The following is a 115,343-nucleotide window of genomic DNA, read 5'->3' on the forward strand; positions in this document are numbered from 1 at the left end:
AACAATCATCTCTTGCACGATTTGTTTTAAATCAGGTCTATGGTCTTTGCTGTATCCATGTTTGATTTGAATTGGAATTTCATCTTCTTGTTCATCATCTATATTGTATTGGCCTGTAAGTGAATAACTTGTTGTATCTAAAGATTGAAATTGGGTGTCGACTTGCTCTATTTGGCAAGCTTGATAGGCAATACGAGCAAAAAGATTGTCACAACCAAAGTCGCTGCATTGGTCGAGTGTGCGTCCTAATTTGTGACGGTTAAAGTGACTTGCCTCGACTCCTTGTCTAAAAAGATGCTCCATTGGCAAATTTTCAAAAAATTGTGGTGTGAGGCTCAAAGGTCGGTTAGAAAAGCCCAACCCGTTCATAATCATGCCTTTAACCGCTTCACCTGGTGTTATCTCTTGCTTTTCATCTTGAGGTAAATATTGGTCTATTAATTCAACTAGTTTCAAGTCGTCAATTACGCCTGCTACAATTCCATGATGATCTAACCGTTTGATTTTTAATTTCATATTCACCTCAATAAATTGAAGTGCTATTTTATGTTTTTTAAGAGGATCTGACGATCCCTAAAAATAAAATTATTGAATGATCGTCTGATCAATATCGGATATAGCTAGAGGTAAGTTCTTCCATACAAATTGGACGGGCCGAGGTGGTGATACTGCTTCAACTACCTACAACGTATAGCTTTTTAAGGCGCCTAACTCGGGAAAATAAGCTCCCGATTTCATAAGTGAAGCTATTGCTGCTCTGATTTTGCAGTTGACAGGCTAACCACAGTGATATATCTAAATTAATTTTGCAAATTGTCTGTTAGTTTTATAATGGCTTCCAGGCAATTATTGCATAATTACTCTATGTCAATAACACACATTGGTTGTTGTACTATGTATTGCAGGGCAAACTCAAACTTGAGTGATTTTCAAACAAACAATAGTTTTCCCCAAGCATTAGCAGACCATGCGGCTCTGCTTAAGCTTTCCTTTAATACTATTTTTTATTGAGCGCAATTCCTCGCAAAAAATATAAATGTCGCCATGTTTTCTGGTGCGTCACCAAGTCTAATACATGAATCATCCACTTCGAATATGACATCCGCCACTCAATGAGACGAATTATCAATCGCGTTGGTGAGTTTTTCAAACAGTGTATTGGGGTCTCAAATTGCTTAATGTCTTCCGGTCTTTAACACCTGACAACATAGCTGATGCGGTAAAAAAAGACATATACCCCTTAAATAATCGGTTAACTTAAACAAAAAATCCAGTGACCAACTTCGATCACTGGATTTGACATTCATGAAGAATAAAATAGACCTAGAAATTACATCCGGTTTCGCCTTTTCCTTCTGGCATACTGGTCCCTACATAAATGCTATCCAACTTAAAGCCTTTTTCACGTGGTGCAAAACTGATTGTGTTTTCACCTCTTGCAAATGTATAAGTACCTATTGAAGCCCAACCCCAAGTTGGAGATGCATTGTGATTAAAGAAGTGACGGCCGGAGTTGAAATCGTCATTTACCGCAACAAATATCGAATCATCACCGCCCCCTGCAGTTTGACGACGGACATATACTTCATAATCACCCGCATTATCTGACGTTAAATTAACTTTAAAATCAACGTGTACTTTTTTATCGGTGAAAGTAGGATACAAACCTGGATTAGTATAGTCTTCTGGATAATCTGCTGTTGCGGAGTTATTTGGTATAACAACATAATTACCGCCACTTGCTAATTCATCACTTTCTGTGAGCCAATAGTCCCCAACATGAGCGGCACATTCGGCATCTACCCATATACTTGCAACTGTCGAAATTGGTGTGCCACCCGTTGTTGCGGCACCGTATATTGGCTCGCCAAACATAAGGTCATCAACTAACAGATCTGCCTCAGTGTTATCACTTTCAACATACAGTACGATAGAGCTTGGACTGCTATCATAGCTATCAATACCCGCTTTGTAATTAGTAGAGAAAGTCAACCAGTCCGATGATAACTCTTTGAAATCAGAAATAACGACAAACTCCTCAACAGTAGCATTCGCGTCGTTCGGGTCTGGGTAAGTGTATTTTGCCAATAATCGTGCAGAAGCTGTATCGGCAGGCATATTTGCCAATTTAATTGAAGCATTGAAACCGTAAACCGATCCCATTTGAGTTAACGCACCGCCAACTTCTACACCGGCTCTATCTCTAAAGTGAGTTCGGTCTGTAATTGATAATACTTTGTTCGACGTACCTGGTTCATCCACGACAGAGACCGAAGCTGTCCCCGTAGTTTGCCAATCACTCGCATCACCATCAGAAAAATCTTCTTGATAGACATTTTCTGAAATATAAGGTGCATAACCAGTTGGTCTGGCAGATGAGAATTTATCTGCAAGGTAAAACTCATCAATTACCAATTGAGATTCAGCATAATTACTCTTAATCATAAACTCAATGCTAGAAGGTTCATCCTCAAAACCACTCACCCCAACTGTATAGTTGGTTTTAACACGCATCCACTCTTCAGTAATTTCTTGTTCAGGCGCGACGACTGTTGTCGCAGTTGAAACTACGTCATCACCATCCATCCAAGTATATTTAGCTAAAACTGTTGCGGTTACTGGCTCGTCACCTTCGCCTACTGAAACAGGTGCACCCAATTTCAACCAGGTATTAAAGCCATATTCAAGCGGCATTGATTCGTCATTTTCTGTGTTTGTACTATCTACCATGCTATAAAGCTGGTTTTTTAATTGAATACTGAGTGAATCATCAGCCGAGGAGCGTCCGCTTATCGATAAAGCCAGATCACCGACTCTTGCATCATCTACAGCAGTAACAACAGCAGAATCTGAATTACTAACCCAATTACTCGTATCGTTGTCTTCAAAGTTATCAAAGAAAACGCTGCCTGGAGGTGCTGTAGTCACCCCACCAGACGTTTGTGCGCCTTGAGGTTTAGTGAAAGTAAAGTTATCGATTAAGAATTTCGCTGAAGTCTGATCTGTTTCGACATAAACCGTCACTGACGTTGGAGCTTCGTCAATCCCATTCACACCTGTTGTGAAATCAGCCGCAAGCTGTGTCCAACTATCGGCTACCTTAGTTGGCTCTACCACCTCGACATATTGCTCTTGAGCTGATGGGAATTCATATCGAGCAACGACCTTAGCATTAACGGTTACGACACCATTCTCTGCAAGATCTACGATATTACTTAATTTAACCCAAGTGCTAAAACCATACTGAGTATTCATACTTAATTGGTTGACTAACTCAATACCCGCACCTTGGTTATTTCCGTCAGAAGAGGTTACCATCAGCGCACGTTCACTGTCTTTCCCTCCTGTGGTATTCACTACAATAGCAGAGCCTCTTGTTTCCCAAGGGTAAGAAATTCCGTCTTCAAAATCATTGGAATATGCTGTGTTTGGGATATTTTGCGTACCATCCTCAATCCCTTGTTTAATCGCAGATGTATCATTGTTTTTTTCGATACCACATGCACCTAGCGCACCAGAAGCTAAGATGACAAGGAGTACTTTATTTAAATTGAATCTATTCACGTGCCCACCTTTAAGTTGTTAATATGGTCATCAAGACTAATTGATTATAGTCATTTTTAAAAAAAGATGTCAATATTTTGTTAATTATAGTTTCGAGAAAAATTTATTATTCGTGTTTTTCTAGATAAAATTAGAATTAGTTTTTGCTAATCATTACAACTTAACTTTCATTAAAATTGCTAAAATTGGTTTAACTCATACATGATTAAAAAATTTTAACGAGGTTAATAAACGCCAAAATTGTATATTTATATTTATTTTCTTTGTAAAAATTTAGTTGCCATGATAACTGTTGCCATGATAACTTTAATGGTACATTTGACAATAACATAATTAAATGAGTAATTAAAAGATCCGATTATGAAAAAAATATTTACTTCGGTTGCACTCATGTGCGCTTTCCTATCCGCCGGGGCTATGGCTTGCGAAAAACCTGCTTCTGTGTGTTTTCAAAACAATGGTGGTTTGCCATTAATTGAAAATGGTCAACCATTACCAGTTTTAGTGAGCAACGCAGCAGACCCCGCTATTCAAAGAGTTGCAAAAGTTTTTGCAGAAGATTTACAACGTGTTAGTGGTAAAAGTTCACAGTTGTTACACAACGTAAAAAACGTCAAACAACCTGTTGTGTTGATTGGTGTACTCGGCAAAAATCCACTAGTTGATGGCTTGATCGCAGACAATAAATTGTCGGTAGACGATATTGCTGGGCAGTGGGAAGGTTACAAAGTTGTCGTTGTAAAAAAACCTTGGCCAAACGTTGAACAAGCATTGGTTGTTGTTGGCTCAGATCGTCGCGGAGCAATTTTTGGTACTTTAGATATTTCTGAGCAAATGGGCGTTTCACCTTGGTATTGGTTTGCTGATGTACCAACCCAAACACAAAATAATGTTTACATCACAGCTGGCGCTAAGTCAGACCAACCTAAAGTGCGTTATCGCGGTATTTTTATTAACGATGAAGATCCTGCTTTAAAAGGTTGGGCACAAAAGAAATTTGGTGGTGTTAATTCAGGTATGTATGAACGCGTGTTCGACCTGCTCTTACGTTTAAAAGGTAACTACATTTGGCCAGCAATGTGGGGCAAAGCATTTCATGTAGACGATCCGAAAAATACCGCACTTGCAGACAATATGGGCATAGTGATGGGGACATCACACCATGAGCCCATGACACGTGCGCACGCTGAGTGGCACAAAAAATCGGAAAATCCAGCAGGCGGTGGTGCATGGAACTACGAGACTAACCGTGAAAACATCAATAACTTTTGGCGCGGTGGTATTGAGCGCATGATGTCAAAAGGGGATGGCACACCATATGAGTCATTAGTAACTGTTGGTATGCGTGGCGACGGGGATGAACCTATGTCGGAAGGAACTGCCATTGAATTACTTGAAAAAGTAGTTGAAGATCAGAGAAAAATTATTGCAGACGCAACGCAAAAGCCAGCAAGCGAAACACCACAAGTTTGGGCTTTGTATAAAGAAGTCCAAGATTATTACGACCAGGGTATGAGTGTTCCGGATGACATAACTTTACTATTTGCAGATGACAACTGGGGCCAAGTACGTCGTTTACCAACCAAAGATATCGACCGTGAAGGGGGTTTTGGTGTTTATTATCACTTTGACTATGTAGGTGTACCACGCAACTATAAGTGGACAAATACAATTCAAATCGGCAAAGTTTGGCAACAAATGGACTTGTCGTATCAACGTGGCGCTAAAGATTTATGGGTTGTTAATGTGGGTGATTTAAAACCAATAGAATTCCCTATCGATTTCTTCTTAACGATGGCTTGGGATCCTGAAGCTATAGACAAAGCAGCACTTGCTAAATATGCACAAGATTTTGCGAAACAATCTTTTGGCGCAGAACTCGCAAGTGATATTGCCGATTTAATTGAGCGTTACGGTACATATTCAGCCATGCGCAAACCAGAGCTTATCAATCAAGATACCTTCGAAACCGGTGAAGTGGCAACGCCCAAGTTAAAAGGTGGAGAGTTTTATCAGCACTATAACAAGTGGCAAGCTTTAGAAGCAGATATGGAAGCTGTTAAAGAGAAAGTGACTGAAGAACAATATTCTGCGTTTTTCCAACTAGTTGAATGGCCAATTGCATCTATGAGCAACTTGTATGAAATGTACTTTGCTGCTGCGTGGAACAAAAAACTGGTTGATGCAATTGATGTACGTGCCAACTATTTTATGGACATAGTAGAACGTAACTTTGCTAGAGATGCTGAGCTTACCAGTCAATATCATCAAATTAATAATGGTAAATGGGATGGCATGATCAACCAAGTACATATGAACTATGTAAGCTGGAATGATCCTAAACAGCAGACCATGCCTACGGTATCGAAAATTTATGGCGGTAAAAATAACATCCAAGTTCAATTCGAGCCTTTATCTCAAGCCGATAACGTTCAGGTTATTGCAGCAAGCGACTACGTAAAAGCTTCAAATAATAAAGGCTTAACTTGGACGAATATTGAACATTTGGGTCAAAGCAAAGCGGGTGTACTGGCCTTACCACAAGGTCAAGCTGCAACAGATGTAGCAGACAAAGTTTATTTATCTTATTCGTTTGAGCAACCCGCTTACGGCAAAGCCAACATTACAATTGAGTTGAGCCCAACACTCGACACTATTGGCCGTGGAGGCGTCAGGCTAGCGATTGCTGTTGGTGACAGACCCGCGACGATACTAAGTTATGATCTGCATGCAACAGGCGGTGGTCAACATACTCCTGAAGAAAAAGCGTGGGCTAAAGCGGTTATAAACAACAAACAAACTTTAGAAGCTCAATTTACAGATTTACCGCAAGGGCAACACGAAATTAAACTTTATCGAATTGACGATAATATTGTATTGGAAAAACTTATTATTGAAACGATCCAAACTGAAAAGCCAAAAGAGTCGTTTTCTCTTTCTGAGTTTTTCAATTCGTTATTTGACAGCGATGACAAATAAACATCGCTGTAAATAATTAAACATTATTCAAAATTCTATATTTAAAAATAATACCGTGACTAAGGTTCTATTTGCATGTTTATCTTGACGAATTTAGCTAATTTAGCTGCTAAAAATACACACCAGAATAGCGGTTTACGCCGCAAAAACATGATGGCGTTCTGTTTATTTATTAGTTTCTTAAGCAGTTGTGGAGGTACTGGCAATCAACAGCCAGAACAAGTCACTTCCGAACACGCGTCTAGCAGCAAATGGCAACCTTACGATGGTATGCAAGTTAACGCTTCGCTTGACAACTATTTAGCAATCCCTTTTATGCCGGTAACGGAGTATGCAACAGCAGACTCAATAAAAATTGCTGACAAATCGAGCGCAGTAACAATTTATTACAGTGAGCTAGACGCAAAAGTAGTTGAAGTCGCTGCACAAGCGCTGGCACAAGATATTAAAATGGTCACAGGCGCTAAAGTTTCAACCTCAACGCAAAAACCAAGTGGTGACACTATTGTCATAGTAGGTACAGTCGGTGACAGCCCACTAATTGATAAATTAATTAAAAATAGAAAGATAGATGTTTCTGAAATTAACGGCAAGTGGGAAGCTTATACCGCACAAGTAGTCAAAAAACCACTAGAAGGCGTCGCGCAAGCTTTAGTTATTGCGGGCAGTGACAGACGGGGTACGGCCTATGGTGTTTTTGCATTATCTGAAGCAATTGGGATTTCTCCTTGGCATTTTTGGGGAGATGTACCCGCACCAAATAAACAAGCATTGTATGTATCAGGTCAACATATTCAGCCATCTCCGGCTGTCAAATATCGCGGTATTTTTATAAACGACGAAGATTGGGGATTATTACCTTGGGCAAGTAAAACCTTTGAACCTGAAACGGGCAACATTGGACCAAAAACTTACGCAACCGTATATGAATTATTATTGCGGTTACATGCGAATATGATTTGGCCCGGCATGCACGAGTTCCCGCGTGAAACTACACCGTTTTACCTGATGCCAGGTAACAAAGAAATGGCGGACAAATATGCTATTGTAATTAGCACTTCGCATCATGAACCCATGTTAACTAATAGCCATGAATTTAAAGATGAAGTACATGGTGAATATAACTATTGGACCAATCGAGACACTATATTTAATTTTTGGGAAGAACGAGTTAAGGAAACTGCAGAATATGAAAATATTTATACTATAGGTATGCGCGGGCGAACCGACGTTGGAATGCTCGCACCAGAAGGTACAACAGACGAAGGCAAAGCTAAAAAAATTCAAAACGATATCATTCCAGATCAGCGCAAAATGATTGCTGAGCATGTTCATCACAACCCAACTGAAATTCCACAAATCTTTATTCCTTATAAAGAAACCTTAGTTCAGTATCAATCGGGACTAGAGCTCCCAGACGATGTAATTATGGTATGGCCTGATGATAACCATGGGTATATTCGTCAACTGTCGACGCCCGAAGAACAAAAGCGCACAGGCGGTTCAGGGGTTTATTATCACTTGTCATATTGGGGTGTACCTGCCAGCTATTTATGGTTAAACAGTACACCGCCAGGCATGACATATGCTGAAATGATTAAAGCTTGGGATTTTAATGCGAATAAAATTTGGATCGTTAACGTTGGTGATATAAAACCACACGAATTTGGTACAGAGTTTTTCTTACGTATGGCAAGAAATCCTGAAGCCTTTAGAAATTTTGATCAGCATAAGTATTTTACTCAATGGGCACAGCGCACATTTGGTCAACAATACGCGCAAGACATTGCCAATGTGATGCACAATTATTTCAGCTTGAACATTGTTAAACGTCCAGAACATATGCATACCAGTGGTGACAATACCTTTAGTATGATCGCCAAAGGCGACGAAGCAGCACAAAGATTAAACAAATTTGCTCAGACAGCCAAAATTGCCAATATGGTATATCAGAATTTAGATAAAAACCTGCAAAGTGCATTTTATCAAATGGTCTTATATCCATTACGCGCTTCGCATTTAATTAACCAAAAAGAGTTATATGCAGAACGTAGTCGATTATGGGCAAAACAACAGCGAGCAGCGACAGATGAGCTGGCGGCCAAATCTACCCAAGCGCATCAAGCCCTAATGGCAGAAACCCAATTTTACAATAAGGTTAATGCGCAAGGTAAGTGGCAGAACATGCTCAGCCCAATGCCGCTAACTGATTTGCCAACATGGGGTTACGAAACGCAAAATCCGTGGCGTATGCCTAAATTAGGTAATTACCAAGCACCGGATAAAATGCAACTCGCCGTGGCACTTGAAGGTCAGGCAGAGCCAATAGGTATAAATGAAAAAGGCAAACTTCCTTTATTCAATCGCGCCGCAAATACGCAATATTTTATTGATGTGTTTAATCAAGGCAAGCAATCTAGCCGCTGGTTCGTAAAAGCCAGCCATCCTTGGGTCGACGTCAGTCAAACGAGAGGGAACCAAGATGCCAGAATTACAGTGGGAATAGATTGGCAATCAGCACCAATCGGCACAAACGTGCCAGCATCATTAAGAATATCAGACGGAAAAAGCACATATGCAATTGAACTGGCTATTTTTAATCCGGCTGACTTGCCACTAGGTAAATTGCCCAAAGCGGTTGAAAATAAAGGGGTGGTTGAAATTGAAGCGGAACATTATTTTGCCAAAGCTAATGGTAAAAATGGTAGTCATTGGCAACAACTCGACAATGCAGCAGCATCTCAACATGCAATGACAGTGCACCCCATTACAACCAAAAGCGTTAATGTATCCAGATTGCAAGCACAAAGCCCGTCTTTAAGCTATCAATTCTATGCCGCAAGCACCGGACGCGTAAAAATACAGACGCAAGCTTTACCCACTCATAAAATCACTTCACAACATCCAGGGGTTAGATATGCCATTTCACTTAATGGTGAAGCCCCACAAATCATTGATTTATATGCCAAAGAATATTCAAAAAAATGGAATGTAAATACCTTGCGCGCTGCTGCCTTCGGTATCTCCAACCACAAAATTGACCAACCAGGCGTACAAGAAATCAAAATTTGGATGGTAGATGCAGGTGTGGTATTAGATAAATTTACGGTTGAAATAGAAGATGAGTAAAACCAAATTAGAAGAAAATAACGGGTGTTATTGGCCGTTAACTTAGTCAGGTCTTAAATATGATAAATCGAAATAAATTAATTAATATTTTAGCCTTATCTTTCGCTGTCATGCTATTTTCCGGATGCGGATCGGCTAAAAATGACAGCGAAGTTAACGCAACGAGTCATAAAGCGCGCGTCATTCACACGACGGATATGGGGGCAGATCCAGACGACCAGCAATCTCTTATCCGACAATTGGTAATGGCTAACCAGATAGATATCGAAGGTATTATCACCTCGACTGGTTGCTGGAAAAAATCACAGCAAGACACCCAGTATGTCGATAATATTTTGCAGGCATATCAACAAGTTTACCCTAACTTAATAAAACATGCACCGGACTTCCCAACACCCGGCTTTTTACAGTCCGTTTCTGTAATAGGGCAAACGGGTTATGGGATGAGTGATGTGGGTATGGGTAAAAGTTCTCCCGGTTCTGATCTTATAATTACCTCAATTGATAAAGACGACCCCAGACCACTCTGGTTAACCTGTTGGGGTGGGTGTAATACAATAGCTCAAGCACTTTGGGATTTGAAGCACAACCGAACAGCTGCTGAATTATCCAATATTATCAAACGTATTCGGGTTTATGATATTTTAGGCCAAGACGATGCCGGAACTTGGATTGCAAAAAACTTTCCTGAACTTTTATATATACGTAGTAAAGCAGTATACAGTTGGCAGCCATCGGATGAGTATCTAGCTGAAAATATACAAAACCACGGCACATTGGGAGCCGCTTACCCAGACAGAAAATGGGCAACAGAAGGTGATACGCCTGCTTTTATGCATTTGGTAAACCCAGCGTTAAACGATCCAACACAAATTGCACAAGGTGGTTGGGGCGGACGTTTTGCAACAGAAAAACAGGCTGGGATCCGCGGGATGGAATGCATGCAAGGTGAAGATTCATTGTACGACCCTTATTTTATGTATGGTGATTCAGCAGAAGGGGGGGCTGCAATTAGTCGCTGGAAAACCGCCTACAATAACGATTTTCAGGCGCGGATGGACTGGAGCATAACCAGCGAATACACTCAAGCAAATCACCACCCCATAGCCGTTTTAAATAATAGACATCAGCAAAAAGTACTTTATACGATGGCAAGGGCAGGTAGCTCAATTGACTTGTCAGCGAAAGGTTCGAGCGATCCAGACGGTAACGATTTAAATTATTTGTGGGCAGTTTACTCTGAAGCGAGTAGTTACAAAGGCAAAGTAAACATTGAAGCCGCTAATACCGAACAAACGCAACTGGCAATACCGCAAGACGCACAAGGGAAAAGTATCCATGTCATTTTAACGATTCACGACTCAGGTCAACCAAATCTGTATGCTTTTAGACGTTTAGTCGTGAACGTTCAATAGTCGAAACTTTAAAATAAATCATAGGTTTATATTTATAATGGATAAAAGAATTAAAATTTTAATCGCCCCGTTATTAGGACTATTCATTGGGCTGATTTCTGGGTGTGCCTCCACTTCTCCTGATAATGATCAATCAACAGCATGGGTGACAACTTGGGCAACTGCTACCGAAAACATTAGAGAAGGTTTTTGGATGTCTAAAGGGCATTTCCCCCCCAAGCCTCTAGCGAATGATACGCTGCGTATGTTTATGCGTACCTCTTTAGCGGGGGAAACAGTGCGGATAAAACTTTCCAATCGTTTTGGCAAGCAACCCGTAACTATTAAAAAAGCACACATTTCCAAAGCTGTCACACCGGACGCCAGTGCAGCAGATGGTGAAATAGATTTATCCACTGACACACCATTAAAGTTTGCAGATAGTTTCAGTGTGACAATTCCTGCTGGCGGCACAATTTATTCTGACCCAGTTCACTTTAACCTACCAGCTTTGTCGGTTGTTGCTTTGAGTCTTCAATACGGCCAAATCGCGGAAAAACCAATAACAGGGCATCGTGGTGCCCGGACTACATCTTTTTTTGCTAAAGGGGACGCGGTATCCAACAAAAACATGCAAGGCGCAATTAGAAAAGATATTTGGTATACCGCAACAGCAATTGAAGTAATAGCCCCTTCCAGTAAAACAATTGTGGCATTAGGTGATTCAATCACAGATGGTTACGGCACAAAATATAACCATCACACCAGATGGACTGACTATTTAGCAACTCGTTTAGCACATAACCCAAAAACCAAACATATAGGTATTGCCAACGTGGGAATCGGTGGTTCTAGTTCTAAAATGGGTGTGGAGCGCTATAAATGGGATGTTGAAAATATTCAAGGCGCTGGGTATTTAATTATATTTGTTGGTATCAATGACATTGTTTATGGAAACAACCGATCGGCGCCTTTTGTAATTGATAATTACAAGAAAATGGCAAAAAATGCACGGGAGCAAGGTCTAAAAGTATATGGTGCAACCATTACGCCAATGGGCAGCAATGTGACAAAAGGTGAAAAAGAAGCCGTTAGGCAGCAAGTGAATAATTGGATTAGAACTACCTCAGTTGAGCAAGGTATATACGATGGGGTATTTGATTTTGACGCCATTGTACGAAATCCAAATAAGCCAACATATTTATTGCCTGCATATGCAGTAGACGACCTTCATTTAAACATTTCAGGCTATAAAGCGTTGGCTGAAGCAATTGATTTAAGTTTGTTCGCACAATAGAAGGACTTTACCTTTAAGCAAAATATTAGGCATACTTAACTTCAATGAAGATGTTTTGAGCAGCCTTTTTTACAGGGACTGTGTTAAATACCCTTGCAATAGGCTGGCTATTGACGCTTGAATTTGCCTTGTCCACGCATAAAAGTGCTCTTTCGAAACCATGAAGAGCTATAAGGTTAAATAATTCAATTAGGTGGCTTAGCTCTGAACCGAAGTGCAGTTAAAAGCTGTTCGGCTTTGAACCGCACCTGTTTTACAAAACACCACTGATTAAGTCAAAACCTAAGCTAAGTAGTATATGTCGTTAAAATTTATACCACAGTCGTTCATCATTAAAGGGAGTTTTATCTGAAAGGTAGGGGTTATCTATGCGTATGATGGTACGATCTGCCAAGTTGGCTTTGGATAATGCTGTTCCGACCATTTCATCATTTTCTAATATTTGATCAAATTCACCAGACTCTATTAATTTAAGCAAGCCATCTTCAATTACACGTGCAAGCTCATTATTGTCTTTTCTAACAAAGTAGTAAGCCGCAAGTGGATAAGCGATGACGAGGTGGGGTTCTACCGTAAGCGGTAAATGCTTATACTTTTTTATTTCACTAAATGGTTCAAAAACACCCCGGGGAAAAGCGTCAAAGCGGCCACCTTCCAGCATATAAAATAAGTTTTCGTACTTTAAAGTTGTCACTAAGTTCATGCCAGCACTTTGCAATATTTTAGCATCAGCCCACAAGCGGCCTTGTCCCATGTTAATAGATCGTAAGTCTTCTATGTTGTTAATATCTCGGTATCGATCTTTATCTTCTTCTCTGACTATCATTAACCTGTAACCCAAAAGCCCTTTAAATAAAGGAATATATATTGCTCTGAGTTCCTGTTCATAAAGTTTTTTAGTGCCAGCCCACATAACATCTAGTTCTTGGCTCTTAAGTTTTTGGACCATTTGAGTTTGGTTCAAAACATGATCATATTGTTTGATTTGGTATTTTTTGTCTTGAGCTCTAGAGAGCACTGTTGATAACAGTTTAAATTGGTATTGGTTATTTAAATCATCGGAGCGATTAACCACAATTTCTTGAGCGTGAAATTTTATTGATAGTGTCATAAGGAGGAGAAAACAAAACAGCGACCATTTTTTCATTCTGTTACCTACCAAAAGTTAATTTAAGAGGGCGCAAGCAGCCACTTGGGCTGCTATTAAAACATTTTACATTATTCGCCGCAGTTTATTCCTCGACGCTCCTTACCTTCTGGTACGTCAGGCGAAATAATAACTTTATCAAGTTTGAAGCCGTCTTCACGCCAATGGAATATGACAGTGTGATCACCCGGTGTCAGATTTGGAATTGAATATTCAGACCATTCCCAAGCCAAATTGCGGTTAGGCTCCAGTTTTGTAAAGCCAGTTTGTGTTGTACCGTCAGAGTATGCCGCAAATATCGAATCATTCGTTCCGCTTGCTCCTGCAATGTAACGATAATATAGTTTGTAATCTTGACCTTGAGTTGCATCCAACTGTTCTTGTGTCACATTAAAATCAAACTGAACATAAGCGGCTTTATCTAACCATGAGGGTGATGTGTCAGCTAAACCTGTGCTATCAACAACGACATATTGTTGACCACTTGCACTATTATCTTCAAGTTTACTCCATGTTGAGCCTACTATTGCGCACTCTGCCTCAAGTGAAATTGCTCCGTTTTGCGGCCAGCTTGGCTCGGAAATCAAAAAAGAGTCCATCAAATAATCGGCATTCTGGCTGTCGATTTGTGGATAGATCACAACGCTCAGAGGTCCTGATAAAGGTTCGGTTAAACCTTGCTCTGCAAAAGTACTTGCTAATGCTATAGTGTGTTCGCCAGCAAGTTCGGTCCAATCTTCACTCGTTACAACCTCACTATCAGTCAATGTAACTATTTGCTCATAAAAATCTTTTGGATCTGCCGCTGTAGGCGTCCGCGGAAATGTATATTTGGCAACCAGTTTAGCATTTACATCGTTAGTCGGTTGAGTAAGTTTAACATGGGCTGAAAATTTGTATTTATCTTGCTGGAACGTATTATTTAGAAGCTCTACCCCAGCAGCGTCGTTGATGTTACTACGACCGGAAACGGCTAATGAATATACGCCATCTTGGGCATCTTGAGATGTCGTTACATTTACACTGTCGCTGTTTGCTTCCCACCCACCAGTAGTGCCATCTTCAAAGGTTGAACGTCCATAAATGTTATTTGATAGATCTCTATCTAAAACAAATCCAGTTTCTTCTTGATCAACTTCCTCAATGGGTAAAACGGTGGTGCTAGATGAATCTTCGTCTGAACAAGCACTTAAAGCGCCTGACGTAACCATTATTAAGAGTATTTTGTTTAGCTTTTGCATTTGCTTATCCCGATAAATTTTTAGGTTTTAACAACCGTACATCAATAATACTTATTGTAGTCATTGTTACCACATCGTTCATTCTGGTCGTTTAAATACTTAATGTCAAGATATTGTTATATTAAATTTAAAAAATCCTAGCGATTCTTAAACACATACTAATAAGCCTTGTAAATAAACTTGTTCTTTTTATGGGGAAAGATTATCTATTTAGTAGCTTTATTTAAAAATTTTCCAAGTTTAAATATACTTTCGAGTGAAAAGGCATGTGGTATTGTTAATATTAATTTTAAAAACACCTAACAATAATTGAAAATGTAGGACATATTCTATATATTCAATTAAATTGTTATTATGACTATTAGGGTAGAGATGAAATTACTTAAATTAAAACTGTTTTTTACAGCATTTACTATGCTTTTGCTAAATAATGCGATAGCAAGCATAGGCACGCCAAAACATACTTACAATTATTATGTTCCATCGGCAGTTGAAATTGTAGGAAAAGAGACGGCAACCATTTATGTAGATAAAAATGCCGAAAAAGGCGTACTTCGTGCTGTGCAAGACTTGCGAAGGGACATTAAAGCCGTGACAGGCAAACGCCTGGAAATTGTGCACGAGATCACGGATATTTCAGGTCAAGCAATTATTATCGGAAATATTGCAACTGATCCCGTCCTATCAGAGCTTCAAACAGGAAATAAAGCTGACTTTTCTGCTATTAAAGGACAATGGGACAGCTTTACGTTACAAACGGTAAATATCCCTCAAGCCGACATATCGAAGGCTTTGGTTATTGCTGGCTCTAATAAACGAGGCGTCATCTACGGCATTTATGATGTGAGTCTACAAGCGGGCGTTTCGCCTTGGTATTACTGGGCAGATGTTCCGATAAAACAGTCAAAAACCTTGTATAGTAAAATTGATAAACCGATTGTAGAAATTCCTAAAGTTAAATATCGGGGTATTTTCTTAAATGATGAAGCGCCAGCTTTGTCTAATTGGACGCAGAAAAATCACGGGGGTTATAATCACAAATTTTATGTAAAAGTTTTTGAACTTTTGTTGCGACTGAAAGGTAATTATTTATGGCCCGCCATGTGGAACAATGCGTTTGCCGATGACGATGCACAAAATATGATCCTAGCAGATGAATACGGCATTGTAATGGGGACGTCGCATCATGAACCCATGATGAGAGCGGACAAAGAATGGGATAGAGATGGCGAAGGCGAATGGCGTTACTCTACAAATGCTGAAAATTTAAAAGACTTTTGGGTGAGGGGAGTAAAACGTAACGCGCCATACGAAAGTTTGTATACTATGGGTATGCGCGGGCGCGAAGATAAGGCAATGGAAGAAGGTGAAAACATTGCATTGCTAGAACGTATTGTTGCCGACCAACGTAAGATTTTACAAAACCATATTACCGACCGCGAGCTGGATGAAATACCACAAGTATGGTGTTTATATAAAGAAGTTCAGGCTTATTACGAAAAAGGCATGCGCGTACCTGATGACATCACGCTATTATGGGCTGATGATAATTGGGGCAATATCCGCCGATTACCAACCCAAGACGAGCAGAGCCGTGCTGGAGGCGCAGGAGTATATTATCATTTCGATTATGTTGGGGGGCCTCGTTCATACCGATGGATTAACACAGTACCTATTACGAAAATTTGGGAACAAATGCATCAGGCTTATGCGTACAATGCCAATAAAATTTGGATTACGAATGTTGGTGACTTAAAGCCAATGGAATTTCCAATCGAGTTTTTCTTATCGATGGCTTGGGATCCGGAAGATTTTAATCGCAGCAATCTATCCGAATATGGTATTGCATGGGCTGAGCGAGAATTTGGTGCTAAATATGCATCACAGATTAATAGCTTAATCGAAGGTTATACGCGCCATAATGGTCGTCGCAAACCGGAGCTTATGTCGCCCGACACCTATAATTTAATGCATTACAACGAAGCGAATAGAGTTGAACAAGAATTAACTGAAATGGTTACGATGGCAGAGCGTATCTATCAAGAAATTGAACAATCTAAAAAAGATGCGTTTTTTCAACTTGTCCTTCATCCCGTTAAAGCCAGTGCAAATTTAACCAAACTTTATATTGCCACTGCCAAAAATCGCTTATATGCAGCTCAAGGTCGTTCATATACGGATGAGTATCGGTTGTTGGCTAAAAAATTGTTCAAGCTTGATGCTGACTTGAAACAGCAATACGACCAATTAAACGGTGGCAAGTGGCAACACTTTATGGACCAGGCTTATATTGGTTACGAGAGTTGGAATGCGCCCCCAGTAAATACGATGCCGGTGTTACATGAATACCAACCTCATGAAGGCGCAGAAATGGGTCTGCAAGTAGAGGGTGAACCGACAGCGTTTCCGGCAAAAAGTTGGTTTTCACTTAAATTTGACTCTCTCGGCCAACAAGAGCGCACGATAGAAATATTCAACAGAGGCTCTAAAGCGTTCAGTTTCAAGGTGAACACCTCAGATGATTGGTTGAAAATATCTGAAATGAGCGGCAAAGTTCTAAATCTTAAAGAGCTAAAAATTGCAATCGATTGGTCGAAACTTAAAGCGGGTAACCACAAGGGGAATGTGCAAATTCGTGGAACAAGCTATCAAAGAGCAAACATCAGTGTTGAAGTCACTAAAATCGAAGAGCATATTAAAAACACCGCAAAAGGCTTTGTTGAAAGTGATGGCTACATTTCAATTAATGCGGCCAATTTTAGTCATAATCAGGGCGCGAGGGGACATCGATGGCAGGTAATTGAAGGTTTAGGCAGAACGAGAGATAGCAGTACAATAGCAGTTTTTCCTAAAACCTATGTTAGCTTTGAGGTAGACGAACCTCACCCTGTTGTAGAATATAATGTCAGCTTTACTTCTAGCGGCACTTTCCCAATTGAAGTATATACTTTGCCAACGTTAAAGATGTTTCCGAACAAAAAGATGCGTTTAGGTATTTCTCTTAATGACCAACCAATTCAAGTGATAGACCTATCGCTAAAAGCTAAAGGTAATGTGTGGGCAGATGCCGTACGTAATTCAGTGAATAAGGCCATTAGTCAATTGAAAGTTAAAACGCCGGGTAACTACAAACTAAAATTGCATATGTTTGACCCAGGTTTAGGCATTGAAAAAATTCAAATTGATACTGGCGGGTTAAAACCCAGTTATCTGGGCCCACCACAAAGCGTAAAGTTATAAGCTTAAATTGGTTAAAATGCGTTGAAAAACCATTTTAACCTGTTGGTGTAAAGTGATACATCTCGCCATTGGCGCTTGCCGAGCCAATGGCGTTTCCATCTTAGGGGTTTTGTTAAACTCCAATAACGCACCTATGTACCAGTCAGGGTGTATCCAACTAAGCTCACGCTCGGGGATGCTTGAGGTTGCCAAATAGTGTTTGAGTAAAGGGTTATCATCATTGTTAAGCAATAAATCTTTTACCAAAGACTCGAAGTCTAATAATGAGTCTGATATTTGGGAATAGTGACGGTACAATAAAGAAGAATGCTTATTGTCACTCGGAAAATATTTGAGCAAACCTGAAATAAAAGCACAAATAAAGTCCAGTGGAGAAAGAATGCTACAAGGATGCCTCCAATCCTGAGGTACCTCTACAACTTTAGTTTGTGCCCCGGATTTTTGCGTTTCAGATTGTAATTTTTGTAGCTCAATTACGCTAGTTTTAATTGCATTCTTTGCGTATTTAATCAACATCGAACTCGTACTGTTTGCTTCAACCGAGTGATAGATGAGTTGGCAGTTTTTAACCCCATTATTGCTGAAAATGCTCGTATAAATTCCGTCTTCAACCTGTTTTATCTGTTTGGAAAATTTGTCTGAGTTATTCGGTTTGGTTAGTTCTTGCCACGTCAGGCCTTGAACTTTTTCGTTGTTATTATTTATAGCCGCAGAATCAATAATTAAGTCGAAATCATTTTCGTATTGCACAGAAGGACTACAAGCAACTTGGCGACATTGCTTTTGACAAAATAACAGGAGCTGAGCTGTGTCGAAGATATAACCAACATCAAAAGTTGAAAAAGGCGAATTTATATCGTCGACCGGCGGAGAAAACTTACCTTGTTTCGCCAACTGAATGGCCAGTGAAAAGTCACTGTAACTACCAATATTATTATTATTTAAGTGTAGCTTAGAAAAAATTTCATGGAATTTGACCGGCCCTAGCGGTGCCCCATAGTTAGAAAAAGCACACCACTTTGGGAAATGCTCCTCAATCGAAGCAAGCTGCAATGCGAGCAAAGGGCGAGGTTGCATAAAATTAAAAAATACATTTTGATCGATACTGCACTGAGCAATTACGGTTTTAAACAATGGTAAAGCTGAAACGACTGCGGGGTAGCATGGTTGTTCCGGTTTACCAGTTACAGTAACTTTTAGTTGCTTATATTGCTGCAATGCTAACGCTATCATCCAAGATGCTAAATTATTCCCCTTGAGTAATATTTTCATCTTAATGTTTACCTAGTATTTTAGCTAAATAATCTGAGTGGCTGGACATACTAGCAATAGACCTATCTTGAGCTTTAGTATAGCGGTTCAAAAACGTTTCTATCTCTTCTAATGGTATATGCCTAGCTCTTGCATCATATTGTTGGGGTACAAGCCCCTGACCAAAGGTAACTGCTAGCCAACTAGGGCGTTGAAACAAGCCGTAATCTGTTTCGAATATCTCTCCCGTTTGCTGATAAGTTTGTATTATTTCTTCCAGCGATGTTGGAAGCTGCATTTTTCTACACGATTGCCAAAACGGTTCGTTACGTTCATTCAACCAGTAATGCAATATAATAAAATCTCTCACTCTGATATATTCGCGCTTAAGCAATCGATTAAATTCTTGTTGGGCGTACATAAAATCATTTTTACTGGGTAGTAGCTCGAGTAAGCGCATGATAGCAACCTGAATCAAATAAATGCTCGTGGATTCGAGTGGTTCTAAAAATCCACTCGATAGACCAATTGCTACGCAGTTTTTTTGCCAGCATTGCTTACGCATTCCAGCTTTAAATTTTATAGTCTTAAATTCAGAAACTTTGGGAATTTGTAAATGCTGACAGAGCAAGTCCGCAGCTTTATTATCAGTTAAATGTTTACTGCTATAAACAATGCCATTGCCCGTGCGGTTTTGTAGCGGAATACTCCACATCCAACCACACGAATGTGCTGTGGATTGAGTATAAGGCGGCATATTTTCAGTTATTTTACTTGGCATCGCAATAGCGCGATCGCACTTTAGCCATTCAGACCAATCCTTGTATTCAACTTGCAATGTCTTGCCTAATAATAGAGCATTAAATCCAGAGCAATCGATAAAAAAATCCCCAGTTACTTGCCGACCATCTTCTAATTGCAGAGCTTTAATGCTTGAGTCAATCGCTAGTTCGACAGATTTAAGGTTACCTTCAATGTGTTTTACACCATTTTTTTCGCTATATGAACGCAAAAAAGTTGCATACTTGGTTGCGTTAAGGTGATATGCATACGAGTAGTTATTAAGTAATCCTGGTGGCTGTTGTTCAGGTAAACAAAACCTAAAACTTTTTGCCGCCATCGAGGCAATTGAATACTTATCTAATTCAATTTTTTGTTGTTTTTGTGTAGCCAATAACAAATGTTGTACTTGTATATTTTGTAGTTCAGTTGCGTAGTCTGAAAACGGATGAAAATAATCAGCGTTATCAGCGCCCCATCCTTTAAATCGGATGGCTAGCTTGAAGGTTGCATCTGTAGCACGCATAAACTCGACTTCGTTAATACCTAACATTGTGTTAAATTCTCGAATATGCGGTATGGTTGCTTCACCAACTCCAACTGTACCAATTTGTGCCGATTCAACGAGAACGACTTGGTAAAAGTCAGATTTTAATGTTCGGGAGAGGGCCGCGGCAGTCATCCAACCAGCCGTACCACCACCTAAAATGACAATTTTTTTTAGTAGTTTAAGAGGTTGTTGATTTTGCATAACGGTTTTACTTTTTATGGCCAAAAAATAACCTTAACATAAAATAAAAAAGCAGATTAAACAAAGTTTAATCTGCTTGAGCGCCTTTCTTTAGTGTCAAAGATTAGAACGTTGCACGCATGAGTAGCTTAATTCGACGATCTTTAGTAAACCAAGAGCGACCTAGTTTTAAGTTTTCGTCTACTTGCATATTAGTTTTCGTGGGCTCAGCAGTTACGTTTACTGCTTGTAAACCGATTTTGATGCCGTTTTTAAATTTATACGTGACTGACGCATCTAGCTGAGCATCATCACCATTATAAATTGGCAATTCAGTTTTGTTATCTTTTGAGCTTAACAAAAACTCAGAGCGCCACTTGTAAGCTAAACGAGCTGACCAACCATTTTTCTCATAGATACCAATTAAATTGTATGTATGGTCTGATTGACCTCGTAGCGGTAAGGTACCTTTAAACTGATCTAGCGCCTCACCATTACCATCAGCAGCACCAATAGCGCCACTATCTAAGTTTGAGTTTGGCACACCCTCAGCTTTGATAAACGAGTAATTAGCGTGTACACCAAATCCATCAAACGGTGCAGGCAAAGACTTGAAAAACTGCTTATAACTTAGTTCTAAGCCTTTCATTGTGCCGTCGCCACCATTGGTTGGACCTTCAACAATTACAGATTGTTTTACACCCGTTGTTGGATTGGTAAACTCTGCATTGTAAGCACCTTTTATAAAGAAATTACTCAAGTCTTTATAGAAGAAGGTGGATGTTAATGCGCCATCTTTATCATAATACCATTCCAATGTTAAATCGAGTTGATTAGATTCCATCGGTAATAGGTAAGGATTACCAGCTGAGCCCGTCCAACCGCCAAAGTCAACTGAACCAGGACGTATTTGAGGTTTTTCAGTTAAATCGACGCCGGTGTCAGGATCCTGAGGCAAACCGGTTGTTGAATCAGCAGGCGCATCCGGATGTGGATTGTCAACTGAATAGACAGGATCCATTCTTTCAAAATTATAGCTATATTGTAGCCGTCCAATATTAACTGTGTTACGTAAATCACCTATATCTGGTAATGCAATCGCTTTTGATATTGCTAAACGAGCAATAAGATCATTGGTGATTTCAGCCTTAATGTTAAATGAAGGCAGTAAACGTTTAGTCACTTTGGTTGCGATACTTTGTGAATAGCTGCCGTCAGCAAATTCTTTTACTTCATTCGGTAGGAAGTTGTATGGGTCATCTAAAAATGCGACGTCGTCATACACTAAATCTAAACCCATATCTGAAAGATCAGACCCAGGCTCCCAACCTTCAGGAGCTTGCGCTTCTACAGGTAAACGAGGGAAGGTAATAAAGCCTTGAGATTTATTTTCTACTTCAACATATCTTAAACCTATGTTACCGGTAAACCTGTGATCACCAATATCTGAGTCAAAGTCTAAGCGTACATAAGCAGATTTATTCGTTTCAATGGTTGTACTAATCTCGTTATCACGGAAATAACCATCTAAATCTGAGTATGGCTCGCAATAATCAACACCTTCAATCGTAGGGTCGGTTCGATAAGGCGTTGGTTTAAATTGTCCGCACGATTCAGCTAAGGTTCTAACTTTTTGTGAAAACTCAGTATAATTAGTGAGTAAATCATACGATGGGTGCAACATGACATTGTTTTCACCAATTTGTAAGACACCACCACGGTGGAAGTTACTCCAATCTAATACATCGTATTCACTATCCATGCCAGCAGCTTCTGATATCGCGCCATCTAACCAACCAGTACCACCATAAAAATTATCTTTATCTTTTAATTCTTCATATAAGGTACCAGATTGCAATGATGACCATTCAGCTTTCAAAGAGCCCCAGTTATATGCCGCTTTTCGGTTGATCTGTTCACGCTCACGCCACCTTACCCCAACTTTGACTGTTGAGAAGAAGTTAGTGTCTAAATAATACTTGGCATCTAATTTGATTGCATCAGAGGTGCCGTCATTGTCTTGGAAGTTATCTGAAGCCGAACGCCAATAGTACGAGCTTTTCTTAGTGAAATAATTGTCGTGGCCTTCAAATAGCCCTTGCTGTTGATAATAAGCAAGCTGCTCTGGATCTGTCGAACTCCAGGGACTTTCCATTTTCAGTGTTGGCGTGTCACCATTACCGATAATGTCGTAAGTTTGATTAGCGAATAGTTGATACTCGAGACCGACACTAATTGAATCACTCGAAGCTTTAACATGCTGCACATCGAATTCAAGCTCCAAAGCGTCAGTTGCTAACCATTTAACATTTAAAGATAAATCTTCAACTAAACTATCACTGTCTCCATAACCTGAAGTCGCCGAAGTCCTAGGGCCATAATCAATCGTATTATCCGCGTTTTCATAACCTGGAATGCTGTCGGTTAAAGCTTGACTCCAAGTTGGGATTCGACCGCCCATAGCATATTGCTGTTCAATATATGTGAAAGTACCAGATTCGAACAACCCTTGCTCGTTGATATTCCAAGCATCGTCGCCCTGCGGTGCCATAAAGTATGTCCCCATACCTGCACCAAATTGAGCAACATGACTTCGACTTGTGGAGTCACTGTCTGAGCGAATGTATTCAAGTGTTGCTTTTACACTTTCATCTAGAGTTTTCCATTGTAAAGCGCTACTCATACCGATACGTTTTCGCGTGTTCGTTCTCATTGAAGCGCTACCACCTAGAGGAACCAGAGCGCCGTATGTATCTGGTTCAACGTAGTGCTCATGAGATTCGCCACGACGAGCAATATCTGCAAGTGTACCTGTATAGTGATACAAACCATCGTAATCACCTAAATAGTCAGCGTAATCATCTACTGAGTAAAAATCATAACTACGTGTTTGCATACCATGGGCTTCAGTCGTGATTTCAGAGCTTGACGCGTTGATCAAAAAGCCCCAGTGACCTGAATCGGTTTCCCATCTATTGCTATATAAACCGGAATATGAAGGACCAATATCGCGAGCAAGATCACCCCAGACTGCTTCCGCAGCAACAGATATTCTTTCTCCTCTAGAATCAAAAGGTTTACGAGTACGCAAACTAATTGTGCCTGCTATACCACCCTCCATCATGTCTGCCGTTTGGTTTTTATAAACGTCAATCCCAGCCATCAATGTTGCTGGTACATCAGAATAACTCAAGCCACGGCCGCTCGTTGCTGAAAAGGTATCACGACCATTAAACTCACTACGTGTTTGCGTCATGCCGCGTACAACCGCATTCGAACCTTGAGCTGAGAAGTTATCGGCATCATTTGGTGACGCAAATTGGTCTATTGAAACACCAGGAACTCGAGCCAAAGACTCCAATACACTAGCATCAGGTAGAGAACCAATATCTGTAGCACTGATAGAGTCAACGACAGTATCAGCGTTTCTTTTTATTGACAACGCAGTTTGAAAGCTTTGCCTGATACCTGTTACTTCAATTGTCTCTAAATCTTCGTCTTCAGCTTGAGTCGAAGATTCTTCTGCTGCGTATACTGGTGATACCAACCCTATAACAGCAAGAGTCAGTAGCGTTTTTCTAAATTTAGGCTGTTCATTTCTTTTATGTGCCATGTTACACCCGTTTGTTTGTTACAAATTATTGATGATTGTCACAGTGACGTGCATGACCAATCTAACAAACAGTTTATTCGACTATATATCTGTAGTCAATTAGACTATATAAAAAATGTTACTAAAATTTAATTATAACCTGTAAATTTTAACATTTACCTAGGGTGATTATAGTGTCAAAAATTAAGCTACGCCCCTATTTCTCTTGGTTCTAGATGCATTTACTTTAACATGCAATTTTATTTTTGTGATTTTTATTATTTTTGCCTTCGAATATATATTTTAATTGTTTAGAGTGTGTATATATTTTTTATTTGTTAACATATTTGCTTTATCTTTTTATAATGGTATAAATGACCATTTAATGTATATCGAGTAATGACTATGAATATTAAATCCTTTTGTTGGTTGATAGGTGCGAGTTTTTCGTTGATGGGATGCGTTCAGACTCCAAGTGACTCTTCAGACGAAACAACTATGCGTGATGCATATCAAGGCAAGCTATTAATTGGTAATGCTTTAAGTGAGCAACAAATTCTTGGAGTAGATAAACAAGGCCAGCTTTTATCCAACAAACATTTTTCTGCGATTACCGCTGAAAATAGTATGAAGTGGGAAGAGATTCACCCTAAACCTGGCAAATATGATTTTTCCGTTTCTGACAAGTTAGTAAAATTAGCAGAAGATAATAATCAATTTGTAATTGGACATACTTTATTGTGGCACCAACAAACACCAAATTGGGTTTTTGAAGGCGAAAATGGCCAACCTGCTAGTCGACAAGTATTATTGAAACGCTTGAAGAATCACATTGATACGATCGTTGGGCGCTACAAAGGTAGAATACAAGGCTGGGATGTAGTTAATGAAGCACTCAATGAAGATGGTAGCATGCGAAATTCTAAGTGGTACCAAATATTGGGTGAAGATTACATAGCTAAAGCATTTGAATTTGCCCATGCTGCAGATCCAGGTGCAGAACTTTATTACAATGATTATAATTTATGGATGCCTAAAAAGCGTCAGGGCGCGATAAGGATAGTTAAATCACTGTTGGATCGAAATATTCCGATAACCGCAATTGGAATGCAGGCGCACTATAGCATTCCCTCGTTAGTAAAAAACCCTGATATGACTGAGTTTGAAGCATCTATAGTTGCTTATAAGAACTTAGGTATCAAAGTTATGCTAACCGAGCTAGATATTACCACATTGAGATTCCCCGGTTCTGAAAATCAAGGTGCTGATATTTCTATTAGTTATGAATTGCAGGAAAAATACAACCCGTATCCAAACGGTTTGCCTCAAAACGTCAGTGACGAACTTAATCAAATGTATGTGGATATTTTTAAAATAGTCGCAAAACACAAAGAGTCTTTCACTCGCATTAGCTTTTGGGGGGTCAACGATGCGCAATCTTGGAGAAATTACTGGCCGATAAAAGGTCGTTCTGACTATCCTTTGCCATTTAACCGTGACTACAGCCCTAAGCCTTTTGTTAAAAAATTAATTCAGCTTAGCGAAACGCATTTTTAATTGTCGTACCCAGGAAACTAAAAAATATTTGAACAAATCTCTAAGGGCGTGTTGAACTTTGCTGTATGATTTTGCAGCGAGTTGTACGGTATTGATACAGTAAAGCACTATTGTGGTGTAGTTATTTTACGTAAATGAATGCTGAAGCAGCAGAAATGCCGTACAAACGCTGCCCGAAGGGTTCGTCCTAAAGATCGTTAAATCCAAAAAAATTCCACTTGGCTAATTGAAATACGTGTGACGACTCAAGGGATAAAGTCAGCCCAAGTGATTATCTATTCTAATTCACTATTCAGATCTACCTGTACTGCAGCTAATGTGAAAGTTAGTCGACTCACTGTATATAAACTTATAAAGTTACATCATAACGCCAAAAATATTCTGTTAGAAGATAGTTAAAATATAGTGATCTATTTACTTTTGTTTGATATAGTTAATGTGACCATTATATTTGTATGTGTTTTTGGAACTTTTTCATGACGACAATTAAACAATTATTATTGATATATATATTTTTTTTCTTTCCGTCTAGTCTCGCCAGCATAATCAGTGGCGAAGATGGTTATCGGTTGTGGTTGAAATATGATCGATTAAATCAACAATCAATCACTTTTACCAACTACGTGCCATTCGCGCAGTCTTGGTATGTTGGTGGTCATTCTGCAACCTCAAAAGCGATTTCAGATGAATTGGAATATGCGTTTAATGGGTTGTTTGGAAAATCACACCGTGTAGTGCAGCAAAACGCTAAGCTAGTTATTGTGTACGGTGCAGATGCCACGACATTGTATCCACAACATGCTCGACAGCTTTCGCGTTTAAATGATGAAGGTTATTTAATTAAAATTGTTGGCCAGGGTCAAAAACAAAAAGTATTAGTGTTAGCTAATACAGATATTGGAGCTTTGTATGGTAGTTATGCTTTACTTCGTAAAATTCAAACGGGTACAAATAAAGCAGCTTTAAATCTAGAATCGCAACCACAAACAGATATTCGAGTTTTAAATCACTGGGACAACCCCAACCGACACGTAGAGCGTGGTTATTCTGGTCAATCCATTTGGAATTGGCACAAGCTCCCTACATACATTGATCAACGTTATATCGACTACGCACGTGCGAATGCGTCAATCGGTATCAATGGCACTGTGTTAAACAACGTAAATGCCAATGCGATTATGCTGCGTCCAGATTACTTAAAAAAAGTTAAGGCTCTGGCAGATACATTTCGACCGTACGGCGTAAAGGTCTATTTATCAGTAAAATTTAGCTCACCACAGCTGCTGGGTGGTTTAGATACATCCGATCCCGTTAAAACAAAAGTTCAACAGTGGTGGAAAGACAAAGTTGCGGAGATTTACCAAGAAATTCCTGATTTTGGTGGTTTTTTAGTTAAAGCTAATTCAGAAGGTCAACCTGGACCTGGCGACTATGGCCGTACACATGCTGAAGGTGCAAATATGCTTGCAGACGCGCTTAAACCTTATGGTGGTATCGTTATGTGGCGTGCTTTTGTTTATGCAAATGAGAAAAACGAAGAGCGTTCCAAGCAGGCTTATTCTGAGTTTAAACCGCTAGACGGTCAATTTCGTGACAATGTGTTAGTTCAAGTTAAAAATGGCCCTATCGACTTTCAACCTAGAGAGCCATACAGCCCGCTATTCGGTGCCACCCCTAACACACCGATGATGATGGAATTTCAAATCACTATGGAGTACCTAGGTTTTAGTACACACTTTGTTTATCTGGGGCCTATGTACGAAGAAGTTTTAAAAACCGACACTTATGCTAAAGGTCAGGGGTCAACCGTTGGTAAAGTTGTCAGTGGGGGTGTTTTTCCATACAAGTACACGGGTATGGCTGGCGTTTCAAACATAGGCATGGATAGAAACTGGACGGGCCACATTATTTTACAATCTAACTGGTTTGTATTTGGCCGTATGGCTTGGCAACCTGATGTTTCAGCAGAAGAAGTGGCTCAGGATTGGGTTAAGATGACGCTGAGCAACAATCAAAAAGTTGTTGATTCTGTTACAAAGCTGATGATGTCTTCACATGAAACAACGGTTAATTATATGACGCCGCTGGGTTTACATCACATCATGGGTACAGGTCATCACTATGGGCCTGCTCCTTGGGTAGATAATCTTGGTCGAGCAGACTGGACACCTGTTTATTACCACCGCGCAACCAAAGATGGTATTGGTTTTAACCGATCTCCATCTGGCGTTAATTCTGTGGCGCAATACCTCTCTCCGTATAGAGAGTTATTGTCAAATCCAGACACGACACCTGAAAAGTTTTTATTGTGGTTCCATCACTTACCTTGGGATTACAAAATCAAATCGAGCGGCCGCTCACTTTGGGATGAGTTAGCCCACAGATATTATCTCGGTGTTGAGCAAGTTGCGAATATTGGTGAACAGTGGAACGCACTTGAAGGGCTGATAGCTGAATCCCAGTTCCGTCAAGTTCAGATGTCTAATCTAATTCACTTGCAAGAGGCCAAATGGTGGCGCGATGCATGTATGCTTTATTTCCAGTCTTTATCAGGCAAACCTATTCCTGACGACTTAGCGAAACCACAGCATGATCTTAAATATTATCAATCTCTTACGTTTCCGTATGCACCGGGGCAAGGGCATTAGTATGCAGTTAAAATTAAATATTAAACAAATTGTAACTGTCGCGTCCATTACAGCTGCCGCACTCATTATATCGAGCTGTTATAACGCCAAGGTAGAAAATCCATCACAAGGTTCAAGCGTGTCAAAAGAAAAAATAACTGAACAACCACAAGGTTTGATTCAATTTGAATATTTCGAATATCAGGGTAAAGATCCGGTATATAAGCAACCATTGTCGCCATCGCAATATTTTAACCCTATTATTTCAGGTTTTTACCCTGACCCAAGCATTACAAGACGAGGCAACGACTTTTATATCGTTACCTCGTCTTTTGCCTATTTACCGGGACTACCCATTTTCCATAGTCAAGACTTGATCAATTGGCAATTAATCGGACACGGGTTAACCAGCCAAAACGCAATAGACTTTTCTAACATTCAAGTTTCTGACGGTATTTACGCGCCGACGATCAGATATCATAACGGTTTGTTTTACATTATTTCAACTGCGGTACATGCAGGTGGTAATTTTATTATTACAGCAAAAGATCCAGCTGGTCCTTGGTCAAAACCAAACTGGTTACCTGAAGTGGGTGGCATAGACCCAGATATATTTTTTGATGACGACGGCAGAGTTTATATCACTCATAATGATGCGCCGCCGAGTGAACCTTTATATGATGGACATCGAGCAATTTGGATTTGGGAATACGACCTTTCCGAGCAAAAAGTAATTGCCGATTCTAAACGGTTGTTGGTTGATGGTGGCGTGGATATCCGTAAAAAGCCGATTTGGATCGAGGGACCTCATATATACAAAATAAATGATTGGTATTATTTATTGTGTGCAGAAGGCGGCACTGCAAAAGATCATTCGGAAGTCGTATTTAGAACTAAAAATTTATCAGAACCGTTTGTTCCTTACAAAAAAAATCCTATTCTCACCCAACGCGATTTAAACCCAAACCGTGAAAATCCTATTACAACAGCCGGTCATGCAGATCTGGTTCAGCTTGATAATGGTCAATGGTGGGCTGTATTTTTAGCAACGCGGGCATATGAACAATATCTATTTAATACTGGCCGTGAAACTTTTTTATTGCCAGTAACCTGGCAGGATGATTGGCCGATAATATTACCTGCAGGTCAACAAATCCCCTACATTGCGGACAGCCCACTTGGGATGCCAAGATTTGAAACTAGACAGCCGGTTTCAGGCAACTTTATTTGGCGAGACGACTTTAACAACAACGAACTTAAACCAGGTTGGACGTGGTTGAGAGATTACCTCCCTGCAAGGGCAAAAATTAACCACGGGTCCCTAGAGTTAAGTTCAAATAAAGAGCATTTAACACATGGCATTGCAAGTTTTATCGGCAAGCGCCAACAACATCAGACTTTCACCGCGAGTACTAAGTTAAAGCTACCCTCTCAGGTTGGTATTTCGGCGGGCATGGTCGCTTTTCAAAACGAAAAATTTAATTATTACTTTGCTGTTAAAAAAGCACATAACGGCTATCAGGTATTTGTAGAACAGTCTGTAAATGGTGTACTTTCGACATTGGCCGTCTCTGAAGTATTATCATTGACTGACGGTGATCCAATCACTTTCTTTATTGATGGCAAAATAAATACGCTGGATTTGTATTTTGAAGTTTCAGGGCGTCAAGTCACATTTCTAAAAAATGTCGATGCCACTGTTTTGAGCACGGAGAAAGCTGGCGGATTTGTGGGTGCAATGATCGGGTTACATAGCCGAATAGAATAAGTGAGTTTTTATAGTGGTTAAACTAATTTTAATATTTATTTTGTGCGTGATTAACGCGAACTTAGCATGGGCTAAAAGTCAACTTAATGTTATTACTTCATTAAGCAGTCATGACCCTATGTATAAAGGGTTAGAACGTTTTAAGCTTTTAGTTGAATCTAAAACTGACCAGCAAGTAGAAATACGGCTATTTGTTGGTTCACAGCTTGGTAACGATGAAGACATTTTAGAGCAAGCAATGGCTGGAACTAATGTGGCTGTTTTGGTTGATGGCGGTCGTCTATCTACTTATCAACGAGAAATAGGTATCTTGGGGGCACCTTATTTATTGCAAAATATGTCGCAGTTAGACAAATTGGTTGAATCTAAATTATTTCAATCATGGGCGGAGAAATTACAGAACAAAAATCACCTAAAAGTGCTGGCTTTTAACTGGTGGCAGGGCAGTAGACACCTGTTGACAAACAAAGCAATTGACCAGCCTGAAGATTTAGCTGGCGTGCGAATGCGCACGGTGGGCGCCCCCATTTGGATTGAGTCTATCAAAGCAATGGGGGCTACACCCACACCACTTAGTTTTACCGAGGTTTATAGTGGTTTGCAGCAAAAAGTGTTAGATGCAGCAGAGGCTCAGTACGATGCCATTTATGGTGCTCGCTTATATGAAGTGACCAGCCATATAACCAAAACAAGTCATATTCAGCTTATTTCTGGTTTAGTCACCAGTGCTGGTTGGTTCGACTCACTCACCCCTCAACAACAGTCAATCATAACAGAAAGCGCTGCTATAGCAGGGCGATTTGCGACCCATATTGTGCAGTCAAATGAAAGTCAGATAGAGCAAGAATTACGGCAGCAAGGTTTAACCATCAATAAAATTGATCTTGCACCTTTTGTCGAAGCAACAACATCAGTATATGAGACTTTGGGTTATTCAGAATTGCGCGAGCAAGTTTATGAGGTGTTAAGAGATGAATAAACTTTTTAATCGAATAGACAACGTGGAAAAAATTATTTGTGGCTTATTTTTAGTCGCGATTGTTTTATTGGTGTTTCTTGCGGCGTTAATGCGCTCTTTTTCTTTACCGATTATTTGGTCGGTTGATGTGGCGCAACTGCTATTTGCTTGGTTAAGTATGATTGGTGCCAACTTAGCACTTAGACATTCAAATCATGCAACGGTCGATATTGTTTTCAAGCGGTTTTCGCCCAGTTTGCAACACGTCCTTCGACTCGTATTTAACGTTATTGCATTAGTGATATTAATCACCTTGTTTATTTTTGGTATTGAGCTGTCTCTGCTAAATCCGGATAGAACCTTGGGCAGTACGGAGATTCCTTACGCATGGGTAACAGCAGCAATTCCAGTTGGCGCCCTGCTAATGATGATTACGATCGTTAGGCAAAGTTGTCAGTTAGTTAAGCAAGGTAGTGGAGATTTATAGTGTTGTATTTAATTCTTTTTTTAGCCCTGTTACTGATTGGTATGCCGCTAGCTTTTAGTTTGTTAGCCGTGGGTTTATCTTATTTTGCGCTGGCCGAACATATTCCTGTTGTAGTGGCCGTGCAGCGTATGGTGGCGTCAAGTCAAAGCTTTCCATTATTAGCCGTGCCTTTCTTTATATTAGCTGGGCACATCATGAATATTTCAGGCATCACACATAGACTGATTCAATTTGCAAATTTGCTCGTTGCATGGATAGCCGGCGGCTTAGCACATGTAACTATCGTATTAAGCGCACTGATGGGCGGCGTATCGGGTTCTGCAATCGCTGATGCCGCAATGCAGGCACGTATTTTAGGCAAACCGATGGAAGAATCGGGTCTCCCTAAAGGCTTCAGCGCGGCCGCAATCTGCGTAAGTGCATTAATTACCGCATGTATACCGCCGAGTATCGGTTTGATTTTGTATGGCTACGTTGGCAATGTTTCAATCGGAAAGTTGTTTTTAGCCGGTATTGTACCGGGTGTATTACTAATGTTTACTTTGATGTTGGTGGTATACCTAACCGCCAAATTTAAATTTAAACAAAGTCAACAAAGCCTCGCTAAATTACCAAAATTGGCAGAAGTATTAAGCTCTGCTAAAGACTGTATTTGGGCATTGCTTTTTCCGGTTATTTTAATAGTCACAATACGCTTTGGTATTTTTACCCCTTCGGAGGCCGGCGCATTTGCTGTGGTATATGCCTGTGTTATTGGTCGTTTTGTTTACAAAGAATTAAGCTTTAAATCTTTAATGACTTCAGTTTATGAGAGTGTTGATGATATTGGCATGGTAATGCTGATCATTCTATCTTCAGGTGTTATTGGCTATCTAATCGCCTATGAGCAATTGCCGGTCAGTATGGCGCAAGGTATTCAGGATATCAGCCAAAACCCAGCAATTGTTTTATTAATATGCTTGGTCTTTTTACTTTTTGTCGGCATGTTGATGGAAGGTACAGTGACAGTGTTATTGCTGACGCCCATTTTAGTTCCCGTTATTCAGTCGGTTGGAATTGATCCGGTTCATTTTGGCGTATTGATGATGATAGTTGTCACGTTTGGCGGTACCACACCTCCTGTTGGAGTAGCTATGTATACTGTGTGCAACATCATGAAATGCCCGCTTGAAACCTTCTTAAAAGATGCAGCACCGTTTTATTTGGCTGTCATTGTTTTAGTTGTCTTACTAGCAATGTTCCCATCGCTGGTTATGTTTTTACCTGATAACTTATTTTAGTAGTTTGGAGAGATTATTATGAAAATCACCGAAGCACGCGTGATTGTTTGTTCACCTGGACGCAACTTTGTCACACTAAAAATTGTCACCGATCAAGGCGTATACGGAATTGGCGATGCAACGCTTAATGGGCGTGAAAAGTCAGTTGTTAGCTTTTTAGAAGACTATGTTATTCCAGCATTAATTGGAAAAGATCCGCGACGCATAGAAGATATATGGCAGTATTTATACCGAGGTGTTTATTGGCGTAGAGGTCCGATTGGTATGACCGCAATCGCAGCCGTTGACATGGCCTTGTGGGACATTAAAGCCAAAATGGCTAATATGCCATTATATCAACTGTTGGGTGGGCGTAGCCGAGATAAAATAATGGTTTATACGCATGCAAATGGTTTAGAGATATCGGACACGGTAGAAGCTGTTGGTAAAGCGATTGAGCAAGGTTATAAAGCGGTACGAGTTCAATCGGGCATTCCGGGTGTTGCCAGCACTTATGGGGTAGCAAAAAAAGGCGAAAAATATGAACCAGCGGATTCAGATTTACCCAAAGAAACCGTTTGGTCGACTGAAAAGTATTTAAATTTTGTACCAAAGTTATTTGAAGCAATTCGAAACCAATATGGTGATGACGTTCATTTATTACATGATGTCCATCATAGGTTAACCCCAATTGAAGCAGCTCGATTAGGCAAATCGTTAGAACCTTATAACCTTTTCTGGATGGAAGATGCAGTAGCAGCTGAAAACCAAGAAGGCTTTAAACTGGTTCGCCAACATACAACGACCCCAATTGCGGTGGGTGAAGTATTCAACTCAATTCACGATTGCCGAGAACTCATTCAAAATCAATTAATTGACTATATTCGCGCCACATTAGTCCATGCTGGCGGTATTACTCAAGTTCGCAGGATAGCAGACTTAGCCAGCCTGTATCATGTTAGAACCGGTTTCCATGGTGCGACTGATTTATCACCGATCACCATGGGGACAGCTTTACATTTTGATTACTGGGTTCCGAATTTTGGTATTCAAGAGCATATGCCACATTCAGAGTTAATGGAATCAGTCTTTACGCGTTCATATGAATTTAAAGATGGCTTTTTTACACCTGGTGAAACCATAGGTCATGGTGTCGATATAGATGAAGCCGAAGCTAAAAAGCATCCATATAAACGCGCTTGTTTGCCAGTTAACCGCCTTGAAGACGGCACACTTTGGAACTGGTAGACACTGAATCAAACCGTATCCTAAATAATGCGACTCGCTAGGCTCTATGAGTCGCTTGTTTCAATAATATGGAGTCAAAAATGGCTCCACGCTTTACCACTACACACATAAGATCTTGTATAGGCTCGAGATCTTGTCTACCCGAAATTGATCAGACTCCAAGCTATAAATTATTAATTTTAGCGTTCAGCACATCCTGCGAGCTGCAGGATTACGCTATTCCTGACGTTGTAATGGTCAACTTTTCCTGTAGAAATTCTAAGCGGCATTTTTCATTTCAATATACTTTTGGTGTGGCGTCATATAACCAAGGGCTGAATGCCTTCTTTTGTAATTATAAAACGCAATGTATTTTTCAACTTCACACACAACAGATTCATGGTTAATAAAACTAATATTATTTAATCGTTCAGTTTTTAAACTTCTAAAAAACCTTTCCATTACAGCATTGTCCAAACAATTTCCGCGTCTGCTCATACTTTGGGTTATCTTTAACGTTTTGAGCCTTTTTCTGAACGCGCCAGCAGAATATTGCACCCCTTGATCCGAGTGAAATATCAATTTAGATGTATCGGGTTGTTGGCGTTGAACTGCATCATTTAATGCAGCTTTTGTTAACTGGGCATCAGGGCTAGTCGATAATGCATAACCAACAATTTCCTTAGTGGCTAAATCAAGCACACAAGCCAAGTAACTCCAACCTCTATGATGCCTTATATACGTTATATCACCGACATAATGCGTGTTATAAGTTTCAGGCACAAATTTACGCTTAATTAAATTTGGTGCATATTTATGCTCTGTGCCTGAGGTTGGATAATGGTGTCGTGTTTTGGGTCTTATTGCCTTTAATCTTTGATTTCTCATGACTTTAGATATTTTGTATAAGCCAACATGACACCCAATACCGCGTAACTCAGCTTGTATTCGTCGTCAACTATAAGCTTGGCGTATTCTAATTTTTGCTTTGCGCTAACTGTAACTTTTGTTTTTCTGGTCATTTTTATACCTTTAAGATTTTGCTAATTGTAAGCTATAAATCTCTACAGTTGTATTAGACCATTACATTTATGAGTGACCTAATTTAATTTTAAGGTTTGACTTGTAACTGATAAACACCGGCCTCGTAGACTTTTGAGCTTTGTCCCGGAAGTGTCACGTTAGCACTGGTATTATTTGGTACTTCAAAATGCCAAACAACCGAGTCACCTTGACGCTTCCAGTTGCTGACGATTTTACCATAACCCGTTTTATAACTGGTCTCAACCCAATCTAAATCTTTCGGGAATACCGGACTTAATGCAAAGTGTTGGTAGCCAGGGTTATCGCCTAATGGACGAATACCGCCTAGGCCTTCATAAAACCAACCATCATAACCACTATGAAATGGGTGATTTAAAGAACGACCAGGAGGGTTACGTCCTTCAGGGTCTTTTGCTGGATCCCAAACCCCTTTACGTTCCCAAAGGGTTGTGGCTTGTAATTTATCAAACTGCCATTGGTAACCTGGGTAACCTTCAGCCGTAAAAATACCATATGCAGTATCTGCATAACCATAATCGCTTAATGCTCGGTAAACATAAGTTTGGCCTAAAGCACCAATAGAGCCATGACCTTTCCATTTCTCTAATACATCTTTATTTAATGCATCAGCAACCGATTGGCGAATTTCTTTAGGTGCGATACCAAAACGCAATGCCATAGCATCCGCTGTTTGGCTACCATAATGACCTGTTTTCGGGTCGTAAAATTCTTTGTGAAACTGTGCCGCAATGCGATTAAACAAAGCCTGATAATGTTTGGCTTGTTCAGGTTTATTCAACAACGCTGACATTTTTGACATTAACTCAGCACCATGTGCTAAAAAGCCAGATGTTGTCATAGTTGGGGTTGTATATTCTGGGTTACAACGTTTACGAGTCATACCCGGTTTTAATACAGGGTCGCACCAATCACCATAACCTTTACGAAGTAGGTTATTGGTTAATTGTTTTTCTGCTGCATTCATATACTCCAACATGCTTTCATATTGCTCTGCTAGCACTTGAATGTCACCATGATGACGATAATGTTCCCAAGCAATAATGACTTCGGCCACAGCCCAGTCATAGTTACCACCGTGCGAACGTTTACCTGGTACCACAGCTGGCGCAATATGGGCTGAGGTTTCAAAATCACCTAAATACTTTTGCCAGAATTTTTGCATATTATAGTTATAGTTGCCGGTAATGAGAGCCGCATGCGCATCACCTGTCCAGCCAGCGCGTTCACGGATAGGGCAATCCATCGGTACTGCCATTAAATTACCTTCATAACTCCAAAGTGCCATATCGTGAATACGGTTTACGAGTGGGTTTGAGCTCTTGAATTGGCCAACAATTTCAACGTCGCTACGCACTAAATGACCGACAACGGCATCTAAAGCTGGCGCTTTATTTAAACCTGTTAACTCTAAGAAACGAAAACCATGCCAGGTAAAGGTAGGCGTCCAAGTTTTTTCATCATTACCAGAAGCGATATAAGTATCTACTTGTTTTAATAAAGGAGCGCCACCGCCTGATTTTTGGCTTAAGTTGCCGTCGATATCCGCCCATTCACCATAACGCATATTAATGGCTTGGCCTGCTTTTAAACCTAACTTATCAAGGTTAACTGTAGGAACACCGGTAAAGTTTTGGCCAAAATCAAGCACCCACACATTTTCACGTGGTTGATATAATTTAACTGGCGTTACTTTTTTTACCGCGCGAATCGCTGGTAATAATTGTGGTTCTAAACGTTTGGTCGGTGATTTACTGAGTACTTTTACGGGTTGCCAATTGCTTAAATTGTGTGCATCGGTATTCACATTCCAGTCGGTTACAACTTCATTAGCATCATATAATTCACCAGAGAATAATCCTTCTTTTAAAATAGGTGAAGGATGAGATAGCCATTGCTCGTCTGATGCGACAATTTGATTAGTGCCGTCGGCATAAATAACTTCTAATTGAGCGATAAAAGTAGGTTGGCCAAACGCTAAGCTTTTTCTTTTTGGGGCTGTTGTACTGGCATCAGGGTTATGCCATTTACTAAAGGCAATATCTTCGTCGTACCAGCCACTCCCTAAATGAACGGCGATGGTGTTTTGGCCTTTTGATAACAGAGTGCCGACTTCATCTGTATTATATAAAATACGCTGGTCATAATCGGTTTGGCCCGGATCCATTAAGCGGTCATCAACTTTTTGACCATTTAAAAAGATCTCATAATACCCACCGGCAGTACTGTGTAATTTAGCTCTGACGATTTTTTTGGTTGGATCTGTTTTAAAACTATGACGGAATAAACTCGCCGTTGGTTGCTCTTTTAACTGCTCAACCACCGCCATTTGTTTAGAAATTTGATGTTTTTTTAACTTTTCAGTGATGTCCGGATGAACATTCGCTGCATATTGGATCCAGTCGTAACGAGCTGGGGTAACTTCAGCAACGGTTCTTGTTTGCACTTGTAACCATTTGGCTTGCCAATCATCTTTTGAGAGTAGCCCCATTTCCCAAAAAGCGGGTTGGCTCCAATCGCTTGGTTCAGTATTATCTGCTGACCAAACGCGCACTTGCCAAACCGCTTTTTGATTAGCGTTTAATGTTTCTCCCAGATACGGAATATTTATCGACACTTGCGTATTAACTTTACCGCTATCCCATAAATCCGCAGTACCAGCAGTTAATAACTGCTCACTACTAGCTACACGTATTTGATAGGCTGTCTGTTTTTTTACATTTGCATACCAGCTTAATTGCGGGGTTGTATTATGGACATTCAGTGGTGACTTATTATCTTCAACTAATAAATTGCTTGGTGAAGATGAATGTGTTGAAGAAACATTTAAACCCTCGTTATTTGAACACGCAAATAGTAACGCTAAAAATGGTATCACCACAGTGACTTTAAGTTTTTTCCACCGACCTTGCAGTGAATTATGATGAGATTTACCTAGGTTTTTATTCATGTACTAACTCATACTCTCGTTGATTTATTGAATTATTAACAAGCGTTCGGGCTGCTTGATCCAATATTGTTAAACTATTAAAAAATGCTCAATGTGTATCTTTAAAGATAAGTCAGCATAAACAAGAATTGATACCCTTGTGGATAACGATTTTCCAATTTTTGTCTTAAATAAGTATCAAATACGCACTACTTACAACTTGGCTAAGCAAATTAGTTGTTTCATGCGAGTCGTTAATCAAATCGTAAAATTCATTTCGCTCAGAGTTTAAAAAGTCAATTAAGAGCTATACGCATTTGTGTTAATGATTGATGTAGCGTGGTATAGGCTGCGTAATAATCAATAGATACAATTGTTTTAGCATTTAATAGCGCAGGTACTATACTTTTTTCCTCGCACGATATTGTTGCTACTCGTTTTGCCTTTCGCTAATTCAACTAAGGTCGGTAACCAGTCCAGATTTGAAACTGTAGATGCGTTTTCTGTATTAGCTGGAATAACATTTGGCCAACGAACAATAGTAGGTACTTTTATGCTGTTATCATACATATTTGGCCGTTGATCACCTGGAACATTCTTGGTGCCTTTTGGCATTTGGTTTAATAACCAAAAGCTATTACCTTTGTGCCACATGCCATTGTGTGCAATGTTGTAACCATGAACTGACGTAACTGAGACAAGCACAATTTTTTCTGGGTCGTCAATACGCGTATCATGAGGCATGATGGCTAGTTTGGTTCCTACTGCTTTTAAAAACTTAAATGTTTTAATTTCTTTATCACCCGCTAAATTTTTTATTGGGATATGTGCGCCGCTTACTTTAGATCTACTGAAGCTAAAAATGATTTTAGTCTTTCAGGATCGTCTGCATACGGGCCACATCGGCCGGCGAGTTTTACGCCTCTAAGCTCATTTTTTTACGCGCTTTCAGTAAATAAAAATATAGATTTGCTTAGGGTTTAAAAGCACTAAAGCATCAGTATTAGTGCAGCATGGATATTATTCATATCACTTGTAATTATACTGTTACTATAATTCATTTACACTTGATTTTAAATGACTGATATTGGTTTTTTATGATTTATTAAGATGGTTAAAAGCGGTTCCTCAGTTACTTTTTGTATTTATCCATATCCATCACTGGGCGAGAGAATATTTGTATTATTATTTGACCAATAGGCTTTAACAAAAGAGCCGAAACTGAGTGCCTTTACCTCACAGATTCAAAAGCTTCACGAATTGGTTTAGCGATCATCGGTTTAACCACCTAGCCCAATTACTGGGTATAGTTTCATATCTTTGATAAGTGACCAACCTCATATTTTATTCGTCTAAAGATTCGAATTTTTCATTGTGATTTCCATATTTAACGAAACTATTAGCAAAAATTGCCACTAGAACGTAATTTTTTATCCAGAGTTCTAGTTATTTACTTTACCGTGACTTGCCATTATATCTATTTAAATTATTGATTTATATAGTTAAATTGTATTTTTTAAAATCTAGCTTATACAGTCTGTAGTTTTTTTTGATCGTTATAAATCACTTTTGATAAAATAAGTGATAATTTTGATTGCCATTGATTAAATTGAGAATATAATCCTTTCGTTTTAATACTGTTAACAATGTTAAGTTTAATTAACAACTTAAAACAAATAGCAAACAAAAACCAAGATAATATCAATCATCCAACATAGGATATTTAGTATGACAAAGTCAGCTAATCGTACATCTTTCAAGTTAAACACATTTGTTATTGGACTCACAACTGCTGGGCTAATCTGCTCAGTTAATGCAGCTATGGCTGCAGAAGATGAGACTGAGACAATTGAGGTGACAGGCGTTCGAAGTGCATTAGAAAATGCACTTAATACAAAACGTGAAGCGCCATCAATTGTGGATGCGATTTCTTCAACTGATATCGATGCACTGCCAGCCTTAGATTTAGGTGAAGCCTTGCAAGCGATTCCAGGTATTCAACTGGAGCGTTCTGGCGAAGGTCGCCAGTCAGAAATCAGTTTACGAGGTTTAAGTGGTGGTTTTGTTAAAACGACAGCGTTTGGCCAAGGCATTGCAACGCCAAGTCGTAGTTTTGCAGCTGAAGGCAATACAAATCCTTTTTCAGCTTTTGAATCTGGGGTATTTGATGGTGTAACAGTTGTTAAAACACCGACCGCAGATATGCAAGCAGGTGGCATAGCAGGCATAGTGGATAAGCAATTGCAGCGGGCTTTGTCAAAGCAAGACGGAAAGTTTACTTTAAGTGTAGGCGGTAGTTATGAAGAGCTAACTCAAAATTGGGATCCAACAATTAAACTCTCAGGGGTAAAACATTTAATTGAAGACAAGTTGGCAGTCGCATTTAAAATCGCTGGTTCTGGTCAAACTTTCCGCCGAGATACCGCTAACTTCACAAATTATGAGACTTTAGGCGTTGAACACGGACGAGGACCAAGCCGTGGCGTTAATTCTGAAACAATGGATGAATATCGCGAAAAATGGGATATCCCAGCCGAAGCAGATGTACGTGGGGTTGCGTTAGCTCGTAATGTCATCGAATACAGCGAAGGGGATCGTGTGTCTTTTACCGGGAATATTGAGTATAAACCCACAGATAAGCTAAAGTTAGGTGCCCACCTTTTATACACTAAACGCGATTTAGATAAAGGCACTAAGCAAGATGCATCATTCCAATCTGGTTTAAATGTGACAAATGCGAACAATACAGATATGTTCCATCGAATTGAACCCGACATGAACACCGCCCCTTTTGTGTATGATTACACTGATGATGGTCGCCCAGTCTATGGCGTGACGAAAACGCATATAACCGACGCCATGTTAACGTTCACTAACCGTGAAACCACTTTCCTTGAAACCTCTAAAGGCTTATTTTTATATGCTGATTATTATGGTGATAATTGGAAATTAGATGGTGTTGTAACTCACTCCGAAGCAGAAAACCAATTTATGAATTTGGGTCTTGAATTTAGAATGTCGGGCCATCACAGCCCTATGAAAAGAGATGCAACTGGCGAGAATAAAAGCTTTGTACCTACCGGAATTGATGTGACGATTGATGCTGCTAACGGAGATATTAATAAAGCGTCGGTCAACGCAACAGGGTTTGAAAATATTGATTTTGATTTACCGTGGGGGGTTACAGACAATCCTATTCACACGAGTTATCAATTGCAAGACGAAGCAAATCAAGGACGCAATTTAGGTGTCTATTTATCAGGTCGTGTTGATAATCCAATTCGTAAGCAATCAAGCGCTGAATTCAATGCAGCACGTTATACTGACTTTGGTTTAGGTGACACCATTGTTTTTAGTCAAATCAAACTTGGCGCACGTGTAAGCCGAGAAGAGCTTGCTAATAATGACAAACAAATTGGTATTGTTGGTGCTAATTTGTCTAATATCGACAACACAGATGTCTATGGAAAACCGCTTGTATCTGATGGAGGAACTGAATTCTTCAATGGAGAATATTCAGGTGCATTTGGTGCAGATTCTGGCTGGTTAACAGTTGATAGCCAACAGTTTAAAGCTGATTTGTTAGATGGCATTGTTAGATACGAAGGCGTTGATGAAGTTGTACCAAGTGGATTTAACGAAGTATTTAGTGGTGGCCTTCCACAACGATGGTCAACTAATTTTGACGCGGCTCAAGACATTACCGCATTGTATGCAATGACAGATTTTAATGGCGATTTTGGTATTACTTATAGTGGTAATTTTGGTGTTCGCTATGTAAAAACAGAGCTAGCGATTGATGGCGTTAAGCGTGATCAAACCAATGGCGATGTAATAGTGCCTAATAATGTGACGACTGAATATGATCATTTTTTACCATCAATGAATCTAAGTTTTGACTTACATGACGATGTTGTTCTTAGAGCGGCATATTATGAAGGTTTTGTAAGGCCTAATTTACGTATTCTAAATCCGAGTGTTACGTTTAGATCGAATGAAAGCGAGTCTGAAGAGGGTAATGATTCTGCAACCGCTAGAATTACCTTGCCCGGTTCAGGTGTAAATCCATACGATGCTAAAAACTATGACTTATCGTTAGAATGGTATAACCGTGATGGTAGTGCTGTATCTGCCGGTGTTTTTCAAAAGGAAATTACAGGATTTTTTGCAACTCGAAATAATATTTGCCCACAAAACAATCAAGTTATTATTGCTGAACTTGGAAGTGATGTTAGCTTAAATGAAGACGGCGCCTGTATTCAGACAGACCCTTTTATCAATGAGTCGGGCGAATCAATTGTACGAACGGTTGATATTACCGAAACTTTCAACGGCCCTGGTAGCATTACCTTAAACGGGGTTGAGTTAGCGGTTCAGCAAAAATTAGACTTTTTGCCTTATCCGTGGAATGGTTTTGGAGGGGTATTTAATTATACTTATATAGATCAAAAAACCAGCGACGATCTCGATAGTGATAATGATAACGCCAAATTGTATAAGGTGTCGCCAGAGTCATTTAACCTGATTGGTTATTATGAAAATGATGGATTTTCACTTCGTTTATCTTATAACTGGAAAGATGATTCATTATTAAAAGCGACCAATACTTATTTAGGTTTATTGCCTAGAACTCAACAAGCATCAGGTCGTTTAGATTTTTCATCTTCGTATCAGCTGACGAAAGATTTAAAAGTATTTTTGCGAGGCTATAACTTAACCGATGAAAAACGCGTTGAAACATGGGGCTTTAGTGAAAAAGCGGTTAATCGTGTTGATTACACGGGGCGCATATTTCAAGTTAGTTTAAATTACAATTTTTAAACGATGTAACAAAGACTCGACTAACTATTTAGTCGAGTTAAAGGGTTTGGAATTGTTTACATACCTTTTTAATTAAAGATCTAGGATGAGCACTTGGCTATTATCGTTAATCCAAGCGCTCAATCCATTACTTAACCTCAATCCGAACTGAGGTTATTTATCTTTAGCTTTTATCATCTCAAAAATTCATCAATTGATTGCCTCTTGCATGTTTAGCGTAAAAATTCAAATAGGCGTAACGAATCAAGAGTGTTTAAATTGTCGAAGTGGAAGTTGTTCGCTGTTGGGTTTTAGCCGAGAAAAATGGGCAGGGGAAGGTAATCATACACAGGCTCAAATTTCATGAACAAGTAAGCTTTAACGGTGATTCATTTAAGGTTTTACAAAGAGCATCGTGAACTGACGCTACATTAATTGGTTTTGTCAGAAATAAATTCATGCCGGCTTGCCGACAGGCCTGTTTATCTGATTCAGATGTATTAGCGGTTAAAGCTGCAATAATGGTGCTGTCAGGCACTAGCTTATCGGCTCTTATTTTTTGGGTAGCTTGCCAACCGTCCATAATTGGCATAATGCAATCCATAAAAATTAAGTCGTATTTTTTAGCTTTGCATCTTTCAACGGCATCTTCACCATCGAGCGCTGAATCTGGTATTACGTTAAACCGTTGTAAGCAAGCTATCATAACAATTCTATTTATTTCATTATCGTCAACGACTAATATATTCATTGACGAGGCGTCAATATCTTCCAGTTCAGCTGAGGGTTCTGGGGTTAAGTTTACTTTGCCTAGTGGGATAGTTAAATTGACAGTAAATTCAGAGCCTACTCCAAATTCGCTGCTAACTGAAACATTACCTTGCATCATACCGACAAGTTCTTTAACGATAGAAAGCCCTAACCCTGTTCCGCCGTACTTTTGGGTAATAAGCGATGCACCTTGGCTAAAAGGTTTAAACAGGGCATTTTGGGTTTCAGGCGTCATGCCAATACCCGTATCTTTAACTGAAAAAGTTAAATTGATATTGTCGGCGACTTGTCTGGCACTCGCGGTCAGCGTTACCTCACCTTTATCGGTAAATTTTATTGCATTACTTAATAAATTAGAAACAATTTGATTGAGTCGAGTGGAATCAAAATAAGCGGGTATTTCTTTTGGAATATTAATATCAGCGATTAGTTTGCTTGACTTGCTTTGGCACAAGGGCGTAAATAACGAGATTAAATCAGTAAAAATGGTTTCGAGTAAAAAATGGCTTGGTTCAAGTGTTAGCTCACCATGAGTTATTTTTGAATAGTCGAGCACTTCGTTGATTATACATAATAATAAGTCAGAACTTCGTAATGCGACTTTAATTTTTTCTTGCATCTGTGTTTTATTTTGCTCGTAAGCAGCCGCATTGAGCATACCTATTATGCCATTTAATGGTGTTCTTAATTCATGGCTAATTTTTGAAAATAGCTTGCTTCTTTCACTGAGCATCATCTCTGCTTCTAACTTTTGTGCTTCCAACAGATGCTTCATTTTTATTGAATCAGTAATATTTTGAACCGTGCCAAATAATCGAATACACTGCCCGTTTTCAAATTCCGCGTTACCTTGAGTAGACACCCAAATTTGCTTATTTTTTGCTGTGGTTATTTCAAGATCTAAATTCCAAGGCTCTCCGCTATTTACCGCTATTTCAACTGCTTGCTCAATTTGGTTTCTGGTGGAGCTTGTTGTATAAAAATCTAACGCATTGTCTAGTTTGGGTTCATATTGTTCACTAACCTCATGGATAACTTTGGTTTGTTCGCTCCAATACAAAGAATTTGAGCTAAGCTCTAATTCCCAAGTGCCAATCTGCGCCGCTTTTTCTAGTTTTTGTAATGTTTGGTTGTTTTTTTCAAGTTGTTGAATAGAGTTATTTCTCGCAATTTCAGACCCCAGCCATTGAGCAAATAATTCAATATAATCAATATATTCGGTACTGAAAGGGGAGGAAGGCTCAGTTGATGAAAAGTTAACAGTGCCTATGGTACGCTCATTTATATTAATGGGAGCGCCAATATAAGACTCTAGTTTGAAATTTTGGTAACAAGGGTGTGTTGCTATTGTGCTTTTTCCGGCCCGGTGAAAAGCAAGTGCTTTTTTTGCTGTGAGCGTGTGCACGCAATAAGTATTATCCAATGGGAATTGTGCGCCAACGGCTAACTCATTATTATGGCAAGCGACAAAATCAACGGTATAAATATTATTTTGGATACAACTAATAATACCAATATCTAAATCAAACACTTTTAAACCAAAATCTAATAATGATTGAGCTTTATTTTGAAATGATAGTGTTTGATCTGTGACTATGTCATGAAAAGTTCGAAGAACGCTCACAAGCTTCCTCTCTAGAAATTATATTTATTTTATTCACTGAGTTAATATTAGCGTAATCTAATAAATCCACAACAGAAAAGCCAGTGGTGATGCAGATCGTTAGCTTTGCCTAGATATTGCGCTGAAAACACGAAACAAGCAATATATTCAATCAGTATGGCGGATAAATTGTCTAACGCTGAGGTTATAATTATGTTCAACAGATTTACGATGCGTGGTTTAAATTAAATATGTTTATTAGCTAATCTCAACTCGGTTTAATGAACTAGGTTTCAAACGGCTTTTTTTACAGAGCCTGCGTTAAATTCTCTTGCCTACAATCCCATGGATGAGATAGATGGAGTGACGTCGGAACCAAAGCTGAGGTTAGCGATTGGCGCGTGAATTTGACTTGTCTATACAAAAAATGATTGTTAGAAACCATGCGTAGCTATAAGATTAAATAATTCAATTAGTTAGAACACACCTAACCCAAGTTGAGGTTAGCTATTAAATTTTGATTTGGAATACGAATTAAATAGCGATGGCTGTTATTATGGAGCGTTTTTAGGGAATCACATGAAAATACAGTTAGTTTTTACATTTTTACTATGTTTATCGGGTTGTACTTTACTGCCTATGTCTGCTGCTTGCCTTGATGCAAAAATACCGAAAAAATCATTAGAAGATGATCAAGCTTTCCACGTTTTTTACACCAATACTAAAACAGGAGTGGTTACTGAGCGAACCATATTATGTGAGCAATTTTACAATGCCCAGTGTAGCGCCAGAGGAAATTACTGGGATTGGCGGCACGCAGCTAAACCCGATAAATACAATCTAACATTGAATGATGGCCGGGCGGTGTCTTTAAACGCGCCGCTATGCACTGATTTAGTTAACAAAGACAGAACAGGCCTTAATTATACCTATCTCAATTTTAACGAAGTTGATGGTATTTGGCTTGTTAAAAATGAAGATAAATGGATTTATAAACAATACGACAAAGTAACTAAAACATCTAAACTTGTGTTTGAAGTTCCGGTAACAATAAAAATAGAAAAACGATAATAATCGTTAGACGTTTAAATCCCTCCTCTGGCTTGTTTATCAAGCCTTAATAACTGGTTATAGCGGGCTGGTGGATTAGTTTTTATTCACATCAATGGTAGCGAAAATATACGCTAGCTAAAGCGAAGCGTAAAAATACCTGCTTTAGTCACCTGTTTATATTACGCCGTGATATGAACAATCTTCCTTTTTTAGCCGTTTTACTTTAAACGTTTTTAATTTCTATTAGTGTATATTAATTTAAAATGATTGGTTATAATGATTTTTTGATTTAATTTGACTTAAAGTAAAAGGTTTGTTGCATGTTATCTTTAAAACAAAATGGGCATACTTGCTTATTTAAACTAAGAAAAATGTTGTTGCCAACATTAATATCAGCGGGTGTGTTAGTGGTTTCAGCTTGTTCATCGTCTTTGAATGATAAAAGCGAGCAAGTATTTTTAGAAACACGCGCTGAGCTAATTGAAAAACTGTCGGCTCAAGACAATACTTTTTCAGCACTGCAAGCTCAAATTAACACGGACGACCCTGAAAGCGCTGAGTACTGGCGTTGGCGTATTGATCAATATTTATATGGTCAATACCCTGAGTATCAGCCAATTTATAATACTTATACTCAAGGCAAAACGTTTCAGCAAATATATGATTTACCACCAGAGCAGTTAGGCCCTAAAAAGCCTCAGCCATTGAATACGCCTGAATTACCCGATGGCTATTTTACCGAAAATTTACCCGGCAACCCTCACCATGGTTGGCATGATGTGGTAGATGATAAAGTTTATATTAGTTACCAAGGACAGTTAACCGACCCTTATGTTGCGATATACAATTTAAAATCTCAACAGTGGGATGGGCCAAATAAAGCAGCAGAAAGCACCTTATCAAAAGGCGAGCGTAAAATCGACAGCCATGGTCGTCCTATTATCGAGCTTGACAGTAAAGGGCATATCCATATTGTTTATGGAGGGCATGGTGGCGAGCGCGAAGATGGTTTAAATCCGCTCTCTATCGACACACCGCATGCGGGTGGCCGAATGTTACATGTTATGTCGGCAAAACCTTATGATATTAGTGAATTTGTTTATGTAAATGACATCACACCTTTTGCTTCGTACACCGCAAGCGAAAAAATGGCGAATGGCGATATTTACTTATTTACCCGAGCGGGCACACACAAGTCGCCTTGGGTATATTACAAAATGAAAAGTGGTGAACAAAGGTTTGAACCGCCTGTTGTGATTACCTGGCCAACACCACAAAAAGACAACCCAATTAACGTGGATACTTTTTACATTACCCCGTTAAAAATCTCCGACACCGAAATAGCCATCAGTTCATTGTGGCATGAATGTAATTTTAATGAAGTGCACAATAAAGAGAATTACGGCCGTATCAACAGCTATTACATGAAGTTAGATACCACAACGGATACTTTTTATAACGCGCAGCAACAAAAATTAACCTTGCCGATTACCTTGGCAACCGCCAATCAAAAGACTTTAGCTTTTGATTCAACTCAAAGAGAAGAAACCCCATTTGGCACATCCCCTATTATCCGTGAAGACAATGTTCCAGCTGTTGCTTATCAAGCTCGCACCAAAAATTATCGTGAATGGCGAATGACTGCATTTGAAAATGGCGAGTGGAAACACAGCCAGCCAATGCCAAATACCGTTAATAGAACACTGTTTGACAGCTCAAATCGCCAGATAGACAAAATTATGCGTTTAGAGATATTGGCGAATAACCCAAATAAAAATACGGCGTTAGTGATTTACAAAAACGCACAAGGTAAAAGCGTATTTGCCACGGCACAAAGACAGGACAACACAGTGCAAAATTGGCACGTAACTAAAGCGCATTTATCTTTGGCAAATACCAGACTTTCTATGGAGCCTATTAAAAATGAATCAGGTGATGTTGTGGCGGCTATCGTCAATATTAAAAAGGGTGCGGCGCAGCGTTTATATTTATGGCACGAAGGTCAGTTCCGCGCAAATAACCTGTTAGCAAATTAAATCGGTAATTACAAAAAACATAGCTTTAAAACTAACACAATCCTATGGGCACTCGGTATATGTATAAAACAATTTTTACAGTTTCGGTTTTGACGTTAGCGCTTGCAGCGTGTGGCGGAAATGGCAGTAACAAACAGGATGAGGAAACACAACTAAATAACCAACAAGGTAGTTTGAGTATTTCAGGTGAAGCCAAATATGGAGCCACGTTAAATGCTATTGTAAGCGATCCGGACGGCTTATCAAATTCCGAAAATATTAAATATCAATGGAAACGTGATTCAATTAATATCGCGGGTGCCAATAGCAAAAGCTATCAGATTCAAAAAGAAGATATAAATACACTTGTTAGTGTCTCAGTGAATTATGTAGATGATAAAGGATTTAACGCCAGCTTAAATACAGTGCAAACCACAAAAGTGCTGCTAGTTAATCTACCGGGCTTAGTAACTCTGCAAGGTAGTGCAAAACAAGGGCAGATGCTTGAAGCAAATTTGTCAGACGACAATAATGGGCTTGATGAGTCTAGCGTGAGCCTTGTTTGGTATGCAGATAGTAAAATCATTCCTAATAAAGACAGTAAAATAATCAAGCTTGAGCGGGATCAGGTCGGTAAAAAAGTATCGGTTGAAGTCAGCTATGTGGATGGCCATGGTTATTATGAAACGCTTGTCTCAGACGAGACAGCAGCGGTTGAAAAAATCGATAATTCTCAGGGTGTTTTATCGGTTACCGATGATGCAGGAAATAACCCAAGCTGGAAAGTGGGCACTAGTTTACAAGCCAATATTAGCGATTTAAATCAGGTTTTGGCTGAGGTGGATTATTATTGGTACCGGAATGATGACTTGATTTTTGAGAATAATCAAAGCACTTATACTATTTTGGCAGCCGATATCGATAAAAAAATCTCAGTTAAAGCTGAGTATGTTGATGCGGATGGTTATTCCGAGAGCGTATTCTATCAGAGCAGCCAAAACGTTAGCTCTGACCCTTCAGAGCCCAATCCTCAAAACTATCCAGTTGGCGATAAGCTAATTGGTAATAACCCTATAGATAGAGTCGAGGCGATATCCGAAGAGTCTTTTGAACATGGTGGTTGGAATGCAGGCACAATAAACGGAAACTATAACCCAGGGCATGACGCAAGCATACCTAAACAGTTCCGCTTTACACAATTTCAAAACCCAGACTCGTTTAAAGCCGAAACCAATGTTACCCGCTTGGGTGATTATTCGGCAAAACTATATTGGCAACACGGCGATCCGGGTAAATGGAATGATGATCCAAATAAAATAGATAATGTAGATCGCAAAGCAATGTTACATGGCCGCAATGCTAAAACAATTACGTCGACTTTTTGGCATGGTTTTAGTGTGTATTTCCCTAGTGATGAAATCCAACTTAAAGATGGCGAAAATCCTTTGTTTTTCCAATTACATGGCGCACCTGATTCCGGCGAACCAGGACGCCAACCGCCACTGGCATTGACCATGCAAACGGACGGGTTTTATGTTGGTTATGGCTGGGATTCGAGAAAATTCAACACATCGACTAGTGGTGAAGGCCGTGATAAATTTCAAATACCGGTAAACCTTGCAGAATATCAAGATCGTTGGGTTGATTTTGTCATTCAAGTTCGTGCTAACCCATTTGAAGAAAAAGGGTTTATCAAAATTTGGATTGATGGAAAACAAATGGCCGATCGCACCAATATCCAAATTGGTTACAATGACGACAAAGGGTTATATCCCTCTTGGGGCTGGTATTTTACAGGTACTATTAACGTTAACCGTGACACTGATGGGACTATGTATTTAGATGAAATTCGTCATGTTGAAGCGGATGATGCAAGTTATTACGATGTTGCGCCAGGTTATTTTTCACTCATAAAGGAATAAAAAGGAATAAATATGCAAAGTATGTTATCAGCGCAATTTGCAAATAGACTTTATGCCATTTTAGCATTGCTTATTATGAGCAGCTCGGCTTTTGCAAACAGTGACTATAAAGTGAACGAATCTTTTGAAGCGGGTGGTTGGAACGCCGCAAGCCCGAGAGGGTTTACCCCCGGATTGAAAAAAGATTTAGCAAAAAACTTTATGTTTAATCAGCTACAAGCTGATCACGCATTTGAGTTAGAAGATAAGATTGTGCGTAGTGGTAAATATGCAGCCAAACTGGTTTGGAAGCACCAAAATCCAGCCGCTTATAACGGTGACAAACAGAAAATAGATAATGTGGATCGTAAAGCCATGTTCCACGGCTTTAAAACCGATACCGTAATGGGAGCAGAAGCTTGGTTTGGGTTTAGTTTTTATTTTCCAAGTGACGGCACGCAAAATGAACTTAACGACTGGTTATTTTTTCAAATACATGGCAGTGCCGATAAACGTTTAAAAGAACATTCACGTAATCCACCATTTAGTATTACCCTAACCGAAAATGGCTTGCGTGGTAGCTGGAAATGGGACCCAGATGAAAACAGCGTTACGCGAACAGGAAAAGGCACCCAAAAATATACTATCCCAGGTGCTAAAAGCACTTATTTAGATCGATGGGTTGATTTTGTCCTACATGTGAAAGTGGATTACTCCAATGCAAAAACTGGTTTAATAGAGCTTTGGGTCGATGGCAAAAAAGTATTAAACAAACATAATATTCAGTTTGGGTACAATGATGACAAAGGCATATATCCTTCATGGGGTATGTATTTTAACGGCGATTTGAGTGTCATGAAAAATGATCATTATTTATATCTTGATGCCATTAAAATGGCTGACTTCCCTAATGCTAATTATGATGATGTTGCACCGGGTGTAAATAAGCTGAATTAGCGATAATAACTTGCTGCTCGACTTATCGCAGGTGTTAATATTTGCGATAAGTTGTAGCTGATATCTGATTTTATAATTTTAACGAATAGGTGTTTATTTCATCTGGCAGGCCGTTATGAGCGAATAGCGGAACTTATTTAGCTTTTAGCAGACAGCCAGCTTTCAGCAGACAGCCAGCTTTCAGCCCAAAAATTGACACAAATTCGATTTTAAAATATTGATCAATTCAGTACGCTAGATCAAACGGGCTGCGCGCGTAGCCAAATTTAGAACCGATAACATGCGTATAAATTTCCGTTGTTTTTACATCATTGTGCCCAAGCAGTTCTTGAACCGTCCTAATGTCAGCGCCAGAACGCAGTAGCTCAGTTGCAAAGCTATGTCTAAAAGTATGTGCCGTCACTCGTTTATGTATGGCTGATTATTTGACTGCTAGCCTGAGTTGTTTTCGAAAAGCAGTTTCGTGAATATGATGGCGACAAATGTAGCCATCTTGTGGATGCGCACAGCGAATACTAGATGGGAAGATATATTGCCAAGCAGTATCTTTGGCCGCAGATTTGTATTTTTTGATCAAACTGATAGGCATTGAAGCAAGACCAAAACCATCTTCTATATCTTGTTGATGCAATTGCTTAGCTTTTTCAATTTGAGTCTGTAAAAAGACAATTAAATTTTCGGGCAACAATGTACAGCGATCCTTATTCCCTTTACCACGGAAGACAAAAATACTTTTGTTATGAAAATCAATGTCTTTAATCCTTAATCTGAGTACCTCACTTATTCTTAAACCGGCACCAAATAACAAACTGGCTATAATTCGATACTTACCCGACAGATTAGAAATAATTAACATAGCTTCTTGGGTACTTAATACCGTAGGGATGGTTTTTTGTCTTTTGGTAAAAGAATATGCAAGATCATTAATTTCTCTTTTAATCACATACCTATACATAAATATGATTGCACAAAGTGCTTGATTTTGAGTAGCTGCACTGGTAATACACCCTAAAAATAACTGACGTCAAAAGTAGAATTTTCTCGTAACATAAACGCAGGAGATTCTGCATGAAAACATCAAAATTTAGCGACAGCCAAATCCTGGCAATTTTAAAACAAGCGGAAGCCGGTGCGCCGGTTCCGGAGCTATGCCGCGAGCATGGCATGAGTTCGGCTACCTTTTATAAATGGCGCGCCAAGTTTGGCGGCATGGATGCGTCCATGATGGCCCGATTAAAAGAGCTGGAAACCGAAAATGCACGGCTTAAAAAGATGTATGCCGAGGAGCGACTAAAGGCTGAAATCCTCAAAGAGGCCATCGAAAAAAAGTGGTAAAGCCGTCGCGCCGACGGGAGTTGGCGCAAAAGGCGGTGCAAAACCATTCCATTGCCATCAAGTTAGCGTGTTCCTTGTTTGGGATTAGCGAAACCTGTTATCGCTATCAGGCCAAACTGAGTGACGAGAACGCGCTAGTTGCTGACTGGCTGCTTTGGCTAACGACAACTCACCGCAGTTGGGGCTTTGGTATGTGTTTTTACTTTTTACGTAATGTGAAACGTTTTGGCTGGAACCATAAGCGGGTGTTGAGGATTTATCGGGAGCTGGAGCTTAATCTGCGCATAAAGCCTAAGAAGCGCTTAAAACGGGATAAACCTGAAGCACTTGCTGTGCCTGAGTCGATAAACCAGTGTTGGTCTATGGATTTTATGCATGACCAGCTTGTTGATGGCCGCAGCTTCAGGCTACTCAATATCATTGACGATTTTAATCGTGAGGGTCTGGCGATTGAAGTAGACTTCTCGCTGCCAGCTGAACGTGTTGTCCGCACTCTCAATCAAGTTATTGAATGGCGTGGAAAGCCCAGGCAAATCCGCAGTGACAATGGCCCGGAATATATCAGTGCGTTATTGGCTGAGTGGGCTGAAAAACATGATGTTGAACTAAAATTTATCCAACCAGGCAACCCACAGCAAAATGCTTATGTGGAGCGGTATAACCGCACCGTTCGCTACGAATGGCTGAACCAGTATTTATTCAGCAGTATTGCCGAAGTGCAAGATCATGCGACAGAATGGCTATGGTTTTACAACAATGAACGACCAAACAAGGCAATTGGTGGCATACCACCGAAATACAAACAGGCTTTAATAACGCAACCTTCTACTTTTAGCGTCAATTAAAAATGGGTGTATTACCCACTGACTTGCCGATTAACAGCAAGATGATTTAAAAAACGCTCGATTTCTGCATTTCCCATATCCTGTGGATGTTTATAGTCGTTAAAGCGAATAAAAGTACGAACCCAATGCAAATAAGCAACTCGACTGTAACCAAAGACAAGCAGACCCTGACTTTGCCCCAGCATGGGACTAGAGATCCAGTATACCAAAGCTTGGTTATTATTTAGTCAGTTTTATGGCGATTGAATGAACTTATACAACAAGGCTACTCTTTTGCTTGTTTTGAATTAATATAGGGTTTTATTCTTTATTTTAAAATCTACAAATTTTTTATGCTGACTAGACGCAATTTAATTTTAGGTGCAGGTTAGCTGGCTTTTTTAGGATTGTCCAAAAGTGTTTTTGGTAAAATCTCGCAAAATAGTTTGACTGATAAAGTGTTTGCTTACGGTGCACTAAACAAAGATCCGCATCGTTTGTTAGATTTGCCATATGGTTTTAGCTATCAGATTATCTCCCTGCTTGATGAAAAAATGACAGATGGCTTACCGTACCAGATAAAGCCGACGGTATGGGCTGTATCCCGCTGGATGAAGAGCGCGTGGCACTGATACGTAACCATGAATTGAAACCGAGTGATTTAGCTAACGCAGAAACGAGTATTAAACATCATAAAACGGCGCATGCTTACGATACGAATAAAGAGAGCATTGCACTACCGGGTGGCACCAGCAATATTATTTATAATGTGAAAACGAGACAGAAAGAACAAGAATTTTTGTCATTAGTGGGTACGATCCGAAATTGCTCCGGTGGTGTCACCCCATGGGGCACTTGGCTAACCTGTGAAGAATCTGTACTTGATCAAAATTCAGGTGTGGGCAAGTCTCATGGTTTTGTCTTTGAGGTACCCGCCAATGTAATGGGCTTGATTAAAGCAACGCCATTGCCAGAATTAGGCCGCTTTAGTCACGAAGCGGCTGTGGTTGACCCTAACACAGGTATTGTTTATTCAACCGAGGATAGAGGCGATAGATTATTTTATCGCTTTACCCCAAAAGAATATGGTCATTTGCACATAGGTGGTCAATTACAGGCCATGGTGATAAAAAACAGGGCGCAGTTTGATACACGCAATTGGCAATCGAATAATATGCCCATTCAACAATGGTTTGAAACCAAGTGGATCAATATTAACGCTCCTTTGAGCCCGAATGATGATTTACCCAAGCAAAGTTATCAAAAAGGCGCGGCGCTTTTTGCGCGTGGTGAAGGGATTCATTGGGGCGATAACGAATTGTATTTTTGCTATACAAATGGTGGTGGCAAACAACTTGGGCAAATTATGCGGTATCAACCATCTGTCAACGAGGGGCAAGCGACCGAAAGCAAACAGCCCGCGCGAATACAGTTATTTATGGAGAGCCATCAGGCCGATTTTTATAACTTTGGTGATAACTTAACCGTAGCGCTGAATGGACACCTAATCGTATGTGAAGAACAATATACAGACGAGGTGAACAATCACCTACGCGGCGTTACACCAGAAGGGCGAGTTTATGATTTTGCCCGCTTAACTGCAAGGACCGAGCTCGCGGGGGCTTATTTTTCACCAGATGGCCAAACCCTGTTTTTGAATGTCTATGCGCCAGCTAAAACCTTAGCCATTACCGGTCCTTGGGCTAGCTTTTTAGAATAGAAGCCAGCCTAAGACCTTAACTAGATAAGTTTTTTATTGGTCATTGGTCAGGTGTTGTGCAGCCGTACTCGGCTGCCTAAATATCTTTATTTTATAAGATAACAACCAGCTTTGCCCCTGTTTAAAATGCTGATCACCAGCGAATAAAAATGCAGGACTCATAAAGGGCATATTTTTGGATATATACCAAGCTTCAGTTTGTTTTGTAACTGAGGTTTGGTTTTTGGATATTTGTACCCCGCCGTTATCGCCACCATAATAGAGCCAGAGAAAATCTTTGCCGTGGATCTGTTTAGCTAAAGTATTCTGCTGATAGCTAAACTGCCAATGTTTTTTAAGCTGAGGTGCAAAGCGCCATGATAAACCTGCGTAACCGCCATACCCACGTCCATCTTTTTCACCAATAATCGGAGTCCGTGATAAATGCACATCTGCTAACGCGTTAAACTCCGCCTGCCAGCTAATATTGATTGGGGTTTCTTGTTTTGGCGCAGAAACTTGAATCAAACGATTTTCTATAATCACAGAGCGTCCGTTAATTTGGTAGCTAAGTGATTGTTTAATGATGGCTGAGCCGTCTGTGTTTAGTGTTAGCTTTGTACTTGTTAGTTGAGTGCTACCCTCTGACATGCCTGTACTTTTATTTTCTTCCCAAAAATTTGTTCCATTAATCAACTTAAAAGAAAACCATAAACCTTTATGCCAAGGGTGTTCATCAGAATCGGGTTGATGACGGGTGATTAACGTGCCATCGGCTAAATAAATAGGATGAAAAAAAGGTTTGTCGAATTTACGCTTGTAGTTAAATTGCCAAATAACGGCGTCATTGTCGTCCAACAGCGTTAGTTTCCCTGGGTGTTGCTGCCAGCTGGTGGCGTATGCCGATAGACTTATTAAGTGCAGCAACGCAAAAGACAGAAGAATAGATAATCTGACAAAATGCCTATTTAACATGGTTAAGGGCTCCGGTGACAAAGAGTAAACCATCTAATAAATGGGTTTGCATCCTTTTATTAAAATAAGTTTCGCCATGATGGCCAAGTCCAGTATAAAAAGAACGGCCACCATCATAATGATGAAACCAAGCGATGGGGTGATGTTCGCCATGAATTTTTTTACCCTCATAACTAGATTCATCAACGGTTAAAATGTCGATGCGATTTGGGTTAAGATTAATAAAGTTGTACCACTCATCGGTCAAAATAAATGAAGCAGGTAAACGGTTGATAAAGTGTTCTGACGTTTTGATTTTATTGAGGCGTGCGGCTTGAATTTTGGGGTGGCTTATAAAAGTGCCACCAACAAGTTTTACAAACCATGGCCAATCAAGTTCACACCAAGCGCTAGCATGTACCCCCATAAAACCACCGCCGGCTTGTATATACGCTTTAAACGCTTGGCGTTGAGCCTTGTTAAATAGATTGCCTGTCGTGTTTATAAATACTATAGCATCATAATTTGCTAGTTTTTCAGCCGTAAACTCAGCTGAATTTTCGGTTTTTTGTACACTAAATTGATATTGTTTGCCTAATGCCTCAAACGACTCTATGGCCTCTTTGATGGATGCGTGCCTGACTTTAGTTGTTTTACTAAACAAAAGCAGATTTTTGCCCGTCAATAATTTAGCGATATCATTGGTCTCTTCAGCATGGGCTATGCCCATCAAAGTAAAAAATACAATTAAAACGGAAACTATCGTGCGCATTAGAGGCATACGAGCAATCATTTTTTAAAGCCTTGTTGTAAAATAGTTACAGATATCTAATATTTTAAGTTAAAAATATACTAATGTTCGTTTAAAATATACTGATATTAATTTACTGGTAAATATTAAACATGAAAGACATTGATAAAGTGGCTCGATATTTTAGCCAAAGCGGAGTGCTACACGCAGATAACTGTAACCAGTTAGCGAGCGCAGCGAGAGCAAAAAAGCTAACTATGAATGCTATTTCGCGTCGTGCTTATCCGGGTCAGCGTTTAGCGGATCATGCAATGCCCGGGTTATTGTCGTTTGGTGTTTGGGATTGCCGCAAAATGCAAGATTGGCATCTTACCCCGCACCGAAACGAAGGGGTTGAGATCACCTACTTGGCAAAAGGAAGCTTGAATTTTACCGTCGATGAAAAAAATTATTTATTGAGCAAGGGGTCTGTTAGTGTGACAAGGCCTTGGCAAAAGCATAGTTTAGGTGCACCTCAACTTGGTTACTCAAAATTGTTTTGGTTGATAATTGACTTAAACGTGCAAAAGCCAGATGACCAATGGCAATGGCCATCCTGGGTGGTGTTGGATGTTAATGAGCTAGCGTGTTTAACCAATTATTTGCAACATACAGAGCAACATGTTTGGATGGCAAACCAAAAAGTACAATCAATATTTAAAAACCTTCACGCGTTGCTTATCAAACAAACTGAGCAGCCGCAAAGTTATTATTCTTTAATTACGTTAAGTATTAACGAGTTATTGCTGGCGTTGCTTGACTTATTAAAAAGCCAACCAAGCCGCCTTAACAATCATTTATCGTCAAAAACCTATACAGTAGAGCGTTTTTTGCAAGCCCTACCCGAAGTCTGTGAGCAAGCATGGGATTTATCACAAATGGCTGATGAGTGCGGGTTAAAACGCAGCCAATTTAGCGAGTATTGCTATCAATTAAAAGGTATGTCACCCATAGATTATCTAACATACTGCAGAATTGAATTAGCCAAGAATTTACTCACCGAATCTGTCGGTTCAGTTACAACCGTAGCGTTTAAAGTTGGCTTTAGTAGTAGCCAATATTTCGCCACTGTGTTTAAAAAGTTAGTGGGTGACACGCCAGCTAACTTTAAAAAGTCGATTGGTACTTAATCATCACATATAACCACCACTTACAGTCACAGCATTTAAAGGTTTAAAAAATACCACTTTAATCACTGGTAAAATTTGAACGCTTTTTGTTAATTCATTACATACTCTTAACACAGCCTGAGTTTATCTATTGAGTCTTATATGAAAGTAAATATTCCCCTATTAACAAAAGTAGTTTTACTAACCCTTGGTTTTACAGTGTTACACACCTCGACTAAGGCATTTGCCATAGACAATGTGGATAAAGCAGAGGGTAAAATCGACTTAGTCGCTCAAGGAAAGCAAGCCTTTATCGATAAGGGCTGTGCTGAATGCCATTCAACTAAGGAAAATGACCCTTCATTTAAATCAGGACCCAACCTTTATGGTTTGTTTCAGGTACCCGCCAAATTACATAGAGTGAAACTTAAAGACGGCGGTATAGTAAAAGTTGAAGCGGACAATATCTATTTCAATAAGTCGCTCAATTCACCTACAGAGGATTTAGCCTTACAAACTACTGGCCCCGAAACAGGCAGCGCTTATTTACCTATCATGCCCAAAATTAATTTGCATGGCACAGAAAGGGTGGCGCTGTTAGCCTATTTGAAGACCTTAAATTCTGCAGATAAAAGCGGCCCTAAGCAGGTTTGGAAATCTCAGAATATGCAATCTAGTAAAAAACAAAGCCCTTATGATAACCAGCTTTGGGTAGGGAAAGATGCTACTTTTGCTCGCGGCCATTTAGCCGACGTCTCCACTCGTACTATCCATGTGGGTTTACCTAATCAGATTAACTATAGTTTTGACACGCAAAATTTCTCTGTGAAAAAAATATGGTCAAATGTATTTTTAGATGTCACAAAAGAACGTATGGATCGCGGGGTAGGGCTTAATAAACTCGCTGAAGGGGCGGTTGATTGGCAGGTTGAGACACTGCTTGTGCCTTTAACGAGTGCTTTGCAGCCGGTGGATTTAAGCTTCAAAAATTGGCCAACATTTGTTAATCCTTGGCAAGATCTTGAAAAATACCGAAAATCCCGCGAAAAAAGTGATTACGCTAGGCCGTATTTAGACGACGTAGCCCAAGCCAAAGGCAAATTTTTAGGTATAGACCATTCAAATAAACAGTTGCCGGCCATGCGTTATCAAGTTGAAGGCCGCGTTTATCAACAAACAATAGATATTAATGATAATGGATTAGTAACCTATGTTTTGCGTATCGACGGCAGTAAGCGAGACAGTAGGCAAGACAATACCCAAGATGTCTCATTTTTAATAAACACAAATGATAATAGAGTAGTTGAGCTTTCTCACGGTAAAATAGAGCAAGGCATTTGGACTATTCCTAGACAACAGACCAGTAACGTGACTATCAGTTTATTGCCCAACAAACTTCCTAAGCCAGTAGTTGTTGAGTCTACTATTCATGAGTTTTCCCATGGCGTTCAGGATGTGGTTAAAGAGCGTGATCTTAAAGCAACCTTGCCAGCTGGTTATAAGGCTGAATCTATCATGGCGCCTAAAGATCGGTTTGGCAGAGCACAACTCTTTGAGCCACTGGGATTAGATTTTGCCCAAGATGGCACCGCGGTTGTAGGCAGTAGAACCGCTGGAATTTGGAAAATAAAAAATAATAAATGGCACTTTTTTGCTGAGGGTTTTCAAGACCTATTAGGGTTACACGTTGAAGACAAACATGGCAATCAACTCGTGGTGGCCCATAAACCTGAGCTAACCCGTGTAATCGACACAAATAAAGATGGAGTGGCTGACGAATACCGTACAATTAATGATGACTGGCGTTTTGCAGGTAATTATTGTGAGTATGTGCATGGGCCTGTACCTGATGGCCAAGGTAACTATTTTCTAAATCTGAATTTAGCCCACGGAGGAGACAAAACTGGAGGAACAGCCATGGGGACCTTCGGCGGCTATGATGGGTGGTTAGTTAGAATCACTAAAGACGGCACATTTCAGCCTTGGGCCAGTGGCTTACGAAGTCCTGCAGGTTTAGGTAAGGGACCTAACAATATGTTGCTTTACACAGATAACCAGGGATCTTATGTGGGTACATCAAAGCTACATATTGTTGAAAAGAATGATTATTTTGGTTATCCCGCCAGTTTAAAAGATGATGAACGTTATAGGCAGAAAAACATCGATTGGCAAGAAGTTAATCAACAAGCCAAGTTAGCCAATATCTATTTCCCCCATAATATTGTGGCCAACTCTCCGGGCAACCCAACCTATGACACCACAGCCGGAAAATTTGGTCCTTTTGCAGGGCAAATTTTAGTGGGCGACCAAACTAAATCCAACATATCTCGGGTGACATTAGAACAGGTAGAAGGACAATGGCAGGGCGCTGTCATGCCATTTATTAACAACCTCAGATCAGGTGCCATGCGCTTGGTGTTTGCACCAGATAACTCATTATGGGTTGGTCAAACAGGTCGTGGCTGGCACTCCTCTGGTGGAAATTATGAAGCGCTACAGCGGATCGTTTGGGATGGTAAAACAACCCCCTTTGAAATTCACACGGTTAATCTAATTGAAAACGGCTTTTCTGTTAGCTTTACCGATTTACTACAACAAAAAACGGTATCAGCAAAAGATATTGAGGTAACCTCGTGGCGATATAAAGATACCGAAATTTATGGCTCACCACGTTACGGTATTACCCAACATGCAGTCACTCAACTCACTCAGTCTGAGAAAAGTGTAGAGTTTAAACTTGCGGCAATGAAACCTGGCCTAATATACGAAATTAAATTGCATAATATCAAAGCCAAATCAGGCACAGAGGCAAGTAATAACAGCGCTTACTACACTTTGCATAAATTGAAACAATAAACAGTGTAATAAATAAGGATAGGTTGCGCGAAGCCGCAAGCGGCGCCGCTGCTTTAGGCGTTGAGACTGTAGAATTACTCTTTTTTATCCTATTTCACACATGACAAACTCATTGTCTTGGTCGTTTTTCTTTCTCTAATTTCAACTTATGATTTATGGGATGAATTTTGTGCCTTAGGTCTAATGGGTGTGACTGAATTGATTGCTCGTTTTAAGCTCAATTAGTGCCTTTTTATGCCTTATTGAATCATTTCTGACGTATTTCTTAATTTTTCGATGTTGTGAACTAAACAATACATTTGCCACTGGGCGTTCACTTTGGTTTTTCCGCGTAAAGTGAAGTAATCCATCCCCTTATTTTTAGTTATATTCGCAAACACAGGTTCTATACAACCCAGCCGTTTACTATATTCACGCCGACCTTGTGGGCTATCTATTTTAGCTTTCATTTTATCGCTGAGTATTTGTGCCGCCGTGCGTTGTTTTGCTATGGGTATTGAGACTTGTCGGACATGATTTTTAGGTTCTTTTTGCATACATTGCGCGCGCATCGGGCAATCGCGACAATCTTTTAGATAAGCCTGAAAGCGCGTATGCGTTGCATCTGCTTTTGGTTTGGCCGTTAACCACATCGTATTACCTGCAGGACAAATACAAGTCAGATTTTCTGCGTCAAATTTGAACTCATCGTAGGTGAACAATTTATGACTTTTTACAGGGGTATTGCGATTACCTATTCGCTCGGATTTGTCAGCTAAAAATTGCGCTATCTTTTTGGCTGTATTATCTAACTTTTCTTTCTGCTTTAAGTCTTTTGCAATTTCAGTGTCTGGACATTCATCTTGTGCTTTGTGTGCGGCGATAATACGTTTACTGGCTAGCTTCAGTCTTTCAGCTTTTTGTTTGAGCTCTTGGTGTGTGCCGCTCCATTCTTTGCTGGCGTTGGATGATATTTTACACCCGTCGATGGCAAACATTTGATGGCCAATGAGGTTTTGTTGTTGGCAAATCAGTAGGACTTTCGTGAATAAAGGCTCAATATGTTCACTCATGTTAGTGACAAAACTGGCAATGGAAGTAAAGTGAGGCTGTGCATCACCAGACAATGCTATAAAGGTGATATTGGTTTGACAAGCTTGAGCAATCTTGCGGCTTGAAATATAACCGCGAGAATATGCAAATAAGATAATTTTGAGCATGATGGCTGGTGAATAAGCTGTCGCCCCACCATTGTCATTATTATAGCGGGCATCAAACGAAGATAAATCGAGGTGATTATCGACAATATGGCTTAAGGCATATTCGAATGTACCTGGAATAATTTGAGCTGAGAAATCAACCGCGATAAATTGGTTTTGGTGTGAGTCGTTTGGCTTGTAGTTGGCCATGATTATAAGGTGTTAGTGAATAATAGTTATTAGATCACATGGGATCTGGTAACTCAATATTTCTTTTCAACAATTTACAGATTAAACTGATTTTATTTATTAAAGCTGAGATTGGCGTTTTTCTAAAGTCTCGTTATTTTTTTTGAGGGATCATGCAAACTTTAAATGAAAGGGTTATCACTCTTTTAAAATTAACTATTTGGTTAATCATTACTGTTAGTTGCTTAATTACTATGGTGTTAAACCCAACAGCAAAGTTTATCTATTTGTTATTTATGGTAATAACATTTGCAGATTGGATTTTCTTCAATAACAAATCAGATAATAAAAAGTTCTTCCTTAGTGAAATCAAATTTATACATGTTCTTGGCATGGTTGGTGTTTTTTCTGCAATATATGTAGCTGCTGAGTTTTGGGAGCAAATAAAGAATAATCTTAGTCTATCTGATGGCCTCGCTTTACAGCTTTTCGCGCTTATTGCTATCCCATTGGTGTTATTACGGTATTATAAAAAAATACGAGAAAGCAAAACATAATAAATAAGGATATGTTGCGCGCAGCCGCAACTTAATCCTATTGTTGGACCGTTTCTCTGCATCCTGCAGTCACGGCATTAGTGCATCCTTGCACGTCACAAGCCCGATGTCGAGTTCTGCTTATATAAGGAAATAAATAGGTTTGTCGTCATGGCTGACTTTTTTCTGGGCGAGTGAAGCTAGACCGTTTTCGGCCGGGTTTTTAGGTGTGCCTGTCTTATGCATTTGTTATGTTATCGAATACTTGGTAATAGATTAAGGAAATTTAATCTAGAACTGGCAAAAGATAAAACGCACTTTATAAGATTCAGCCGCTTTCATCCAAGCGGACACCCAGATAGAAGAATCAACTTCTTAGGGTTTGAATGTTATTGGGGCAAAGACCATCAAGGCGAACTAAGACTAAAACGAGTCACGAGTCGGAAAAAGCATAAGCGCATACTGAGCGAGCTTTACCAGTGGATAAAGAAACACCGCTCAAAACGACTCAATATAACCATGCCGACACTCAAGCGAAAACTGGTGGGCATTCAAAATTATTTTGGGCTACCAGACAATAGTAAAAGTATCAGCAGAATATATAACTTTGCACTGCACACCTTATATAAATGGTTAAATAAGCGCAGTCAAAGGCTCAGTTTTAACTGGCATGGGTTTAAAGATATGCTAGGATATTTTCAGATAAAACCACTCCGGGTCAGCAAACGGCTGATTGCAGTAGATTGGTATTAGGGGGCTTTGTGTTTTACACGGGCAATGATATTAATGAAGAGCCGGATGCGGTGCTATTTTCAACATTAGGCACGTCGGGATCTGTATGGGGGCGGTTCAGTAATGGGTCGTTCTACCATGACGCCGTATTAATCAAACGGCTTGCATATAATTCAAAAAAGGTATAATTTTTATATCATGTATACTTTTGAATATGACCCTAATAAAAGTGAAATCAATCTCGTGAAACATGGTATCGATTTTGATGAAGCTCAAGAGTTGTGGAATGATCCAGATTTAGTTGAGATCCCTGCAAATACATCAGATGAACCTCGTTCATTGATAATTGCATACCGCAAAGGCAAGTTTTGGTCTGCTGTAATTACTCACCGAACTCCAAATATTCGGATAATTTCAGTTAGACGTTCTAGAAAAAATGAGGTTGAATTTTATGAAAGCTTCTGAATTTGAAAAAAAATTTGATGATGGTGACGATATTGTATCTAGCCTTGATCTTTCAAAGGCCAAGCGCACGACACAGGAAACTAAGCGGGTTAATGTAGATTTTCCTACATGGATGCTTGATTCACTAGATCGTGAGGCTAATAGAGTGGGTGTCACTAGACAGTCAATAATTAAAGTTTGGCTTGCTGAGCGTTTAGAGCATTTGCAAAGTCACGGATTTAAACACGGCTAACAATGCAATTATGAAGGGCTTGGCTCGCGTCACTTCGTTCTTAATTTTAGCCAGCTTTACACGCCTCATATTGAGGCGTTAGTGCGACAAGCGAAGCTTGGCGCATCTTACAGGGTGAAAGTCCTTGTCTGGTAAGGCCTAGCCAGCCACCAGTATCGAGTCTTGCGTGTTGTGCGGAGATTATGGATTATTGAAGATTTTCCCGTTGTGCGGCTACACATAATCGAACAAGCAATGCGAAGCGTAGACGTACAGGACGTACTAATGCAGCGATTGCAGGATGCAAATGAGCGTAGACAGAGAATAATATAGGCCCATAGGGGATAGGGGATGCCGTGTCCCTGAAGTGTTGAAATCGCTGCGAAAAGCAAGAATTCTGATTGACGAGACCAGTACAGTAGCTTCTAGGGCCTTATATGGGCTCCCTATTAATGTCATTAACGGCGATTTAAGTGTAATGAAAAATAATCATTACACTCTTCCATATTCTGATGTGTCATTTGTCAGCTTGAATCGTCACTTTACTAAAGCTAAATTGGGCTGTTAATAGCTTGCGGTATTTATAAAATGTGGCGGTCGCTAAGTTATTTTGCTGGCAAAAAATCTTGAATATTTAGACCAGACGTAGGTTGTTGGCGAATTAAACTCAGCCATTGTTGTGCTCGATTGGTTTGCATGACTTACACCTGTTATTGAAAAGAAGTGAGCTTAGCGAAAATACAATGAATGTTTAGGTGTGCTTTAGCCGACGGTTAACATGCCACCAACCAATAATGTTTAATTATATTTTTTTTGGATACAGAGTATAGAAGTATAGTGTGTGTATACTTCTATATTTTTAGTCGGATTATAGCAATGTTAGTTCATCATTGAATAAAGATTTTTATTTAATGATGTGTAGGTATTCGATTGATGTGTTTCGATGTAGTGTCTTTTCCGAGATGAAATGTTAACAATTTTAAACGTTAGGTTTACTACAATTAATTTAAAAATAATTAATTAGCCAAAGCAAGTTTGGTTTTATGTACGGCTTTATTTAATTTATATTTTTAATGGTTAGTTTACTTGAATTCAAGTATTAAGTGCAATCATTATGCAGCCACTAGTATTTCTGGCTGCCCTGTAAATAATTCGTGAGGTGTTTTATAGCCTCGTGTTTTTCTTGGGCGGTGGTTGAGCTTATCAACTGCCGCTTGTATTTCTTTTTCACTTAGCGCCATAAAGTCTGTTCCTTTAGGGAAGTATCGTCTAAGCAAACCATTGGTATTTTCATTTATGCCTTGTTCCCACGATGAATAAGGGTGGGCAAAATACACATCCGCCTCTAATTCCTGTGCAATTCGCTCATGTTGAGCAAACTCTTTACCATTGTCTAACGTTATAGTTATTACCCTATTTTTATATGGCTCCATGCACTCAAGCAAGGCATCTGCGGTTATTTCAGCATGCTTACTTTCAATTCGCTGAACCACTGTATATAACGTTTTACGTTCAACCATAGTAACAAAGGCATTTTTACGTCCTTTACCGATAACGGTATCCCCTTCCCAATTACCAACCCTAGATTTTAAGTCAACAACCTGAGAGCGTTCACCAATACTCACCCGATTGACTAACTGACCACGTTTATCATAGCTACCATAGCGCTTTTTATACTTCTTACAGGCACGCGTTAATCGCTTGTATCGCTCTCCACCATTAGCTTTGTCTCTATAAATATATTGATAAATCGTTTCGTGATATAAAACGACTTTTTTCTCGAAAGCTAAGCGTCCGGCTATTTGCTCTGGTGAAAAATCATCATTCAATAATTTATCAATCCAACAAGTGACTTCTCTCGTTAACTTACGTGCTTTAAAAGATGATTGTCGCCTAAAGTTAAATTTTATGCTGCCTTCTCATCTTCATTTTTTGTCGGGTTTAAATGGTTTTTAGGTGTGCCTATCTTATGCATTATGCATTTTTCAACAAGCTCATTAATAAGGACAAAAAACAGTTAGCCGTGTAGTTGTATCATCTGTCACGTGTGATACTATAGTGATACATTTTACCATCTAAGTAGAGTGAATTATGAAAGTAGAACTAGTCACGACTCTAAAAAGGCAAGCCACTAAAATCTTAGCTGATCTTCATTCATCAAAAGAACCCGTTTTAATTACTGAGCACGGACAACCATCTGCATATTTAGTTGATGTAGAGGATTATGAATTCATGCAACAACGAATGGAAATCCTTGAAGGTGTTGCAAGGGGCGAGCAAGCGATTAAAAATGGAAATACATTTTCGAATCAAGAAGCAAAAGAGAAAATGAGTAAATGGCTGAAATAATATGGACTGAGCCTGCTTTAAATGATCTAAATGAAATTGCAGAATATATAGCTTTAAGTAATTTAACTGCGGCTAAAAATTTAACTCAAAAAGTATTTAATAAAATATCGAGGCTAGAGAATCACCCAGAATCAGGGAAGGTTCCTAGTGAACTAAAAGGTTTTAGCTATAGAGAAGTTGTTGTTAACCCATGTCGGGTCTTTTATAAATTAGAAAATAATCAAGTTTATATATTACATGTCATGCGACAAGAACGTGATCTTAGAAGATTTCTTCTACAGAATTAAATACGGCTAATAAATAATGTAATGGTTAACTTTTATTGTAGAAATTCTAAGCGGCATTTTTCATTTCAATATACTTTTGGTGTGGCGTCATATAACCAAGGGCTGAATGCCTTCTTTTGTAATTATAAAACGCAATGTATTTTTCAACTTCACACACAACAGATTCATGGTTAATAAAACTAATATTATTTAATTGTTCAGTTTTTAAACTTCTAAAAAACCTTTCCATTACAGCATTGTCCAAACAATTTCCGCGTCTGCTCATACTTTGGGTTATCTTTAACGTTTTGAGCCTTTTTCTGAACGCGCCGGCAGAATATTGCACTCCTTGAACCGAGTGAAATATCAATTTAGATGTATCGGGTTGTTGGCGTTGAACTGCATCATTTAATGCAGCTTTTGTTAACTGGGCATCAGGGCTAGTCGATAATGCATAACCAACAATTTCCTTAGTGGCTAAATCAAGTACAGAAGCCAAGTAACCGCTTGAGTTATAGAAACCCTAATATGACGGAGACGCTGTAAATAGTTTTTGAACGTCTTTTTTAAACGTCTTCTAGTAGACTGCTCTAAAAAATTAGACTTTTGATTTTAAATTATTGTTTCAAAAATGAACATTTATGTTTTAAATTAAATTAAATTAAGTCTAAACTAGTCAAGGTAGTTCATTTTAAATTAAATTTATAATCAAAAAATATAAAGGTCGAATATATGCTTAAAACAAAGCCATTGCTAATTTCGGTTTTCTTGTCATGTTTTTTAGTGGGCTGTAGTAACGGTGTTTCGGAAACTGTAAAAAACTCATCAAAGCAAACGCTAGACTATTTTGCCGATAATGGTTTTGGTGAAGGCGTAGCCGTTGTGCAGCATCCTGCAGGTGAATATCGTAATGGAGTGACTTATGTTGCTTATCAGGGGACAAAAGAAGATCCCTATGTAGCAGCTTACGATCATAACAAAAAACAGTGGCTTGGCCCTTTTAAAGCCGGCTCCAGTATTTTAGGTAAAGACCCAGCTAAAAAAATTGATAGCCATGGTAAACCTACTTTGTTAATTGATGATGCCGGTTATATTCATATATTTTACGGTGGGCATGGTGGGGTAAAAGCCCTTCATGGCGACAATAAATTTGGTGCAGGTGACCATTCGGGTGAAAACAAACATGCCGTCTCTAAAAAACCTTACGATATTAGTAGCTGGCAAGATTTAGATAATGTGGCACCCTTTGGCACTTACAATCAGGCTATTAAAATGGATAACGGTGATATTTATCTGTTTTATCGTCATGGTGCGCATCGCAGTGACTGGGTTTATCAAAAATCTACAGATAATGGGCGTACCTTTGAATCCTCGGTTGCTTTTTTAAAATATAAAAGACGCGATGATGACTTAGGCTCTGACAGTTGGTATGCGTATGTATCTAAAGGCTTGAATAACGAGATAGTAGTGGGGTTTGATTACCACTATTGCTGGGATAGAGATGCACCCAGAAATAACCGCGGTGGTCATTCAACTGAACGTAAAAATTTATACTTTATGACTTTTAACACACAAACTAGCGATTGGAAAAATGTTAAAGGTGAAGCGCTGTCGATTCCGCTGAATAAAGCAGAGGCAGACGCTAAAACGCTGGCGGTTGATACCGATGAAATGTGGACTTTTAATGGCACAACTAAAGTGGATGAGCATGGCAACCCACAGATATCTGCTTACATAGGAGAAGATATTGGCTGGCAGATAGGTGGCCCAAAACATGCCCGTTACTTTAGGTGGGATGGCACTCAATGGGTTGGCAGCTTTTCAAGCGGTTTACCCATTGGGCGAGGCGATTTTGTTAGTACGAGCAATTCAAACAAATCAGTTTCCAACGTTAGATTTTTGTTGAGCGGTATCGATCCGGCAACTGAAAAAACCATAGTACGCTGGTGGAACAGTCAAGACGGGGGAATGTCTTTTACTAAAGGTAAAAAACTACTTACATTTAAAGAGGATTGGGCAGACGCCCCAGCGAAAGATGACAACCGACCTAAATCATTAAGTAATTTAGATAGCCCTGGCTCTGCAGCCAGTTCATTTATACGTAACGCTCATCCAGACGCTCGCATTATTATTGCCGAAAAACATGATGCAACAAATTACAGACGCATGTATTTAGTAGGGGATAATGGTCCAATTGTTCGTAAAAAATAAGGGTAGAACTTTTAAATAGTAAAAAAGCCGCTGTAACCGCGGCTTTTAATCATTGCTTTTTAAATTAATATTAGGGCTTGAGCTAATATTAAATCAAGCCTGATAAATGATAATTTACTTTCGAACTGACAGTAAATTATCTTATTCAGTCATTGGCAATGATTGTCCACTATGGGAGATCCAACTGACACTCATCTTCATTTTTCGGCGTTTGTATTTGTTCAAACGAGATCTGAAACGTTAAGTTAAGACTTGTTAGCATTTATTATTTATAAGAAAAGAGAACACTGAAAAAACTGCTCATTTAAAGATAATTTTTTAGTGTTCGATGTTAGAGTCTATTTAAATTTATGTTTGTATCTCAATTCAACATTAGTCACTTAACAGACACTATTCAGCATAACCTACTCAATAATTCGCACTCGCCCAGTTGTTAAACGAGATAATAAATTTTCCCATTCGCTGACATCCCAATTAGCGCTGTTGCCCATATTAATGGCACGTTCTAAGTGCTTAACCACTAATTTAAAATCTCTTTGTTCGCGGTCTTTATAGGATAGTGCAAGTAAATAATCGTATTCAGGGTTGTTATGTTGGCTGGTTTTAACTGAGTTTAAGTAGATGATTGCACCGTTAATATCTTTCAACGCTTCATTTGAGCTGGTGAGTTTTATTTCGGCTGCGCGTATGTTTGCACCCGCATGACCTTTAGCCAGCGCTGATTCGTACCAAAATAAAGCTTTTTGTTCATCTTGGACAACCCAAGGACTGGTTTGTAAGATTTTGGCTAATCTATATTCTGAGCGTGCTAGCCCAAATTTGCTGGCCTCTGATATCCAATAAATGGCTTTATCTATTTGTTTTTGCGCTCGATAGAGTTTCATGCCATATTCATGCATGGCCCCTGGATGTCCTTTTTTAGCCAGCTCCGCCAATAAATTTTCAGCTTGGTTTGGCGTTTTCTCTAGCCACGGAAAATTGAGTAGCGCCATTGCGTATTGATATTGGTCGGCCAACGCATCACTACTCTCTGCTTTTCGGGTGATGCGCCTGATTTCTTTGTATAAACTGGGTTGTTCATCAATAATTTTAAATTGATCATATACAGCGGTGCCCATAAAACTACGATGCACAAACTCAACTGCTTTGCCGTTAAATTCAGGTTTAGCAAGTGGAAATAATCGGTAGGCGTCTATGTATCGCTGCGCAGAGCCAAACTTTTGCACTTGGTTAAGGTATCGAACTGAACCATCTCTAGCAACGTCGTGCTCCACAATTAAAAAAGGCGTTTTAACGGTTAATAATGGGACTTCGCTGTCAGCTGAATCTTCATCTTCAAATGAGCTGACTAAATCTATATTTAAATCATCTTCAATATCTTCTGCATAAAATCGGTTTTCAAGCTCGGTTTCGCCGTCAAATGTGATTTTTTGGTTTAACTTGTCAGTTTGAATAATCGGGAAATATTTTTGTTGGATATCGACTTGTCGATTTTTATTGTTCGCTAATAACGCCTCTATTTCTTGTCGTTTTTGCTCAGACAATTGAGCCAGCATCTTATTTAAGATGGATTTAGCATTGTGATAATTTTGATCTGCCGCCAAAGAAAAATAAATAAGTGCATTAATAACATCCGTTTCGCCGCCTAATCCTTTTAAATACATAGTGCCTAATTGGTAGTAAGCATGGGCACTGCCTAGCTTTGCCCCTGCTAAATATTCTTGCTTGGCAGAGGCGTATTGTTTTGTTTTAAAATCATCGTTCGCTTTTAACAAATCAGCTGATAACAGCTTAAGTGGGATTAAACAGACTAATCCTAAGGTTAGACTGAGTGTTGATAATTTGGCTTTCATAATTTAGCTCGTTATTGGTGTTCGTTTGTTGTTGCTAAACCGACCACTATTAAAGAATTGCCGGCTGCGTTTTTTATTTGTTAAATATTAAATTTTAAAACTGTAAAATAGCAATTTATAATCACATAAAATCAAAAATAATCAATTTATTTAGTTTAAAGTGATTTACATAGGTTTATTATGAAATATAATGGTTTTAAATGTTAAATTTAAATTGAATAAAAATAAACAAAACATTTGTGTTTATCTACCAGCTATAGAATGTGTAGTGCGGTTTAATGGCACCAATAGGAGAAAAGTGTGTTTAAGATTAAAAGTTTAATAGCTGCTGTAATGGCCGTTGGTTTATCTGCTTGTGGCCAACAAGCGGATATCACTCAGCAGGCATCTAATAAAGCAGAATCTGAAGAATTAGCTAAAAAACCGAATATATTGCTGATTTTATCAGACGATCATGCCTGGAATGATTATGGCTTTATGGGGCATGATATTGTTAAAACGCCATCATTAGATAAATTAGCACACCAAGGTGCAACTTTTAAACGAGCTTATGTACCTACCTCTTTGTGCCGCCCTTCTTTAGCGACGATTGCAACGGGTCTTTACGCGCATCAACACGGTATTACCGGCAATGATCCATCACGAGAACTACCAGGTGGAAAAAAAGGTGAGCTCTATCAGCAGCAAAGATCTGAAATTATTGCCAAAATTGATCAGGTAGCGACATTGGCCGATTTATTAAAACCCGAAGGTTATGTTTCGTTACAAACGGGTAAATGGTGGGAAGGAAGTTTTAGCCGAGGTGGATTTGACGAAGGCATGACTCGAGGCTTTCCAAAACCCGGTGGTCGCCATGGTGACGATGGTTTAAAAATAGGCCGTCAGGGTGTTGATAAAATTACCCAGTTTATTGACAAAGTATCGGCTCAAGATAAACCGTTTTTTGTCTGGTATGCGCCTTTTATGCCGCATTCACCTCATACACCGCCTGAAAGAATTTATAACAAATATAAAGATAAAGGTTTATCTGAGTCTGTTGCTAAATATTATGCAATGATTGAATGGTTTGATGAAACCAATGGCGAAATTTTTAACCATTTAGAAAAACGTGGTTTAAAAGAAGATACCTTAATTGTGTATGTATCTGATAATGGTTGGATTGCTAACCCGTCACAAACTGACCGTTTTTTACCTAAGTCTAAACAAAGCCCGAATGAAAGTGGGGTTCGCACGCCAATTATGTACTCATGGCCTGCTAAGATTGACCCGCAAATGCGCCCTGAATTATCAAGCAGTATTGATATAGTGCCTACTATTTTAGGGGCTGCCGGTGTCGACGTACCAAAAGGTTTACCTGGCATTAATATGATTGAGCAACTCACACAAGAAAAGCCAATTAAACGCGATACGATTTTTGGCGAAGGCTTTGCGCATGATATGGATGATATCAACGAGCCTGAATCAACGCTTTTATATCGCTGGGTGATTCATAAAAACTGGAAGTTAATTGTTAGCTACGATGGTAAAAATGTGAGTTATCAAAAATATCATGACCAATTAACTCAAAAACCTAGGTTATTTGACTTAAGTAAAGATGAGCATGAGAAAAACAACTTGGCTGATCAGCATCCTGAAATAGTTGAAAAATTAAAGCAAAAATTAGTCCAGTGGTATCCACTTAACAATAGAAAAATGGTGCTGTAAGCACGACCAACCAGCATACACAATTAAAAAACCTTTAGCTTACCGTTAAAGGTTTTTTCATATTTATCGCAAAGCGATATGGTTAGGAAAATAAAAGGCGATATGTTTATGCGCAAGTATTTGTTACTCATCCCTATTTTTATAATGTTGTTAGGTTGTTTGACAACCGCTGGGCAGTCGCCTGATATAGCTGACCTAAACAATACACCCGCTTCAAATTTATTAGTTGAAGATCAGCCTCAGGTCTTCAATGTTCATAATCAAACCCCTAGGCTTTCATGGCATGCCAATGTAAAACAGCAGGTGGCTTACCATATTCAAGCGGCATCTTCGGTTAATTTGCTATTAGATAATCAACCAGACTTGTGGGATAGTGGAAAAGTAACAGCTCGCCAATCTTTGAATGTTCGCTATCAAGGTAAAGCTTTATTGTCTAACCAAAAGGTGTTTTGGCGCGTTCGTGTTTGGCAAAAAGGGCAAAAAAAGGCGAATGATTGGAGCGAAATAAGCCATTGGGAAATGGGGCTACTCACCAAAGCTGACTGGAAAGCCAATTGGTTACAGGTGAAAAATCCAACTATTGTTACCCAAAACCAAGCCGTTAAAAAATGGATCAACTTAGTGGGTACAGTTGAAACTGAACAAGGTGAGATTGCAAAACCAGCCATTCAAAAACTACAAAACCAGCCGACAGCGAGTTTATTTAGACATCAATTTACGCTTGGCAAAACAATACAAACAGCCAAATTACACAGCACCGCAGCAGGTTATTACGAAATATATATTAATGGCCAGCGTATTGGCGATAGGTTAATGGATCCCGGACAAACTGACTTTGATAAACGTATTCTTTATAACACGGATCCAGTCGCTACTTTATTAAACCAAGGTCAAAATACCATTGCCGTTCATTTAGCCAGTGGCTGGTATGATGAAAATATTGCGTTTAGTTTGTGGACTAATCCAGATAAAAAGCAATCTGAAAAAAAGAAAAAATCTTTGTCTTATGGTCAGCCTAAATTTATTGCACAACTCGATATTACTTTCTCTGATGGTAGTAAAACCAGCATTACCAGTAATGAACAATGGCAAAGTAAACCTTCTGCAGTATTAAAAGAAGGGATATTTTCAGGCGAGTTATTTGACGCTAAAAAAATTGATAAAAATTGGAATCGTCAATCATCAAAAAAAACTGATTCGGCTAACCAAGATAGTGACTGGCAAGCTGTGCAGGTATTAAATAAATGGCCGACGCAGCGTTTAGAGCCTCAGCGACTTCCACCTATTCGTAAGCAACAAACCGTAACACCTGTTGCTTTGCTTAACCCAGAGCCAGGTGTTTGGGTTTTTGATTTTGGACAAAATTTTACTGGCTTGCCTAGTTTAAATATCGCAGAACTTAATTTAGCCGATCAGCAAACTTTGCTTTTACGTTATGCTGAATGGGCGGATAAAAAAGGCAATATTAGCCAATTAAGTGGCGGCAGCTGGGCGACACATCTAAATGCGGTTGATGGTTATATTGCCTCAACAGCGAAAGATCAATCTATTTGGCGTCCTAGCTTTACTTGGCGTGGCTTTAGATATATTGAAATTACCGGTTTGACTAAAGCCCCTAAATTAACCGATTTAAGTGCGCAATTATTACGTAGCGATGTAAAGCGAGTGGGGGACTTTGCTAGTTCGGATCCATTAGTGAATAAAATTCATCAAACTGCACTGTGGACCTACGAAAGTAATTTAATGAGTGTGCCGTTAGATTGCCCTAACCGTGAAAAAGCGGGGTGGACTGGCGACGCTCATGCAGCATTAATAACCGGTAACTATAATTTTGATATGGAAACTTTCTGGCGAAAATATTTAGCTGATTTTAAAACCGCCAGCTATGTTGCCCCTGTTGTTGTGCCCGGAAAACGCACCGCGGGTGAAAAAATTGATTGGGCCGCGGCTGAAGTCTTTATTGCATGGGAAAATTACCGTACCTATGGTGATTTACAAACGTTAGCTACTCAATATGAGAGTTTGTTAGAGTATATGGCGTTTGGGCAAACGCAACTAACTGATTATTTAACAAAAAATGGATACGGTGATTGGTGCGATCCGGTTCCAGAACCGGGTATGCCCCGAGTAGGCGGGCGAGGTGTATCGCAACAAACCAGCACTTTGGTCACCAGTAGTGCATTGTTTGCGCGTTCTGCCAATTTAATGTCAAAAATTGCGAATAAGCTCAATAAATCAGCAGATGAAAAACGGTTTAATCAATTGTTTAATCGTATTCGACAAAGCTTTCATCAAACCTTATATAATCCTAAAACAGGGCATTATGGCAGCCAAACCGCTGATGCGACGGCAATTCGTTTTGATCTGACCCCTGAGCATTTAAAACAATCCGTGGCTGATGCGTTAAATAAAGATGTGATTGAAAATTGGCAAGGCCATTCATCGGTTGGTGCGTTAGGGCAAACTTGGTTATATCGTGCGTTAAGTGATTATGGTTATACGGATACGGCTTTTAATATTTTTACAGCCAAAGGCTATCCGGGTTTTTCATATCTATTTGATGAATTAGACGGCACTACACTTTGGGAGCGCAAGGGGCAATTTGAGCCACGCAAAGATAAAGCGCCCATTCGTTCTTTAAATCATCCTTTTCATAGTGGTTACGATGGTTGGTTTTATGAAGGTTTAGGTGGGATCAGAGCGTTAGACGATTCGGTTGGGTTTCAAGACTTTGAACTTGCCCCTGTGTTTCCAAGCCAATTAAATCAAGTTCAGGTCAACTATCAAACTGGTTATGGAATGATTTCAAGCCGTTGGGAAAGAAAAGACGGGCAAATTATTTGGCATTTTACCATTCCGGATAATTCAACGGCTGTCGTTCGCTTACCTAATAAACAAGCTAAAAAATATTTCACGGGCGAATATAAACTCACGATTAACACTGACGAACTGGCACAACAAGCTGAAACTCAATTAGCGATCGCACCTTATCAGCTGAGAGTTGAGTTATTAAAAGGGACTCAGGTTAGCCAAATTAACGATTTACAACCCGAGTTTTCTTGGCAATTGGCTAATCAAGCAGAGTTTGCTAAACAAACGGCTTATCAAATCCAAATCATTAAAGCCGAAGAAAGCTTTGAGACGGGATTAACTCATGACAAACAAAAGGTTTGGGATTCAGGCAAATTAGCAGGACAAAATTCAAGCGCGAACGGTTTGTCTAAAAAAACGCTTATTCAAGGGCAGTCATACCAATGGCGGGTTAGAGTTTGGACACACGCTAATCAACAAAACTATGTTAGCGCTTGGTCTGCACCTCAGCAATTTACTATGGCTAAGCAAGATAATAAGTTAGCCAGTCGGTATGATTTACAGCTTGAAAAAGTACCGCCTGTGGCGATTAAAAAATTGCCGTCAGGCCGTTATTTTATTGACTTTGGTAAAGTTGGATTTGGTTATTTGTCGCTCGCATTAACCAGTAATAAAGCGGGAAGGGTAAAAGTACATTTTGGAGAACGTGGTAATACAAATGGTGCAGAACAGGGCATTATTAGTCAGCTGCCTAAAGCCTCAAGTGTGCGTTATTATCAAGTGCCACTTGACGTGAATGAAAAATCAGACGTATATGCCGTGCACCCACCCCGTGATAAGCGCAATACTAAATCTGGGAAAGCGATTGCGATCCCCGCACAGTTTGGTCGAATTGCGCCATTTCGATTTGTCGAGCTTGATCCGCAAGGGCTTGAATTGTCAGATATAAATGCGTCACTGATGATGTTGCATTACCCATTTGAGCAAACTCAATCTAACTTTAGTTCTTCGGACGCTATTTTGGATGAAATCTGGCAGCTGTGTAAATACAGTATGAAAGCGACTAGCTTTGCAGGCATTTATGTTGATGGTGACCGGGAGCGAATTCCGTATGAAGCAGACGCTTATATTAATCAGCTATCTCATTATTATGTTGACGATGAATTTAGTTTAGCGCGACATTCGCATGAGTATTTAATGCAACATCCAACTTGGCCAACTGAATGGAAGCAACATTCCATTATGATGGCTTGGACAGATTGGATGTACACAGGTGATACAGAGTCGTTAGCCGCATTTTATCAACAGCTCAAATCTGAGAAAACGCTCGAACAATATGAAGCCGAACATGGATTACTATCCACTTTTCCTAAACGGATACCTGCCAAACAACTTGGCGATATTGTTGATTGGCCACCGGCGGAGCGTGATAATTACGACATGCGGCCAGTCAATACCGTAGTAAATGCGTTTTATTATTTAAATTTAAAGCAAATGGCAGATATCGCTAAGGTACTTGGTTTTAACGAAGATGAGCGTTATTACCGCGCTAAAGCGAAGCGGGTACGTCAAGTATTTAATCAAAAGCTATTCAATCCAAAAACTGGGTTATACCGAGATGGCATTGGCACGGATCACAGCGCTGTGCATGCAAACATTTTACCACTTGCTTTTGGTTTGATTGAAGATGACAAACGCGACAAAGTTATTAAATTTGTTAAGCAAAAAGGGATGGCGGTTAGTGTTTATTTTGCCCAGTATTTAATGGATGCTTTGTATTTACACGGCGAAGCGGATTATGCCTTGTCGTTATTAACCTCTACTACAGAACGAAGTTGGTATAACATGATCAGGCAAGGGTCGACGATTACGATGGAAGCTTGGGATGATAAATTTAAACCCAATCAAGATTGGAATCATGCTTGGGGCTCTGTTCCGGGTAATATCGTGGGTCGATTTATTTTAGGGGTGAGACCAAAAGCCAGTGGATTTTCGATGATTAAAATAGCCCCTCAACCAGCCAGTTTGACTCAGGTTTCAGGCAAAGTGCCTACAATTAAAGGACCTGTCGTGGTTGATATACAGCAAAAAATAGGACATGAATTTAGCTTAAAATTAAGCATACCGGGCAATACAAAAGCACAAGTGGTATTACCTATTAACGATGCAAAAACCATTAAACAGGTGATGCTTAATGATAAAAAAGTAAATTACCAACGCATAAAAAATGGGGTAGAACTTAGTTTATTGAGCGCGGGTAACCACCATATTATTATGCAATACCAATGATCGTATAATTTATAAACTGACAGTGATTGATCAATAGATCACTGTCAATTCTCTCTTCGACTGAATAAACCTATTCAGTTAAGCTTACTTTTGCTTGCTTTAAATGATACTTAAGTTCGCGCAAGCCTTTTACTTAATCGAAAGAACGGCTCGCAAATATTACAACGAAGATTCTTGAAGGTTTGCTGAGTGCAGCGCTAGCTGTCATCTAAATAATCATTTAGCTAGATTGATTGCAGCATAAACTAATTATTTTAATCTTTTGTCAAAAAGTTAAAGAAATGTTCTTGTATTTTATTAAAAATAAGTCTAAATTAACTTAATCGTTTAAGTTAATTTAACTATAGGTAGTGCTTATGCAACCAAATAATATTAAAACCATAAAGTGGCTAACATATTTAATGTTTATGATGTTCGCTATGACAACCGATGCGGTTGGGGTGATTATTCCTGAGATTATTCAGGAGTTTAATTTGAGTCTTACGGCTGCAGGTGCTTTCCATTATGGGCCTATGGCTGCCATTGCAATAGGCGGAATTGGACTTGGCTTTTTAGCAGATAAAATTGGTCGTAAAAAAACAATCATTATCGGTTTGGCTTTATTCTCATTAGCTTGTGGTTTGTTCGCAGTCGGCAATACGTTTAGTTTTTTCTTATTTTTATTAATTTTGTCAGGTTTGGCTATTGGGATATTTAAAACGGGGGCGTTAGCCCTGATTGGAGATATCTCAAAAACGTCTCATGAACATACAATTACGATGAATCTGGCGGAAGGCTTTTTTGGGGTTGGTGCCATCATAGGACCATTCATCGTTACATCACTTTTATTAGCCGGTATTAACTGGAAATTTTTATACATTATTGCGGGTGGCGTGTGTATTGTATTATGCGTGATTGCCGCATTAGTTGCTTATCCAGTGCACCAGCATAAATCAACTGAAAAAGTCAATTTAAGCCGTACCTTTGCCATGTTAAAAAGCCCTTATGCGCTAGGGTTTTCAGTTCTAATTGCGTTATACGTAGCGGCTGAAGCGGCTATTTACGTTTGGATGCCGACTTTATTAAAAGACTACACAGGTTCATACGCGTGGGCTGCAACTTGGTCTTTATCTATTTTCTTTGCTTTACGTGCAAGTGGACGATTTTTGGCGGTTTGGTTTTTACGCTTAGTGTGTTGGAAAGTTGCTATGGTGGTATTTTCAGCAGCTATTGCCATTTGTTATTTGGCAAGTATTTGGTTTGGGTTAAACGTTGCTGTGTTTCTGCTTCCTTTATCAGGTTTATTTATGGCTATGATTTATCCCACCTTAAATTCAAAAGGAATTAGTTGTTTTCCTAAACATGAGCATGGTGCTATTGCAGGTGTGCTTTTGTTTTCTACTGCAGCCGCGGCCTCGTTTGGTCCATTAATTATGGGCTTATATAGTGATTTGATGGGAGGCGACGCTAAACATGGTTTTGTTTTAGCAGCGGGTTTTGCATTTTTATTATGTGCAGGTTGCATTTATAACTGGATATTTGATCCAACGGATAAACACATCAAAGAAGTAGAACAGGCGGAATCGTCGCTAGACGCTGCATAAATTTTAGAGGTTTCAAGTTATGCCAAATAATATATTTACGCCGCAATGGCGACCCAAGGCCCATTTCACACCAGAACAGAACTGGATGAATGATCCTAATGGTTTAGTGTATTACAACGGAAAGTATCACTTATTTTATCAATACAATCCTCATGGTAATGATTGGGGTAATATGAATTGGGGTCATGCGACCTCGACAGACTTAGTAAACTGGCATCATCATCCGGTTGCAGTTGAGATGTCTCCTAAAGGGCTAGGGTATATATACTCAGGCAGTGCTGTGGTTGATTATGATAATACCAGTGGTTTACAGACGGGCGAACATCCTCCATTGGTTGCATTATTCACTCATACTGAAGCCAATACCGAAGTGCAAAGGCAGAGTTTAGCTTACAGTCTGGATGGGGGGGATAGCTGGCAACAATATGCTAATAATCCTGTAATTGAAAATCCAGGCATTGTTGATTTTAGAGATCCGAAAGTATCATGGCACCCAGCCAGTTCACAATGGATCATGGCTTTAACTGCGGGCCATAGCATTGAATTTTATGCCTCAAAAAATTTATTTGATTGGGCGCACATCAGTAGTTTTGGTGAAGATGACGGTTCTCATCAGGGCGAATGGGAATGTCCGGATTTATTTGAATTAACCACTGAAACCGGCATTAAAAAATGGGTTTTATTGGTTAGTCTCGTACCCGGTGGACCTAATGGCGGAAGCGGTACTCAATATTTTATTGGTGATTTTGATGGTGTGCAGTTTAAAGCAGAGCATCAGGATGTTCGCTGGCTAGATTATGGTCCGGATAATTATGCAGGAGTCACTTGGGACGGCAGACAAACGATAGATAACAGGCGTACTTTGATTGCCTGGATGTCTAATTGGACATATGCGGAAGATATGCCAACTTTCCCATGGCGAGGGGCTATGTGTTTGCCAAGAGATTTATCGCTCACACAAATTGATGGCAACTTTTATGTGACAAATCTGCCAGCAAAAGAAGTGTTGGATAGTTCTCAGATAGTAAGTGAGGTTACTGCCAGTGATAAGGTACTCTCCCTTCCTTTGTCGCAGAAAAGCGCATTAGATATTCAACTGAGCTGCGAAATTACACAATCAGACAAACTTTACATACGTATGTTTAATGACGCCGGAGAAACGGTCGAGTTAAAATATTTGCCACAAAGGCAAAAGCTGGTGGTTGATCGTAGTCAAGCCGGTTGGTCTTATAAATTATGGAGAACCCCCAGACTAGAAGCCAAAACCTTTATTGACAGCGGCAAAGTGAATGCCAGGCTGGTTTTGGATACAAGTTCACTGGAAGTGTTTTGGCAACAGGGCTCTACAACGATGACCATTTGCTTATTACCTACTCAGCCATTCAACCGGATTGAAATTAGTTCGGATAATACGGGTGATAAAAAGATATCTCTGGCTGAAATTAAATAGTAAAAGAGCTTTTGCTGGATTGGGAATAAAGTTAGCACTATAGACGCGCAAGTTGGCTTTATTTCCGATCAGCAACTTAATTTAATGCTTAAAGAATTTTAGAAATTGCTGAAATCCTTTGATTTATTTTCTTAATGCTTTTAGATTACCAGAGATTAATTTCCTGTTTGCCTAAAGCTTAAACTTTAGGTGAGTCGATCCTAAAAAACATAACTGGTAGGAAAAATGTCAACCCAAAGACCCCTTACTTTGAAAAAAGTTGCTGAAATATTGAATGTCTCTACTGCGACGATCTCAAACGCTTTTAACAGACCAGATCAATTATCAGCACATTTACGCGAAAAATTATTAGCCGAATGCGAGCGGCTAGGCTATCACGGCCCTAATATTGCCGCTCGTTCATTGCGCAAAGGCGAGTCTGGGGTTATCGCTGTTTTGTTAACTGATTCATTGGCTTATCATTTTACGGATCCGGTTGCGAATCAGTTTTTACAAGGGATTTCAGAAGTTCTTGAAAAGAACGGTAAACAATTACTGATGTTATCTGGGGCGCATGGCGATGCGCCTTCTACCGGAATTGAAGCTTTACCTGATGGTTTTATTATTTATGGTTCGCAGGATCATAATCCACTATTTGAACGCATTATTAAACAAGGGAAGCCTATTATTACGGTTGATTTTGATGCACCAGGATTTGCGTCTGTAAATATAGATAATTATCAGGCCGCTTATAAAATAGCAGAGCATGTTCTTGAGCAGTCAGTAAGCAGAGTAGCTATTTTGGGTTTAAGATTAATTCATTCAGACAGAGTCTGCCGGATTACCCAGGGTGAATTATATGACGAATCTGAAGCTGTCTCGCGGCGTCGTTTAAATGGATATATTCAGGCGCTTAAAGATCACCAACTGGACGTGACTCCAGATTTAATTTGGCATGTGCCTGTCAATACGCACGATGCAGCAGTGCAGGCGGCAAGAGAAGCTTTAATGATATCACCCAGACCGGATGCCATTTTATGTATGACAGATAAAATTGCGATAGGAGTTATTGCTGCAGCGAAAGAACTTGATATTAAGATACCGCAAGAACTTAAATTAGTCGGCTTTGACGATATTCCTGAATCTTCAATGGTCACACCTACATTAAGTAGTGTGCATCAACATCTTAAGCAAAAAGGAGAGCGAGCGGCTCAGAGATTATTAAAAGGGCAGTTAAACGATAAAGAAATACTGGATGTTAAGCTGGTTATTCGAAACTCGAGCTGCGAATAAAATATTTATTACTAATTTTAGCCGGAATCGTTACTGTATTGGTGACCCCGGCTTTTTAACTTAATTTTCCTTGTTTAACCTCGCTAAATCCGTCTCAGTGTTGTTTTTAGCTGCCCCAATTACCAACCTTTCATGAAGTTCTTTTTCGATTTTTCAATCTGGGACCTATGTTTAGCGCTATTACAGCCGCAAGCAATCAAAATTGATTGATTTTTAGTTATTTACGCTTTTTTATTGTTATATCTTTTGCCAAAAGAGAGTAAAAAGCACAAGATTTTTCGCTCAGCGATTGGAATATTGGCGAATTATTGTCTATTTTTTAACTTAATTTATATTTTATTTATCTTTTAAATTCAATTAATTATATCTATTTTTAGTAGATATGTAAAAAAATATAACATTTTGTGTTTACAAAATATAATTATGGGTCTAACATTTAACCAACTTAAACGATTAAGTGTTAAGTTTAAGTAGAGCTAATAAACTTAACCTGATCGATTTATTAGCAAGCGACCAAGTTATTGCAACTTATTTTGATTCACTCGGAGATATTAAAAATGAATAAAACGTTTAAGTATTCATTGATTGCACTTTCAATTAACTCAGTCATCAGCGGTGTAGCATTTGCTGAAGAAGCCGATTCTAAAGCAGAATCAGAAAAGAAATCTGATTTTGAAACCATTGTTATCACTGGCTCGTCAAGCAGTAGGACTCAAATTGAATCTGCCATGGCAGTCACCAGTGTTGATTCTGAGATGATTAAAGATTTTCAACCAAGCTCTGAATCTGAAGTTTTTCGTATGATTCCAGGTATTCAGGTATCGGGTACAGCTGGCCCGGGTGGTAACTCAAATATTGCGGTTCGTGGTTTACCAGTTGCAACAGGCGGTTCTCCGTTTGTGCAAATTCAGGAAGATGGGTTACCTACGGTGTTATTTGGTGATATCCAGTTTGGTAATAATGATTACTGGACTCGATTTGATTCTTCTGTAGAGCGTGTTGAAGGTGTTCGAGGTGGTACTGCTGGTACGTTCGCGTCCCAAGCTCCTGGCGCAATCATTAACTACATCAGTAACTATGGCATGATTGAAGGTGGTCATGTTAAATTAACTAAAGGCGTGGGTTATGATGAAACCAAAGTTGATTTTCGTTATGGTGGCTTTGCCAGCGACAGCGTAAATTATCATGTTGGTGGTTATTATAAAGTAGGGAAAGGGCCTTTAGACGCAGGTTATGTTGTGAGTGACAGCATGCAAATTAAAGCCAACCTCACTAAGTTCTTGGCTGATGATACCAGTTATATTCGCTTTTTAGTTAAAATGGCTGATACACAAGAGCCAAACTACACTGGTTCACCAGCTTTGGCTAAAGCTAAGAAAAACTCAGACGGTAGTTACTCAATTACTGGCATTAAGCAATACCCGGGTTTTGATGGCCGCGATGCGTCAAATTACTCAATTAACAATCAAAACTTTTTAGTTTTAAATCGTGAAGGGGGTCTTGAACGAGTTGGCTTATCGGGTATCAGCACTAAAGCCTTTTCAATAGGCAACGAATTGCACTATGTGTTTGATGATGAACTTATTTTAGATAATAAAATGCGATGGACTGACATGAGCGGCTCATTTAACAGCTCATTTTTAGGGATGTCACCTGTGGGTGATTTAAATTTGGTATACGCTAACGGCCCTATGCAAGGCGATGCCTATGATAAAGATTATTATGACGGCAATGTTAACGTGAACACCAATATTAGTGATATTGGTAGTTTTGTGAATGATTTAACGTTAAGCAAAGAACTGTATATCGACGGTAACACCATTACGGTTCGTGGTGGCTTTTTCTACATGAACCAAAGAATTGAACAAGACTGGCATCCAAACCGTGCTTATAAAGAGCTTGGTGGTGACAATCCGGCAATGTTAGATTTATTTGATGATCAAGGTAACCAGTTAACGGCGGATGGTATTGCTGGTTATAACGATGCATGGGGCGCTCCGGTTGCACGTGAAGTCGACTTAGATTATACCAATACTGCGCCGTACCTTTCGGTTGATTTAGATACTGATTTATTTACCGTAGATGCGAGTGTTCGACGGGATACTGTTGATGCTTCTGGTTGGGCTGTAGGTTCAAGCGGCGATGTGATTGATGTGACTGTTACTGGCGAAGACGTGACTATCCCTGGAATTATTCCAGACGGAGAAGCAGAAAACTTGGATTATTCAGTAAGCTATAATTCTTGGACTGTTGGTGGTTTATATAAATTTACCGATGATACAAGTTTCTTTATCCGGGGCTCGCGTGGTGGTCGCTTTAACGCAGATCGTCAAACTATGAGTGGTAAAATTAATGCTGACGGGTCATTGACGCAAGCTGGTCGTACAGCGGCAGTAGACTTAGTTAATCAATATGAAATTGGTGTTAAAAACCGCGGCGAAGTAGCCGGTGGAGATGGATATTACACGTTTGAATTAACCTTATTGCAAGGTGACTTCACTCAAAGCGCATTTGAGCCAACATCTACGCCGTCTTGCCCGAGTGGTGGTTGTGTACTAGACAGCGAATATGAATCTCAAGGCGCTGAAGTTTTAGGGTCGTTAAGATGGGGTGGTTTAAACCTAATTGCAAATGCGACTATAACAGATGCTCAAGCCCGAGCGGCAGGCGACAGCAGTTGGAGTGAAGCTTGGGAAATTCCAAACCTAACTTATACTATGTCTGCTAACTATGATTTTAATGATGAATGGATAGCCGGGATTAATATGACAGGGCAAACTGAAACTTATGCTCGTGGTTCACTGGATAAATATGAAGGTTCAACTACTTGGGGTGCAAGTGTAAGATATGCTCCAACAGAAAACCTAGAATTCAGTGTAACAGGTTATAACATCTTTAATGAATTTGCGGTACGTAGCCCGGGACAAGTTATTAATGTAGATGAAGCCAGCCAGCGAGCTACGTTATTGGTTAACCCAGTGTTAGGCCGTACTATTACAGCCTCCGTAAAAGTCAGTTTTGAATAATACTAACTTTTACTAAGAGTTTACATTTTAGATTCTGAAAAGTAGCAGTCCAAACGGCTGCTACTTTTATTTGATTTGAGCCTCAGGTGCATTGAACTATATTGTGCTAATGTCAGTGTATCAGAGCGTCAGATTAGATTGCTAACAGGATTATCAAATGCAAAATCAAGCGCTTTCGCAAGCGGTTTATTTAATTCAGCAAGGAAACTCAATTCAGGCAATTAAACAGTTACAATTTTTAACTAAAGCAAATAAAAATTGGTTTGAAGCTTGGAGATTGTTAGGGTTTGCATATCATGAAGAAGCGTTAGAGTTTGAGGCGATGCAAGCGTTTAAACAAGCTTTACGTATAAATCCAAAAGATTATGATTGTGCAATTGCATTTGCTCAGAGCCTTTTTTTTTGCGGATTGCCAAGTTATGACGCATTTAATTATTTGAATCAATTAAAGCCTGGTGATTTGAATGCGGTGCGTGGTCGGGCAATGGCATTGGTTGTTGAAGGAGAATATGAGGCAGCACAGCGGCTGTTAATATCTGCTTTACATCAGTATCCGGACTGGCTTGCAGGCCATAAATTGTTAGCATCGCAACGGTATACTCAGGGGCAGACAGATAGTTTCACTGAGTCTTACCGGATTGCAACCGCACAACTCCCCAATAATATTGAAATTTGGTTGGAATGGTTTCGTCAGTTAGCACAAGTAAAAGCTTGGACTGATGCGTTAAAGGTGATTGAACAGGCAGAAACTTTGTTTGGTCAGTCTCGTGACGAACTGCTGCTGGCTCGTTTATTTATTGCCAGTGAATCTGAAGATGAAGACACAGCTGAATTTTTATTTGCTAAAACAGCTCATCTGAATGATACCATGCGTGATATGGCCATGATTCGCGCCGGACTTAAAAAAGGCGAATATAAGCAGGCAGAAGCTATCGCATTAAATGCCCTCCACACTCCCTCTGCTATGGCGTTTTGGCCCTATTTATCTTTGATTTGGCGCATGACTGACAAAAAAAAATCTCGCTGGTTAGATGGTATTGATTCGGATCAAGCGAGTTCATGTGGTAATTTTATAAAAACTCAAAAACTTAATTTAAATTCCGGTCAGCTGAGCGCTTTGAAACATAACTTAAATCAGCTTCATACATCGGTTAACCCGTTTGCTCAACAATCAGTCCGAGGTGGCACTCAAACCGATCAGAATTTATTTTTACGCCACCAGCCAGTGATTCAAAATTTGAAGCAACAAATACAAAAACAGGTCAAAAAATATGTTGCTAGTTTACCTGAGTTTATGAAGGGGCATCCGTTGCTGGGAGTAGATAGACAAAATGCTTTAAATGGTCGGATCCAGTTTTCCGGTAGTTGGTCTGTTAGACTCAAATCGCAGGGATTTAATGTCAGTCATACTCATCCGATGGGCTGGATAAGTTCAGCGCTATATATTGATTTACCAAGCCAGAAAAAAATGGGGGATGCACCGGCCGGTTGGCTACAGTTTGGTACGCCGCCACCTGAGTTGAAGATGAATTTGGCACCTTATTGCAAAATTGAGCCCAAAGCTGGTCAGCTGGTCTTATTTCCTTCAACTATGTGGCACTCAACTGTGCCATTTGAAGACGGAAGGCGTCTGGTTGTTGCATTTGACGTTAAACCGCCACAAAGCATTCAACGCTAAATGATTAGTAAGGTATGTCTATGTATAATAATGATAATTCAATCAAAGAAATTTTAATTGTTGGCGGCGGAACCGCTGGTTGGATGACAGCAGCCGCATTGTCTAATGCACTTCATCGTGGCTGCAACATCACTTTAGTTGAATCTGAAGAAATTGGTACTGTCGGTGTTGGTGAAGCGACGATTCCGCCGATTCGGACTTTTAATCAGACGTTAGGCATTAACGAAAATGAGTTTTTAAAGCATACTCAGGGCACTTTTAAGCTGGGCATACAGTTTATAAACTGGGGAAAGTCTGAACATACTTACTTTCATCCGTTTGGAGCTTATGGTAAACAGTTTGATATGGTGAATCTTCATCAGTATTGGTTAGCTGGACGAGAAACAGATCAAGTCTCTGCGTTTGACGATTATTGCATGGCTTGGGCTGCCGCAAAATTGGGTAAATTTTCCCCACCCTTAGCCGATCCTCGGAACGTACTGTCTACGTTTGAATATGCCTATCATTTTGATGCCGGACAATATGCTCAATATTTACGCCGTTACGCTCAAGCAAAAGGCGTTAAACGAATTGAAGGCAAGGTCGCTCAAGTTAACCTGAATCCAAGAACTGGTTTTGTCAAAGATGTTATTCTTGAAAACGCGCAAGTACTGCCAGCAGATTTATTTATTGATTGCTCAGGTTTCAGAGGCTTATTAATAGAAGACGCTTTAAAAACCGGATATCAGGACTGGTCCCACTGGTTGCCGTGTGACCGTGCATGGGCTGTCCCATGTGAGTTAAAAGAGCTGACACCCTTTACTAAATCAACCGCACACGCAGCTGGCTGGCAATGGCGTATTCCGCTTCAGCATCGCACTGGCAATGGCCATGTATTTTGCAGTGAGTTTATGAGCGAGGATCAAGCCTGTTCTGTCCTTATGAATAATCTTGATGGCGATGCTTTGGCCGAACCGAGACTGCTTAAATTTAAAACTGGCCGACGTAAACAGTTCTGGAATAAAAACGTGGTAGCCATTGGCTTATCCAGCGGATTTTTAGAACCGCTCGAATCTACCAGTATTCATTTAATCCAAGCGGGTATTGCAAAATTGCTAGCGCTGTTTCCAGATAAATCTTTCGCACAGGATACGATCGATGAATATAACCGGATCGCAATTAACGAAATAGAAAATATCCGAGACTTTATTATTTTGCATTATTGCCTCACTGAACGTGAGGACAGTGAGCTTTGGCGCTATTGTAAAAATATGTCTATTCCTGAGCCACTGGCATACAAGATTAAACATTTTAAACAATACGGCAGGTTAATACCTAGAGAAATGGATTTATTTGGTAATGCAAGCTGGTTGGCTGTTCATATCGGGCAGGGGAATATTCCGGATAAGTTAGATCCTCTGATGAAGTATAGAAATGTTCAGGCTACAGACTGGTTAAATAAGTTAAAATTGGCAATGCAATCAGCCGCTTCGCAAATGCCTAATCACAAGAGCTATATAGAAAAATACTGCAAGTCCTTTGGCTCTCTATAATTCTTATATTATTGCCGGTTTGTGACTCAGTGGATCGGCAATTGCTTTTAAATATTGCCTAAAACCACTCTGCTATATCAATAATTAAGTAGTTATCTATCACGTTTAACCCTCTTAATAAAATACTTGAAAAAAAACAACTTAAACGATTAAGTTTTACTTGATTTTATCAATATTAAAGGTATTCTTAATTTAATTTATAACAAGTAATAAACATTTAGTCGGTTTGAGAATGGAATTAATAAGGTGTGTTGCTTACACTGGAGGCACTGTTTATATTTGCTTACTGATGAATAAACAGGTTAATCCGGATTAAATGCAGTTTTGACAGAAAAAAACAAAAAACTTAATGCATTTAGATTTTCAAGTAAGCTCTGTTGTGAGCCTGGTCTTAAAAATTAATTAATATTTGCTCAATAGTTTGAGCAAAAAAAGTTTTGCCTTTAAAGGCCCTGTTGCAAGGCTGGTGCACCTGATAATTTCAGGTAACCGATATCGCGCAAATAGCCGTATTTGCTATTTATGATTCTGCCCAGCCTTGCTTTTTTTGCAATATGATAGAGCGTATAAACTTATGAACCTGAAACTTGAAAGCCAGCGCAGCCTGAATCGCATTCTCAATCGATTGGATATTGAACAACTGAGTAAAGTTGATCAACGCCTCTTTAAAAAACGGCTTGAGCAACATTTTCCCAGTTTATTTGAAAATCTAGTTGAAATTTATCAGTCAAGATATGATTTGCATTATCAGATTGAACAACTAGTTAGTGCTCTACTGGCTAGCTTTAAACAAAGATCCCGTGCACTTAAAAATCGTGATAAAAAACGACTAGCTAATCCTCTTTGGCATCAGTCTGAAAAAATGTTGGGCATGGCTTGTTATGTTGATTTGGTTGCAAAAGATCTCGACGATTTAGCAACCAAAGTAGATTATTATCAAGATTTAGGTATCACTTACTTGCACTTGATGCCACTATATAAATCACCTGAAGGGGACAGTGACGGTGGTTATGCTGTATCCGATTATCGTTGTGTTAACCCAGAATTAGGTACAATTAAAAGCTTAAATAATCTGGCGAAAATTTTGGATAAAGCCGGAATTAGTTTAGTGCTGGATTTTGTTTTTAATCATACATCTGATGAGCATGACTGGGCGGTAAAAGCAAGACAGGGAGAGCTTGACTACTGTGACTATTATTATTTTTTTGACGATAAAACCATCCCTAATCAATATGAAAACCATTTACGCGAAATTTTCCCTCAGGTCAGAAGAGGTAGCTTTACCTATCTAGAGGATATAGATAGGTGGGTCTGGACCACTTTTAACAGTTTTCAGTGGGATTTAAACTATTCTAATCCGAGTGTATTTAATGCAATTGTTGGTGAAATGCTATTTTTAGCCAATCTGGGTTGTGACGCTCTTAGGCTGGATGCTCTAGCCTTTATCTGGAAAGATATGGGCACCGACTGTGAGAATCGGCCAAAAGCCCATCTATTGATTCAGGCATTTAATACTTGTTTAAAAATTGCAGCGCCGAGTGTGGTATTTAAATCTGAGGCGATCGTTCATCCGGATGAAGTGGCTAAATATATTAAGCCTGAAGAATGCCAGCTCTCCTATAACCCATTATTAATGGCATTGATTTGGAACAGTTTGGCGACTCGAAAAACGCGCTTATTAAACCAGTCATTGAGCCACAGATTTGAAATTGATGAAAATTGTACTTGGGTTAATTATGCTAGGTGTCACGATGATATTGGCTGGACATTTGATGATGCGGATGCCGGGCGAGTTGGTATAAATGGCTATGATCATCGATTGTTCTTAAATCAGTTTTATACCGGACAATTTGAAGGCTCTTTTGCTAGCGGTATGGGGTTTGGTTATAACCCAGAAAACGGTGATTGTCGGGTATGTGGTTCACTGGCCTCGCTTGCCGGTCTTGAGCAAGGGCTGGCTGAAAACGACGCGCATTTGATTGAAAATGCAATCGCGCGGATATTATTAATTCATCATATTTTATTAAGTATAGGCGGTATTCCGCTGTTATACGCCGGCGATGAGCTAGCCATGCTGAATGATTATCGGTTTTTAGAAGATGAACATAAAAAGCATGATGCACGTTGGGTAAATCGTCCATTGATAGAAGCAAAGCATATTAAACAGGCGCATCAATCCGGTACAGTTCAAAATAAAGTTTGGGGCGGGTTAAAACATGCGATTTCATTGCGTAAGCACTATGCCGTATTTGGTCAGGCTAAAACTCAAATACTGCCAACAACCAATCCACATATTTTTGCTTATCAAAGGCAAAATGAGTCGGATATGGCGATCTGTATTTATAACTTTAGCGAACATTCTCAGCAGGTGATACCGGATATTTTGGTTGGCTTGAGTCAGTTTGAGCAGACAACTGATTTAATCAGTGGAGATAAATTAGCGATTCAGTTTAATCACAACTTTGAAATGGCTCCTTATCAGTCGTTATGGTTATTGGCTGATTGTTGAATCTTAATCGTACATTTTAAGGGTTAAATTTGAAGTTACACCTTTATTTTATTTTGAATCGTTGAAGCATTTTCAGATTGCCATTTATGGTTATCATTTTTGTGATTCCTGGTTGGGTGGTTTTGTCGTGGCAAAATGACAAATGAAAATCGAGTCAATTTTAGTACTGATTTTAAACTGAAATTAAGCACTGTCTCGTGAGTCATATTGTCTGTTAAGTGAAAGTCGTGTAAATACTCATAAGTTAGCGAGCGTTAGCAAAGCGTTGCACTGAACAAGTCAGGGCAACGCTGAGTCACTATTGTGAGAGAGACTAAAAATTACTAAGCATTTTTTAAAGGTTAATTAACTTTAATTTCCAATTTCTGTACACCAAATGATTCTATTTTTGTATCAATCCAGATCACTGACTCACCGGCAGCATTCTCAACGACTTGAGCTTGTTGCCAGTTGCTCCAATTTAATTCATTTGTTTTACCGTACTTATTTCGATTTAGCTTAAAAGCTTGTTGGCCAGCTTTATTTAGTAGCTTATTGACATGTGCTGTTTGATGAATTTGTTCAACTCGCCAGCCGCCATTTTTTTCTAAAGTTTGAGCTTGCTTAAATTCTGCATAAAATTGATCTGTGGTGTTATTAAATCGATTAATTTTACCAATTCGATATTTAAAATTTGCGCCTGCAGGATGGTTTACCACAAATGCGATACGTGTACTTTCTGGTTGTTGGTAATTAAAGTTTTCTTTGTTGAAGTTATATAGCAATACATCAAATTTATTGTGATCTGCTTTTTGGCTAAATATAGCGCCTATTTCATTACCCAGTATTTTACTTTGACCTAGAGTTTCGCTTTTAAAGTGTTGATTGCCTAACATTGAATTTAATGCTAATTGGGTCATTGCGTCTGCGCTATAGTTACCCGCGCTATGATTACCCCATTGAAATATTTCTCGGATATTTTTTTCTAGCATCATTTTTGACAGCATGGCAAAAAACGACGAAGCATGTGAGGTCGATACGCTTACAAATCCAGCTTTTAGCATTTGAGAAATAAATTTAAATTCATGAATTTCAAAACTGGCATCGGGGTTAAAATCAGGATGTTGCTGAATTGGAGCCATATCATGTTCATACACATGAGCTAAATCAAGTTCGTGCTTTTTGGTAATGTGCGGATAATAAGATACGGCAATAAAATCGTAGTGGACTTGGTTTTGTTTAGCCCAAGTTATAAATGGCACCGCGTAAGAGTTTTCTTTGTTCCCTGTATAATCAATGTACCGACTTTTAAATGAAGCCTCCCTAAAATGAGCGCCAATAGTGGCAGTTGGTAACACAGTATGCACTGCTTCTACCGTATTTTTATAATGGTCAAAAAATTGTTGGCGAGTGCCAGACCAATGTTGCGGTCGGGTGTCTATCTCTGACCCTACTCTAAAACGCCAAGACAGTACTTGTTCTTTGCCGTAGGTTTTTACTAAATGTTTAATGAATGCTTGTATATAGTTATTCCAGGTGACAGCATCATTAGGCGGTAAGCCGTTGCCATAAACCCCAACTCTATCTTTTTCTAAATAATGGTTGCCATCAGGCGTACTTACAAATTGATAGCCACGCTGAAATGCCCAAGGCGGGTTATCTAAAACAATTTGAAATATATCCCAATCATTGTTTAACCAAGCATTAATCCGTTGAGTAGCTGTATCAAAATTATAAACGTATTTTTCGCCATTCCATTGATATGTATCACCATTTAAATCTTGGTTACGCCAGCCGCCTAGCATGCGAACCGTATTAACTAATTTTTTGCGTCCAAAATGGGCCGGAACACCTTTTGGGTTACCGCGTTCAGTGCGGACTGAAACATCAAAAAAATCGTATATTTGACCTATTTTGTTTTGTGGATTCGTAAAGTCTGCTTTTACTGTTACTTTAGGTACGGTGTTCGTATAATTCGTGTGTGAATGATTATTGCTTTTGGTGCTACACGCTGTTGTTATCATTAAAACCAATGCTGTAAAGGGAATTAAACCGCATTTCATAATAAAAACCTTATTAGTGTATTGGAGAAAAAATTTAAGTAAGTATATTGTTACAGAATATCAGTTGAGCGCACTACTATACAGTTAAAAGTGATTTAATGTGATTTTTAAAGGTTGACATTGATTGTTATGTGCGGTTTTGTAACTCCTTTTGAGGAAGTGAATTTGCTTGAATAGTTTTAGGTTAATTAATTGTTGTAGGTGATGATAGCCGTAAAAATCGATATAGATTATGACATTTTCCGATCCGATTCAGACGAATGTTAGTTGACATCATTTAATGCGTAATGTGAAAAACGCCGTGCATATGGTTTATCAGGCGTTTAGACATTTAGTGGGTAAGTGTTTTAGGCACCCAAGGCATTTAGGTACCTTGGGTTATGGATAAATTATTTATCGCAATTAATTAGTGTTGCCTGCTTCAAATTCAATTTTTCGAATATTTGCTTCAACAAAATAAAAATCACCGTAAATGATAGGGGTATCTATTTCTCCGCCGTTACCCATGTCGCCAGTAGCTGAGGCTAATACAAATCCTAAATCAAAGCTGTTAGGGCGGCCAGATTCAGCACGATCGGTTCTGTAATTCTGCGTAAGTTCATGCATAATTTTGTCAGCTAAAGCGGCAAATTGCTGGCTTTTTTCTTCATTGTCACTAAAAGTGGCAAATCTGTATAAAGCCGCTGCAAAAATAGACGCTGCAGAAGTATCTCTAGGAATTTTTGTATGCGTTTCTGGATAGGGTTTGGTACCACAAGGGATTAATTTATCAGCTTGGATAATAGATTCACCATGCCAGTTCTTTTTACCCTCGAGTTGCTTAAGTGCTTCTTCAGATAACATAGATGCATTTAATGTCATTGGTCGATATCCGTTGTATGGCTTAATGTTATCTTCAATTAATTTGTCGCATAGTCCTAAAATACCAGAAAACACACTGGTATCCGTTGAGATGTTTTCAGCATATTCATATGCGTTATCACGAGCGGCAAAAAAGTCCCAGTAAGGTACAACGTCATCCTGTAGTACATGTTCCACACTTGTATATAAATTATCCAAATGAGTTTTAAAATCAGGATAATCAGTTAACTCTATTTGAGCTTTATCTAGTGCTTCTACGATAGTGACAAAGCCATAAAATGACCAGGCTTGTCCACGAGCCCAAGCCGATACATTACCAACCCCTTGCCAGTTACCTGGTTTATTTTTGCCATAATCATAAACATGGTAAGACAGCGGGTATTGCTTTTTAGTGTCTGATGCTTCGTAAAAGTAATGGTTCAGGCTAGTTTGTTTGGCGTGATTAAAGGCTATTTCATGATAGCGAGGCTTGTTACTGGCCAATAAAAATTCTAAGTTCATCATGTTATCGACGATAACTGGATACGTCCATGGGTTAGATAGCTCGTATTTTTTTATGAGCTTCTCTCCGTCTTGGACAACTGGGATTTTCATTTGTGGCACCCAATCCCAAGAACGAATCACCTGTTTTTCGTCACTATATCGAGTTGCTAGTGTGGCCCGCCCGGTATTTAACGCTTTTTTATAAGCTTGTCGAGTATCATCTTGAAGTGCGGAATAATTTAAAGCTTCACCAAACGAATCATATAAAATAAATCCTAAGTCGTGTGTCGTTCCACGTTTTGCTTCAGAAAATAAAGTTTGTTGATAATATTTTGCTGTCTCTATTAGGGTTTTTTCTTGTTTATTATCAAAATGATTGATGTGTTGTTTTGCTGATAATAATTTCCAGATGACACCTGGAAAAAAGCCGTTTGTCCATTTTGCTGGCGCTTCCATTAAAATGCCGTCATGTTCTTCTGACCGAGGGACACAAATGATGTCTTTGTCGGTTTGGCAAATAGCCTTGGGTGTCAAGCTCTCTGGGTTATTGAGCTGCTCAGCCATTTTTATATATTGGTTTTTTGCAAAGGTTAAATTAGCTTTTGCGTCTGTTACTGAAAAATCATTTGTGGGTGAAGTTGGGGTTGGCAGTTGAGTGCTTTCTGTTTGCTCAGAACAACCCACGTTAATTAAAATGCAGGTTGAAAGTAGTGACATTAAATATTTACGCTTCATGAGCTAGTTCCTTTTTTAATTGTCTTGGCACTTTTGTTTATATTTTGGCTGTGTACTTTGAGTTTGTACTTTGAGTTTTCAACTGAGTTAATAGTAAAAAGCTGATACTTCTGTTGTTCACTTTGACCTTGTTTGAAAAGTGAACAAACAAAAATATCAGCCATTATTATTAACATAGTAAACTGCTAAGTTTAGTTAATTTAAGGCAAGCGTGCTTTGTTTTGGTCAGTTAATAATTGGCTTTCTGTTTCATTTCGCTTAATTGGGCCATTATCACCCACTAAATAAACTTTGCGCCAATTAGTGCCTTTTTGCTTTTCAGCAACAATTAAGCGGGCATCAGGGTGAGCATTTTTGATTTGAGTGGTAAGTGCCCAATTGGCATTTTCACGACGCAATAATTCTTCGCCTTTGGTAAAATTTTTGCCACCATCATGACTATCAAAATACGAAATAACGCCGTCGTTGTCCTCCTGATAGCCTAAAATGAAGCTGACTTCAGTGGGTGATTTCACGATAAAATCGCCACGGGTGTCTGTATGATTTATACGTGATTGTACATTAACTGGGTTACCACCTTCCCATTTGTTGCCGTTCCAACGAAAATAGCTGGTTTGCTTGGGGCCGCCAGTTTTAGCGCCTAGATCTTTACCAATGTTGGTTGCAATATGCGGATATCCATTTTCATCTAGATGCGCAGAGCCGTTAAATGTCCAATATCCTGAGCCACCTGTACGGGCAACTAAAGTTTTTTCATCGGCGGTTTCGCGGGTTACCGGTATTTGCAACTGATCACCTTGTACATTTCGCCAACTACCTGTTTTTGTATTAAATACCATATAGTAGGCATCGTGACGTTCTGTGGTGTGTCCTCTGCCATTATTGGCTTTGCCATTCCAGCAAATATGATAATCGTAAGAGACTATAATATCATCCCCTTGTCCACGTCCAACCCAAGCGTACCAGCTGTCATTTGCTTTAATATCAGTTCTTTTCTTATGCTTTAAAAAAGAAACTGCAGGCTCGAAAGTACGGCCGTTGTCGGTTGATTTTTGATATACCCAATCACTTCGATGCGCACCATGGCGGTAAAATATATAAATGTCGCCGTTGTCCATTTTTACAGCCTGATTGTAAGTACCAAATGGTGAAATATTATCTAGCGCTTCCCACTCACTAATATCGTAAGGGCGTTTAGACACGGCATGTTTGTTACCACCAAAATGAATATTACCTAATTTATTTTTACCGTGTCTCTCGTCACCCCCGTGGCCACCAAAAAAGATGTGAACGTAACCTAAATCATCAATTAACATGGTGGGTTTGCCATGATTATCAATTTTTTTAGGCTGATCTGGGCTTTTGCCTAATTCACTGATGCCCGCTTTAAAAGGCCCCTGCCATTTTTTGGTTTTATGATTATAAGAGGCGACATAAGGGTCTTCTAATGGACCTTGGTAGCTTACATAAGTAACTCCATCTAAATGTATACCGGCGGGGTGTTGTACCACCGCAAGGGCATTACCTAACGCATTATCGGCAAAATAATCGACTTTAGTTTGCTCGGCTTTCATTGTTTGCTCGGTCTGATGGCTACAAGCTGATAACAATAAACTCGTAGATATCGCAGAAATTACGGTTAATTTAGTGAGCGATTTTCTCATTTTAATAAAACTCTCAATCAAATTTAATCACTTTGGGTCTTTTATGGTACAAAGTTTAGATGAAATAAACAATTAAATAACAAAATTATTGTATGTTTACGGTATTCTCATTCTTTAATTAAGTTTAGACAAAGAGAATATTAATATTATTAACCTACATTTATTTTAAATGATTATTTTTGAGTGTTTGTGTGACTTTTATTGTTTTGTTGTGATTTTTTGTTGTAGAGTTGCAAATAAATACGAGTATTAAGCTTTCATTAGTTGGATAAAAATTTTAATTAGGGCTTAGATTCCGGTCATTCAAAATTAATTAGAGTTAACAATACAATGGATATTCTAAAGGTTAGTCTTATTTTTAGCTGTGTTTTTACATCAGTTTTTGCGATCGCAACACCGAATCGTAATTACCAAGAAAAGGATGGTTTTGTGGTGATTGAAGCCGAGCATTTTAGCTCTCAGCATCTTGACCAGAAACGTCGTTGGATGACTTTCTCAAACGACACGCAACGACACGGCTATTCTGATAATGATGGGCTACATTTAAATGATGCAAGTTCTGGTGCTTACATTGAAATTTTGCCGGATACTAGAACTAATCATAGTGAAGAACTTGTACGTGGGGAAAATTTCTCTGAAAAGGCCGGCGTAATGGCAGTATTAACGTACCCTGTTTACTTTGCTAATGTAGGCAAATATTACGTTTGGGCCAGGGCTTTTAGTACTGGTAGCGAAGACAATGGGGTGCACATTGGACTAAATAGCACTTGGCCGGAAACTAGCCAGCGTTTGCAACTGTGTGAAAACAAGCATCAATGGACTTGGTCATCAGCCCAACGTACTAAAGATAATCATTGTGGTGAACCTAAAACAATCACCTTAACTATCCCTGAACCCGGCGTACATACAATCATGCTTTCAATGCGTGAAGATGGCTTCGAACTTGATAAATTGCTACTAACGCTTGATTCAAATTATATTCCCAAGGGGCAGGATAAACCTGCAACTATCGTAGCCACTTCTAATTTAGTAAAAAAAGAGATGATTAAAAGCCAATAAACAGTATAAAAAGAGGGTATGTGATGGGGGATTTTATTAGCTGATAATTTACAAGCACCTTCTTAATATTTAGTGACTAGGGTGCTAAAAAATTGCATGACGATAGCTTCTCGCCATGCAATGAATGCTTAAGGCTTAAATAATTTGGTACTTTCTACAGCTTGCAGCCATTTACAATACAATTGGTCTCTGGCTTCTTGCGAAATCTCAGGTACAAAGGTCTCAGCTGTTTGATAGAGTTTATTTATATCGTCCAATGACTTATAGATCCCAGCAGCTAAGCCAGCTAAAAACGCAGCACCTAGCGCAGATGTCTCTACAAGGGTGGGTCGCTTTACTTCTATTTGTAGAATGTCTGCTAAAAATTTCATCGTCCAGTTATCTCTGGACATGCCACCATCAACCCGTAACGACTCAATTGTGATGCCGTCTTCTATAATGCAGTGTTGTAAGTCTCTTGTTTGGTAGCCTACGGACTGTAAGGTTGCGCTGATAATTTCTGTCATGCCTGTGGCGCGAGTTAAACCAAATAAACCGCCTCGAGCATGGGCATCCCAATGCGGGGCGCCAAGACCAGTAAATGCAGGAACAAGATAAACACCGTGATCGTAAGGCACTTTAGAGGCTGTTTCACTAGATTGCTCAGGAGAATCAATCACATTTAAGCCATCACGTAACCAAGTAACGGCTGCACCAGCGATAAATATGCTGCCCTCTAACGCATAAGTTGTTTTGTTATTTAATCGGTAGGCGACGGTAGTGAGTAATTTATTTTTAGATAAACAAGCGTGGTCACCTGTGTTTACCATTAAAAAACCACCCGTACCATAAGTACTTTTGGCCATTCCTTTTTTAAAACAGTTTTGACCAAATAGTGCGGCTTGCTGGTCGCCGGCTACACCATTTATCGGAATTGCAGTTCCCAATAATTCAGGCAATGTTAAACCAAATTTATCAGCACTATTAAGTACTTCTGGTAGTATACTTTTTGGGATAGAAAATAAATCGAGCAATTCATCATCCCACTGCTGAGTATGGATATTAAATAGCAGTGTACGCGACGCGTTGCTTGCATCTGTTACATGTTTTTCACCACCTGTAAGCATCCAAATGAGGTAACAGTCTACGGTTCCAAAAAGTAATTCGCCTTTTTCAGCTAATTCTCGAGCCCCATCAACATTCTCTAAAATCCAGCGAATTTTTGTTGCGGAAAAATAAGGATCTATTAATAAGCCTGTTTTATCTCTGATAAAGGCCACATTCTCTTTTGTTCTGATAGAGTCACAATAATCGCTGGTTCGCCTATCTTGCCATACAATGGCATTGTATAAAGTTTCACCCGTTGTTTTATTCCACACTAGCGTTGTTTCGCGTTGATTGCATATGCCAATAGTGCTAATTTCAACTTTTGCGTTGGCGATAGCTTGCTGACAGACTGCTAGAGTGCTTGTCCAAATGTCTTTAGGATTATGTTCAACCCAGCCATTTTCAGGGTAATATTGTTCGAATTCCTGTTGTTCTAATTGAATAATTTTACCCTTTTCATCAAAAATGATAGCTCTGGAACTCGTAGTTCCTTGATCAATTGATAAAATATAATGACTCATACTAATGCCTTTTGTTAATATCTATTTAAAATAATATAACAGATAATTTGTTTTCTAAAAAGTTCGAAATTGTTCATTATGGTGTTTTTTTAAGGGTGTTTATTGTAAAACCTAGTTAAGTGTATAATGCTGAAAGGAAATTTAAAGGTATTGAATGTATGACAGCAAAAAGAAAACTCACCCAACAAAGAAGGCAGGATGTCATTCTGCAAATGCTCGAGAAAAAAGAGTTTATCAGCATTGATGAGCTAGTCGAATATTTTGATGTTGCGCCACAAACTATTCGTCGTGATTTAAACCAACTCGCTAAAAAAGATAAAATTACCCGTCATCATGGTGGTGCTGGCAAAGAAACCAACACGGTCAATGTGAACTATCAAGATCGAAAAATAATGAACTTGGAAGCGAAGCAAAGAATTGCAGAAGCGATCGCTGCGACAATTCCTGACGGTGCATCTATTTTTATTAATATTGGTACCACAACAGAGTTAGTAGCCAAAGAATTATTGAATCATAAAGACTTGATGATAGTGACTAACAATATACATGTAGCCAGTATCATGAGCTTTAAAGAAGACTTTACCGTTATAATCGCAAGTGGCGAAGTAAGAGCAAGAGACGGCGGCATTGTAGGTGAGACAACGATTGATTTTATTAATCAATTTCATACCGATTTTGCAGTTATTGGTATTAGTGGTATCAATGACGAAGGCTATCTACTCGATTTTGACTTTCGTGAAGTGAAAGTCGCTCAGGCAATTATCAAAAATACAGAAAGTGTCTTGCTGGCTGCTGATAGCTCTAAGTTTGGGCGTAATGCTGTCGTGAAGTTAGGTAGCATTAATCAGGTTAACCACCTATATACAGATATTGATCCGCCTGAAAAAGTAAAGCAAATCATAGTTAAATCTGACGTAAATTTACATATAGTATAATTGCCTTTTTAAACAGGCACTGCTAAACGGCTTTGCCTGCATCCCTTCTTAACTTTTTTATCCTCTTAATTGATATATCCGTCATTCCGCACCTAGTTTTTAATTAATCTTGGTGTTTTTTTATTCAGTTGATCGTATTATTTAAAAAAAGACTTGACCTAGATCCCAGATCTTGATCTATTACTCTCTTTTGAGAGTGGTGATCACAATGCCTAACCCTTTTACTAAAACACTTGAACATCACGGCTTGGTGGCTGGTTTTTGTCATGAAATCCAATTGGTCGACTTAATTGACCGTAAACTCGGTCAATCAAACGATCGTACTTTAAGCTTTGGCCAACTGGTTTTGGCTATGGTGATAAATGGCTTGGGGTTTACTGGCCGAACGCTACACATGTACAGTGAGTACTTTAAAGATAAGCCACTTGAGCGCTTAATTGGTGAAGGCGTCAAGGCTGAGCAAATCAATGATGATGCGTTAGGTCGATGTTTAGACAAGCTGTATGAATTTGGTGTATCCAGTTTATACCAAGATCTCGGCGAAACGGTTGTTAGTCACCTTGGTCTGGGCGGAGAATCACTACATTTAGACTCCACTAGCTTCCATTATGATGGTCAATCAAACGATGTGGATGATGATGTTAATACTATCCACATTGCCAAAGGGTATTCTCGCGACCACCGCCCCGACTTAAACCAAGTGGTTTTAAACCTCATCTGTGAAAATCAATCCGGCATTCCGGTTTATATGAAACCCGCCAGTGGCAACTGCAATGATATGGATGGGTTTAAAAAGATAGTTAAAGCCCATGTGAATAGCTTAAAGGCAGCACAACGCTGTCGCTACTTGGTGGGGGATGCTGCTTTATATGTTCAAGAATCCCTTTCTCATTTACAGCAAATCAATCAACTATTTATCACGCGTGTCCCTCAAACACTCAAAGAAGCTAAAACGCTCATCAAATTAGCTCCGACTTTAAGTTTTACGCCTTTATCTTCAGGCTACGAAGGCGTGTTTCATGAATGTGAATATGGTGGCGTAAAGCAAAAGTGGTTGCTAGTACGCAGTGAGCAAGCTGCTAAACGCGAAACACATACGTTAAGTAAGCGCATGCACAAACAAGCAGAGCAAGCACGTAAAAGCTTTAAACAACTCAGTCAAAAAATATTTGCTTGCGAAGGTGATGCACAAAAGTCATTGGAGGAATGGAAAAAGAAACAAATACTCTGTGATGTTGAAGGGCAAGTTGAGCAAGTCCCCGCATTTGCCGGAAAAGGGCGACCTAAAAAAAATGAAAACCCGATACGGATTGATTACCAAATTACAGGGCGTTTATTTACCCCGCTGGCTCGACGCCAAGCGGCACTGGAACAATTGGGGTTGTTTATCATTGCCACCAATGACATGAGTGAAGCGTTAACCATGGATAAAATGCTCAGCACGTATAAATCACAGCAATCAGTAGAAAAAGGCTTCCGCTTTCTGAAGAGCCCAGACTTTTTAACCAACGCCATTTTCTTGAAAAAGCCAGAACGAATAGAAGCGTTATTAATGGTGATGACGGTCTGTTTAATGGTATATGCAGCCTTGGAGCATCAGATCCGCAAACAACTTGTAGAGCAAGAGCAGTACTTCCCGGATATGAAATACAAACCCCATCAGAAACCCACCGCTCGCTGGGTGTTCCAATGCTTTCAAGGGGTCACCATCATGTATATCAACCAAGACACTGAGATCGTTGCTAATCTTGAGGATCGCAATCACACGATCATTGATTGCTTAGGTTATCATTACCAGAAAATTTATTCCTAAAAGTGGTGCGGAAGATCGGATATATACGTTTATTTCAATTTTTCTTTTTTCATTTCTACTCTTTTTGACAAAATGTTGATTTCTATACTTTCTTTTTGATTCGATTAATCGTTTTTTTAATGCGGCATTCGTGTTTTTATGTCTTATAAGATCTAAAAAGAACACAAACGAACATTTTAAGTTGATCTTTTTGTTCGTTTGTCTCATACTAATGTTTATTAAATGTTAATTATTAATTTTGGTCGAGTAGCATGCAATTAAATGAAATTAATTGGGATCTTGTTGTAGTAGGGGGTGGAGTTAATGGCGTGGGTATCGCTAACGATGCTGCCGGCAGAGGGCTTAAGGTTTTGTTATGTGAGAAAGGCGACTTAGCCTCTGCTACTTCATCAGCCAGTAGTAAACTTATCCATGGCGGTTTACGTTATTTAGAGCACTACGAATTTAGGTTAGTAAAAGAAGCATTGGCAGAACGCGAAGTTTTGCTTGAAAACGCGCCTCATATTATGTGGCCTCTTAGGTTTTATTTACCACATAGGCCGCACCTTCGGCCAGCTTGGATGATTAGAGCGGGATTGTTCCTTTATGATCATTTAAGCAAACGAAAACGCTTACCAGGTTCAAAATTCGTTCGGTTTTCTGATGACAGTGTTTTAGTGCCTCAAATTAAAAAAGGCTTTGAGTATTCAGATGGTTGGGTAGATGACGCTCGTTTAGTTGTATTAAATGCAATCGCTGCAGCCGAAAAAGGGGCGAAAATATTAACTCAAACCAAATGCATTAGCGCAGAAACTGGTGGCGATAGTTGGTTTGTTACGTTGCAAGATACGAATACCAAAGCGCTAACTAATGTTCAAGCTAAGTGTGTGATCAATGCGACGGGCCCTTGGGTTGAAGACTTATTTTTGGATGCTTTAAAAGAAACTGCACCGCGTAAAATCAGGTTAGTTAAAGGTAGTCACATCATTGTTCCGAAACTTCATGATCAGAAACATGCTTATATCTTGCAGAATGAAGATAAGCGAATTGTTTTTGTTTTACCTTACGAAGAGGACTTTTCGTTAATTGGCACGACAGATGTTGATTATAAAGGGGATCCCGGATTTGTGCGCATTGATCAGGACGAGATCAATTATTTACTCGATGTTACCAATCAACACTTTAATACTAAAGTCAGTACTAGCGACATAGTGCATAGCTATTCTGGGGTTCGTCCGTTAATGGATGATGAGAGTGATAATGCACAAGCTGTTACTCGTGATTACACTTTAAACCTACAGGAAAAAGAATTTGGTATCCCTATTTTGTCTGTATTTGGCGGCAAAATTACAACTTATCGAAAACTTGCTCAGGCGGCTGTCGACAAGTTAAAACCTTATTTTCCACAAATGAAAGCTTGTCAGACCAAATTAGAAGCGCTACCAGGTGGCGACTTTGAAGACCATGAATCTTTGCAGAAAAGTCTTGCTGCAACCTACCCATGGCTTCCGGAAAAAATACTAAGACGTTTTGTTCGATCGTACGGAACCTTCTCTAAATTGATTTTGGAAAGCTCAAGCGGCCTTGAAGATCTAGGAATTTGTTTTAATCAGAACCTTTACCAAAAAGAAGTTGATTATCTTATTGAACACGAGTGGGCTCGGTCAATTGAAGATATTCTCTGGCGGCGCACTAAATTAGGCTTGCGCTTATCGGCAGAGGAAAAAGAACAACTTCAACGTTATGTAAACGAAAAACTTTTAACAGAGTACATCAAGTATGAAAAATAAACTAATTGCTGCTAACTGGAAAATGAACCTGGATTCAGAGCAAAGTGAACAGCTATTTGAACAATGCGCTGAGTTGGCTAAGTGCATTTCGCCGACACTCGTGATTTGCCCTCCGGCAACATACTTACAAACTGGCAATAAGCGCTTAGCAAACTCAGGTGCTTTTTTAGGCGCGCAGAATGTAAATCAAAATCGCGCTGGCGCTTTTACCGGTGAATTATCTGCCAACATGCTAAAAGATTGCGGTTGTAAATATGTGATTGTCGGACACTCAGAGCGACGTGCTCAGTTTGGTGAAAATGATGAGTTAGTAGCTGAGAAAGTGAAAATTTTATTAGACAATCATTTAATTCCTATTTTATGTATTGGTGAGTCTGAAACCCAAAGACACCTTGGCTTAACTGATAGTTTTGTGACTTACCAAATAGACTCGGCTTTGGCGCTTGTCGATGAAAGCCAGATTCACAAATTAGTGATCGCCTACGAACCTATCTGGGCAATTGGTACAAATAAAACTGCAAGTATTACGCATATCGAACAAACAATGTCTACTATTGTTAAACATTTGATAAATAAATATCAACAAAATGTGGTTGATAAGTCAATTCATGTCCTTTATGGCGGTAGTGTGTCAGATAAGAATTGTGAAGCTATTTTATCTCTTGATGTTGTTGATGGCTGTTTGGTTGGTGGTGCATCACTTGATTTTAACAAATTTGAAAAAATCTGTCGGGCCAATGTTCAACCTTTGGCGACTGCTCAGTAACAGGAGTACTCAATGTACTCTTATTGTCAACACACTCAAGACTAACAATAGAAAAATGTAGAGGAATAATATGAACAATTCAGTATTTTCTTTAAGCAAAAGAACCGCAATTTCATTAGCTGTTTCAACCGCTATTATGTCAAATGTAGCGATCTCAGCGGAGAATGAAGGTGCAACCACTCAAGTTGACGAAACTATCGTTGTAAGAGGACTTCGTTCCAGTTTAAAGCAATCTATGTTCGATAAAAAACATTCTGTTTTGGTATCTGATGGGATTGCAGCTGAAGATTTAGGTAAGTTTCCTGATTTAAATGTTGCGGAATCACTGCAGCGGATTACGGGGGTTTCAATTGATAGATCTGGTGGGGAAGGTCAGTCAGTTACCGTACGAGGTTTTGGGCCTGAATTCAATACTGTTTTAGTCAACGGACGCCAAATGGCAACTGAAAATGCAGGCCGTGAATTCAGTTTTGATGTGTTGGCAGCAGAGCAAATTACTGGTGCAGATGTATACAAAAGTAGCTCCGCCAAATTACAAGAAGGTAGTATCGGCGCAACGATTAATGTCTCGACAGCTCGCCCTTTTGATAACCAAGGATTTCATGCCGTTGCTTCTGTTAAAGCACAATACGAAACTCTTAATGAAGAAACGTCACCTTCATTTTCTGGTTTGGTTAGTAATACCTTTGCAGATGGTAAATTTGGGGCCTTGGTAGCAGTTTCTCATCAAGAGCGTGAAGTTCAATTAAATCAAATTGTTACAGCAGGTTATAGAACAGGCATTACGCTAACTAATGCTGATGGCGATGTAATTGCCGAAAACGCCACTATCCCACGTAACTTGGATATGACAGTGGATGAGCAAAAACGCACCCGTACTAATGTCAGTACCTCATTGCAATATGCACCAAATGCTGACTTAACATTAACTTTTGATGGTTTATATTCTAAATTTGAAGTGGATTCAAGAGTGCGTGATTTAGCGGCTTGGTTTGAACCAAATCGTGTAAATAATGCAACCATAGATCCGATTAGCAGAACGGCGATTAAATTTGATCAAGTGGGTGGTAGCGCCAATACAGATTTTGTTGACCATACACGTAATAGTCGGGATGTGACTTCCAGTTTATTTGGCGTTAATGCAGATTGGCAGCTTAATGATGATCTTAAAGCCAATTTTGATATCTCTAAATCGTCAGCTAAAGATGATAGTGCTGGGAAAAGCCGTTTTAACGTGATCGGTATCGAAAACTCATTCAGCTTTGATTTAACCAGCGGTACACCTGTTGCAACTCACCAAGGTTTCGGCTCTGGTACACTGCCTTCCGCCGATTTAGCTCGAGCTCATTATAACGAAGTAGGTGGTTTAGGTGGCGAAGCTCAAAATCGCGGTGCAACAGTCGAAGATGATATTTTTGAAGCCAAAGCAGATTTTGAATATATTCCAACAAGCGATACGTTAACTAGCTTAAAATTTGGTGCATATTACCAAGATAGAGAAAAGCAACGTTATAGAGCTTTTGGTAATGCCGGTTGTGCTTTTTGTGGTTACCACGCATCGTTACCCGCAGGTTTATTAGAAACCTATACTGCATCAAATTATTTTGGCGGTGCCGCAAGCACTTGGTATACCTATGATGCGGATGCTTATTTTGAATATATGGGAACAGATGCTGCTGTTGCTTCGCACGATGCCTCTGCTTTAGCCCAACATATAGCGGACGGCAATGATCCTTCCACTTATACATCTGCGGCTACAAATTATGGCGATGGTTTTGTTGCCGTCATCCAAGATGATAGATATAAAGTTAAAGAAGAAATATTAAGTGCTTATATTGATGCGACATTCCAAGGCGATTTTGGTGATTTACCGTATAGCCTAAACTGGGGGTTGCGCTATAGCCAGACAAATACTGAATCAACTGGTGTTCAGGCAGAATTAACGGATATTGTGCAAACAGCTGATCCGACACTGTTTAGTAATGTAACCGGGGAAGGTGTTGAAGTCGCTTCATCGTCCGATTATGGGGTGTTGTTGCCGTCTGTTAATTTAAAATTAGATCTAACCGAGGATTTAATTTTAAGAGGGGCTATTTATGATTCTCTAACTCGCCCAACGTTAAGCGATTTATCTCCGACCACAGTATATGGCGAACCAAGACGCCAAAATTTAACAGCAAGTGGCGGTAACGCTCAATTGCAACCATTCCGTTCTGAAAATTATGATATTTCATTAGAGTGGTATTATGGCGATACGAGTTCATTTACCGTTGCTGCATTTAATAAAGATGTAACTGACTGGATTGTAACTTTACCGGGTAACGAAGAGTTTATTTTAAGTGACAGAAGCGCACCTGACTTTGCTTGTAATACCTGTGGAGCAGGTGATACCTCGGAAGAGTTGAATGGCGCTAGTGAAATACTCACTGTTTCACGCCCACAAAATTCAGTTGATGGTAATGTAAATGGCGTTGAAATCGCGTGGTTACATACTTTCGATTCGGGCTTTGGTGTACAAGCAAATGCCACTATTGTTAATAGCTCTGAAGAGTTGAACACTTTACTTGAAGGTTTAGGTGACTCTCAAAATGTAATTTTATTTTATGAAAACAATGGATTCCAAACTCGATTAGCGTTTAATAATCGCGAAACTTTCTTACGCACAGCTGTGAACCCAACCGGTGGGGAACCTATTTACGGAAAAACCTATGGTCAGTGGGACCTGAGTGCAAGTTACGATATCAACGATACCGTTAATGTGTTTTTCGAAGGGATTAATATAACTGAAGAAGAAATTATCCAACATGGCCGCTATGCAAATCAGATTATCTCAGTTGAAGATAATGGCGCACGATTTGCAGTAGGCGTACGCGGTACTTTTTAAACTTAAAGGCTATACTCATTAGCTAGACAAACCCGTTTATCGGGTTTGTCTTATTTTTCAGGGGTACATATGAAGCCTATAAAAAAAATTGTTATTCTTGGTGGTGGTACGGCTGGTTGGCTAACGGCTGCCGTTATTGCATCTCATCATAAACTCAATACTCATTCCAATATTAAACTTTCTTTAATTGAATCATCTGATATTCCGACTGTTGGTGTGGGAGAAGGTACTTGGCCTACAATGAAAAATACGCTTCAGGCGATAGGATTAACTGAACAAGATTTCCTCAAAACCTGTCAAGCAACCTTTAAACAAGGTGGTAAATTTGTCGGTTGGGTGACAGGAGAAGACTTTTATCATCATCCTTTTACCGTTCCAATGGGATACGAACGTGTCGACATCGCCCCTTATCTAGACGATGTACAACAATTTTCTGATTTAGCAAACTATCAACAAGCGATTTGTGAAGCTGGTTTAGGTCCCAAAGTACCGACAGATCCTGACTACAATGCAAAGTTAAATTATGCCTATCATCTAGATGCAGGTGCTTTTGCAGATATGCTTAAAAGGCATTGCCGAGACAATCTAGGCGTTCATCATTTAGTCAAAACGGTAGAGTCTGTAACGCAAGGTATTGATGGCTCAATACAGTCTTTGTTATTTACTGATGGAGAAAGTATTTCTGGAGATTTATTTATCGATTGTTCGGGTGCCGCTGCGGTACTGATAGATAAAACCTTAGGCGTTAAAAAGCATTCGACTAAAGATATTTTACTGAACGATTCGGCATTAGCCATTCAATTGCCATATTCCAGTGAAACAAGCCCAATTGCTAGTATGACAATTGCTACAGCACAATCAGTCGGTTGGGTATGGGATATCGGCTTACAAAAAAGGCGGGGAGTTGGTTATGTCTATGCGTCTGATTTTATTGATGATAAAAATGCAGAAGAGATACTAATTCAATACGCTGAAAAAACACATTCTAAAGCTGAACTTGCAGAGCTCAAGGTTAGAAAAATTTGCTTTGAGCCAGGTTATCGTAAAGAAATTTGGAAAAAAAACTGTGTTGCAGTTGGTATGGCCGCTGGTTTTGTTGAACCATTAGAGGCAACAGCAATTATGCTAGTTGAACAATCTGCCAAATTTATTGCGGAAAATCTGCCAGTTAATGAAACGTCAATGGAAGTGGTTAGCAAACGTTTTAATCAAAAAATGCAGTATCGTTGGCAACGTATTATCGATTTTTTAAAATTGCATTATATGTTGACTCAACGTAAAGAGGCATATTGGCGAGCGCAAGCAAACGTGAGCAGTTTGCCTGAGTCGCTAAAAGATGACTTATTAATTTGGCAAACCCGCGGTCCGCAAACGTCAGACTTTGATTCTGCAATTGAATTGTTTCCTGCGGCCAGTTATCAATACGTTTTATATGGTATGGGGTTTAAACCAGATTATCAGCAGCATGTGCATTTATATACGATGGCTGCGCAAGCTGATGCCATTATTCAGCGTAATTTAAGCGTTAAAGAATCATTATTAAATTCCTTGCCAACTAACAGAGAGTATTTTCTAACTTAATAAGGCCGATTATTTGATGAACACAGTTCTATTAAACAAACATGATCATAAAAAATACTTAGCTGCAGCCCCCATTATAGCAGCTTCTACCGAGCAAGTCTGTGCACTATCTCTTAGCGAAATACCAAAAGCAGCTTGTTGTTGGCCTATATTTCTATCTCGTACAAATGCAGACCGAGCATTTGATGTTAAGTGCTTGATGTCGTTGACTCCAGAGCGAAATTTATTTGTTGAAAATTCAATTTGGACAGCCCCTTTTATGCCTGCAACCTTGGCTGTGTATCCATTTGTTTTAGCTAATGATGGCCGCCACGGGTATGTATTAGCAACTCGGCCCTGTTCAACAACCATTTTTGATGACGGTGATACTTTATTGTTTAATGAGTTAGGTCAGCCGAGTGTTGTTCAAAAACAAATTCAATATAAATTACAGGGGATTTTAAATGAGACAGCGGCCTTAAATGAATTTGCGAAAATGATGGGAGAGATGGCCTTAACCAAAGAAATAAACGCAGTTGTTCACTACTCAGACCAGAGTAAACAGGTATTAGAAAGTTTAATAACAATTGATGAAGACAAACTCAATAATTTATCAGATGCTGATTTGGTTAAGTTACAACGTTCAGGTTTTCTTTCACTAATACATGCGATTCTTAATTCTATTTTTCAGCTTAACGGATTAATTTTGAAACATAATCAAAATTATCCAAATGATACAGTGCAAAAAATTGAATTGATGTTGCCTGAATAAAAAAGTTAAATATCCCACCAGATCTTATTTAATCTGGTGGGGTACTTATTGTGCTATTTTGCTTGAGTTAATTTAAACACAATGAGTGTTTCAGGCAGCATAATCGGTAATTGAATACCAAAATTAACTAAATGTTCTCCAGAGAATACTTGTCCGTTGAGTTGGCTTAAACCCGATTCACGATATTCGTCAAATTCGACCGGCCAAACCCGTTCAAGTTTATAATTTTTGTTTTCGGCTAAACCAGTAAAGAAATAACTTGGTGGCAATGCCCCTTTATATTCGTTAATTAGATTATGAGCATATAGTGCTTCTGACTGGTCGGTTGCAACTATGCCAAAGTTCACTGCACAGTCTTCACTATCTAAGCGTACTAACTTTCCGCCGTGAATTAGTTGGCGGTTCTGTTTGTGCAGGGCGAAACCTTCACTTAATACTTTAGCTTCGTGATCAGTTAATTCTCTAGGATCCATTTCCATGCCCATATGTCCAAACAAGGCAACACCAACCCGAGTTTCAATTTTAATATTGCGACCTGTTATATGGCAATCTCTTGGGCCAACATGAGAGCCCATCACCTCGCTAGGAAAGAAGAAAGAACAGCCTTTTTGAATAGAGAGTCTGTCTAGTGCGTCATTCGAATCAGAAGTCCAAACTCTATCTGTGTAACGCAAAATACCATAGTCAACACGTGCACCGCCTGAAGAGCAGCTTTCAATTTCGACGCTTGGGAAACGTACCTTCAAACTCTGAATTAGCTCATATAGTGCTAGCGTTTGTTTATGCACCGCAGGATATCCCTGTGCGTTGTTCGCATGGTTTATATCTCGGTTCATATCCCACTTAATATATTTAATTTGCGGGTATGTGTTTAAAATATCGCTGATGGCTGTATCTAAATATTCAACAACTTCAGATCTGGTTAAGTCTAGGACGTACTGGTTTCTAAATTGAATTTGTTGGCAATTTTCAGCTTGCAGAATCCAGTCTGGATGTTGGCGATATAAATAGCTATCTGGATTGACCATTTCAGGTTCAAACCAAATCCCAAACTCCATGCCATTATCATTAACAGTTTTTATCAAAGGCGCTAAACCTTGAGGATATATAGCTTTGTCGACGACCCAGTCACCTAAGCCCGCATCGTCCCCTCGGCGTCCTTTAAACCAGCCATCGTCTAAAACAAATCGCTCGGCGCCTAGCTTAGCGGCTCTGTTTGCTAGATCGGCTAATGTTTCATAAGAATGGTCAAAATAGATTGCTTCCCAAGTATTATAGTGGACGGGTCTGAGTTTCTCAGTCGCATTATAAGTCAGTAAGTTCTTGCGAACATAAGTGTGGAAATTATTGGATAAGGTACTTAAACCTTGTTTTGAATAGGATACGTACATTAAAGGTGTTTGGTAACACTCACCTGTCTTGAGTTTTACTTCGCCAGGGTGCAGTAACTCACCTAGCTGAACAAAATTTCTCCCGTCAGATAAACTTTCAACACGTGTTCTGTGATTACCACTCCAACCTAAATGAAAACCAAAACACTCGCCTTGTGTTTCATTTGTGTTTGAATTTGATAATAGGACGCCTGGGAAATTATCATGTGAGGTTTTGCCTTTACGGTTTTCTTTTAAATATCCACCCATAAATCTTTGTAATTTGCTGCGGCGGAATTCATTGGCCCAACGTCCCTCAAACGAATGTATGGTATCAAAATGATCATGAAGTGGTACTGTGAGGGAGGCACACCAGTCTACCTCAATTAGGTTATCTGACATATTGCAAACTTCAGTAGCTGCACTTAATACGTTCGAATCATAATTTAGTGATATTTGATAGTTTAATTTTATTTTTCGAACATTATCGAACATTGATATAGTGCAGTGATTTTCGTTTTGTTGAATATCACTAATTTCACCACTAAACATCCATGCGTTGCCGTCTGTTGATCTAAGCTCTAATCCGGGCGCGCCAATAAAACCATCACCATAACAAGGAGTGAGTGATAATAAGGGTTCAATCTCTGGCGCGCATTTAGCTTCTTGTCTTTTCCCCAAAGCTAATAACGGTTCGATAGAGCTAAGAGCAGAGAGCTTTTTTCCCCAATAAATAATTCTGGGTTGTTTGTTTGTGCAATCAATAACGACCGATGTACTAATACTATCTAGTTGAACGAATGGACTGTGGCTCATAATTAGCCTCCTAAACTTTAAATATATGTTAAACGTTTTCGAATTCTAACAATATTTTTTCACTTATCAAATTATTTATGGTTTTTTATGTTCGAAAATATTCGTTGTGTTGATTTTTTGGTTCGAGTATGGGATATTGTAGATATCAAATTGTTACAATTTGTTTTCTTTTAATAAATTAAATTTTAACTATAGTTTAATTTTCTAGCTTGGCTAGTTAACTGAGTAGGTATCAAAATTATGTTTGGAGTGTGTTATTACCCTGAACATTGGCCAGAAAGCATGTGGGCCGATGACGCAGCTGAAATGAAAGATCTGGGTATCGAATGGGTCCGTATCGGTGATTTCTCATGGTCCAGAATTGAGCCTAAATCAGGCCAGTATGAATTTGATTGGATGGATAAAGCGATCGAAGTGCTAAGTTCTGCAGGTTTAAAAGTTATTATTTGTACACCAACGGCTACACCACCTAAGTGGCTAATTGATATACACCCAGATATTTTGCCTGTAGACATTAATACAGGAATGACTCGCGGCTTTGGTTCTCGTCGCCACTATGATTTTTCTAGTGAAGCGTATTTACAAGCGGCTCTTAAGATAACGCAAGTAATGGTTAAAAGGTACGGCAATAACAATAAAGTTGCGGGTTGGCAAACTGATAATGAATTAGGCTGCCATGATACGACGCAAAGTGGATCTGCCAATGCTAAACATCAATTTCAACGTTGGTTAAAAAACAAATATCAAAATATAGAAGCGTTAAATGAAGCTTGGGGCACCGTATTTTGGTCGATGGAATACAACAACTTTGAGCAAATAGAGTTACCCTTATATGGGGTGACAGAAATGGGTTTATCTCATCAGTTGGATTACCGAAGATTTAGCTCAGACATGGCGATTCATTTTCATAACCAAATGATTTCTGTTATTCGCGAGCATAGTGAAAATCAGTTTGTGACACACAATATGATCCCTATGTGTGACACACAAATTGATAATTTTCAACTTACCAAAGATTTAGATTTTGTTGCGTACGACAGTTACCCCTTGGGTCGAAATGCTGAGGTATTGAATCCAACTACTTTTGACTCGATGCGTAGTGGTGATCCTGATTTAAACGCTTATTTTCTTGAGCAAACCAGGGGGCTTAATCCTTTAGGGCGTTTTTGGATAATGGAGCAGCAGCCAGGGGTAGTCAATTGGGCTAACTATAATCCGTTACCAGCTAAAGGAATGGTTCGACTATGGACATGGGAAGCGTTCGCACATGGTGCTGAATGTGTTAGCTTTTTCCGTTGGCGTCAACTGCCTTTTGGTCAGGAACAGATGCATGCAGGGATTAAGATGGCAAACAATGAACCTTCTTTTTTCTATAATGAAATTGCATCGGTTATGGACGAAGTTATAAAGCAGCCAGAGATATTACAATCAAAGCCGAATAACAAAGTGGCACTTGTTACCGGGACTGAAAATCAATGGTTTTGTGAAATTGAAACTCAATCAACTATTTATAAACATTTGAAAACTGAATTTCAGTATTACAAAGTATTGCAACAACTCGGTATTAGTGTTGATTTTATTGATGAAAATTCGAATGTTAGCCAATATAAATTAGTAATTTGTCCGGCTTCAATTGCGCCAAGCGAAAGTTTTTATCAAAAGGTAAAAAGCAGTCAGGCTCATTTTGTTTTTGGGCCAAGATTTGCTAGTAAGACTAAAAACTTACACTTGCCTGCCAATATGCCGCCAGGACGTTTTTCGGATATTCTGGGTTATACTGTTATGACAGCAGATACCACTCCAGCGGCGCAAACGCATAATATTGAATATAAAGGCCAACGTTATTCGAGTCATACTTGGCGTGATATTATCCGTGTACATGAAGATAGCCCACTAAAAGCAGTTGCTGCGATAGATGGATTGAATACCCCCGCATTATTACAAGGACAAAACTTTACAGTTATTACAACTTTAAGTGATGATAACTTTCTTAAAACCGTTTTCACAGAGCTCGCAGGTAAGTTGAATTTATCAGTTCATGAAGAAATTGCAGGCGTGAGGTATAAGCGTAAAGGTGAATATTTATTTGTATTAAATTATTCAAATGAATCGATCCAGATAGAAGACTATTCAAAAGAGCAATTTTTGTTGGGGTCGGCATTTATTCCAGCACATGATTTAGCGGTCATTAAAGTGTCTAATACTGGGGAGATATCATAATGTCTAATTCAATGCTGCAATTGAGTGTTTTTCTATTTATTACAGCTCTTATTGCCTTTTTAACTTACCTTAAATGTGCCGGCCATGGACGCAGTGCTAAAGATTCAAATAAGGAATATTTTTTGGCTGGTGGAGGTTTATCTTGGACATTTATTGCCGGCTCTATCACCTTAACTAATCTGTCAACTGACCAACTAATCGGTATGAATGGTAACCAAATGGCGCTACTGGCGTGGTGGGAGTTTTCTGCTGTATTTGGCTTGGTTATTTTGGCAAAAATATTCTTACCTGTTTATTATAAAAACGGTTGTACGACAACAACAGAGCTGTTAGAGAAAAGATATAAAGATCGGCATATCCGGGCGGTTATTGGCGGTTTGTTTTTATTGGGAAATATTTTTATATTCTTGCCAGCGGTACTGTATACCGGTGCTTTGTTTATGCAATCTATGTTCGGGGTTGAAATTAGTTTACTAACTTTGGCAATCGTATTCGCTATTGTCGGTTCTGCTTATTCGATTTTTGGTGGTTTAAGAGCAGTTGCTGTATCAGACACTTATAGTGGCGTCTTACTGCTGTCAATGGGTATGCTGGTGGTTTTTCTAGCCTTAAGTGCAATCAACTGGGATTTTTCCGGTATTCCGAAAGAGCGTTTAACCCTTATTGGAGGGGATGACTCGCCTTTACCTTGGCATGTATTATTAACTGGTATGATCTTTATCCAAACGTTTTATTGGAGTACCAACCAAACCATTACACAGCGAGCGATGGCAGCGCCTAGTTTAAAAGAAGCGCAAAAAGGCGTTTTTGCCGCAGCAACATTAAGATTTGTCATAATCCCACCTATGATTGTTATTCCAGGTATTGTTTCGTATAAATTATTTGGTGATGTCGGTGATGCAGCGTATGGCATGATAGTGAATGATGTTTTGCCAGTTTGGCTTTCAGGAGCATTCGCAGCAGCGATTGCGGCAGCCGTGTTATCTAGTTTTAATAGTATATTAAATTCGTCTGCTGCATTATATGTGTGTGACTTGCATGAAAACTATTTTAACGCTAAACCAAATGTGGCTAAACTTAGTGGAATCGCGAGTGTCGTTTTTGTGATTATCGCAATTGCGTTAGTGCCGGTTTATGCCCGCGCTGAAAGTATTATTAATACCATTCAAGAGTTATATGGGTTGCTGAGTATGCCCATATTATCTACCTTTATTGTTGGTTTGTTGTTCAAAAATGTGGATTCAAAAGCAGCGATAAT

69 protein-coding genes and 4 pseudogenes (2 of these 73 running past the window's edge) are annotated in these 115,343 nt (G+C 39.3%); 47 read left to right on the forward strand and 26 right to left on the reverse strand.

The genetic code is table 11. The features are described from left to right. The 3 genes and pseudogenes from OLW01_RS14365 to OLW01_RS14370 all read right to left on the reverse strand — a co-directional run. A protein-coding gene (locus OLW01_RS14365) for an IS1634 family transposase (protein ID WP_268073610.1) crosses the window boundary here: on the reverse strand, positions 1-516 show its 5' portion. The gene continues 1,128 nt to the left of window position 1, outside the view; the window shows 516 of its 1,644 coding nt (coding positions 1-516); it begins with the start codon at positions 514-516; its stop codon lies beyond the left edge, outside the window. Between the two features lie 413 nt (positions 517-929). Beyond that, positions 930-1,133, reverse strand: a pseudogene (locus tag OLW01_RS18505) (ISAs1 family transposase); the annotation flags it as partial. A gap of 190 nt (positions 1,134-1,323) precedes the next feature. After that, complete coding sequence (locus OLW01_RS14370) at positions 1,324-3,564, reverse strand: carbohydrate binding domain-containing protein (RefSeq protein WP_268076629.1); 2,241 nt, start codon at positions 3,562-3,564, stop codon at positions 1,324-1,326. 360 nt (positions 3,565-3,924) lie between these two features. On the opposite strand from OLW01_RS14370, the gene OLW01_RS14375 reads away from it, so the two are divergent. The 4 genes from OLW01_RS14375 (at position 3,925) to OLW01_RS14390 (ending at position 12,363) form a co-directional block, all read left to right on the forward strand. Next, the gene (locus OLW01_RS14375) at positions 3,925-6,543 is read left to right on the forward strand and encodes a glycosyl hydrolase 115 family protein (RefSeq protein WP_268076630.1); all 2,619 of its coding nucleotides are present in this window, start codon (positions 3,925-3,927) and stop codon (positions 6,541-6,543) included. A 75-nt stretch (positions 6,544-6,618) separates the two neighbouring features. Further along, complete coding sequence (locus tag OLW01_RS14380) at positions 6,619-9,672, forward strand: glycosyl hydrolase 115 family protein (RefSeq protein WP_268076631.1); 3,054 nt, start codon at positions 6,619-6,621, stop codon at positions 9,670-9,672. A gap of 59 nt (positions 9,673-9,731) precedes the next feature. Further along, positions 9,732-11,087: a DUF1593 domain-containing protein gene (locus OLW01_RS14385; RefSeq protein WP_268076632.1), complete on the forward strand. Its 1,356-nt coding sequence runs from the start codon at positions 9,732-9,734 to the stop codon at positions 11,085-11,087. Between the two features lie 37 nt (positions 11,088-11,124). Then, a complete protein-coding gene (locus OLW01_RS14390; RefSeq protein WP_268076633.1) occupies positions 11,125-12,363 on the forward strand; it encodes a GDSL-type esterase/lipase family protein in 1,239 nt (412 codons plus the stop codon). Between the two features lie 304 nt (positions 12,364-12,667). Here the strand turns inward: OLW01_RS14390 and OLW01_RS14395 are convergent, their stop codons facing one another. Then, the gene (locus OLW01_RS14395) at positions 12,668-13,510 is read right to left on the reverse strand and encodes a type 2 periplasmic-binding domain-containing protein (RefSeq protein ID WP_268076634.1); all 843 of its coding nucleotides are present in this window, start codon (positions 13,508-13,510) and stop codon (positions 12,668-12,670) included. 71 nt (positions 13,511-13,581) lie between these two features. After that, positions 13,582-14,751, reverse strand: a complete 1,170-nt coding sequence (locus tag OLW01_RS14400; protein ID WP_268076635.1) for a carbohydrate binding domain-containing protein — start codon at positions 14,749-14,751, stop codon at positions 13,582-13,584. A 372-nt stretch (positions 14,752-15,123) separates the two neighbouring features. Between OLW01_RS14400 and OLW01_RS14405 the strand changes: the two genes are divergently transcribed. Continuing rightward, positions 15,124-17,991 (forward strand): glycosyl hydrolase 115 family protein, encoded by a 2,868-nt coding sequence (locus OLW01_RS14405; protein ID WP_268076636.1) that lies wholly within the window; start codon positions 15,124-15,126, stop codon positions 17,989-17,991. Here OLW01_RS14405 and OLW01_RS14410 read toward each other — a convergent pair. The 3 genes from OLW01_RS14410 to OLW01_RS14420 form a co-directional block, all read right to left on the reverse strand. Beyond that, positions 17,986-19,263, reverse strand: coding sequence for a tryptophan 7-halogenase (locus OLW01_RS14410; protein ID WP_268076637.1), 1,278 nt, complete (start codon positions 19,261-19,263; stop codon positions 17,986-17,988). The genes OLW01_RS14405 and OLW01_RS14410 overlap by 6 nt on opposite strands. A 1-nt stretch (position 19,264) precedes the next feature. Further along, the gene (locus OLW01_RS14415; protein WP_268076638.1) at positions 19,265-20,773 is read right to left on the reverse strand and encodes a tryptophan halogenase family protein; all 1,509 of its coding nucleotides are present in this window, start codon (positions 20,771-20,773) and stop codon (positions 19,265-19,267) included. A 103-nt stretch (positions 20,774-20,876) separates the two neighbouring features. Continuing rightward, the gene (locus OLW01_RS14420) at positions 20,877-24,365 is read right to left on the reverse strand and encodes a TonB-dependent receptor (protein ID WP_268076639.1); all 3,489 of its coding nucleotides are present in this window, start codon (positions 24,363-24,365) and stop codon (positions 20,877-20,879) included. Positions 24,366-24,749: 384 nt separating this feature from the next. On the opposite strand from OLW01_RS14420, the gene OLW01_RS14425 reads away from it, so the two are divergent. The 7 genes from OLW01_RS14425 to manD all read left to right on the forward strand — a co-directional run bounded on the left by OLW01_RS14425 (position 24,750) and on the right by manD (position 34,248). Beyond that, a complete protein-coding gene (locus OLW01_RS14425) occupies positions 24,750-25,901 on the forward strand; it encodes an endo-1,4-beta-xylanase (RefSeq protein WP_268076640.1) in 1,152 nt (383 codons plus the stop codon). A gap of 476 nt (positions 25,902-26,377) precedes the next feature. Next, positions 26,378-28,549, forward strand: a complete 2,172-nt coding sequence (locus OLW01_RS14430; RefSeq protein ID WP_268076641.1) for an alpha-glucuronidase family glycosyl hydrolase — start codon at positions 26,378-26,380, stop codon at positions 28,547-28,549. Position 28,550: 1 nt separating this feature from the next. Continuing rightward, a complete protein-coding gene (locus OLW01_RS14435) occupies positions 28,551-30,296 on the forward strand; it encodes a glycoside hydrolase family 43 protein (RefSeq protein WP_268076642.1) in 1,746 nt (581 codons plus the stop codon). 13 nt (positions 30,297-30,309) lie between these two features. After that, positions 30,310-31,275: a C4-dicarboxylate TRAP transporter substrate-binding protein gene (locus OLW01_RS14440; protein ID WP_268076643.1), complete on the forward strand. Its 966-nt coding sequence runs from the start codon at positions 30,310-30,312 to the stop codon at positions 31,273-31,275. Next, entirely contained in the window at positions 31,268-31,741 is a 474-nt protein-coding gene (locus OLW01_RS14445) for a TRAP transporter small permease (protein WP_268076644.1), read from the forward strand. The genes OLW01_RS14440 and OLW01_RS14445 overlap by 8 nt, the downstream gene beginning before the upstream one ends. After that, positions 31,738-33,021 (forward strand): TRAP transporter large permease, encoded by a 1,284-nt coding sequence (locus OLW01_RS14450; protein WP_268076743.1) that lies wholly within the window; start codon positions 31,738-31,740, stop codon positions 33,019-33,021. The genes OLW01_RS14445 and OLW01_RS14450 overlap by 4 nt, the downstream gene beginning before the upstream one ends. 18 nt (positions 33,022-33,039) lie before the next feature. Beyond that, positions 33,040-34,248: a D-mannonate dehydratase ManD gene (manD, locus tag OLW01_RS14455; RefSeq protein WP_268076645.1), complete on the forward strand. Its 1,209-nt coding sequence runs from the start codon at positions 33,040-33,042 to the stop codon at positions 34,246-34,248. 258 nt (positions 34,249-34,506) lie between these two features. On the opposite strand, the pseudogene OLW01_RS14460 reads toward manD, so the two are convergent. From OLW01_RS14460 to OLW01_RS14470, 3 genes and pseudogenes are all read right to left on the reverse strand, one after another. Further along, positions 34,507-35,181, reverse strand: a pseudogene (locus OLW01_RS14460) (IS3 family transposase); the annotation flags it as partial. 157 nt (positions 35,182-35,338) lie between these two features. After that, complete coding sequence (locus OLW01_RS14465) at positions 35,339-38,239, reverse strand: family 78 glycoside hydrolase catalytic domain (protein ID WP_268076646.1); 2,901 nt, start codon at positions 38,237-38,239, stop codon at positions 35,339-35,341. A gap of 357 nt (positions 38,240-38,596) precedes the next feature. Further along, a complete protein-coding gene (locus tag OLW01_RS14470) occupies positions 38,597-38,962 on the reverse strand; it encodes a sulfatase/phosphatase domain-containing protein (protein WP_268076647.1) in 366 nt (121 codons plus the stop codon). 984 nt (positions 38,963-39,946) lie between these two features. Here OLW01_RS14470 and OLW01_RS14475 point away from each other — a divergent pair. Then, complete coding sequence (locus tag OLW01_RS14475; protein ID WP_268076648.1) at positions 39,947-43,039, forward strand: TonB-dependent receptor; 3,093 nt, start codon at positions 39,947-39,949, stop codon at positions 43,037-43,039. 340 nt (positions 43,040-43,379) lie between these two features. Here OLW01_RS14475 and OLW01_RS14480 read toward each other — a convergent pair whose 3' ends face one another. Continuing rightward, positions 43,380-45,413, reverse strand: coding sequence for an ATP-binding protein (locus OLW01_RS14480; protein WP_268076649.1), 2,034 nt, complete (start codon positions 45,411-45,413; stop codon positions 43,380-43,382). Between the two features lie 558 nt (positions 45,414-45,971). On the opposite strand from OLW01_RS14480, the gene OLW01_RS14485 reads away from it, so the two are divergent. The 4 genes from OLW01_RS14485 to OLW01_RS14500 all read left to right on the forward strand — a co-directional run bounded on the left by OLW01_RS14485 (position 45,972) and on the right by OLW01_RS14500 (position 51,318). Continuing rightward, positions 45,972-46,463: a hypothetical protein gene (locus OLW01_RS14485; RefSeq protein ID WP_268076650.1), complete on the forward strand. Its 492-nt coding sequence runs from the start codon at positions 45,972-45,974 to the stop codon at positions 46,461-46,463. 302 nt (positions 46,464-46,765) lie between these two features. After that, positions 46,766-48,481 carry a BNR-4 repeat-containing protein gene (locus OLW01_RS14490; RefSeq protein WP_268076651.1) on the forward strand — a complete coding sequence of 572 codons (1,716 nt, stop codon included), beginning with the start codon at positions 46,766-46,768 and terminating at the stop codon, positions 48,479-48,481. Positions 48,482-48,540: 59 nt separating this feature from the next. After that, the gene (locus tag OLW01_RS14495) at positions 48,541-50,382 is read left to right on the forward strand and encodes a heparin lyase I family protein (RefSeq protein WP_268076652.1); all 1,842 of its coding nucleotides are present in this window, start codon (positions 48,541-48,543) and stop codon (positions 50,380-50,382) included. A gap of 12 nt (positions 50,383-50,394) precedes the next feature. After that, a complete protein-coding gene (locus OLW01_RS14500; RefSeq protein ID WP_268076653.1) occupies positions 50,395-51,318 on the forward strand; it encodes a heparin lyase I family protein in 924 nt (307 codons plus the stop codon). 226 nt (positions 51,319-51,544) lie between these two features. Here OLW01_RS14500 and OLW01_RS18435 read toward each other — a convergent pair whose 3' ends face one another. Then, a complete protein-coding gene (locus OLW01_RS18435) occupies positions 51,545-51,721 on the reverse strand; it encodes a tyrosine-type recombinase/integrase (RefSeq protein WP_326498605.1) in 177 nt (58 codons plus the stop codon). An 18-nt stretch (positions 51,722-51,739) separates the two neighbouring features. Beyond that, entirely contained in the window at positions 51,740-52,273 is a 534-nt protein-coding gene (locus OLW01_RS14505; protein ID WP_326498606.1) for a tyrosine-type recombinase/integrase, read from the reverse strand. Between the two features lie 113 nt (positions 52,274-52,386). On the opposite strand from OLW01_RS14505, the gene OLW01_RS14510 reads away from it, so the two are divergent. Beyond that, positions 52,387-53,498 (forward strand): IS3 family transposase gene (locus tag OLW01_RS14510; RefSeq protein WP_268074538.1). Its coding sequence is split into 2 segments (ribosomal slippage): positions 52,387-52,648 and positions 52,648-53,498, totalling 1,113 coding nucleotides; the frame shifts between segments, so codons are not numbered across the junction. An 11-nt stretch (positions 53,499-53,509) separates the two neighbouring features. Here OLW01_RS14510 and OLW01_RS14515 read toward each other — a convergent pair. Next, positions 53,510-53,683, reverse strand: coding sequence for a phage integrase N-terminal SAM-like domain-containing protein (locus OLW01_RS14515; protein ID WP_268076654.1), 174 nt, complete (start codon positions 53,681-53,683; stop codon positions 53,510-53,512). Between the two features lie 186 nt (positions 53,684-53,869). Between OLW01_RS14515 and OLW01_RS14520 the strand changes: the two are divergent. Next, positions 53,870-55,197: pseudogene (locus tag OLW01_RS14520) on the forward strand (alkaline phosphatase PhoX). A gap of 33 nt (positions 55,198-55,230) precedes the next feature. On the opposite strand, the gene OLW01_RS14525 reads toward OLW01_RS14520, so the two are convergent. Both OLW01_RS14525 and OLW01_RS14530 read right to left on the reverse strand, forming a co-directional pair. Further along, positions 55,231-56,151 carry a DUF6807 family protein gene (locus tag OLW01_RS14525; RefSeq protein ID WP_268076655.1) on the reverse strand — a complete coding sequence of 307 codons (921 nt, stop codon included), beginning with the start codon at positions 56,149-56,151 and terminating at the stop codon, positions 55,231-55,233. Next, positions 56,141-56,923: a ThuA domain-containing protein gene (locus OLW01_RS14530; RefSeq protein ID WP_268076656.1), complete on the reverse strand. Its 783-nt coding sequence runs from the start codon at positions 56,921-56,923 to the stop codon at positions 56,141-56,143. The genes OLW01_RS14525 and OLW01_RS14530 overlap by 11 nt, the downstream gene beginning before the upstream one ends. A gap of 110 nt (positions 56,924-57,033) precedes the next feature. Between OLW01_RS14530 and OLW01_RS14535 the strand changes: the two genes are divergently transcribed. Further along, positions 57,034-58,050 carry an AraC family transcriptional regulator gene (locus OLW01_RS14535; protein ID WP_268076657.1) on the forward strand — a complete coding sequence of 339 codons (1,017 nt, stop codon included), beginning with the start codon at positions 57,034-57,036 and terminating at the stop codon, positions 58,048-58,050. A 141-nt stretch (positions 58,051-58,191) separates the two neighbouring features. Then, positions 58,192-60,885, forward strand: coding sequence for a PQQ-dependent sugar dehydrogenase (locus OLW01_RS14540; protein WP_268076658.1), 2,694 nt, complete (start codon positions 58,192-58,194; stop codon positions 60,883-60,885). Between the two features lie 239 nt (positions 60,886-61,124). Here OLW01_RS14540 and OLW01_RS14545 read toward each other — a convergent pair whose 3' ends face one another. Then, entirely contained in the window at positions 61,125-62,273 is a 1,149-nt protein-coding gene (locus tag OLW01_RS14545; RefSeq protein ID WP_268076659.1) for a transposase, read from the reverse strand. A gap of 152 nt (positions 62,274-62,425) precedes the next feature. Between OLW01_RS14545 and OLW01_RS14550 the strand changes: the two genes are divergently transcribed. From OLW01_RS14550 to brnA, 4 genes are all read left to right on the forward strand, one after another. Further along, positions 62,426-62,809 carry a hypothetical protein gene (locus OLW01_RS14550; protein ID WP_268076660.1) on the forward strand — a complete coding sequence of 128 codons (384 nt, stop codon included), beginning with the start codon at positions 62,426-62,428 and terminating at the stop codon, positions 62,807-62,809. A gap of 219 nt (positions 62,810-63,028) precedes the next feature. After that, complete coding sequence (locus tag OLW01_RS14555) at positions 63,029-63,541, forward strand: group II intron maturase-specific domain-containing protein (RefSeq protein ID WP_268076661.1); 513 nt, start codon at positions 63,029-63,031, stop codon at positions 63,539-63,541. A gap of 177 nt (positions 63,542-63,718) precedes the next feature. Continuing rightward, positions 63,719-63,985, forward strand: a complete 267-nt coding sequence (locus OLW01_RS14560; protein ID WP_268076662.1) for a BrnT family toxin — start codon at positions 63,719-63,721, stop codon at positions 63,983-63,985. Next, entirely contained in the window at positions 63,972-64,217 is a 246-nt protein-coding gene (gene brnA, locus OLW01_RS14565; RefSeq protein ID WP_268076663.1) for a type II toxin-antitoxin system BrnA family antitoxin, read from the forward strand. The genes OLW01_RS14560 and brnA overlap by 14 nt, the downstream gene beginning before the upstream one ends. Positions 64,218-65,308: 1,091 nt before the next feature. On the opposite strand, the gene OLW01_RS14570 is transcribed toward brnA, so the two are convergent. Then, positions 65,309-66,106 (reverse strand): IS30 family transposase, encoded by a 798-nt coding sequence (locus OLW01_RS14570; protein WP_268076744.1) that lies wholly within the window; start codon positions 66,104-66,106, stop codon positions 65,309-65,311. Positions 66,107-66,287: 181 nt separating this feature from the next. Between OLW01_RS14570 and OLW01_RS14575 the strand changes: the two genes are divergently transcribed. Both OLW01_RS14575 and OLW01_RS14580 read left to right on the forward strand, forming a co-directional pair. Continuing rightward, on the forward strand, positions 66,288-66,545 hold the full coding sequence (locus tag OLW01_RS14575) for a type II toxin-antitoxin system Phd/YefM family antitoxin (protein ID WP_268076664.1): 258 nt from the start codon (positions 66,288-66,290) through the stop codon (positions 66,543-66,545). After that, positions 66,533-66,832 carry a type II toxin-antitoxin system RelE/ParE family toxin gene (locus OLW01_RS14580; protein WP_268076665.1) on the forward strand — a complete coding sequence of 100 codons (300 nt, stop codon included), beginning with the start codon at positions 66,533-66,535 and terminating at the stop codon, positions 66,830-66,832. Before OLW01_RS14575 ends, OLW01_RS14580 begins: the two co-directional genes overlap by 13 nt. Positions 66,833-66,878: 46 nt before the next feature. Here OLW01_RS14580 and OLW01_RS14585 read toward each other — a convergent pair. Then, positions 66,879-67,313: pseudogene (locus OLW01_RS14585) on the reverse strand (IS3 family transposase); the annotation flags it as partial. 230 nt (positions 67,314-67,543) lie between these two features. On the opposite strand from OLW01_RS14585, the gene OLW01_RS14590 reads away from it, so the two are divergent. Further along, positions 67,544-69,022 carry a BNR-4 repeat-containing protein gene (locus tag OLW01_RS14590; RefSeq protein WP_268076666.1) on the forward strand — a complete coding sequence of 493 codons (1,479 nt, stop codon included), beginning with the start codon at positions 67,544-67,546 and terminating at the stop codon, positions 69,020-69,022. A gap of 404 nt (positions 69,023-69,426) precedes the next feature. Here OLW01_RS14590 and OLW01_RS14595 read toward each other — a convergent pair whose 3' ends face one another. Further along, entirely contained in the window at positions 69,427-70,875 is a 1,449-nt protein-coding gene (locus OLW01_RS14595; RefSeq protein WP_268076667.1) for a tetratricopeptide repeat protein, read from the reverse strand. A gap of 333 nt (positions 70,876-71,208) precedes the next feature. Between OLW01_RS14595 and OLW01_RS14600 the strand changes: the two genes are divergently transcribed. From OLW01_RS14600 to OLW01_RS14640, 9 genes are all read left to right on the forward strand, one after another. Continuing rightward, entirely contained in the window at positions 71,209-72,579 is a 1,371-nt protein-coding gene (locus tag OLW01_RS14600) for a sulfatase family protein (RefSeq protein WP_268076745.1), read from the forward strand. Between the two features lie 108 nt (positions 72,580-72,687). Then, the gene (locus OLW01_RS14605) at positions 72,688-77,679 is read left to right on the forward strand and encodes a family 78 glycoside hydrolase catalytic domain (RefSeq protein WP_268076668.1); all 4,992 of its coding nucleotides are present in this window, start codon (positions 72,688-72,690) and stop codon (positions 77,677-77,679) included. A 356-nt stretch (positions 77,680-78,035) separates the two neighbouring features. Further along, positions 78,036-79,262 (forward strand): MFS transporter, encoded by a 1,227-nt coding sequence (locus tag OLW01_RS14610; RefSeq protein WP_268076669.1) that lies wholly within the window; start codon positions 78,036-78,038, stop codon positions 79,260-79,262. A 19-nt stretch (positions 79,263-79,281) separates the two neighbouring features. Continuing rightward, positions 79,282-80,712: a glycoside hydrolase family 32 protein gene (locus OLW01_RS14615; protein ID WP_268076670.1), complete on the forward strand. Its 1,431-nt coding sequence runs from the start codon at positions 79,282-79,284 to the stop codon at positions 80,710-80,712. Between the two features lie 225 nt (positions 80,713-80,937). After that, a complete protein-coding gene (locus tag OLW01_RS14620) occupies positions 80,938-81,984 on the forward strand; it encodes a LacI family DNA-binding transcriptional regulator (RefSeq protein ID WP_268076671.1) in 1,047 nt (348 codons plus the stop codon). Between the two features lie 557 nt (positions 81,985-82,541). Next, on the forward strand, positions 82,542-85,010 hold the full coding sequence (locus OLW01_RS14625) for a TonB-dependent receptor (RefSeq protein WP_268076672.1): 2,469 nt from the start codon (positions 82,542-82,544) through the stop codon (positions 85,008-85,010). A 157-nt stretch (positions 85,011-85,167) separates the two neighbouring features. Continuing rightward, positions 85,168-86,688 carry a 2OG-Fe(II) oxygenase family protein gene (locus OLW01_RS14630; RefSeq protein ID WP_268076673.1) on the forward strand — a complete coding sequence of 507 codons (1,521 nt, stop codon included), beginning with the start codon at positions 85,168-85,170 and terminating at the stop codon, positions 86,686-86,688. 20 nt (positions 86,689-86,708) lie between these two features. Further along, the gene (locus OLW01_RS14635; RefSeq protein WP_268076674.1) at positions 86,709-88,220 is read left to right on the forward strand and encodes a tryptophan halogenase family protein; all 1,512 of its coding nucleotides are present in this window, start codon (positions 86,709-86,711) and stop codon (positions 88,218-88,220) included. Positions 88,221-88,794: 574 nt separating this feature from the next. Further along, the gene (locus tag OLW01_RS14640) at positions 88,795-90,729 is read left to right on the forward strand and encodes an amylosucrase (RefSeq protein ID WP_268076675.1); all 1,935 of its coding nucleotides are present in this window, start codon (positions 88,795-88,797) and stop codon (positions 90,727-90,729) included. Positions 90,730-91,070: 341 nt separating this feature from the next. On the opposite strand, the gene OLW01_RS14645 is transcribed toward OLW01_RS14640, so the two are convergent. The 3 genes from OLW01_RS14645 to OLW01_RS14655 all read right to left on the reverse strand — a co-directional run bounded on the left by OLW01_RS14645 (position 91,071) and on the right by OLW01_RS14655 (position 96,514). Continuing rightward, positions 91,071-92,732: a GH39 family glycosyl hydrolase gene (locus OLW01_RS14645; RefSeq protein WP_268076676.1), complete on the reverse strand. Its 1,662-nt coding sequence runs from the start codon at positions 92,730-92,732 to the stop codon at positions 91,071-91,073. A 441-nt stretch (positions 92,733-93,173) separates the two neighbouring features. Further along, positions 93,174-94,850, reverse strand: a complete 1,677-nt coding sequence (locus OLW01_RS14650; RefSeq protein ID WP_268076677.1) for a glycoside hydrolase family 88 protein — start codon at positions 94,848-94,850, stop codon at positions 93,174-93,176. A gap of 200 nt (positions 94,851-95,050) precedes the next feature. After that, entirely contained in the window at positions 95,051-96,514 is a 1,464-nt protein-coding gene (locus OLW01_RS14655; protein WP_268076678.1) for a BNR-4 repeat-containing protein, read from the reverse strand. 330 nt (positions 96,515-96,844) lie between these two features. On the opposite strand from OLW01_RS14655, the gene OLW01_RS14660 reads away from it, so the two are divergent. Beyond that, positions 96,845-97,573 (forward strand): hypothetical protein, encoded by a 729-nt coding sequence (locus OLW01_RS14660; RefSeq protein ID WP_268076679.1) that lies wholly within the window; start codon positions 96,845-96,847, stop codon positions 97,571-97,573. A gap of 128 nt (positions 97,574-97,701) precedes the next feature. Here OLW01_RS14660 and glpK read toward each other — a convergent pair whose 3' ends face one another. Beyond that, on the reverse strand, positions 97,702-99,180 hold the full coding sequence (gene glpK, locus OLW01_RS14665) for a glycerol kinase GlpK (RefSeq protein WP_268076680.1): 1,479 nt from the start codon (positions 99,178-99,180) through the stop codon (positions 97,702-97,704). 158 nt (positions 99,181-99,338) lie between these two features. On the opposite strand from glpK, the gene OLW01_RS14670 reads away from it, so the two are divergent. The 7 genes from OLW01_RS14670 to OLW01_RS14700 all read left to right on the forward strand — a co-directional run bounded on the left by OLW01_RS14670 (position 99,339) and on the right by OLW01_RS14700 (position 109,679). Further along, the gene (locus tag OLW01_RS14670; RefSeq protein ID WP_268076681.1) at positions 99,339-100,115 is read left to right on the forward strand and encodes a DeoR family transcriptional regulator; all 777 of its coding nucleotides are present in this window, start codon (positions 99,339-99,341) and stop codon (positions 100,113-100,115) included. A gap of 202 nt (positions 100,116-100,317) precedes the next feature. Continuing rightward, on the forward strand, positions 100,318-101,928 hold the full coding sequence (locus OLW01_RS14675; RefSeq protein ID WP_428980190.1) for an IS1634 family transposase: 1,611 nt from the start codon (positions 100,318-100,320) through the stop codon (positions 101,926-101,928). Positions 101,929-102,179: 251 nt separating this feature from the next. Beyond that, a complete protein-coding gene (gene glpD / locus OLW01_RS14680; RefSeq protein WP_268076682.1) occupies positions 102,180-103,697 on the forward strand; it encodes a glycerol-3-phosphate dehydrogenase in 1,518 nt (505 codons plus the stop codon). Continuing rightward, positions 103,687-104,463: a triose-phosphate isomerase gene (gene tpiA / locus OLW01_RS14685; RefSeq protein ID WP_268076683.1), complete on the forward strand. Its 777-nt coding sequence runs from the start codon at positions 103,687-103,689 to the stop codon at positions 104,461-104,463. The genes glpD and tpiA overlap by 11 nt, the downstream gene beginning before the upstream one ends. Before the next feature lie 70 nt (positions 104,464-104,533). Then, entirely contained in the window at positions 104,534-107,347 is a 2,814-nt protein-coding gene (locus tag OLW01_RS14690) for a TonB-dependent receptor (protein WP_268076684.1), read from the forward strand. 69 nt (positions 107,348-107,416) lie between these two features. Continuing rightward, entirely contained in the window at positions 107,417-108,928 is a 1,512-nt protein-coding gene (locus OLW01_RS14695) for a tryptophan halogenase family protein (RefSeq protein WP_268076685.1), read from the forward strand. Between the two features lie 16 nt (positions 108,929-108,944). After that, a complete protein-coding gene (locus OLW01_RS14700; RefSeq protein ID WP_268076686.1) occupies positions 108,945-109,679 on the forward strand; it encodes a SapC family protein in 735 nt (244 codons plus the stop codon). A 53-nt stretch (positions 109,680-109,732) separates the two neighbouring features. Here the strand turns inward: OLW01_RS14700 and OLW01_RS14705 are convergent, their stop codons facing one another. After that, the gene (locus OLW01_RS14705; protein WP_428980203.1) at positions 109,733-111,868 is read right to left on the reverse strand and encodes an alpha-galactosidase; all 2,136 of its coding nucleotides are present in this window, start codon (positions 111,866-111,868) and stop codon (positions 109,733-109,735) included. A gap of 237 nt (positions 111,869-112,105) precedes the next feature. Between OLW01_RS14705 and OLW01_RS14710 the strand changes: the two genes are divergently transcribed. After that, entirely contained in the window at positions 112,106-114,085 is a 1,980-nt protein-coding gene (locus tag OLW01_RS14710; RefSeq protein ID WP_268076688.1) for a beta-galactosidase, read from the forward strand. Next, on the forward strand, positions 114,085-115,343 hold the 5' portion of the coding sequence (locus OLW01_RS14715; protein ID WP_268076689.1) for an SLC5 family protein. 175 nt of this gene lie beyond the right edge of the window; only the first 1,259 of its 1,434 coding nucleotides appear in the window; it begins with the start codon at positions 114,085-114,087; its stop codon lies beyond the right edge, outside the window. The genes OLW01_RS14710 and OLW01_RS14715 overlap by 1 nt, the downstream gene beginning before the upstream one ends.

Origin of the sequence: Catenovulum adriaticum (assembly GCF_026725475.1) — a bacterium.
Classification (GTDB): Bacteria; Pseudomonadota; Gammaproteobacteria; order Enterobacterales; family Alteromonadaceae; genus Catenovulum; species Catenovulum adriaticum.

What these genes read in the sequence shown, in the direction of transcription:
- OLW01_RS14375 (WP_268076630.1), top strand. Translation starts at nt 3,925, where the DNA reads ATGAAAAAAATATTTACTTCGGTTGCACTCATGTGCGCTTTCCTATCC.
- OLW01_RS14380 (WP_268076631.1), top strand. Translation starts at nt 6,619, where the DNA reads ATGTTTATCTTGACGAATTTAGCTAATTTAGCTGCTAAAAATACACAC.
- OLW01_RS14385 (WP_268076632.1), top strand. Translation starts at nt 9,732, where the DNA reads ATGATAAATCGAAATAAATTAATTAATATTTTAGCCTTATCTTTCGCT.
- OLW01_RS14390 (WP_268076633.1), top strand. Translation starts at nt 11,125, where the DNA reads ATGGATAAAAGAATTAAAATTTTAATCGCCCCGTTATTAGGACTATTC.
- OLW01_RS14395 (WP_268076634.1), bottom strand. Translation starts at nt 13,510, where the DNA reads ATGAAAAAATGGTCGCTGTTTTGTTTTCTCCTCCTTATGACACTATCA.
- OLW01_RS14400 (WP_268076635.1), bottom strand. Translation starts at nt 14,751, where the DNA reads ATGCAAAAGCTAAACAAAATACTCTTAATAATGGTTACGTCAGGCGCT.
- OLW01_RS14405 (WP_268076636.1), top strand. Translation starts at nt 15,124, where the DNA reads ATGAAATTACTTAAATTAAAACTGTTTTTTACAGCATTTACTATGCTT.
- OLW01_RS14410 (WP_268076637.1), bottom strand. Translation starts at nt 19,263, where the DNA reads ATGAAAATATTACTCAAGGGGAATAATTTAGCATCTTGGATGATAGCG.
- OLW01_RS14415 (WP_268076638.1), bottom strand. Translation starts at nt 20,773, where the DNA reads ATGCAAAATCAACAACCTCTTAAACTACTAAAAAAAATTGTCATTTTA.
- OLW01_RS14420 (WP_268076639.1), bottom strand. Translation starts at nt 24,365, where the DNA reads ATGGCACATAAAAGAAATGAACAGCCTAAATTTAGAAAAACGCTACTG.
- OLW01_RS14425 (WP_268076640.1), top strand. Translation starts at nt 24,750, where the DNA reads ATGAATATTAAATCCTTTTGTTGGTTGATAGGTGCGAGTTTTTCGTTG.
- OLW01_RS14430 (WP_268076641.1), top strand. Translation starts at nt 26,378, where the DNA reads ATGACGACAATTAAACAATTATTATTGATATATATATTTTTTTTCTTT.
- OLW01_RS14435 (WP_268076642.1), top strand. Translation starts at nt 28,551, where the DNA reads ATGCAGTTAAAATTAAATATTAAACAAATTGTAACTGTCGCGTCCATT.
- OLW01_RS14445 (WP_268076644.1), top strand. Translation starts at nt 31,268, where the DNA reads ATGAATAAACTTTTTAATCGAATAGACAACGTGGAAAAAATTATTTGT.
- manD (WP_268076645.1), top strand. Translation starts at nt 33,040, where the DNA reads ATGAAAATCACCGAAGCACGCGTGATTGTTTGTTCACCTGGACGCAAC.
- OLW01_RS14465 (WP_268076646.1), bottom strand. Translation starts at nt 38,239, where the DNA reads ATGAATAAAAACCTAGGTAAATCTCATCATAATTCACTGCAAGGTCGG.
- OLW01_RS14470 (WP_268076647.1), bottom strand. Translation starts at nt 38,962, where the DNA reads ATGCCTCATGATACGCGTATTGACGACCCAGAAAAAATTGTGCTTGTC.
- OLW01_RS14475 (WP_268076648.1), top strand. Translation starts at nt 39,947, where the DNA reads ATGACAAAGTCAGCTAATCGTACATCTTTCAAGTTAAACACATTTGTT.
- OLW01_RS14485 (WP_268076650.1), top strand. Translation starts at nt 45,972, where the DNA reads ATGAAAATACAGTTAGTTTTTACATTTTTACTATGTTTATCGGGTTGT.
- OLW01_RS14490 (WP_268076651.1), top strand. Translation starts at nt 46,766, where the DNA reads ATGTTATCTTTAAAACAAAATGGGCATACTTGCTTATTTAAACTAAGA.
- OLW01_RS14495 (WP_268076652.1), top strand. Translation starts at nt 48,541, where the DNA reads ATGTATAAAACAATTTTTACAGTTTCGGTTTTGACGTTAGCGCTTGCA.
- OLW01_RS14500 (WP_268076653.1), top strand. Translation starts at nt 50,395, where the DNA reads ATGCAAAGTATGTTATCAGCGCAATTTGCAAATAGACTTTATGCCATT.
- OLW01_RS14505 (WP_326498606.1), bottom strand. Translation starts at nt 52,273, where the DNA reads ATGTATAGGTATGTGATTAAAAGAGAAATTAATGATCTTGCATATTCT.
- OLW01_RS14515 (WP_268076654.1), bottom strand. Translation starts at nt 53,683, where the DNA reads ATGCTGGGGCAAAGTCAGGGTCTGCTTGTCTTTGGTTACAGTCGAGTT.
- OLW01_RS14525 (WP_268076655.1), bottom strand. Translation starts at nt 56,151, where the DNA reads ATGTTAAATAGGCATTTTGTCAGATTATCTATTCTTCTGTCTTTTGCG.
- OLW01_RS14530 (WP_268076656.1), bottom strand. Translation starts at nt 56,923, where the DNA reads ATGATTGCTCGTATGCCTCTAATGCGCACGATAGTTTCCGTTTTAATT.
- OLW01_RS14535 (WP_268076657.1), top strand. Translation starts at nt 57,034, where the DNA reads ATGAAAGACATTGATAAAGTGGCTCGATATTTTAGCCAAAGCGGAGTG.
- OLW01_RS14540 (WP_268076658.1), top strand. Translation starts at nt 58,192, where the DNA reads ATGAAAGTAAATATTCCCCTATTAACAAAAGTAGTTTTACTAACCCTT.
- OLW01_RS14545 (WP_268076659.1), bottom strand. Translation starts at nt 62,273, where the DNA reads ATGGCCAACTACAAGCCAAACGACTCACACCAAAACCAATTTATCGCG.
- OLW01_RS14550 (WP_268076660.1), top strand. Translation starts at nt 62,426, where the DNA reads ATGCAAACTTTAAATGAAAGGGTTATCACTCTTTTAAAATTAACTATT.
- OLW01_RS14555 (WP_268076661.1), top strand. Translation starts at nt 63,029, where the DNA reads ATGCATTTGTTATGTTATCGAATACTTGGTAATAGATTAAGGAAATTT.
- OLW01_RS14560 (WP_268076662.1), top strand. Translation starts at nt 63,719, where the DNA reads ATGTATACTTTTGAATATGACCCTAATAAAAGTGAAATCAATCTCGTG.
- brnA (WP_268076663.1), top strand. Translation starts at nt 63,972, where the DNA reads ATGAAAGCTTCTGAATTTGAAAAAAAATTTGATGATGGTGACGATATT.
- OLW01_RS14575 (WP_268076664.1), top strand. Translation starts at nt 66,288, where the DNA reads ATGAAAGTAGAACTAGTCACGACTCTAAAAAGGCAAGCCACTAAAATC.
- OLW01_RS14580 (WP_268076665.1), top strand. Translation starts at nt 66,533, where the DNA reads ATGGCTGAAATAATATGGACTGAGCCTGCTTTAAATGATCTAAATGAA.
- OLW01_RS14590 (WP_268076666.1), top strand. Translation starts at nt 67,544, where the DNA reads ATGCTTAAAACAAAGCCATTGCTAATTTCGGTTTTCTTGTCATGTTTT.
- OLW01_RS14595 (WP_268076667.1), bottom strand. Translation starts at nt 70,875, where the DNA reads ATGAAAGCCAAATTATCAACACTCAGTCTAACCTTAGGATTAGTCTGT.
- OLW01_RS14600 (WP_268076745.1), top strand. Translation starts at nt 71,209, where the DNA reads ATGGCCGTTGGTTTATCTGCTTGTGGCCAACAAGCGGATATCACTCAG.
- OLW01_RS14605 (WP_268076668.1), top strand. Translation starts at nt 72,688, where the DNA reads ATGCGCAAGTATTTGTTACTCATCCCTATTTTTATAATGTTGTTAGGT.
- OLW01_RS14610 (WP_268076669.1), top strand. Translation starts at nt 78,036, where the DNA reads ATGCAACCAAATAATATTAAAACCATAAAGTGGCTAACATATTTAATG.
- OLW01_RS14615 (WP_268076670.1), top strand. Translation starts at nt 79,282, where the DNA reads ATGCCAAATAATATATTTACGCCGCAATGGCGACCCAAGGCCCATTTC.
- OLW01_RS14620 (WP_268076671.1), top strand. Translation starts at nt 80,938, where the DNA reads ATGTCAACCCAAAGACCCCTTACTTTGAAAAAAGTTGCTGAAATATTG.
- OLW01_RS14625 (WP_268076672.1), top strand. Translation starts at nt 82,542, where the DNA reads ATGAATAAAACGTTTAAGTATTCATTGATTGCACTTTCAATTAACTCA.
- OLW01_RS14630 (WP_268076673.1), top strand. Translation starts at nt 85,168, where the DNA reads ATGCAAAATCAAGCGCTTTCGCAAGCGGTTTATTTAATTCAGCAAGGA.
- OLW01_RS14635 (WP_268076674.1), top strand. Translation starts at nt 86,709, where the DNA reads ATGTATAATAATGATAATTCAATCAAAGAAATTTTAATTGTTGGCGGC.
- OLW01_RS14640 (WP_268076675.1), top strand. Translation starts at nt 88,795, where the DNA reads ATGAACCTGAAACTTGAAAGCCAGCGCAGCCTGAATCGCATTCTCAAT.
- OLW01_RS14645 (WP_268076676.1), bottom strand. Translation starts at nt 92,732, where the DNA reads ATGATAACAACAGCGTGTAGCACCAAAAGCAATAATCATTCACACACG.
- OLW01_RS14650 (WP_268076677.1), bottom strand. Translation starts at nt 94,850, where the DNA reads ATGAAGCGTAAATATTTAATGTCACTACTTTCAACCTGCATTTTAATT.
- OLW01_RS14655 (WP_268076678.1), bottom strand. Translation starts at nt 96,514, where the DNA reads ATGAGAAAATCGCTCACTAAATTAACCGTAATTTCTGCGATATCTACG.
- OLW01_RS14660 (WP_268076679.1), top strand. Translation starts at nt 96,845, where the DNA reads ATGGATATTCTAAAGGTTAGTCTTATTTTTAGCTGTGTTTTTACATCA.
- glpK (WP_268076680.1), bottom strand. Translation starts at nt 99,180, where the DNA reads ATGAGTCATTATATTTTATCAATTGATCAAGGAACTACGAGTTCCAGA.
- OLW01_RS14670 (WP_268076681.1), top strand. Translation starts at nt 99,339, where the DNA reads ATGACAGCAAAAAGAAAACTCACCCAACAAAGAAGGCAGGATGTCATT.
- glpD (WP_268076682.1), top strand. Translation starts at nt 102,180, where the DNA reads ATGCAATTAAATGAAATTAATTGGGATCTTGTTGTAGTAGGGGGTGGA.
- tpiA (WP_268076683.1), top strand. Translation starts at nt 103,687, where the DNA reads ATGAAAAATAAACTAATTGCTGCTAACTGGAAAATGAACCTGGATTCA.
- OLW01_RS14690 (WP_268076684.1), top strand. Translation starts at nt 104,534, where the DNA reads ATGAACAATTCAGTATTTTCTTTAAGCAAAAGAACCGCAATTTCATTA.
- OLW01_RS14695 (WP_268076685.1), top strand. Translation starts at nt 107,417, where the DNA reads ATGAAGCCTATAAAAAAAATTGTTATTCTTGGTGGTGGTACGGCTGGT.
- OLW01_RS14700 (WP_268076686.1), top strand. Translation starts at nt 108,945, where the DNA reads ATGAACACAGTTCTATTAAACAAACATGATCATAAAAAATACTTAGCT.
- OLW01_RS14710 (WP_268076688.1), top strand. Translation starts at nt 112,106, where the DNA reads ATGTTTGGAGTGTGTTATTACCCTGAACATTGGCCAGAAAGCATGTGG.